The organism is Lacrimispora amygdalina (assembly GCF_900205965.1).
Classification (GTDB): Bacteria; Bacillota; Clostridia; order Lachnospirales; family Lachnospiraceae; genus Lacrimispora; species Lacrimispora amygdalina_A.
In genome coordinates this window covers 57,672-145,024 of the sequence record NZ_OAOF01000015.1, presented here as the reverse complement: position 1 = coordinate 145,024, position 87,353 = coordinate 57,672, and the positions used below count along the sequence as shown (strand labels likewise).

At 41.5% G+C, this 87,353-nt stretch carries 81 protein-coding genes and 1 other annotated feature (1 of these 82 only partly in view); of the genes, 28 read left to right on the top strand and 53 right to left on the bottom strand.

Translation table 11 applies throughout. The features are described from left to right. Nucleotides 1-124 precede the first annotated feature (124 nt). The 3 genes from CRO04_RS18720 to CRO04_RS18710 all read left to right on the top strand — a co-directional run bounded on the left by CRO04_RS18720 (nucleotide 125) and on the right by CRO04_RS18710 (nucleotide 1,708). The gene (locus CRO04_RS18720; RefSeq protein ID WP_097005760.1) at nucleotides 125-529 is read left to right on the top strand and encodes a bacteriohemerythrin; all 405 of its coding nucleotides are present in this window, start codon (nucleotides 125-127) and stop codon (nucleotides 527-529) included. Between the two features lie 170 nt (nucleotides 530-699). Beyond that, nucleotides 700-1,119, top strand: coding sequence for an HIT family protein (locus CRO04_RS18715; RefSeq protein ID WP_097005759.1), 420 nt, complete (start codon nucleotides 700-702; stop codon nucleotides 1,117-1,119). Between the two features lie 37 nt (nucleotides 1,120-1,156). Further along, entirely contained in the window at nucleotides 1,157-1,708 is a 552-nt protein-coding gene (locus tag CRO04_RS18710) for a TIGR01440 family protein (RefSeq protein ID WP_097005758.1), read from the top strand. 52 nt (nucleotides 1,709-1,760) lie between these two features. Here CRO04_RS18710 and CRO04_RS18705 read toward each other — a convergent pair whose 3' ends face one another. Both CRO04_RS18705 and CRO04_RS18700 read right to left on the bottom strand, forming a co-directional pair. Continuing rightward, nucleotides 1,761-3,434, bottom strand: coding sequence for a peptide ABC transporter substrate-binding protein (locus tag CRO04_RS18705; protein WP_207654473.1), 1,674 nt, complete (start codon nucleotides 3,432-3,434; stop codon nucleotides 1,761-1,763). 202 nt (nucleotides 3,435-3,636) lie between these two features. Then, nucleotides 3,637-5,367: an oleate hydratase gene (locus CRO04_RS18700; RefSeq protein WP_166432612.1), complete on the bottom strand. Its 1,731-nt coding sequence runs from the start codon at nucleotides 5,365-5,367 to the stop codon at nucleotides 3,637-3,639. A 208-nt stretch (nucleotides 5,368-5,575) separates the two neighbouring features. On the opposite strand from CRO04_RS18700, the gene CRO04_RS18695 reads away from it, so the two are divergent. Continuing rightward, nucleotides 5,576-5,809 (top strand): hypothetical protein, encoded by a 234-nt coding sequence (locus CRO04_RS18695; RefSeq protein ID WP_097005757.1) that lies wholly within the window; start codon nucleotides 5,576-5,578, stop codon nucleotides 5,807-5,809. Here the strand turns inward: CRO04_RS18695 and CRO04_RS18690 are convergent. From CRO04_RS18690 to metG, 5 genes are all read right to left on the bottom strand, one after another. Next, nucleotides 5,806-6,369, bottom strand: coding sequence for a TetR/AcrR family transcriptional regulator C-terminal domain-containing protein (locus CRO04_RS18690; RefSeq protein WP_097005756.1), 564 nt, complete (start codon nucleotides 6,367-6,369; stop codon nucleotides 5,806-5,808). The two genes, CRO04_RS18695 and CRO04_RS18690, sit on opposite strands and share 4 nt — an antisense overlap. A 22-nt stretch (nucleotides 6,370-6,391) precedes the next feature. Beyond that, entirely contained in the window at nucleotides 6,392-7,258 is an 867-nt protein-coding gene (gene rsmA / locus CRO04_RS18685; protein WP_097005755.1) for a 16S rRNA (adenine(1518)-N(6)/adenine(1519)-N(6))-dimethyltransferase RsmA, read from the bottom strand. A 275-nt stretch (nucleotides 7,259-7,533) separates the two neighbouring features. Further along, nucleotides 7,534-8,301 (bottom strand): TatD family hydrolase, encoded by a 768-nt coding sequence (locus tag CRO04_RS18680; RefSeq protein ID WP_097005754.1) that lies wholly within the window; start codon nucleotides 8,299-8,301, stop codon nucleotides 7,534-7,536. Nucleotides 8,302-8,324: 23 nt separating this feature from the next. Continuing rightward, nucleotides 8,325-9,080, bottom strand: coding sequence for a TraX family protein (locus tag CRO04_RS18675; RefSeq protein ID WP_097005753.1), 756 nt, complete (start codon nucleotides 9,078-9,080; stop codon nucleotides 8,325-8,327). Nucleotides 9,081-9,157: 77 nt separating this feature from the next. After that, the gene (metG, locus tag CRO04_RS18670; protein WP_097005752.1) at nucleotides 9,158-11,134 is read right to left on the bottom strand and encodes a methionine--tRNA ligase; all 1,977 of its coding nucleotides are present in this window, start codon (nucleotides 11,132-11,134) and stop codon (nucleotides 9,158-9,160) included. A gap of 87 nt (nucleotides 11,135-11,221) precedes the next feature. Then, nucleotides 11,222-11,509: a binding site (T-box leader), on the bottom strand. 142 nt (nucleotides 11,510-11,651) lie between these two features. Between metG and CRO04_RS18660 the strand changes: the two genes are divergently transcribed. Continuing rightward, nucleotides 11,652-13,469, top strand: coding sequence for a DUF885 domain-containing protein (locus CRO04_RS18660; RefSeq protein ID WP_097005750.1), 1,818 nt, complete (start codon nucleotides 11,652-11,654; stop codon nucleotides 13,467-13,469). 41 nt (nucleotides 13,470-13,510) lie between these two features. On the opposite strand, the gene CRO04_RS18655 is transcribed toward CRO04_RS18660, so the two are convergent. The 4 genes from CRO04_RS18655 to CRO04_RS18640 form a co-directional block, all read right to left on the bottom strand. After that, complete coding sequence (locus tag CRO04_RS18655; RefSeq protein ID WP_097005749.1) at nucleotides 13,511-14,038, bottom strand: GerMN domain-containing protein; 528 nt, start codon at nucleotides 14,036-14,038, stop codon at nucleotides 13,511-13,513. Nucleotides 14,039-14,065: 27 nt separating this feature from the next. After that, nucleotides 14,066-14,515 carry a MarR family transcriptional regulator gene (locus CRO04_RS18650; protein ID WP_097005748.1) on the bottom strand — a complete coding sequence of 150 codons (450 nt, stop codon included), beginning with the start codon at nucleotides 14,513-14,515 and terminating at the stop codon, nucleotides 14,066-14,068. A 106-nt stretch (nucleotides 14,516-14,621) separates the two neighbouring features. After that, entirely contained in the window at nucleotides 14,622-15,149 is a 528-nt protein-coding gene (locus tag CRO04_RS18645; protein WP_097005747.1) for a nucleoside recognition domain-containing protein, read from the bottom strand. Between the two features lie 57 nt (nucleotides 15,150-15,206). Further along, nucleotides 15,207-15,464 (bottom strand): hypothetical protein, encoded by a 258-nt coding sequence (locus tag CRO04_RS18640; RefSeq protein ID WP_097005746.1) that lies wholly within the window; start codon nucleotides 15,462-15,464, stop codon nucleotides 15,207-15,209. A gap of 111 nt (nucleotides 15,465-15,575) precedes the next feature. On the opposite strand from CRO04_RS18640, the gene CRO04_RS18635 reads away from it, so the two are divergent. After that, nucleotides 15,576-16,652 (top strand): undecaprenyldiphospho-muramoylpentapeptide beta-N-acetylglucosaminyltransferase, encoded by a 1,077-nt coding sequence (locus tag CRO04_RS18635; protein ID WP_097005745.1) that lies wholly within the window; start codon nucleotides 15,576-15,578, stop codon nucleotides 16,650-16,652. Here CRO04_RS18635 and CRO04_RS18630 read toward each other — a convergent pair. The 14 genes from CRO04_RS18630 to CRO04_RS18565 are packed head-to-tail and all read right to left on the bottom strand — an operon-like array spanning nucleotide 16,644 to nucleotide 28,279. Continuing rightward, nucleotides 16,644-17,189 carry an RNA polymerase sigma factor gene (locus CRO04_RS18630; protein ID WP_097005744.1) on the bottom strand — a complete coding sequence of 182 codons (546 nt, stop codon included), beginning with the start codon at nucleotides 17,187-17,189 and terminating at the stop codon, nucleotides 16,644-16,646. The genes CRO04_RS18635 and CRO04_RS18630 overlap by 9 nt on opposite strands. A gap of 17 nt (nucleotides 17,190-17,206) precedes the next feature. Then, nucleotides 17,207-17,623 carry an HIT family protein gene (locus CRO04_RS18625; protein ID WP_097005743.1) on the bottom strand — a complete coding sequence of 139 codons (417 nt, stop codon included), beginning with the start codon at nucleotides 17,621-17,623 and terminating at the stop codon, nucleotides 17,207-17,209. A 29-nt stretch (nucleotides 17,624-17,652) separates the two neighbouring features. Continuing rightward, nucleotides 17,653-18,267 (bottom strand): rhomboid family intramembrane serine protease, encoded by a 615-nt coding sequence (locus CRO04_RS18620; RefSeq protein ID WP_097005742.1) that lies wholly within the window; start codon nucleotides 18,265-18,267, stop codon nucleotides 17,653-17,655. A gap of 52 nt (nucleotides 18,268-18,319) precedes the next feature. Next, on the bottom strand, nucleotides 18,320-19,648 hold the full coding sequence (locus tag CRO04_RS18615) for a DUF6382 domain-containing protein (RefSeq protein ID WP_097005741.1): 1,329 nt from the start codon (nucleotides 19,646-19,648) through the stop codon (nucleotides 18,320-18,322). Between the two features lies 1 nt (nucleotide 19,649). Next, a complete protein-coding gene (locus CRO04_RS18610) occupies nucleotides 19,650-20,039 on the bottom strand; it encodes a hypothetical protein (RefSeq protein WP_097005740.1) in 390 nt (129 codons plus the stop codon). Next, nucleotides 20,036-20,470 (bottom strand): hypothetical protein, encoded by a 435-nt coding sequence (locus CRO04_RS18605; protein WP_097005739.1) that lies wholly within the window; start codon nucleotides 20,468-20,470, stop codon nucleotides 20,036-20,038. Before CRO04_RS18605 ends, CRO04_RS18610 begins: the two co-directional genes overlap by 4 nt. A 10-nt stretch (nucleotides 20,471-20,480) precedes the next feature. Next, on the bottom strand, nucleotides 20,481-21,404 hold the full coding sequence (locus CRO04_RS18600) for a hypothetical protein (RefSeq protein WP_097005738.1): 924 nt from the start codon (nucleotides 21,402-21,404) through the stop codon (nucleotides 20,481-20,483). 19 nt (nucleotides 21,405-21,423) lie between these two features. Then, nucleotides 21,424-23,316, bottom strand: a complete 1,893-nt coding sequence (locus tag CRO04_RS18595) for a DUF5702 domain-containing protein (RefSeq protein ID WP_097005737.1) — start codon at nucleotides 23,314-23,316, stop codon at nucleotides 21,424-21,426. Continuing rightward, nucleotides 23,316-23,501, bottom strand: coding sequence for a Flp1 family type IVb pilin (locus CRO04_RS18590; protein WP_207654472.1), 186 nt, complete (start codon nucleotides 23,499-23,501; stop codon nucleotides 23,316-23,318). Before CRO04_RS18590 ends, CRO04_RS18595 begins: the two co-directional genes overlap by 1 nt. A gap of 15 nt (nucleotides 23,502-23,516) precedes the next feature. Beyond that, nucleotides 23,517-24,779, bottom strand: a complete 1,263-nt coding sequence (locus tag CRO04_RS18585; protein WP_097005736.1) for a hypothetical protein — start codon at nucleotides 24,777-24,779, stop codon at nucleotides 23,517-23,519. 12 nt (nucleotides 24,780-24,791) lie between these two features. Next, nucleotides 24,792-25,562 carry a type II secretion system F family protein gene (locus CRO04_RS18580; RefSeq protein ID WP_207654471.1) on the bottom strand — a complete coding sequence of 257 codons (771 nt, stop codon included), beginning with the start codon at nucleotides 25,560-25,562 and terminating at the stop codon, nucleotides 24,792-24,794. Beyond that, nucleotides 25,519-26,715 (bottom strand): ATPase, T2SS/T4P/T4SS family, encoded by a 1,197-nt coding sequence (locus CRO04_RS18575; protein ID WP_097005767.1) that lies wholly within the window; start codon nucleotides 26,713-26,715, stop codon nucleotides 25,519-25,521. Before CRO04_RS18575 ends, CRO04_RS18580 begins: the two co-directional genes overlap by 44 nt. Before the next feature lie 36 nt (nucleotides 26,716-26,751). After that, nucleotides 26,752-27,753 carry a hypothetical protein gene (locus CRO04_RS18570; protein WP_097005735.1) on the bottom strand — a complete coding sequence of 334 codons (1,002 nt, stop codon included), beginning with the start codon at nucleotides 27,751-27,753 and terminating at the stop codon, nucleotides 26,752-26,754. Between the two features lie 13 nt (nucleotides 27,754-27,766). Then, the gene (locus tag CRO04_RS18565) at nucleotides 27,767-28,279 is read right to left on the bottom strand and encodes a prepilin peptidase (RefSeq protein WP_242974549.1); all 513 of its coding nucleotides are present in this window, start codon (nucleotides 28,277-28,279) and stop codon (nucleotides 27,767-27,769) included. A gap of 393 nt (nucleotides 28,280-28,672) precedes the next feature. On the opposite strand from CRO04_RS18565, the gene CRO04_RS18560 reads away from it, so the two are divergent. The 4 genes from CRO04_RS18560 to CRO04_RS18545 all read left to right on the top strand — a co-directional run bounded on the left by CRO04_RS18560 (nucleotide 28,673) and on the right by CRO04_RS18545 (nucleotide 32,164). Further along, nucleotides 28,673-28,969 (top strand): ArsR/SmtB family transcription factor, encoded by a 297-nt coding sequence (locus tag CRO04_RS18560; RefSeq protein ID WP_097005766.1) that lies wholly within the window; start codon nucleotides 28,673-28,675, stop codon nucleotides 28,967-28,969. Nucleotides 28,970-29,069: 100 nt separating this feature from the next. After that, nucleotides 29,070-29,288: a YaaL family protein gene (locus tag CRO04_RS18555; protein ID WP_097005733.1), complete on the top strand. Its 219-nt coding sequence runs from the start codon at nucleotides 29,070-29,072 to the stop codon at nucleotides 29,286-29,288. Nucleotides 29,289-29,374: 86 nt separating this feature from the next. Further along, nucleotides 29,375-31,285, top strand: a complete 1,911-nt coding sequence (glgB, locus tag CRO04_RS18550) for a 1,4-alpha-glucan branching protein GlgB (protein ID WP_097005732.1) — start codon at nucleotides 29,375-29,377, stop codon at nucleotides 31,283-31,285. 129 nt (nucleotides 31,286-31,414) lie between these two features. Beyond that, on the top strand, nucleotides 31,415-32,164 hold the full coding sequence (locus CRO04_RS18545; protein ID WP_097005731.1) for a phosphotransferase family protein: 750 nt from the start codon (nucleotides 31,415-31,417) through the stop codon (nucleotides 32,162-32,164). 156 nt (nucleotides 32,165-32,320) lie between these two features. Here the strand turns inward: CRO04_RS18545 and CRO04_RS18540 are convergent, their stop codons facing one another. The 5 genes from CRO04_RS18540 to CRO04_RS18520 form a co-directional block, all read right to left on the bottom strand. Then, the gene (locus CRO04_RS18540; protein WP_097005730.1) at nucleotides 32,321-32,731 is read right to left on the bottom strand and encodes a DUF3783 domain-containing protein; all 411 of its coding nucleotides are present in this window, start codon (nucleotides 32,729-32,731) and stop codon (nucleotides 32,321-32,323) included. A 21-nt stretch (nucleotides 32,732-32,752) separates the two neighbouring features. Beyond that, the gene (locus CRO04_RS18535) at nucleotides 32,753-33,739 is read right to left on the bottom strand and encodes a diaminopimelate dehydrogenase (RefSeq protein WP_097005729.1); all 987 of its coding nucleotides are present in this window, start codon (nucleotides 33,737-33,739) and stop codon (nucleotides 32,753-32,755) included. Between the two features lie 134 nt (nucleotides 33,740-33,873). Next, the gene (gene spoVG, locus CRO04_RS18530) at nucleotides 33,874-34,161 is read right to left on the bottom strand and encodes a septation regulator SpoVG (protein ID WP_097005728.1); all 288 of its coding nucleotides are present in this window, start codon (nucleotides 34,159-34,161) and stop codon (nucleotides 33,874-33,876) included. A 26-nt stretch (nucleotides 34,162-34,187) separates the two neighbouring features. After that, complete coding sequence (gene glgD, locus CRO04_RS18525) at nucleotides 34,188-35,309, bottom strand: glucose-1-phosphate adenylyltransferase subunit GlgD (protein ID WP_097005727.1); 1,122 nt, start codon at nucleotides 35,307-35,309, stop codon at nucleotides 34,188-34,190. Beyond that, complete coding sequence (locus CRO04_RS18520) at nucleotides 35,306-36,580, bottom strand: glucose-1-phosphate adenylyltransferase (RefSeq protein ID WP_097005726.1); 1,275 nt, start codon at nucleotides 36,578-36,580, stop codon at nucleotides 35,306-35,308. Before CRO04_RS18520 ends, glgD begins: the two co-directional genes overlap by 4 nt. Nucleotides 36,581-36,825: 245 nt before the next feature. On the opposite strand from CRO04_RS18520, the gene asnS reads away from it, so the two are divergent. The 3 genes from asnS (at nucleotide 36,826) to CRO04_RS18505 (ending at nucleotide 41,319) form a co-directional block, all read left to right on the top strand. Continuing rightward, nucleotides 36,826-38,217: an asparagine--tRNA ligase gene (gene asnS, locus CRO04_RS18515; RefSeq protein ID WP_097005725.1), complete on the top strand. Its 1,392-nt coding sequence runs from the start codon at nucleotides 36,826-36,828 to the stop codon at nucleotides 38,215-38,217. A gap of 166 nt (nucleotides 38,218-38,383) precedes the next feature. Then, on the top strand, nucleotides 38,384-39,454 hold the full coding sequence (locus CRO04_RS18510) for a metallophosphoesterase family protein (protein ID WP_097005724.1): 1,071 nt from the start codon (nucleotides 38,384-38,386) through the stop codon (nucleotides 39,452-39,454). A gap of 2 nt (nucleotides 39,455-39,456) precedes the next feature. Continuing rightward, entirely contained in the window at nucleotides 39,457-41,319 is a 1,863-nt protein-coding gene (locus CRO04_RS18505; RefSeq protein WP_097005723.1) for an ATP-binding protein, read from the top strand. Nucleotides 41,320-41,370: 51 nt separating this feature from the next. Here CRO04_RS18505 and brnQ read toward each other — a convergent pair whose 3' ends face one another. The 12 genes from brnQ to CRO04_RS18445 all read right to left on the bottom strand — a co-directional run bounded on the left by brnQ (nucleotide 41,371) and on the right by CRO04_RS18445 (nucleotide 53,524). Beyond that, nucleotides 41,371-42,675 (bottom strand): branched-chain amino acid transport system II carrier protein, encoded by a 1,305-nt coding sequence (gene brnQ, locus CRO04_RS18500; protein ID WP_097005722.1) that lies wholly within the window; start codon nucleotides 42,673-42,675, stop codon nucleotides 41,371-41,373. A 12-nt stretch (nucleotides 42,676-42,687) separates the two neighbouring features. After that, a complete protein-coding gene (locus tag CRO04_RS18495; RefSeq protein ID WP_097005721.1) occupies nucleotides 42,688-43,866 on the bottom strand; it encodes a ribose-phosphate pyrophosphokinase in 1,179 nt (392 codons plus the stop codon). Between the two features lie 90 nt (nucleotides 43,867-43,956). Beyond that, the gene (locus CRO04_RS18490; RefSeq protein ID WP_097005720.1) at nucleotides 43,957-44,952 is read right to left on the bottom strand and encodes an ATP-binding protein; all 996 of its coding nucleotides are present in this window, start codon (nucleotides 44,950-44,952) and stop codon (nucleotides 43,957-43,959) included. A gap of 32 nt (nucleotides 44,953-44,984) precedes the next feature. Beyond that, complete coding sequence (locus CRO04_RS18485) at nucleotides 44,985-46,028, bottom strand: DnaD domain protein (RefSeq protein ID WP_097005719.1); 1,044 nt, start codon at nucleotides 46,026-46,028, stop codon at nucleotides 44,985-44,987. Between the two features lie 263 nt (nucleotides 46,029-46,291). Beyond that, nucleotides 46,292-47,671 (bottom strand): UDP-N-acetylmuramate--L-alanine ligase, encoded by a 1,380-nt coding sequence (murC, locus tag CRO04_RS18480; RefSeq protein WP_097005718.1) that lies wholly within the window; start codon nucleotides 47,669-47,671, stop codon nucleotides 46,292-46,294. 259 nt (nucleotides 47,672-47,930) lie between these two features. Continuing rightward, nucleotides 47,931-48,824, bottom strand: a complete 894-nt coding sequence (locus tag CRO04_RS18475) for a hypothetical protein (RefSeq protein WP_166432608.1) — start codon at nucleotides 48,822-48,824, stop codon at nucleotides 47,931-47,933. Between the two features lie 176 nt (nucleotides 48,825-49,000). Beyond that, nucleotides 49,001-49,510, bottom strand: a complete 510-nt coding sequence (locus CRO04_RS18470; RefSeq protein ID WP_097005716.1) for a QueT transporter family protein — start codon at nucleotides 49,508-49,510, stop codon at nucleotides 49,001-49,003. 258 nt (nucleotides 49,511-49,768) lie between these two features. Then, nucleotides 49,769-50,128 carry a type II toxin-antitoxin system HicB family antitoxin gene (locus CRO04_RS18465; RefSeq protein WP_097005715.1) on the bottom strand — a complete coding sequence of 120 codons (360 nt, stop codon included), beginning with the start codon at nucleotides 50,126-50,128 and terminating at the stop codon, nucleotides 49,769-49,771. Further along, on the bottom strand, nucleotides 50,115-50,369 hold the full coding sequence (locus CRO04_RS18460) for a type II toxin-antitoxin system HicA family toxin (RefSeq protein ID WP_097005714.1): 255 nt from the start codon (nucleotides 50,367-50,369) through the stop codon (nucleotides 50,115-50,117). Before CRO04_RS18460 ends, CRO04_RS18465 begins: the two co-directional genes overlap by 14 nt. A 236-nt stretch (nucleotides 50,370-50,605) precedes the next feature. Next, a complete protein-coding gene (locus CRO04_RS18455; protein ID WP_097005765.1) occupies nucleotides 50,606-51,406 on the bottom strand; it encodes an AAC(3) family N-acetyltransferase in 801 nt (266 codons plus the stop codon). 104 nt (nucleotides 51,407-51,510) lie between these two features. Then, complete coding sequence (locus CRO04_RS18450; protein WP_097005764.1) at nucleotides 51,511-52,386, bottom strand: AraC family transcriptional regulator; 876 nt, start codon at nucleotides 52,384-52,386, stop codon at nucleotides 51,511-51,513. Between the two features lie 19 nt (nucleotides 52,387-52,405). Then, on the bottom strand, nucleotides 52,406-53,524 hold the full coding sequence (locus CRO04_RS18445) for a C45 family autoproteolytic acyltransferase/hydolase (protein WP_097005713.1): 1,119 nt from the start codon (nucleotides 53,522-53,524) through the stop codon (nucleotides 52,406-52,408). A gap of 654 nt (nucleotides 53,525-54,178) precedes the next feature. Here CRO04_RS18445 and CRO04_RS18435 point away from each other — a divergent pair. The 12 genes from CRO04_RS18435 (at nucleotide 54,179) to CRO04_RS18380 (ending at nucleotide 73,109) form a co-directional block, all read left to right on the top strand. Further along, nucleotides 54,179-56,950 (top strand): RNA dependent RNA polymerase, encoded by a 2,772-nt coding sequence (locus CRO04_RS18435; RefSeq protein WP_097005711.1) that lies wholly within the window; start codon nucleotides 54,179-54,181, stop codon nucleotides 56,948-56,950. Beyond that, nucleotides 56,947-57,822 (top strand): hypothetical protein, encoded by an 876-nt coding sequence (locus CRO04_RS18430; RefSeq protein WP_097005710.1) that lies wholly within the window; start codon nucleotides 56,947-56,949, stop codon nucleotides 57,820-57,822. Before CRO04_RS18435 ends, CRO04_RS18430 begins: the two co-directional genes overlap by 4 nt. Nucleotides 57,823-58,041: 219 nt before the next feature. Beyond that, nucleotides 58,042-58,863, top strand: a complete 822-nt coding sequence (locus tag CRO04_RS18425; protein WP_097005709.1) for a hypothetical protein — start codon at nucleotides 58,042-58,044, stop codon at nucleotides 58,861-58,863. A gap of 53 nt (nucleotides 58,864-58,916) precedes the next feature. Further along, complete coding sequence (locus CRO04_RS18420; protein WP_097005708.1) at nucleotides 58,917-59,654, top strand: hypothetical protein; 738 nt, start codon at nucleotides 58,917-58,919, stop codon at nucleotides 59,652-59,654. Between the two features lie 142 nt (nucleotides 59,655-59,796). After that, nucleotides 59,797-65,637: a hypothetical protein gene (locus tag CRO04_RS18415; protein WP_097005707.1), complete on the top strand. Its 5,841-nt coding sequence runs from the start codon at nucleotides 59,797-59,799 to the stop codon at nucleotides 65,635-65,637. 30 nt (nucleotides 65,638-65,667) lie between these two features. Then, nucleotides 65,668-65,931 carry a hypothetical protein gene (locus CRO04_RS18410; RefSeq protein WP_097005706.1) on the top strand — a complete coding sequence of 88 codons (264 nt, stop codon included), beginning with the start codon at nucleotides 65,668-65,670 and terminating at the stop codon, nucleotides 65,929-65,931. A 36-nt stretch (nucleotides 65,932-65,967) separates the two neighbouring features. Further along, the gene (locus CRO04_RS18405) at nucleotides 65,968-67,035 is read left to right on the top strand and encodes a hypothetical protein (RefSeq protein WP_097005705.1); all 1,068 of its coding nucleotides are present in this window, start codon (nucleotides 65,968-65,970) and stop codon (nucleotides 67,033-67,035) included. A 4-nt stretch (nucleotides 67,036-67,039) separates the two neighbouring features. Next, nucleotides 67,040-67,933, top strand: coding sequence for a hypothetical protein (locus CRO04_RS18400; RefSeq protein ID WP_097005704.1), 894 nt, complete (start codon nucleotides 67,040-67,042; stop codon nucleotides 67,931-67,933). 8 nt (nucleotides 67,934-67,941) lie between these two features. After that, nucleotides 67,942-69,432, top strand: a complete 1,491-nt coding sequence (locus CRO04_RS18395) for a DUF5048 domain-containing protein (protein ID WP_097005703.1) — start codon at nucleotides 67,942-67,944, stop codon at nucleotides 69,430-69,432. Between the two features lie 13 nt (nucleotides 69,433-69,445). After that, the gene (locus CRO04_RS18390; RefSeq protein ID WP_141401005.1) at nucleotides 69,446-70,072 is read left to right on the top strand and encodes a hypothetical protein; all 627 of its coding nucleotides are present in this window, start codon (nucleotides 69,446-69,448) and stop codon (nucleotides 70,070-70,072) included. Further along, nucleotides 70,065-71,072 (top strand): hypothetical protein, encoded by a 1,008-nt coding sequence (locus CRO04_RS18385; RefSeq protein WP_097005701.1) that lies wholly within the window; start codon nucleotides 70,065-70,067, stop codon nucleotides 71,070-71,072. The genes CRO04_RS18390 and CRO04_RS18385 overlap by 8 nt, the downstream gene beginning before the upstream one ends. A gap of 357 nt (nucleotides 71,073-71,429) precedes the next feature. After that, nucleotides 71,430-73,109 carry a methyl-accepting chemotaxis protein gene (locus CRO04_RS18380; RefSeq protein WP_097005700.1) on the top strand — a complete coding sequence of 560 codons (1,680 nt, stop codon included), beginning with the start codon at nucleotides 71,430-71,432 and terminating at the stop codon, nucleotides 73,107-73,109. Between the two features lie 65 nt (nucleotides 73,110-73,174). On the opposite strand, the gene CRO04_RS18375 is transcribed toward CRO04_RS18380, so the two are convergent. From CRO04_RS18375 to CRO04_RS18340, 8 genes are all read right to left on the bottom strand, one after another. Beyond that, nucleotides 73,175-74,113, bottom strand: coding sequence for an ABC transporter ATP-binding protein (locus tag CRO04_RS18375; protein ID WP_097005699.1), 939 nt, complete (start codon nucleotides 74,111-74,113; stop codon nucleotides 73,175-73,177). Then, nucleotides 74,100-75,182 (bottom strand): ABC transporter ATP-binding protein, encoded by a 1,083-nt coding sequence (locus CRO04_RS18370; protein WP_166432611.1) that lies wholly within the window; start codon nucleotides 75,180-75,182, stop codon nucleotides 74,100-74,102. Before CRO04_RS18370 ends, CRO04_RS18375 begins: the two co-directional genes overlap by 14 nt. A gap of 10 nt (nucleotides 75,183-75,192) precedes the next feature. Then, nucleotides 75,193-76,254, bottom strand: a complete 1,062-nt coding sequence (locus CRO04_RS18365; protein WP_097005697.1) for an ABC transporter permease — start codon at nucleotides 76,252-76,254, stop codon at nucleotides 75,193-75,195. Continuing rightward, nucleotides 76,241-77,188 carry an ABC transporter permease gene (locus CRO04_RS18360; RefSeq protein ID WP_097005696.1) on the bottom strand — a complete coding sequence of 316 codons (948 nt, stop codon included), beginning with the start codon at nucleotides 77,186-77,188 and terminating at the stop codon, nucleotides 76,241-76,243. Before CRO04_RS18360 ends, CRO04_RS18365 begins: the two co-directional genes overlap by 14 nt. Nucleotides 77,189-77,238: 50 nt before the next feature. Beyond that, entirely contained in the window at nucleotides 77,239-78,921 is a 1,683-nt protein-coding gene (locus CRO04_RS18355; protein WP_097005695.1) for a peptide ABC transporter substrate-binding protein, read from the bottom strand. 302 nt (nucleotides 78,922-79,223) lie between these two features. Then, complete coding sequence (locus tag CRO04_RS18350) at nucleotides 79,224-79,757, bottom strand: shikimate kinase (protein ID WP_097005694.1); 534 nt, start codon at nucleotides 79,755-79,757, stop codon at nucleotides 79,224-79,226. After that, the gene (locus tag CRO04_RS18345) at nucleotides 79,754-80,392 is read right to left on the bottom strand and encodes a flavin reductase family protein (protein ID WP_097005693.1); all 639 of its coding nucleotides are present in this window, start codon (nucleotides 80,390-80,392) and stop codon (nucleotides 79,754-79,756) included. Before CRO04_RS18345 ends, CRO04_RS18350 begins: the two co-directional genes overlap by 4 nt. Nucleotides 80,393-80,407: 15 nt before the next feature. Then, the gene (locus CRO04_RS18340) at nucleotides 80,408-82,078 is read right to left on the bottom strand and encodes a putative manganese-dependent inorganic diphosphatase (RefSeq protein ID WP_097005692.1); all 1,671 of its coding nucleotides are present in this window, start codon (nucleotides 82,076-82,078) and stop codon (nucleotides 80,408-80,410) included. Nucleotides 82,079-82,485: 407 nt separating this feature from the next. On the opposite strand from CRO04_RS18340, the gene CRO04_RS18335 reads away from it, so the two are divergent. The 3 genes from CRO04_RS18335 (at nucleotide 82,486) to CRO04_RS18325 (ending at nucleotide 83,885) form a co-directional block, all read left to right on the top strand. After that, nucleotides 82,486-82,920, top strand: coding sequence for a LytTR family DNA-binding domain-containing protein (locus CRO04_RS18335; RefSeq protein ID WP_097005691.1), 435 nt, complete (start codon nucleotides 82,486-82,488; stop codon nucleotides 82,918-82,920). Between the two features lie 11 nt (nucleotides 82,921-82,931). After that, a complete protein-coding gene (locus CRO04_RS18330) occupies nucleotides 82,932-83,366 on the top strand; it encodes a DUF3021 domain-containing protein (protein ID WP_097005690.1) in 435 nt (144 codons plus the stop codon). 336 nt (nucleotides 83,367-83,702) lie between these two features. Beyond that, entirely contained in the window at nucleotides 83,703-83,885 is a 183-nt protein-coding gene (locus CRO04_RS18325) for a hypothetical protein (RefSeq protein WP_097005689.1), read from the top strand. Between the two features lie 104 nt (nucleotides 83,886-83,989). Here the strand turns inward: CRO04_RS18325 and CRO04_RS18320 are convergent, their stop codons facing one another. The 3 genes in view from CRO04_RS18320 to CRO04_RS18310 are tightly spaced (at most 46 nt apart) and all read right to left on the bottom strand, a layout consistent with a single transcriptional unit that may run on beyond the window. After that, nucleotides 83,990-84,934, bottom strand: a complete 945-nt coding sequence (locus tag CRO04_RS18320; RefSeq protein WP_097005688.1) for an ROK family glucokinase — start codon at nucleotides 84,932-84,934, stop codon at nucleotides 83,990-83,992. A 46-nt stretch (nucleotides 84,935-84,980) separates the two neighbouring features. Beyond that, nucleotides 84,981-86,960: a transketolase gene (tkt, locus tag CRO04_RS18315; RefSeq protein WP_097005687.1), complete on the bottom strand. Its 1,980-nt coding sequence runs from the start codon at nucleotides 86,958-86,960 to the stop codon at nucleotides 84,981-84,983. Further along, nucleotides 86,957-87,353: the 3' end of a DUF5711 family protein gene (locus CRO04_RS18310; protein ID WP_097005686.1), read on the bottom strand. 878 nt of this gene lie beyond the right edge of the window; the window shows 397 of its 1,275 coding nt (coding positions 879-1,275); its start codon lies off the right edge, out of view; its stop codon occupies nucleotides 86,957-86,959. Before CRO04_RS18310 ends, tkt begins: the two co-directional genes overlap by 4 nt.

Genomic DNA, 87,353 nt, shown 5'->3' with positions numbered 1-87,353 from the left:
TATATAGGTACAGATCCACAGTGCCTTTTCAAAATATATCAGAGATGGATTAAAATGCCCAGAGAATCTGGGAGAAAGGAAAAATCCAATTACCATCTAAGATAATTGGATTATACGTGTACATATGGCATACACATTTACAAAGGATCTGGAAACCGGAAACCAGCTGATAGACTCTGAACACCGCCAACTGATCGATGCAATCAATAATCTGCTGACTGCCTGTTCCACTGGAAAGGGTCGTGCAGAACTGGCAAATACTACTAAATTTTTACAGGATTATACTGCCAAGCATTTTGGAGACGAGGAAAAGCTTCAGCTTCAGAGTCAGTATCCTGATTATGCAAACCATAAACGCTACCACGAAGAATTTAAAAAGGTAGTTGCAGGAATTTGCCAGAAGCTTGATAAGGAAGGTCCTACTATCACTCTTGTGGGTGAAGTGAACAGTGCCATTGCAGGCTGGCTGATCAACCATATCAAGAAAGAGGATGTGAAGGTAGCCACTCATATCAAAAGTAAATCCTGACACACTTGAATGCAATAAACCCGCAGCTTCTTACCAGATATCTGGCAGGAAGCTGTTTTTTTCATTTAACGACATAAAATAATTGCTGCACTGTCTTTTCAATCTGTCCGGATTTTGATAGAATAGGTTCAGATATGTAAAACAAATTACTGGAAAGAAGGTACATGATTATGAAAGACCCAAACTGCGCATATTGTATGAAAGGAGACTTAGTTGCCAAATTCGGTTATCCGGTCTGTGAGATGGAAACAGGCTTTTTATATTTATTCAAAGAACAGAGTAAGAAGGGCAGAGTCATCCTGGCATACAAGGATCATGTCAGTGAGATGATTGATATCAGTGACGAAGACAGAGATGCATTTTTTGCTGAGGTTTCCAAAGTATCCAGAGCCATTCACAAGGTTTTTAATCCTGATAAAGTAAATTACGGCGCATACGGAGATACCGGCTGCCACCTGCATATGCACATTGTCCCAAAATATAACGGAGGCGATGAATGGGGCGGCACGTTTACCATGAATCCGGATAAGGTCTATCTCACAGATGAGGAGTATGAGAAGATGGCTGATGCCATTCGTGAAGCATTATAAGTAAAACAGACCATACAGGGAAGGAAGGTGCCGGAGAATGTTAGATGACATCAGAAAACAGGCAGGGAAAGCTGCAAAAGAACTTTTAGAAGCATCACATCTGAAGGAAAAAGATTTAGTGGTCATCGGCTGCTCCTCCAGTGAAATATCCGATCATAAAATCGGCTCACATTCCAGTGCAGAGATTGGCCAGGCGGTGTTCTTTGCAATTTATGAAGTTTTTCATAAACAGGGAATCTATGTTGCTGCCCAGTGCTGTGAGCACTTAAACAGAGCCCTGATATTAGAGAAAGAAGCGGCTGAATTCTATCATTATGAACCTGTTAATGTAGTTCCCCAGCTAAAGGCCGGAGGCTCCTTCTCTCTTGCTGCTTACCAAGGCTTTGAACATCCGGTTGCAGTAGAATCCATTCAGGCTCATGCAGGAATAGATATTGGAGATACACTGATTGGCATGCATTTAAAAGCTGTTGCCGTCCCGGTCCGTATAAAAACCCAATATATCGGCTCTGCCCGTGTGGTAGCCGCCCGTACCAGACCAAAATACATTGGCGGTATCCGTGCTTTCTACGATGATACCATTGAATAATAAAAACCTGCAGCCTGGCGGTGTAATGCCGCGGCTGCAGGTTTTTACTGTTTTATTCCTTTGTGGCGTACATGAAGTACCAGTAGCCATAAGGTGAATGCCATGTTCCTTTTATTTCAGGTCTCTGCAGATAAAAATCACTGGAATATACCAGAGGAGCTACTGCAGCATCTTCCATCATGATCTTCTCTGCCTGATGAAGCTTATCAAAATGCTCTGCTTTATCATCTGTGCTTCTGGCCTCTGCCAGTAGCTTATCTACATCGGGGTTAGAGTACTTTCCATCATTGTTCCCGCTTTCTGTTGTAAACAGATTCAGCATGTTGGAAGGATCATCATAATCATAAACCCAGCCTCCGCGGCAGATTTCAAAATCACCGGCACGACGGGTAGGTGTAAATGTAGACCATTCCACAATCTTAATATCCATTCTGATTCCAAGTTCGCTCCATGCATTCTGCAAGTACTCAGCGATTGGTTTGTTATAACCGGCATCGTTGGTCATATATTCGATCGGCGGAAATCCTTCCCCGTTGGGATATCCTGCTTCTGCAAGCAGTTGTTTTGCCTTTTCAAGATCTGCTTCATAATTATCCACGCTGAAGTAGTCTCCGCCGTTATTTTTACGGCTTACCTCTTCAAAGGAAGATCCTTCTTCTGCATCAGATATACCAGGTCCAACAAAGTTAGCTGCAGGAGTTGCAGTTCCCATCATAAGGGTATCTGCAATATAACTGCGGTCAACTGCAAGCGTTAATGCACGGCGGACCTTTACATTATTAAAAGGTTCCTTCTGAGTGTTATAAATAGTATAGGATGTTGCCATACGTGGTTCTAAATGGAACTCGGGTAAATCCTTAAGGGCCGGGATTTCCTCAGTAGGAACATCGCGGATCATCTGAACCTCACCTGTCTGATATGCGCTGTATGCAGCATTGGAATCTTCCATAAGAACGAACTTTAATGTATTTAAGGTAATCTTATCTGCATTCCAGTAATTTTCATTCTTTGCCAGGGTAATATGAGAACCAGGTACCCACTCGATCATCTTTAACGGGCCGTTTGAAATATAGGTTTCAGGTGTCAGGGACCACTGGTCACCTTTTGCCTCAACGACATCCTTTTTAACTGGCGCCATACTTGCATGAGTGATAATCTTATCAAAGTATACGCAAGGACCAGAAAGCTCTACAACAAAGGTTTTTGCATCGGGAGCTGAAACCGCCAGAGCATCAATGTTACCTGCGGCTGCTTCATCATATCCCTTGATCATAGAAAGCATATCTGCCGCATAGGGTGCTGCGGTCGCAGGATCAGCCAGACGCTTCCAGGAATATACAAAGTCTTCTGCTGTGAAATCGGAACCGTCACTCCATTTTAAACCGTCTCTCAGATGAAAGGTGTAGGTAAGACCGTCATCACTGACATCATAAGATTCTGCCTGACCAGGAACAATGTTATTCTTTTCATCAAATGTGAGCAGAGTCTCAAATGCATGCAAAATCATATTGGATGCATCAATTGATGAGTTAAGAGCCGGATCAATGGTTTCCGGGTCCGGTCCTATCTCTACTGCCAGGTCAAGACCCCCTGTTGAGGTATTGGCCGCTGCCTCTGTCTTATCTGTGCCGTTTGGCGTGGTTCCGGGCTTTCCAGATCCTCCGCATGCACTTAATACCAAGCCAGAGACAAGAACAGCTGCTAATACAACTGCTGTTTTTTTCATAATACTTCCCTCCATATCTACGTTTTGTTTCGTCCGTCCATCAAGGACAACACGGGATATAGCATACCATAAATGAACCAATCATGCAATCAGCATTTTTCCGCAAAACTCTTGTATTGTAAGGTGTTAAAGCGATAACGCGCAAAAGAGCCAGACGAATTGTATCAATTATTCGTCTGGCTCACAAAGACATTTTTATATTTTACCGATAGGCTGTCTGTACCGCTTTCAGCAAAACCCCTGGATTTTTCACATGCGGAGTAACCGGACAGATCTTCTTATCAATTCCCATCAGTGTATATACAGCAATTCTTGCAGCACGAACGGAATATTCCTCTGTAAAGACCATATCCTCCGGTATTTCAACAAACTGGCTGATCATGGCAAAATTAGTGGACCCATCCGGTACGACCTCAGGTCTGTCTGCCATCTTTCGTGGCTGGAATTGCGCGTCTACATAAGGCATCATGCAGGGAATTACATTAATTACATCCGCCATAACCTCATCCTTATGATCCTGCATATGAAGGTGGAAGAGAAGTTCCGTAAGAAGTTCTTCCCCGGTACAATCCTTCATCGGCTTTTTCACATAATCTCCTAATCTGTCCGTATAAAGACCATAACCCCAGAAAATGGTCTGGTCCATTGGCTGATTAATAAAATGGGGCTGAGCCGCAACTACAATGCTCATCAGCCAACTGGAATCCTTAAAGGTCATTAAAGCTCCGCTGCCCGGTGTATTGCCAGAATAATTCTCTATAAGCTTTAACAGTCGGTTTCCTTTGCTTGTAACAGTGAAGCTTTCCCAGTTTGTCTCACTGATATCTCCGAAAAATGGATATGGATTACCAAGCCCCTGCTTTTTAGCTGCCACCTTGCTCCATAATTCTCCGGAAATTGGTTTTAGAACAGGTGCTGGTGCTGGTGTATTAAGATCACCTAGTGTGGCACTGTCTGTCATACATGCATTTGTCATGATACAGATATCATCCTCTTCCATTTCCAGGGTACGTGTAATACCATGATCATTTAAGTGGAGAACTTTTGCGGTAATCTCATCACCATCTGCAAAATCAATATCTGTTACTGTACAGTTCTCCGCAAATACAACCCCCTCTTTTCTTAAGTATGCTTCCAGAGGTCGAATCACGCTGTCATACTGATTGAGAGGAGTTCTTGTTACTCCTTCCAAAGTATCTATACGGGAGAATTCCAGTATCATCCGGCGCATGTACCGGCGGAACTCAAATAAACTGCTCCATTTCTGAAACGCGAAGGTAGTCTGCCACATATACCAGAAATTAGTAGTAAAAAAGTGAGGCATGTCCGCAAACCACTCTTCGATTGTCATATCGTCAAGCTTTTCTTCGGGAGTACTCATTAGTCTTAGAAGAGCCATTCGTTCACTCTGAGTAAATCCCATACTTTTTACATTAAGAATATTTCCGTCTTTATCAATCAGTCTGGCTTTTGCTGATGTAGGATGGGCATGATCAAAATCCAGAATCTCATCAGTCACGCTTCTATCTGGGTTGGCAAGAGAGGGAATGGATCGAAACAGTTCCCAGAAATTCTCGTAAGTTTCTTCATTGAGCATACGTCCTCCCCTGCAGACAAAACCTTTCTCAGGAGTACCAATTCCGTCATTGCTTCCTCCGAATATCGGCATACCTTCAAAGATGGTAATCTGATTTCCAGGCATCTTTCCGTCTCTGATTAAATAAGCGGCCCCCGCAAGGCTGCCAAGACCTCCGCCTACAAAATATGCCTTCCCTCTTGCAACAGTGCTATTCTTTTTATTGATACTGCGCTTTTCCTTCCCTGCATTACCGATACGTGTATAAAGTGTTTTGGCTGCCACACCTGCTGCTGTAGCTGCAAGCCCCAGTACCAGTAACTTTGCCATGTTGCTTTTTTCCATTTTTTTCTTCATAAGCCACGCTCCAATCTCATTTTACATCACTAGATAAGCCTATATTATCATACTACATTTTTTACGTCACCATACATGCTTTTATTCCTGTATAAAAAAACGACACCACAAAAGCGGTGTCGAAAAACCAGACAATTTAACTATTTTGTCTATCGTAATTTTTATAATCTTCTTTTACAATGAAAGTAATGATTAAGGAGGACAATCCATGTCGGGTACATTACACAAACATATACGGGAAAGCGTTTTAAAAACAGCGCTTCTTCATCAACTGAAAAATGGTCAGAAGGCACCGGAAAGGACCGCCCGCAATTTGAACGAACTTCTGCTGAAATTCAACCCTGCTTCCAGCGAACTTTTCACTTATGATGAACTGCTCATTATGATAAAACGATGTTCCAGAGAGGAATGTCTGAATCTCATTATACAGAAATTGGCTTAAAGCTCCGCCTGACTGCGAATGTAACCAATACGTTCTGTAGCTCTGGCGAGGCTTTTTAACCGGTCTGAAACCTCTTTCGGCTCCATCTTCATCCCATCTCGCACCCAGTCCATAATCACTCCGCAAAGACCATAGGCATAAAACCCAGCATCAAAATCCCGTTCTTCCTCTGTCAGTTTTCCCTTTTCATCCAGAACCTCAATCGCTTCTGAAAACAACGCTTTTGTCATCTCATACAGATAACTCTCAAACGTATGCTCCTGCTCTTTTATCGTATTCATATAAAAGCTTTTTTCCTGTTTTATATTGTTTAACAGCTCGTAAATTTTTATATTCCAGTTCAGAAGACTGATATCTTCCGCGATAGCTGCAAAATTTTCATTATAATAAATCCAGCTTAACAATTCATACTTATCCTGAAAGTGATAATAAAAGGTCTGCCGGTTCAGACCACAAACTGCAGTAATATCTGAAATGGATATCTTATCAAAAGGTTTCTCTTTGCAAACCTGCTTCAATGCTTCAGCAATCGCACGTTTTGTAATAAGCGAATCCGACATAAGCCCTCCTGTTATACGATTTCTACATGCCAGTAAAGCAGTTGGCAAGTGAAGCAAACTGCTCTAAATTCAGAGCTTCTCCTCTCACAGACGGGGAAAGACCCAGACTTTCAATGGCTTTTGCGATCTGTTCTTTGGTATAGGGGATTTCTGGTGAATTATTTAAACCATTCTGCAGTGTTTTTCTTCTCTGATTAAAGGAGGCACGAATCAGACGGAACATCAATCCCGGATCCTGTACATTTACAGGAGGATTTTTATGCCGTGTCAGACGGATTACCGCTGAACCTACGCTGGGGCGGGGCATAAAGCAGTTTGGGGGAACATTGGCTACAATATATGGTTCTGCGTAATACTGGACAGCCAGTGAAAGCGCACCGTAATCTTTAGAACCAGGTCCTACCTGCATGCGGTCTGCCACTTCCTTCTGCACCATAACCGTAATATTGTCAATGGGTACATCTCCTTCAAAAAGACCCATGATGATAGGAGTTGTAATGTAATAGGGCAGATTCGCTACTACCTTAATGGGCCTTCCTTCGTTATACTGTTGAGTAATCTGTTTCACATCAACCTTCAGGATATCATCATGAAGTACAGTAACATTATTGTAATCTCCAAGAGTCTCTTTCAGAATGGGGATCAGCTTTGTATCAATCTCTACTGCCACTACTTGTCCGGCTTTTTCTGCAAGATACTGGGTCATAGTTCCTATTCCCGGACCAATTTCCAGAACACAGTCTTCCTTTGTCACTCCTGCCGCCGCAATGATTTTATCCAGTACATGAGTATCTATTAAAAAATTCTGCCCAAACTTTTTCTGAAAGGCAAATTCATATTTCTGTATGATTTCAATGGTTTTTTGGGGATTTCCTAATTTATTCTGCATATAACCTCTTTTTCCGAATATTTTTAAATTTATGGTATCTTATTATATGTAAAAAGTCAATAATTTAAAAATCGGAACAGCGCCAGCATCTCTCAAAACAACAGCAATCGCGGCATCCAACTGCGATGGAAGCTCCGGCCATTTCAAGGTTAGATATGTTTCGCTTCCATATGATTCTTAATCCTTTGGCAGGTCTGAACTACGATCAAAACCCACAGCTTCTGAATGAACTGATATCTCTGCTTCTGACTGCACTGCTGGTTTAGTCTGAAAATTTATATCATCTTATAAAGCCTTTTGGCATTTCTGCTTGTAATTTCCATTACCGTTTCTTCCGGAATTCCCTTGATTATGCTGATTTCCCGCACAACAAAAGGCAGGTTTAAAGAAGTATTGCGTTTTCCCCGATTGGGAACAGGTGCCAGGTATGGACAATCTGTCTCAAGTACCAGCTGATCTAAAGGCATATATTCCACTACCTCCTTCAGCTTCCTGGCGTTTTTAAAAGTCAGAACACCGCCGATTCCCAAATAAAAGCCCATAGTCAGATATTCTCTTGCCATCTCTTTCCCATAGGAAAAACAGTGAATCACACCCCCCACATCTTGGGAATGCTCCACTTTCATAATATCAAGCGTATCTTTTGCCGCATCACGGCTGTGAATGATAACCGGAAGTTTAACTTCCTTAGCCAGATTCAGCTGCCGCACAAACCAGGTTTTCTGTGTTTCATGATCTGGTTCTTCCCAGTAATAATCAAGACCTATTTCTCCAATGGCGACTACTTTGCTGCGGCTGGAATTTTCTTTCAGCCAGTTAAACTTCTCATCATTAAGTTCACCAGTCTCATTGGGATGGACACCGATCGCCCCATATATATAAGAATACTTCTCTGTTAGTTTTATAGTATTCTCTGATGTCTTTATGCTGGCTCCCACATTAGTAACCGCTTCTATGCCATGAGACTGCAAACTTCCCAGCAGTTGTTCTCTGTCCTCATCAAATGCCTCATCATCGTAATGGGCGTGTGTGTCAAAAATCATAGATATCTCCTTTAAAACGTTTGTCAGCCTGCAATCAATAATCGCAGAATATAAAGTAAAATTAAATGAAGAGGATAAAACCAGTAAAATAAATATTTTAAATTCCTCTCACCCTTTTTCCCGTTATACATATGAATGGGCACAAGAGAAAGCGCTCCGGCTCCAAAACAGCTTACACTGATTAATGCCGACGTAATCCCTGTAAAAACAGCCTGAAGCTTCTTATTATCCCGAAATATATAGATAACCAAAATCAGGAATATTCCGTATATGTTGTAATCTGACTTCAGAAAAATGGATGCCCCGCACCCTGCTCCAATTGCCAGAAACTGCCGCAGCGGATCTCCCATAGCCTTCTGATACCAGGCAATAACCCAAAGACCAATTAATAGTGTAAAAAATACATTCTGATATCCGGGGTGAAACCAGCTGTCAAATACTGCAAGATCAAAAGGAATCTCTGAAATCAAGGCGAAAACCAATAGCCTGATCCCATACTTTTTAACATCTCTGGTGTGAAGAAATCCCTCTACCAGCAAAAAGCAGAAAACAGGAAAGGCAATTCTGCCAATTGTCCGAAGAATAAAATTAATGATACTCCATCTTGCGCCCTCCGGCGTTGCAAGTATCGTCTGCATCAGTAATGTGTTCTGATATTTTAATATCCCGTTTTCAATCACAACTGCGCCTATATGGTCAATAAGCATAGTTATGACCGCAATCATCTTTAAGGCATTTCCGGTAATCCCCTTTTTTCGGGTAATGGCAGACTCTGTCATAGAATCCTCCTTTTAAACGATAAGACCGGATTATTAAAATCCGGCCTTTACTTTTTCTTCGTTAAAACAGCTTATTATCAGCAGATTTCTGCTCCGGATGGCATTGTCTTCTCCGGAACCATAAGCGATAAATTGCCCTGTGCATCTTCGGCGCATAAAAGCATACCTTCAGACAACACTCCGGCCAGCTTTGCTGGTTTTAAGTTTACCACAACCATAACTTTTTTGCCAACCATTTCTTCCGGTGAATAATGTGCTTTAATTCCGCTGACAATCTGTTTTACCTGGCTGCCTATCTTAACTTTTGAGCATAAAAGTTTTTTCGACTTGGCCACCGCTTCGCAGGCAATGATTTCCCCTACCTGAAACTGCAGCTTTGCAAAATCATCATATTCAATTTCCGGTTTGGCTTCTATATCAATTCCGTCATCCGTCAGTGCTTTAGTCTCTTCTTTTCCATTATCTTCTGCTGCATGCATCGCTTCCACTTTTTCCATCACTTCCTTTATATCCATACGGGCAAATAAAATCTCCGGCTTGTCAGTTACCTTGTTTCCAGATGGGTATAAACCAAATGCATTCATCTGGGACAGCTCTCTTTTCGTTGTATGAAGCTGTGCAAGAATTTTAGCAGAGGTATCCGGCATAAACGAAGCCAGGAGGGAAGCTCCAATAGTAATTGCTTCCGTCAGGTTATAAAGGACTGTTTCCAGACGGGTCTTTGATGCCTCATCCTTTGCAAGAGTCCATGGTGCTGTCTCGTCAATATATTTGTTACTTCTTCTGAAGATGTTAAAAATAGAAGTCATCGCATCTGCTACACGGAGTTTCTCCATCTTCTCACTGACCTTCTTCACCTCATCAAGTACAACTGCCTTTAACTCCTCATCAAAGGAATCGGTTGCCTTTCCATCTGTAACCACACCTTCAAAATACTTATTTGACATGGATATGGTTCGGTTTACAAGATTGCCCAGAACATTAGCAAGATCAGAATTCATGCGCTCAACCATCAGTTCCCATGAGATAATTCCGTCATTGTCAAAAGGCATTTCGTGAAGTACAAAATAACGGACAGCATCTACACCAAAAAAGTCCACCAGCGTATCTGCATAGAGTACGTTACCCTTGGATTTACTCATTTTTCCCTCCCCCTGCAGCAGCCAGGGATGACCGAATACCTGTTTTGGAAGGGGTACATCAAGTGCCATTAAGAAAATAGGCCAATAAATGGTATGGAAACGAATGATGTCTTTGCCAATAAGATGAAGGTCTGCAGGCCAGAGTTTTGAAAATTGCCCGCTGTTATTTCCATCGCAGTCATAACCGATTCCAGTTATATAATTGGTCAGTGCATCCAGCCATACATAAGTAACATGCTTTGGATCAAATGTTACCGGGATTCCCCATGTGAAGGTGGTTCTGGACACGCATAAATCCTGAAGCCCCGGAAGAAGGAAATTGTTCATCATCTCATTCTTTCTTGATACCGGCTGTATGAAATCAGGATTTTCATTGATATGGCGGATCAGACGGTCTGCATATTTGCTCATACGGAAGAAATATGCTTCTTCCTTTGCGGGCTTTACCTCCCTGCCGCAATCCGGACATTTTCCATCTACCAGCTGGGATTCTGTAAAGAATGATTCACAGGGAGTACAATACAATCCTTCATAGTGTCCTTTATAGATATCACCCTGATCATAAAGCTTTTTGAAAATCTTCTGTACCTGCTTTTCATGCTCCGGATCTGTAGTACGGATAAATTTGTCATAGGAGGTGTTCATCAGATCCCAGATCGCTTTAATCTGACCGGCTGCCTGGTCTACAAACTCCTTAGGCGTTATTCCTGCTGCGGCTGCCTTTTCCTCAATCTTCTGTCCGTGTTCATCCGTACCTGTCTGATAGAACACATCATATCCTTCTTCTCTTTTAAAACGTGCAATGGCATCAGCCAGAACAGCCTCATAGGTATTGCCAATATGGGGCTTTCCCGATGCATAGGCAATGGCTGTAGTAATGTAATATGGCTTTTTGTTCGAATCTTTACACATAATCTTTTCCTCCAGAAATATAATGAGATGCAGGGTAATTTATTTTCCAACAAAGAAAAACCCGTCTTAAAAAATCCCAACAGGAATTTTAAAGACGGGGTATTATCCCGTGATACCACTTTAATTTATCCGTGCCTTACAGCACAGACCTCACCGGCTGCGTTCTAATCAAAAGCTTCCCAGAACGAAGCTTATGGTATATAATAACAGTCTGACACGATAACGGGTGTGACCGTCGAAATTTAAAGGCCGATTAGCCAATTCAACTTCGCTGCTCCAAGGCCATGTTGGGAAATACGCTCAGGCTTCCTTTTCAGCTACCGGAATTCTCTGTACATGAGGCGGTTTTCTTACTCTTCTTTTCATAGCATTCTCAAATGAATCAATTGTCAGTAACCCTAGTGTAATAGTTTCATTCCCGTTTGTCAAGCAGGTATACTGCAGGATCTGACCTTTTGTCATTACTTTTTTCATGTAAACATATAAATAATAATAGTGAATTGCGGAGGATCTCAATATGAAAAATAATATTATCAGGCAGGGACGCCGTATCCTTTCCATTATCCTGGCTGCTTCTCTGTTTTGTGCCTGTACACCGCCTCCAGGACAGTCAGGAACACCATCTGATGCTCAATACGAAAAATACCATGCTGCTGATTTATCTATGCAGAAATCATTCGATCAGTTTACTGCTGATCTGTTCAGGGACGAAATCAAAGACTCCGGGATAAGTTTTCATTTCAGCATTGCTGATCCTGCTTCCAGGGGAATAGACACGGTGCCTTTAACTCTTGGCGATTATTCTCTGGATAAAATGAAACAGAGCACAAAGGATCTTCAGGATACAAAGAAAAAGCTGAAAGAATATAATCCCCGCAAGCTGACCGCTGATCAGAGGCTTACTTATCAGATTCTATACTCCTATATTGAAACAGAATTAACTTCAGACGGAATGGAACTATACGCCCAGCCGCTTACCACCACCATCGGAATTCAGGCTCAGCTTCCGGTTCTCTTTGCGGAGTATACCTTCTACAACAAAGCAGATGTGGATCATTATCTGTCCCTGTTATCTACCATTGATGAATATTACGCACAGATAATGGAATTTGAAAAACAGAAATCAGCGGCAGGGCTTTTTATGTCAGATTCCGCAGCTGATCACGTGCTGAAATCCTGTGAAGCATATTTAATTCAACCGGATCACAGTTTTCTTGCGGAAACCTTCAATACCAGAATTGATGCCCTGACAGACTTAACCGCTGAAGAAAAGACCCGATATAAGGAACAGAATTTAAAAATTCTGGAAGAACATTTCATTCCTGCCTATAAAAACTTAATAAGCGGAATTACAGCTCTGATTGGCACCGGAACTAATGACAAGGGGCTGTCCTGGTATCCGGATGGGAAGAAATACTTTGAATATCTGGTTGATTCCAATACTGGAACCTCTTACGATTCAGTTAAAAGCTTAAAGAAAGCAATTGAAAAGCAGATGAGTTCTGATATTAAAGCATTGGGTCAGATTACAAAAGATCACCCTGAAGTTCTTGACTCACTGGATCACTACTCTTTTCGGTATACAAAACCAGAAGAGATCCTTGAGTCACTGAAAACACAGATAACCAAGGATTTTCCGGAGCTTCCGCCCTGCAATTATACCGTCAAGTATGTGCCGGATGCATTGGAATCCTCATTAAGTCCCGCATTTTACCTGGTTCCCCCATTAGACCGGTATCAGGATAATGTAATTTACATTAACAGAAACCCGCGTTTTCAGAATGAAGATCTATATACCACGCTGGCTCACGAAGGCTATCCGGGACATCTGTATCAGAATGTATATTTTCTAAGCAAAAAACATGATGATTTAAGAAATATTCTTTCATTTACCAGCTATTCGGAAGGCTGGGCTACCTATGTGGAGTATTATTCTTATACACTGGACAACGGGCTGGACCCAGAGCTTGGAAAGCTGCTGGCACATAACACGGCAGTTACACTTGGAATCTATGCATACCTTGATATCTGTATCAATTATGAAGGCTGGGATAAGGACGCAACCGCGAAATATTTAGGAACCTTCTATAACGTGGAAAATACAGATATTACAGATTCTATCTTTAACAGCCTGGTTGAAAACCCAACCAATTACATGGAGTATTATGTTGGTTATCTGGAAATTATGGAAATGCGCAGCACTGCTGAACGAATTCTAAAAGACGACTTTAACTTAAAGGATTTTCATACGTTTCTGCTTGATGTGGGACCCGCACCTTTTTCTGTGATTCAGCCCGCGTTCCGCAACTGGCTGGCAAAGCAGCTTAGAAGTTAAATAAAACAGGCAAAAGCCCTCAAGAAGCTTTTGCCTGTTTTTTATTTGATTTCCTTATAATCCTTTTCATATTCCAGATAATCATTATCACCCAGCTTGATCGAATCATTGGAATAATTCTTGCCGTTTACCAGAAGTTTTAATTTAGAGAGTTCAAAGTTCTCAACAAAAGTATTGCCGATAGCGGTAATGATAAGCTTGTCATCACTCTTTGGTACTGCAGATAAATCCAAAGTCCCAACTCCGTCGGCAGATTCATATTTCAGAACCGTTGTACCTTCCTCTAATGCGCCGTACTCAATAAGCTTGGACACTAATGATTCCGCAGTCAGCTTGTCTACCGCATCCATCGCCTGATTTAAGCCAGTCTTATCATCATTCATGCTATATACGGAGATAATCTCCATCGGCTCTGCATTCGGGTCTGGAACTTTATCACTGGCGCCGCCTGTTGATGCCATAACCTGGGGGTCTGGCGGTGTTGTTTCCATCTTCGGCTGTGTCGGTGTACAGGCCGCCAGGAATACCATCAGCATTGCGCTCATTAAAAACAAGATGATTCTTTTCATAAATGCGTATTGCCTCCTTTAATTCTGTTAAAAACTCCGAAACCACTTATTCAGTTTGGTCAGAGCTTTGATTAAAACTTCTACCTCATCCTCACTTAACCCTTCTATCACTCCGGCTATCATCTCCCGATGAAATGTGGCATGATGCTCATAGGCTTGTTTTCCTTTATCTGAAAGAGAAATATAAACAACACGCCGGTCTTCTTCTCCTCTTTGGCGGGTTACATAACCTTTTTTAACAAGACTGTTCATGGCTATAGTCAATGTCCCCACCGTGACGGACAATTCCCTTGCTATTGCGGACATATTCTTAGGTTCTCCGACTCCGATTGCCTCGATTACATGCATATCATTATTAGTAATATTATTAAATTCCTGTGTAATGATAGCCTGCTGCTCGATATCCATTATATCCCGAAACAGTCTTACCAGTACTTCGTTAAGAGTTCCGTAAGTATCCACGTTTATCCCCTTCAAATCTTTATGACAATAAAAGCTTCTTCGTAATTATACATGATTATGTATTTTATGACAACCACTTGAATTCTTATGAAATTCTTAAATCAGAATGATTCATTTCCTTTTATACCAAAATCCGGCTTAAAAATACACTGGCAGCTATTCCGGCTGCTGTTGCAGTTAATGCCCCGGCAAGAGTATACCTGGTTTTTCTTATCTTTACAGTACCAAAATAAACACTCAGACAATAGAACAACGTCTCTGTACAGCTCATCAGAACAGAAGTCATAAATCCTATATAAGTATCTGTGCCGTATTTTTTGAAAATATCCAAAACCAGACCAGTTGCAGCAGAATTCGAAACCAGACGAACCAAAATAACCGGCACAACCGGTGCCGGTAGAAATATATAAGAAGCCGGTTTTGTAAGCAGCTTTGCCAAGAAATCCAAAAAGCCGGATGCTCTCAATACTCCTACAGCTGTCATGAGTCCGATTAATGTCGGCATTATCCCTGCAACCGTTTTCATTCCATCTTTCGCTCCGTTTAAAAAATCATCAAATACAGGTCTTTTTGATAATATGCCAAATCCCACAATATAAAAAATGATCAGTGGTACTGAAGCCTCAGAGAGAAATATTAAAAATCCCATAGTTTTACTCGCTATCCGTTCATTATTATAACTTATTCCGGCTATTTCCTTTTCATTCTACGTATTTTTTATAAACTTATTCCGAATAATTAGGACAGGCTTATGTATGCAGTAAATGATGAAATTACAGAAATGGAGAATTATCAATTGTCTTCTTACAATAGTTTTTGTTCCCCTTTTGTCAAGCTCTGCCATAATTTTCTGGAATTCATCCGTCGGAGGAGCTGGGACATCTGGTGTTAATTCAGGGTGTTTTAGCATATAATCAAGCAAATGTGCTTCCAGTTTCTCTTTTGAAATCTGATTAAACTTCACATCTATACCTCTTTAGCATTGGTTATTCTTTGATTCCCTCTCGCTTTGGGGTTGACTTTTTATTACTAACGTTTACTATAATAGTATATCGTATTTGGAGGCAGCTTTTCTATGAAAAAAATTATTTTAACTGGCGGCGGAACAGCCGGTCATGTTACCCCGAATCTGGCTTTGATTCCTTTACTGAAAGAAAAAAATTATGAGATTGGTTATATCGGCTCATATCAGGGAATAGAACGAAAGTTAATCGAGAACGCAAAGATCCCATACAGCGGAATCTCAACAGGCAAATTCCGCAGATATTTTGACATCAAAAATTTTACAGATCCCTTCCGTGTAATTAAGGGTTTTGGAGAGGCGTTAAAAATATTAAAGAATTACAAACCTGATTTAGTCTTTTCAAAAGGTGGATTTGTCGCTGTTCCAGTGGTACTGGCCGCAAAACATCTAAAAATTCCGGTAATCATACACGAATCAGATATGACACCCGGCCTTGCCAACCGGATCTGCATTCCCGCCGCAACCCGTGTCTGCTGTAATTTTCCTGAAACCCTCAGTTATCTTCCGAAATCCAAAGCAGTACTGACAGGCTCCCCCATTCGGAAAGAACTGCTGGAAGGCAATCGTATGACTGGGTTAAATTATGCAAAACTCAGCGATAATAAGCCTGTTATCCTGATTATCGGAGGAAGTCTTGGATCTGTTACCGTAAACAACGCCATAAGGGGCATCCTGCCTAAGCTCTTAAACAATTACCAGGTAATACATATCTGCGGAAAAGGCAATCTGGATGAAAGCCTTACAAATCTTCGGGGATATGTACAATACGAATATGTGGATGCCCCTTTGAAGCATCTTTTTGCTGCTGCAGACCTGATGATTTCCAGAGCTGGTGCAAACTCTATCTGCGAGATACTGGCACTGAGAAAGCTCAATATTCTGATTCCGCTTTCAGCCGCAGCCAGCAGAGGTGATCAGATATTAAATGCCAGATCTTTTGCCAGACAAGGCTTCAGCTATCTTCTGGAAGAAGAAAATTTAAATGAAAATACCCTGCTGCAGGCCATCACAGAGACGTTTGCAAACCATCAGACCTATCTGTCAAAAATGGAAAGCAGTGAACTCCATGATGCTGTGGATACAATTATTAATATGATTGAATCTCTGATATCAAAAAAATCAATCTAAATTATAATTAGGACCAAGAAGATTCTTCAAACAGACTCTGGTCCGATAGATCCGGGAGCGGCAGACCGTTCCCGGAATTTCAAGCCTTTCACAAATCTCCGGAATCGTCAGCTGTTCCAGAAAATACAGTATGGCCATTTCCTTCCACTCATCTCTCATATTAGATATCTCACTGGTGATATTTAATATAGACTCCTCATCAAGAACAACCTCCAGAGGATCTGTCACCACAAACCTGTGGAGCAATGCAACCTGAGTGGAGGCATCCTCCTCATCAAGACTGACTTTCTCGTAATGGCCATTTTTACGAAGACAGTCAATGCATTTGCGTTTTAGTATCTTGATCAGCATACTTTTTTTCCGCGTATCTGTCCAGGTTAATGAATAGTTTTGAAAATAAGAGATAAATGTCTCCTGTACCACATCATCAATTTCCAGATCCGGTACGTTCAGTGTTTTTGCTATTCTGCGCAACAGTCCCTGATATTTACCATATATTGACTGCAGCAGCTGATTTTCATCCTCATGTATGCTCATATCATATGCCCCTCTGATTACAGGGCGCTCCTGATGGCGGCTCCTGTCTGTGCTAGTTCTTCCGGACTTGCTTTACCCGGAATCCATGAAACCATAGCAGGACCTTCCTCATAACGGGGAATCAAATGCACGTGAAAATGAAAAACTGTCTGACCTGCCTCTTTTCCATTATTCTGCACTACATTGAACCCGGAGCATCCCAGCGCCTTTTTCATGGCGGCTCCTATTTTAGCTGCTAATGGAAGAACCTTTGCTGCCACTTCTTCATCCAGATCACAGATATCTCTGTAATGCTGCTTAGGAAGAATCAGGGCATGCCCTTTGGAAGCCGGTCCTAAATCCATAATTACCCGAAACATATCATCCTCATAAATTGTCTCCGAGGGTATACCCCCATTTGCGATTTTGCAGAAAATGCAGTCCTCTTCTCTCACACAATCACCTCCTTCCAGCGATATCGCTCTTATATCTGCCTGCTGCTCCTGTACCGGGGTCTGCGGTATAAAATAACTCCCATAATAATTCCAATGATCAGACCTGAAATATGGGCTGCATTATCAACTCCTGTACTTGTAAAACCAAAATAAAGAGAACATAAAATTACAACTACAAGCTGTCGGGTAGATAAATCCTCCAGCTGGCCACGATTAACTGCAACCGCATATAAAAGACCTCCGATTACTCCAAAAATAGCCCCGGATGCGCCTGCGGATACCACACTCCGATATCCGGATAAATTCACTATCATAGAAGCAATATTGGCTCCCACACCGCAAATAATGTAAAAGATCAGATATTTAATATGACCAAGTGCACGCTCCAGATTATCTCCCAGAATAAACAAAATCAGCATATTATTCATAATATGATTAATTCCAAAATGCATGAATGCAGAAGTTATGAGTCTGTAATATTCTCTCCTTTCAATAACAAGTGGTGCATACATGGCTCCATGTGAAACCATAAACTGAGTATCTTCGGTTGATCCACTCATCTCCAGGTATAGAAAATAAATGACATTCAACGCAATAAGACTCATATTCACATAGGCCTTCCTGCGACTGTTAAATTCATCCATTATCGCGCTCCTTCTGAACCATAATATGCTTATTTTATCATAAACTGACAGATTATGTAAATATAAACGCAAAATTTGCTATAAAAATTTCATCTCCAATCTCTAATCTAACTGTCTCATTTGTTTCCAGGAGCCTTCCGTTTACATAAGTACCATTTGTTGAGTTGAGATCGCAAATCCAGTAATCATCGCCATCCTTTTCAATTTTTGCATGAATACGGCTGATTGCATCCCCTTCAAGAACGCAGTCGACCAGTCCTTCCTGCTTACCAATGAGATATGGAGTATACGTGATCTCTATATCCTGTCTGCCAGAACCAGTTGCTTTTAATATCCGGACTTTAGTATCTGTTTTAACATTTGTCAATAGTGCCGTCTGTACCATTTCTTCTTCAACATCTGCTTTTAACAGATTACCGGGTTCTTCCTTTTCCTCATAAAAAGCCATCTGCCACGCTTCCCGCTCCGGCTCCGGCTCAATACCGGTATCTCCTTTTTTACTTTCTTCCCCGTAATACTTTTTGTTATTCATGCTTCCTGATTTGATTACTCCATATACAGCACTTAATATTCCTGCTATTATCGGAGCATACCAGTATTTTATGATTCCTTTATAACCAGATATGCTCCATATTATGGCCACAGCTCCAGCCATGGTTGACAGCAAAAGGAACAATGGCTTCCAGAGTACGAAACCGGAGGATGTTGCCTGCTGCATCTGGTTAAACTCCTGGAATACCTGTATCTGATCTTGATCTGTATCCGTAAATACAATCTGTTCTTCACCGTCTTCTGATCCAGACGCGTCAGCTCTGACTTCCTTTTCCCCGCCTTCCCCAGCATTTGGGGTGCAGACAAGCTCTGCCAATGCGTCAATACCATAATTATCCTTTAAACTCTCCTGATACAGGGCATATGCCATTACTACACATTCCTTATCCTGATGATTTACCTTACCCAAAAGATAACGGAGTAATTCCGTCATGTCCTCACTAAATTTTCTGTATCTACCTGGTACCAGGCATAGAGAAACCAAAAAATGCTCCGGCTCCAGATAGATATATTCAGGCTGAAGAAGTATCTGATCTTCATTAAGCAAATAAGCAGGAAGGCGGCTAAGAACCTGTGCAATTCCAGTAACCAGATTCTTCAGTTCATCTTTATTCAGGCTGTGAATTTCCAGGATCCGGTTTAAGGGCTGCCTGGAAGTGATTTCATAATAGAAATACTTATGATTATCAATCTGTTTTAAATGAAATTTCAATAATCCGTTTATATGATTTTCTCTCAGCATTGAAACCTCATATCCCTCTGTCCCGGATATATCCTGCTCTATAATCAAATAATTATGCTTAAGTTCACGCCTGTATGTAACATTCATCTCATTCCTCCTGATTGATCAGCGTCAGTTTTCTTAAAAAATCCTCGGGATCAAAAACGCTCTGTTTCAGCTCCAGGCTCCATTTACCACCCACCCCTGTTCCTGTAACCCGTCTTCCCGTAAGAAAATTTCCCGCAGTGTCTAGTTTAAATTGGTATCTCTCCCAGGAAAAAGGGCTTCCTGCCCTGTGAGCCGCCCATTCTGAGGCATCCGCTGGGGATTCCGTCTCATTGTGTCTCAGTCTTTGTACCGATTCTGCCAGTGCCATGGACCCAGTAACTTCATCTCTTAAGCAGTAAGCGGACTGAATCGTTAACATAAGTGCAGATAGTATGACTGCCATAACGAAAGCGGCCTCTACCGTATAGCTCCCGTTTAAGCGCCCCTTCATTTCATCACCATGAGCAGCCAGACTGGAACCAGAAACGGAATGAATGGTATCTTTTCTTTCCCAACATCAATTCCTTTCAAACGGTTTACCAGAAAAAAAAGACCGCAAAAAACACCGCTCAGGCTTAAGCCGTATAAAAGCAGCTTTAAATTAAATAAAACAGGAAAAAACAGGCCGCTGGTCAGAAAGAAACACCCATCTCCTGTTCCCACCGATTCCCTTGTCAGTCTGCTAACTGTCAATAATGCAAACCCAACCAGACAGCTGGTCAGCCGGCTGACCAGATCTTGTCTCTGTAAAACACACAAAGCAAAACCTGCTGCTCCGGCTATGATGAAGACCCGGATATTAATACTTTTTTTACAGCTGTCTTCCCAGGCTGCTGTCAGAAGAAACAATCCAAAAATAATATCGTTTAATTGCTCAATCATTTTTTCCTCCTTACTGGGAGCAATAAGAACACGGTCCCAGATGAATTACCTCCGATAATGGAACTAGCCTTACATACGCCGTGATTGCCGTACAATTTTGATTGCTGTGATATTTTTCACCTGACGGCATGATATATAACATTCCATCATCTCCATTAAGACCCGCACATCTGCTGCAGGGCTTGTATCTTCCTCCATTTAAATTGCGAATAGTTTTAAGATCTTCTTTGTTCACTGCTTTGATCTGATTGTATATATAGTGACATGTTCTTTTTCTATGATATCTGGTACTATCTCTCCCCACATATACCATTTCTTCTGTGTGGCTGGATTCTCCAGCCTGAAGCAGAGTATTTCCAATCCAGGCTCTTCGCCGGCATCTGGCAGTCATTGGTACACTTCTTAGACCTAAGATGGAAAATGGAAGCCGAATCCGGTAATCCATTATTAAATCAAAGGTTTCTTTATCTTTTAAGACAGAGGAGTGGGAAAATGATACCGATTCCAGACCTTCATATACCTCTTGCCTGCTCATCTTCATTCTTACATAAAGGAGAATCCCCTGCTTAGTCAGTTCAGTTAAAAAATCGTCTGGTAATTCATCTAATTCTGCAGCATTAAGATTCTCTGCTTTCTCCAGCTCTTTTAGAACTGCTGCATATTGACTTAGCTCTTCTCCTGTATTTTCAAGAGCTGTCTGCACTTTTCGTCCATCATTTAAAAGTTTCATTGGCATCATCAGGATTATTACAGCAAACAGAAAAATTGGCAGTACCATTGCTGCTTCTATGGTAAGATTCCCTGGCTCTGATTGAAAGGAGGCGTATGACAATACCCTTTTTACAGAGAAATTTCTTTTTATCAAGGGGATTTGTACCTGGAGAGTAACCTTTGCTTTCTTAATAATTATTCTAAGCACTCTGAAAAAGGGCATGATCATTCGCCTCCTTATCTTAATAAGCTTTTTCTGTCCTAACCTCTATTGGATAAACTGGTTTAAGTCCTCCGAAAAAGAGATGACGCGAAACTCCTTTTCCTTTGATTTCTGCGCGGTATACACAATGGGTCATACGAAATGTCTCATCTGCTGCTCTAAGATTCATCTGAATGACATCCATAAGACGGTAATACTGCCGGCTGCTGTGAGAGGCAAAAAGAATCAGTTTTAAATAGCCGGTATAATTCATGCCGTTATCATCACTTCCTTCTCCCTCAAAAGTCCCCTTGTTTCCTGAATCCAACAATCCTTCCAGTGAAAGCTTCCAGGTATCCTTTGATTTAATAAGTGCAACCTTTTCTCCCTGAAGAAGCCGTCTTACATCGACAATGGCTTCCCCTAATGCCCAGATACCCATTATAAAGAAGGAAACCAGTCCTGTCAGGGGAGCCAGTCCTGTGACTCCGGTAATTGCAGCAGCGAGAGCATTCGCTTCCTCCCTTTTTTCCTGATCTGTCAGAATATGTACAAGATTCAGACCTTCTCTGATTGCTAAAATATCCGAAACTGCCTTGGAAATATTTTTTTCATCCGTATTCAGACCTCCTATCAGGTATTCCATCTCATACTGGACCTCCTTTCCACTCTCTGATAAATAACTGGTTAAAAAACGGCTGCAATACTCCTCAAATAAAATCCGGTCGATCAGTCCATCTGTTTCTTCCTGATCTCCCGTATAAATCAGAGATGGAAATGAGTTATTATTTAATACACCTTTTGAAACCTCCTTTCCTTCCGGAAGAACGAGGGATATCAGATTACTTTGTACAAGGTTCTGTACTTTTTCTAAAACTTTTTCTTTTTGTGTATCTTTTACACCATTTGTATAGGAAAACGTTGATATATGTATCTCACCCCAGATATCTATAACCGATCCCCATAAGCGGGATAAATCTGGTCCGTCGTCATCCTCATCGTCAGAGCTGCTGTCCCAGTCATCTATTATTTGTTCTACCTCCTCGCTACGTTTTACTGAACGACTAATCTTTTCTTCTATATCTGAAATATTTCCTGCAAGAGCTTCAATTTCTTTTCTGCGCTGGCCATCCTGTCTTAAATAGGCTTCATACCAATTGGTGTCACTGTTTAATGTCATCTGTATTGAATCACTTAACTGATTCAGGGATTTTTCTTTTTTACTCTTTGTTTTCTGTAATTGGATATTTAACTCATCTGCAATCTTTCCGTACGTTTTTATCAGGGAGGGAATCTGGTTAATCTCTTTTTCTAATTCAGCCGCTTTTTTCAAGAATCCATTTCCATCATAATGATTTAAATACGAATCTGCTTCCAGCCAAATGTTCCTTTGTTTTTCCAGACAATAATTAATTTCTTCAATCACATGCTCCAAACGAACCGCTTCCTTAGTGTGTTCTCCATAGGATTCAGAGAGATCTTCTACGGCAGCGGCTTCTTTCAGACCAGTAAGTATGGTAACGGCACCTGGTTCATCCGGAATATCATTAAAAATCGCATATCTCATATAATCCAGTATTTCCTGCTTCATATGTCTGCCACTGTCATCCGTAATCAGAACCTTCTGCATTAATTTTGCATCCTCTATATCCATGGAATACCAGCCGGAATGATCCATATAAGGTTTGATATATCCCAACCATTCCTCCTCTAGTTTATCTTCGCTTTTATCTTCCAAAAGAAAGATCCGGTACTTTTCCCATGCTTCTCTGTGATAACTGCTGAATACAGAATCCATAGCAGAATCCGCAGCAAGTTTTAAATACCATCTTGTTCCGGCAGTCCGTGCGGACTCCAAAAGTCCGCACATCAGACTGAAAATGCATAAAAAGGTTAAGCTGAGAAAAACGGTTATATGACCTTTGTTATGCATTAGTACACCTCTTTCGACTGCTTATTAATCTCAACAAATATACTATCCAGCAGCTTTTTAATATTGGATTTGAAAATAATAACAAGACCAATTAAAACTACCAGAATTAATACAATTTCAATAACACCAACTCCATCCTCCTCTCTTATAAAGTCAGCCATCTGTTTATTTAACAACTCTGCCATGGTATCACCTCCTCTCTAGTAAAATGCAAGAAATGCCGGAACTACTATCATAATCATCACTACCAAAAGCATAAGAAGCAGCGGAAGCAATAGTTTGGTGCCTGCTTCTTCTCCCAGCTTTTTAGCAGCATGTTTTCTCTGCTCAAATGCTGAGCCCATCTCGATGTCAAGAGCATTTCTCAGTTGTCTGCCGCCGTTTTTTTGATTTTGCTCCAGTAAAGCTGCAAGCTTGATATATGGCTGAAGGCTGCACCGCCTTCCAAATTCATTGTAAGCACGGCCTTCCGGCAGACCGCTCCTTAACTGAACTGCCGTCTTAACCATCTCTTCGTAAGCAGGCCGAATGGATTGCTTTCCATTTTTCATAGCCTCCCCATAATTGGCAGCAATCCGTTCCCATGCCCCCCTTACTGTGTATCCCGCGCCAATATAAACCACAAGCTTTGAAACAACCTCTGAATAATCAAGCAAAAGCTGCTGTTCTCTCAGTCTGTACCTATTTTGTTTTTCAACCTGCGTTCTGATCTGTAACAGAACTGCCAGCGCCAGACCAAGTACAGGCAATATCCCATAAGATTCTTCTTTTGGTTTAAAATACTCCAATGGTTGTCCTTTAAATACCTCAGGTAAAACCAGCGCATCGGCTGTCTGCTGCTTGGTATCAATCTCATTAGCCCATTTTTTAAATGCCGCTTTTTGTTTCTCTTCCATTGTCAGTTCAGGCGGTACCACCTTACCTTTGAACTGATAGCTGTGTTCATGGATTCCGTCAGATACTGCAGCAGTGATGAGAATCTCCTTTCCTCCCTCCAAAAGCCCCTCATTATAAACTGTTCCAAAGGAATCAATCAGGTAAGGATCGCTGGTTTCCCAACGCACAGACACTCCAAAGCTGTCTAGTCTGTTTATAAAATTCAAATCTTGTATTATAGAATTGAGAGAATCATTATCCGAAAGCATTTGAGTCTGAAGCTCCGTTTCCAATCTGTCAAACAGCTCCTCAGATTCTTTCTTTGTATAACGGCGTTCCCGTACAGGAATATCGATTAACAGTTTCTTATCTTTCTGCTCCTGATCCAATCCTTTTACCAAAATTTCATAAATTCGTTCCCCCTGCCCTGGTCCGGCTCTTTTTAATCCAATTCTTTCTAATACATTCTGCCTGCCCCACAAGGATACAATCTCCATAACAGCATACAAAAGGAAACCAGCTGCCACGCATACAGCCTGTGCCTTTGTTACCGGCAGTTTCCATCTGAATTTATAATGACCTTTCATCAGACCTCCTGGTTATAGTTCAATCTTCATCATTTGCTTTGACAGCCAATAAGCAATCATATAAACCCCCATGCATATGGTCATCAGAATTTTTCCCGCCCCTGTGGTATACATGATCCTGAAAAAACCAGGAGAAGTAATGTCGATATAGATGACAATAAAAAAAGGAATGAGATTCATTATCTTCTGTTCAAACTGCTTGGAAGCTGTCATGGTAAGAATTTCCTGCTTTACCTGCACTTTATCCCGAATCACATCTGCGGTATGGCTGATGATTGAAACCAGCTCGCCTCCGCTTCGTTTTGCAGTTGCAAATACTTCAGCAAAATTCTTTACATCTTCAAGCCCGCTTCTTATGGCAAACTCCAAAAATGCCTTCTCCACCGACCGGTTAATGCGGATCTGGCTTTCCATCAGCCGGAATTCCTTTGTTATAAGACCAGTCTCTCCATAGAGTACCGCCAACTCTTTTGAAGAAGCCAGGATAGCATTTTCTACCGAATATCCGGCGCTTAAAAAAGAGGAAAGAAGCAAAATACCCTCTTTAAATTCCAGATTCAGCTGCTGCAGCCGCTTTTCTTTTAATTCTTTTCTTTTTGAAACAGGAACCAGGATTCCCAATGGCAGCAAAATCAGAAATGCCGTCAGGCTGCGGTAAAATATATAAGAAAAAAGTATTACAATTAAAACACCTTGTCCGCTGTAAACCAGCCACTCCTTCAGTGTAAGAACATACTTATCATAGTTTAATGCCTGCTGCTTCGAGCTTTTCTGTGTTCTCAAGATTCCCCACTTTTTTAAGAATTCCCCCAACTTCTTTTGTCTTACCCCGGGCCCCTTTATACTCCTCGAACCGGTAAAGGGGGTTAAGTCTGATTTCACCGTCCTCATATCCTGCCACCTCCACAATTGATAATACCCGTCTGCTTTTATCTCTCAGTCTTCCTAAATGAATTAAGACATCAATTGCAGCAGCCACCTGACTCCTTACAGCCAAAAGAGGGATATCCGTTCCCATAAGCACCATTGTTTCCAGCCTGGACAGCATATCCTTGGGACTGTTGCCATGTCCTGTACTTAAACTTCCGTCATGACCCGTATTCATGGCCGAAATCATATCAAGCGCCTCTCTTCCTCTGACTTCTCCTACTATAATTCTGGAGGGATTCATACGAAGAGCTGCCTTAATTAAATCTCCGATGGACACTTCCCCCTCGCCTTCTCCATTGGCACATCTTGTCTCCAGACGGACCAGATTAGGGATATGGGTGATCTGCAGTTCTGCCGAATCCTCTATGGTTATAATTCGTTCACTTTTGGGTATATAGGCAGATAAGGCATTTAAAAATGTACTTTTACCGGAATTCGTGCCGCCGCTGATAAAGATGTTATAACCGGCTTCCACAATGTTTTTTAAAAATTCAGCAGCTTCTCTTGTAATGGATCCAAGCCTTAAAAGTTTTTCTATGGTGATTGGCTCCGGAAATTTCCTGATTGTGACAGCAGGACCATCAAGGGATACCGGCGGCAAAACCACATGAACTCTGGAACCGTCACTCAGTCTGGCATCTGCTACCGGTCTTGAAACATTTACAGTCCTGTTAACACGGCTGACAATCTGCTGAATCATGTCTTCTAACTGTTCCTGACTTTCAAATACCTTATCCCACTGTTCCATACGGCCGCTGCGCTCAATAAAGATATGGTCCGGCCCATTTACCATAATTTCTGTCACTGTCTTATCATCAACCAGCTCCTGAAGAACTCCCAGCCGCCTGAAAGAATCAAATAACCAGTCTCTCAGCTTAAGCTTTTCTCCCAAGGGCAGATATCCGGTTAATCCCACCTCCATTATCTTCTCGTCAATCATGGTATATAGTTCTTCATCTGATATCTGCTGCTGCTGATTTAATTCCGCCATGATGTCCTCCCGCATCAATCTGCGCTGTTCTTCAACCAAATCTTCACCTCCCTATGGCTGCTTTCTTAAAAGCTGACGGGTAAAATCTCCCAATTCGCTCCATAAAAGCTGATCCAGGTAATTGTCCTTTTTTCCAAAAGTACAGTGATACGGAAGTCTGATTTTCTGTATCCGCTTCAAAACATTCCCGTGACCGGATGCAGAAAGGTATGTTTCAAACTCCACTACCTTTGCGGCGGATATGCAGTCTTCTTTTACCGGCATATAGATGCCATCACAGACATCCAGAATATCCGCAGCTCTTTTCCCCATTTGCCCCAGATCAAGTATTATGGTTCCATATGTACTTTCTTTTGCAATCTGCCTGATTAGCCCTGCTATCTCCTGAGAAGATGCAAAGGCAAGGTCTTCCGGATACTGAACCGGAGGTATATAATCCAAATCTCCCCAGGTACACACGGCAGCACCAAGCCTGGCAGCGGAAAAGCTGCTTTGCCTGTAATAATAGAATAAATCAGACAGCCCCCTCTCATACTCTTCTCCAGTCAGCTCTGCCAGTCCGGAACAATCCTCCAGATTTAGATAAAGAACTTTTAAATCCCGTGACAGCAGCTGTGCCATAGTCAGGGAAAACGATGTCTTTAAGCAGCGGTTTACCGGTGAATAAATACCAATTACCCTGCTTTTTTCAGATAGCATGGTATACCCCTGGTCTTCGAAAGCCCCCCCGTACACTTCCATAACCTCCCGAAGGAGACGGTCTGCAGCCTGATACTTATAAACACAGGAATACCGCTCATTGGGGGATACCAGCCTATCCTGTGCAAGGAGAATCACCTTTTCTGCTCTGATCTGTTCAATCTCCTCATCTGATATACCACAACTGATCAAAAGAAGTTCAATGTCATGGCCGAAGCTATAATCAGTCAGTTCCTGTACCGATGTAAAGGATACCATGAACAGCAAAGACCGCTCCTTCTCATTTACAAACTCTGCAAATCGTTCTCCGAATGCAGCGTCTTCATCGCATATCGCCATAATGTGTTTTGTCATAGCAAACCTCCTGTTAAACCAAAATAACAGCAAGCAGCGTTCCCAAAAACATGCAGAATCCCAGCGGAATAACTGCATCATACCCATCCCGGGATGAACTGTAATAAGCTGTAATTTTTTTTGTTTGGAATAATGACCTTAAGTAGGTCAGAAAATAAGACAACCGTTGAAAGGTACTGCCTTTCACAGCCATAAGAAACAGAGACCAGAATGCCCCTATTATAAATCCGCCGGCAACCGCTTTAAAACCGGTGCCAAAGCCAAGATATCCGAATATGAGAGCGGCTGTTTTAATATCACCCGCTCCAATCATACGGCATACAAACAGCAGAAAAAACACTGCTGTAACTGCTGAGAATCTTCCTGCAAATGCCATCATCCCCTGCAGAACGCCCAGACCTTCACCCCCTCCTCCTGCTTCCGGCGAGGTTAAGCAAAGTCCGGTTACAATACCGGTAAATACCAGCCAATTGGGTATACGGTGTTCCCTCACATCATAATGAGATGCAATTGCCAGTATTAACAATAATACGATAATCTTAACACTATCAACTCCTTTTTAGTAAATTATAAATCTGGAAATAATGCCGGAAATTCGGCCATGAATAATGGAATAGTGAACCGTATACAGAACGTATGCGGGATTCTGACTTTATTATGCACAAGGCAGATACAAAAGTCAACTATTTTTTACAAATTTTTCTATTTCTAACTTAATTTAAGTATCATATGTTTCGTTATTTTTTGTTATATTATACAATTTTTTATTACTTTCCCCTATCTTATAAGTAGTTTTATACAATATCTGTTGACCTTTCCCCGCTCGGATGTTACTATAATATTATTAGTTTACTATTTTAAACCAAAGGGGATGTTTCAGGTGGCGATTGGAGAGTTTTCCCTGCTTTTTAAAAGCTGTATGCCGCTTTTTATTGCATTAGGAGACGAGGTCCGGCTTACGATTATTGAAGTTCTGGCCAATGCATGCATAAAAGGGCAGACTGAAATTTGCGGAATGAATGTAAATGAAATCACAGAGAAGACCAGTTTATCCCGCCCGGCCATATCTCATCATTTAAAGATATTAAAAGAAGCAGGACTTGTATCGTCCCGGCAGAAAGGAACTTCCAATTATTATTTTCTTACCTTTGGAGAAAGCACAAAAAGGTTATGCACTCTTGGGCAGTATCTCCAGAAATATATAGATCAAGTCTAATAATTTTATGGATATTCAGGTAATAGATGAATAAAGTTCCATTTTCCAGATATAATGAGTTCTATAGATACTCGTTAAATATTAATCTGGAGATGATCATATGAAAAATTTATTGATAAGGAAACATTTTTCTCTTACGGAGGAGGAACGGACTTTACGCAAGGAAATTGAGCGTTCCAAAACCGCCATTGATGCAGCAAGGAATCATTTCGAACAGGTCGTTGACCCAACTTTAATTGACTGCTATATCTACGAACTGAATGCAGCGCAGCTTCGCTACCAGTTTCTTCTGCGCCGTTTTAAGAGCCGCGAGGTATAACCAGGCATAGAATAAGCTTTGATACGGACCTGTTACAAATGCTGCTTCAACATGGGAATCGTGTACCAATATGGAGGGGTGAGCAAATGGAGAATGTAACAAATGAATTGGAAACAGGTTTTATTACAGAGCTTGACCGTTATTTATACAACAACGGCCGTCATTACGAAATTTATGAAAAACTGGGCGCTCATCCGAGAACATACAACGGAAAACAAGGGATGTATTTCGCCGTTTGGGCACCTCACGCCAGTCAGGTTGGGGTAGTCGGAGATTTCAATGGATGGAACCCCGACTTAAATCCCATGGTCCCCCTGGCCGATTCCGGAATCTGGGAGGTATTTGTTCCGGGAGTGGGACTGGGCCATCTGTACAAATATTCTTTAACTACTTCCAGTGGAAAAATTCTTTTTAAAGCAGATCCCTATGCCTTTCATGCAGAATTCCGCCCTCAGACCGCTTCTGTCACAGCCGATTTATCCACATATGCATGGAACGATCAGGCCTGGGTTAAAAAGCGGGAAAATCAGAATCTGCTGTCTGAACCGTTAAGTATTTATGAGGTTCATCTGGGCTCCTGGAAACGAAAAAACCGGGAAGAAAAAGAAGGCTATTATACATACAAAGAGGCTGCCTGCGAACTGGCAGAGTACGTGAAAGATATGGGCTATACCCATATCGAACTTATGGGTATTGCAGAGCACCCATACGACGGCTCCTGGGGTTATCAGGTAACCGGTTATTACGCTCCCACTTCCAGGTACGGAACACCGGACGAATTTATGTATTTTGTTGATTACATGCATCAGCATGGTATAGGAGTTATTCTTGACTGGGTTCCGGCACATTTTCCCAAAGACGCTCACGGACTTTCCGAATTCGATGGGGAAGCCTGTTACGAATACGCAGACCCGCGCAAAGGGGAACACCCTGACTGGGGAACTAAAGTCTTTGACTACAGCAAATATGAGGTGGATAATTTTCTTATTGCCAATGCTCTTTACTGGGTGGAAAAATATCATATAGACGGGCTGAGAGTGGATGCCGTTGCTTCCATGCTGTATCTGGATTATGGACGCAGCAGCGGTGAGTGGGTTGAAAACCGTAACGGAGGGAATGAAAACCTTGAAGCCATTGAGTTTTTTAAACACTTAAACAGTGTAATAAAGGAACGGGGAAAGGGCGCTGTTGTCATTGCTGAAGAGTCTACTGCATGGCCTAAAGTAACAGATCAGCCCGAGAATTCCGGACTTGGTTTTACTTTTAAGTGGAACATGGGCTGGATGCACGATTTCCTGGAATACATGAAACTGGATCCCTATTTCAGAAAATATAATCATCATAAGATGACCTTTGGACTTACATATTTTACCAGTGAAAATTATATACTTGTATTGTCACATGATGAAGTAGTCCATTTAAAAGGTTCCATGATTAATAAAATGCCTGGACTTCTTGAGGATAAGTTTTCAAATTTAAAGCTTGGCTATACTTTTATGATTGGACACCCCGGGAAAAAACTGCTTTTTATGGGACAGGATTTCGGCCAGTTCCATGAATGGGATGAAAAAGATTCTCTTGAGTGGTATCTGGCTAAAGAACCTCTTGGTGAAGATCTGAATAATTATGTCCGTGATCTTCTCCATCTGTACCGGAAATTTCCTGCACTCTATAATAACGACTATATATGGGAGGGATTTTCCTGGATCAATGCCAATGACAATGAACATAGCATTTTCAGTTTTATCCGGCATGGAAAAGGAAACAAAAACAGCCTGTTGTTTGTCTTGAATTTCACTCCTGTCAAACGCCCCGATTATCGGGTAGGCGTACCAAAACCCGGAAAGTATACTCTTGTACTTGATACATCACACGGGCTGTATGAAAAAAAAGAATCCACTGCGGATTTTAAATCTGAGAAGACTCCATGGGATGGCCAGACTTATTCCATTGCTTATCCGCTTCCAGCATTTGGTGCCGCTATATTTTGTTTTTGATTTGCAAATTATTTGGTTATTTTTTATATATTTTTCTATAAATCACTATACTTTTTCGTTATTTAGTAGTAAAATATAAGTATAAAATTACTTAATATGCTAGACTCAGAGATGGAAGGAGAGGTTCATATGGCAGCAGAATTAATCGCTACAACAGCAACAAAAAAGGTCTTTCATGATGGTGAAAAGGCAATTAAAGTTTTTAACGCTGAATTTCCAAAGGCTGAAGTTTTAAACGAAGCACTCATCAGCGCCAGAGTAGAAGAAATCGGCGGTATTCATGTTCCACGAGTACTGGAAGTCGGTGTTTTTGAAAACAAGTGGTCCATTACCTTTGATTTTATAGAAGGCAAGACCCTCCAGCAGCTCATGGATGAGAATCCGGAGAAACTGCCGGAATATATGGAGCAGATGGTAGATCTTCATCTGAATGTCATGTCTAAGCGTTGTCCCCATTTAAACAAACTCAAGGATAAGATATCCAAACAGATTCAGGATATTGATGAACTTGGTGACGTAACCCGATATGACATGCGCACACAGTTAGACAGCATGCCAAAACACACCAAGCTCTGCCATGGCGATTTTAACCCCTCCAATATTATTGTAAAGAGCGATGGAACCATGTATGTTCTGGACTGGGTACATGCCACTCAGGGTAATGCCAGTGCAGACGTTGCAAGAACTTATCTGCTGTTCTGTATCCAGGATCAGAATAAGGCGGATATGTATATGAACCTGTTCTGTAAGAAAACGGGAACTGCTAAAAAGTATGTTCAGTCCTGGCTTCCCATTGTGGCAGCTGCCCAGCTTTCCAAAAAAAGGCCGGAGGAAGCGGAGCTTCTGAATAAGTGGGCCGGAGTATGTGATTATCAATAACTTGGGGTAGAAAGGGAATGGACATTAAATCGTCCGTTCCCTTTCTATGAGTCATATTGTGCCATAACCATTTCATAATATCTGACTGACGGTTGGAAAGGTAGCCCACAGTCATCCGAAGATAATAGGGCTTTGGATAATACGTTATAATCCGTTTCATGACTCTTCTTTGCCAGACATAGTCTCATGCTCTTTTTTAAGCTCCTGATACAAATCGTAAAAACTCCATTTTGAGTTGGTATCTGTTATTACAGCCTTTAATGCTATCTTGGATACTCCTGACCGCTTTAAATTCATCAGTAGTTCATCAATCCGCCTGCTGGAAAAATTCTTCATAACCAGAATCTCTTCCTCAACGACCGGACATCTGCCTGCAGGCTGTTCCTCAAAACCCTCAAATCCCGCCAGATAACCAATCGTCAGGTTCGTCTGATCCGGGGAAATATTCTTAATGCGGATTCCCATCTGGACCAGAACTGCTTTTAACCTGGCAACCCTGGTATTATTCCCTTTCTGACCTTCCTTTTCCGGGCAGTAGTATAAAACCATTTCCTTCTTCACTGGCATTTCGTATCCTCCTGTTGTTGTCTATAGCAGCTGTCTGCGCAGATCTTCACTGCTTAATATGCTTAAATATGATGGCGGGATATCAAATACCGTTTTGCACCCGTTCTTCCCTTCTATATTGAACCGATATGCGGCCCGGGCATACGCGATCAGTACAGACGCGGTAAATTCCGGATTTGAGTCAAGTCTTAAACCGTACTCGATCACATGACTGTTCTCATCTTCCCAGCCGGTTCTTCCAGTCCTTATAACTGATCCGCCGTGTGGAATGCCCTTGTGATCGCGCATCAGTTCATCTTCACTGATAAAGTGAACCTCTGTATCATAATCTGAAAAATAATTGGGCATGGTCACAATCTCATGTCTTATCTTTTCCTGATCCGCACCTTCCGCTAATACTACAAAACACTCACGGGTATGCTTTTGTCTGGTGGTGAGTTCCGGATTCTTTCCGCTTCTCACTGCCTCCATAGCCTCTTTTACCGGAATCGTGTACTGTCTTGCGTCTTTTACACCTTCAATCTTACGTATGGCATCGGAATGTCCCTGGCTGACGCCCTTACCCCAGAATGTGTAATCATGACCACCTGGTAATATAGCTCCTGCATACAGGCGGTTTAAAGAAAACATTCCCGGATCCCAGCCTACGGATATAATCCCTGTTTTGTTCCCTTTTCTGGCCTCTGCATCTACCCTTTCATAATGTTCCTGAATCTTTGCATGGGTATCAAAGCTGTCCACCACGTTAAAATATCTGGCAAACCTGGGTGTCTGCTCCGGAAGATCCAGCGCACTTCCCCCACACAGTATCAGAACGTCAATCATATCTTTCATTGAAATAGCATCTTCGACTGGATAAACGTTAACTTCAGGTGTAAGAATACGGATCGATTCAGGATCTCTTCTGGTAAATACTGCTGAAAGTTCCATATCCTGATTATGACGGATAGCACATTCCACTCCTTTTCCAAGATTACCATAGCCTAAGATTCCTATTTTAATTGTCATAATTCATCTGCCTTTCCCAAAATTATTACTTTCTATTATAGTTTACAGGATGTCTTGTGTAAATCCTGTTTTTTATTTATTCAGCATGAAAAAATCCGCAGCCGGTGGGCTGCGGACCAAACGTCTATAGTTACTTAAGCAAGTGCTGCTGCGACTTCCGGCATCTCAAGAGCTGTAGTCTCATACTTATCTAAAATCACTCTCTGGATCATATCCCGGGTTCCGGAATTAATGGGATGTGCAATATCCCGGTATTCCCCGTCTGCAGCCTTGCGGCTTGGCATGGCAATAAACAAGCCTTTTTCTCCTTCAATTACCTTAATATCATGAATCACAAATTCATTGTCCAATGTTATGGATACAATCGCTTTCATCTTACCCTCTTTTTCGATGCGTCTAACTCTTACGTCTGTAATCTGCATGTTAAAGCCCCTTCCCGTCACATTTCCTATAATGTGTATCTCTCGTTTTTTTCTATGACAATTTTTACATTGTCTGGCGTTCCTATATAGGTGGTGTTGGCCCGAATCGTATCCCGGCTTTCCACGATACAGTTTTCTATCACTGTATTGTCCCCTATATAAACATCATTTAAAATGATGGAGTTCCTGATGACACAGTTGTTACCGATATATGCCTTTTTAAATAAAACAGAGCTTTCTACCACTCCATTTACGATACTGCCGCTGGATATCAGGCTGTTTTTCACAGCAGCACCGGGATTGTACTTTGCCGGTGGCAGATCGTCAATTTTCGAATAAACATCCGGATACTGCCGGAAGAAATAATCCCTGACCTCCGGTTTTAAAAAGTCCATATTGGTTTTATAATAAGACTCCACAGATGCAATATTTCTCCAGTATGTATTCATTCGGTAGGCATATATTCTTTTTAAATTCCTATAGCGGATCAGTATGTCGCTGACAAAATCATACCGGTCTTCCATGGCACACCGTTCAATTAACTCAATCAGCTGACGTCTGCGGATTACATAAATCCCGCAGGAAACTGTATTGGAGGAAGCAACCATTGGTTTTTCCTCAAATTCTGTGATTCTTCCGTCGTCATTGGTCTTCACAATTCCAAAGCGGGTGGTGTCTTCCCCTGCCGGAAGTTCTGTGCAGACAACGGTAATATCAGCCTTCTTTTCAATATGATATTCCAGGACTTTTCCATAATCCAGCTTATAGATTCCATCCCCAGCTGCGATAACCACATAAGGCTCATGACTGTTTTTTAAGAATATCAGATTCTGATAAAGGGCATCGGCTGTTCCCCTGTACCAGTCACTGCTTTCTGCTGTAATTGTGGGAGTAAATACAAACAAGCCTCCCTGCTTTCTTCCAAAATCCCACCATTTTGAGGAACTTAAATGCAAATGAAGAGATCTGGAATTGTACTGGGTCAGAACCGCCACATTCTGTATATGAGAATTTGTCATATTACTGAGCGCAAAATCGATGCTCCGGTAATTCCCTGCAATGGGCATAGCGGCAATGGCCCGCTTATTGGAAAGTTCTCTCATTCTTTTGCTGTTACCGCCTGCTAATACAATTCCTATTGCTCTCATCTCATACCACCTGCCTTTATGATGTAGTCACCGCCTGTCAGCTCTCCGTCCGGATAATCCTCCGGTCTGGTCTCACCAACAATTGCTGTGTTCTTACCCACCTTAACATTGTCTGGTATGATAGAATTTTCCCCAACGGTCACCAGATCGGACTGATAAACCTTGGGATCGTATTTGCTGGGCGCAAATTCACCTGTTCCCAGTTCACAATCTGCGCCGACAATAACATTCTCAGCAATGATCGCTTTCCGGATCCTGGTGTTCTCCCCAATTGTACATTCCCTCATAATAATGGAATCTTCAACTACAGCTCCTGATTTAATTACTACACCGGCACCAATTACGGAATTATGAACCTCTCCCCAGATTTCAGTTCCTTCTCCGATGATGCTCCGGTCAATGACCGCCTCTCCTGCTACATACTGAGGCGGAATAATATCACTCTTCGTATAAATCTTCCAATACTCTTCATAAAGATTAAACTCAGGAATGATATCAATCAGTTCCATATTTGCTTCCCAGTATGAACTTAAGGTACCTACGTCTTTCCAGTAGCCGTTATACTCATAGGCAAACACCCTGTTTCCGGACTCAAAACAGTAAGGTATGATATGTTTGCCAAAGTCACAGCCTGGAACATCAGACATACGGATTAAGGCTTCCTTTAAAACCTTCCAGCTGAATATGTAGATACCCATGGAAGCAAGATTGCTTCTGGGGTTCGCCGGCTTCTCCTCAAATTCTGTAATCCTGTTATTCTCATCGGTGATCAGAATTCCAAATCGGCTGGCTTCTTCAATAGGAACTGGCATGGCAGCAATAGTGATATCAGCATTATTGGCTTTATGATACTCAAGCATTACCTCATAATCCATCTTATAAATATGATCCCCTGAAAGGATAATAACATAATCCGGGTTATAGGTCTCCATATACTCCAGGTTCTGATAGATGGCATTGGCTGTACCGGTATACCAGTCACTTCCCTTGCTTCTTTCATAGGGAGGCAGAATCGTGACACCACCAACGTTACGGTCTAAGTCCCATGGAATACCTATCCCGATATGAGTGTTTAAACGTAATGGCTGATACTGAGTCAGGACCCCTACTGTATCGACTCCTGAGTTAATGCAATTGCTGAGCGGAAAATCGATAATACGATATTTTCCACCAAATGATACTGCGGGTTTTGCCACCTTCTGGGTCAGAACACCTAACCGGCTGCCCTGACCGCCTGCAAGAAGCATGGCAATCATCTCTTTTTTAATCACGTTATCACCTCTTGCTGTTGATATTTATTGTACTAGCATTATAACATACATTCGTAGAATAGTGAACAAATTTTTGAATTATTGTGTTATTTTTTTGTGCATTTTCCGACATTTTTCATGCTTTTGTCTTTTCTTTTACATTTTAGCATTTATCAGTAGTTTTTGCCCCCCATCCCCCTTGAATCAAGGCCGGAAATACAGTATAATCTTATTAAGTATGCGAACATGTAAAAGGAGAAGCCATTATGGATTTAACCACAGTAAGACAAATATATAGAGACAAAGATGTTTTTCTTAATAAAGAGATATCAATCGGAGGCTGGGTAAGAAGCTTAAGGGATTCCAAAACCTTCGGATTCATCGTGTTAAATGACGGCAGCTATTTTGAAACACTTCAGGTCGTTTATCATGATTCTATGGAAAACTTTTCAGATATATCCAAGCTGAATGTTGGTGCTGCAATTATCGTCACCGGAACCCTGGTTCCGACACCGGAAGCCAAACAGCCGTTTGAAATTCAGGCCGCAAAAATCGACATTGAAGGTTCCTCTGCCCCGGATTATCCCCTTCAGAAAAAGCGCCATTCCTTTGAATATTTAAGAACTATATCACATCTGCGTCCAAGGACGAATACGTTTCAGGCAGTTTTCCGGGTGCGTTCTCTCATCGCCTATGCCATCCATCAGTTTTTTCAGGAACGGGATTTCGTTTATGTACACACTCCTCTCATCACAGGCAGTGACTGTGAAGGTGCAGGAGAGATGTTCCAGGTAACAACTATGGACTTAAAGAATATTCCTATGACCAAAGAAGGAACGGTAGACTTTACTCAGGATTTCTTCGGAAAGCCTACCAATTTAACCGTAAGCGGACAGCTGAATGCAGAAACATATGCCATGGCTTTTCGAAACGTTTATACCTTTGGTCCTACCTTCCGTGCAGAAAATTCCAATACAACCCGGCACGCTGCAGAATTCTGGATGATTGAGCCTGAGATGGCATTTGCAGATCTGCAGGATGATATGGAACTGGCAGAATCCATGCTGAAATATGTGATTCGTTATGTTCTGGAGCATGCTCCCGAAGAGATGAACTTCTTTAACCAGTTTGTGGACAAGGAACTGTTAAACAGGCTGAACCATGTATTGAATTCTGAATTCGCCCATGTGACCTATACGGAAGCAGTTGAACTATTAGAAAAACACAATGAAGAATTTGACTATAAAGTATTCTGGGGCTGTGACTTACAGACAGAGCATGAACGTTATTTAACAGAACAGCTATTTAAAAAGCCGGTATTTGTCACGGATTATCCAAAGGAAATCAAAGCATTTTACATGAAAATGAACCCGGACAATAAGACCGTTGCTGCCGTAGACTGCCTGGTTCCCGGTATCGGTGAGATTATCGGCGGTAGCCAGAGAGAAGACAATTTAGACAAGCTTACAGCACGTATGGACGAGCTGGGCCTGAAAAAAGAGGATTATGATTTCTACCTTGACTTAAGAAAATACGGTTCCACCCGACATGCGGGATTCGGACTTGGTTTTGAGCGCTGTGTTATGTATTTAACCGGTATGGCCAATATCCGTGATGTGGTTCCATTCCCAAGAACCGTTAACAACTGCGAACTATAGGCCGCTGAGGCTGCTGCCAATCAACCAGACAGCCTCTTTATACAGGAACCATATATAGAGGGAATTATGAATTTCTTTTATATGTGGTTCCAAGTCTATGAAAGAGGATACGTACAGCAAACATCTGATTCCTTCATACAGTGCTGTACCAGTGAGGTATTGAGTGATGAAATTTATACATATTGCAGATGTACACTGGGGTATGAGCCCCGACAGTGATAAGCCCTGGAGCCGGGAGCGCTACCAGGACATTAAAGATACATTCGCAAAGGCTGTGAATCAGGCGAAGACTATGGAAGCCGACTGTCTTTTTATTTCCGGTGATCTCTTCCACCGACAGCCCCTTGCCAGAGATTTAAAAGAGATTAATTATTTATTTTCAACCATTCCGGGTGTTCGTGTGGTCATTATAGCCGGAAACCATGACCGCATTCGGAATAACTCTGCTCTTTTAAGTTTTACATGGGCACCGAATGTAACTTATCTCATGGGAGAAGAGCTGGAAAGCGTTTATTTTAAGGAAATTAATACAGAGGTCTATGGTTTCAGTTATCACTCTGTAGAGATACCGGAAAATCGTCTTGACCACTTAAAGGTACCTAATAACGGTAGAATTCATGTTCTTTTAGGCCACGGAGGAGATGCCAACCATATCCCCTTTGATAAAGGCGCCATGTCGAGCCTGGACTTTTCTTACATCGCCATGGGACACATCCACCGCCCTGAGATTCTTATTGAAAACCGTATGGCTTTTGCAGGTTCTCCAGAACCCCTGGATAAGACAGAATCAGGACACCACGGCATGATGGTTGGGGAGATCAACGAGGTAACCCGTATGGTAACCTCCCTGAAATTCATTCCTCTCGCAAAGCTTCAGTACATCTCTCTTGCAGTCAATGTCACCCCAGCCACCACCAATACAGAACTTGCTATGAAAATTACACAGGAAATCCAGAACCGGGGCATAGAGAATATCTATCGGTTCCGCATACGAGGCATGAGGGATCCGGATATTACATTTGATTTAGACATGCTTTCTACCCGGTTTAAGATTCTTGAAATGATTGATGAATCAGAACCACAGTATAATTTTTCCGCTCTCTTTGCCGAACACCCCAGTGACATGATCGGTTTTTTTATTCAGGCACTTCAGAAACCAGAGATGAGCGGAGTGGAAAAAAAAGCACTCTATTACGGTATCAATGCTTTGCTTCGTACTACGGATGAAAGGAGCTGACCATGAAAATACTGGACATCTACATCAATGGATTCGGAAAGTTCCATGGCAGGAATTTAACGTTTCATGATGGAATCAACATTGTTTATGGAAAAAATGAGGCAGGTAAATCCACAATCCATACTTTTATCCGCAGCATGCTCTTTGGAATTGAACGCCAGAGGGGAAGGGCATCGAGAAATGATCTTTACTCCCGATTTGAACCATGGGAAAACAGCGGAACCTATGAAGGACAGATCCGTGTAGAACATAAGGAACATATCTACCGGATCGAGCGGACTTTTCAGAAGAATAAGAAAGAGTTTAAGATCGTAGATGAAACTGCAGGACGGGAAATTGAACCGACAAAATCATTCCTAGATGATCTTCTCTGCGGTTTAAGCGAAACCTCCTACATCAACACCATCAGTATCGGGCAGTTAAAAAGTGCCACCGACGAAGGTATGGTCACAGAACTGAAAAATTATATTGCCAACTTAAATACAACAGGCAACCTTGCACTTAATATTACCAAAGCAGCGGCTTGTTTAAAATCCCAGAAAAAAGAGCTGGAAGCGCAGATGGTTCCGGAAGCAGCACGCACTTATACCTCATTATTAAGTGAAATCCGCAATATTGAGAAAGAAATCTCAGCTCCTGAGTACGAGAACCAGATTAAGTCCTACCAGAAGCTACGTCAGGATATGAAGGCTGACTTAGAAGAGCGCCAGACGGAAAAAGAGGAGCTGATTAAAAAAGTAGCAAGAGGCCGGCAGGTTCTCACAAGCAACCAGTTTACTGACCACGAATCCATTCAGTCATGTTCCAGAAAGGCGCAGGAGCATTATGAAGAATATATGGCGGCGCAGACAGCATGCAGCCGCAAGCTGAAAAAGATCGCTTCTGCTGTATCACTGATTGTTGCAACCCTTTTACTGTGCAGCACGGGGATTATTTATTATTTAGGTGAATCCAATTATTTCTCTGCGTATTATGGCATTGATCTCATCCTGCTTCTGAGTATTTTTGTAAGCGGTGCTCTTATATTCTACCTGATTGGCTTAATCCTGTTTTTAAGGATCCGCCACCATCAAAAGGATATGGAAATGAGCGGCAAGATTCTTCAGGAGATCCTGTCAAGGCATTTAGAAGAAACCGATATTACACAGGATTCCATGCAGGCATTTCAAAACCGCATGGCAGAATTCACACGACTGTGTTCTGCCGTCTCCAAATCGGAAGCAGCCATTAACCAGAAGGCGGTTGAGATTGAAGAACTTAATAAAAAGCTGGAAGGATGCGGAGAAACCATAGAGACACAGCAAAAAAACCAGTGGGAGCTGGAAAAGAAACTGGATCATCTGTCCGGCTGTAAAACCCAGGCGGAGGGACTAAAGCATATTATAGCTGAAAACGACCGTATCCGGGAGGAAATCGCTGCTGTGGACTTAGCATTAGAAACCATGACCAGCTTATCTTCCTCCATCCGCGACTCGTTCGGTCTTTACTTAAATAAGGCAGCTTCTGATTTAATCTCAGGAATTACCGGCGGGATCTATACCAGCATGAGTGTAGATGAAAACTTAAATATTTTTTTAAATACCAAAACCAAACTGGTTCCTTTAGAGCAGGTCAGCAGCGGAACCATGGATCAGGTCTATCTGGCTCTTCGTCTGGCTGCAGCCACTCTGATTCAGACCGGTGATGAAAAAATGCCGTTTATCTTTGATGACAGCTTTGTCCTATATGATGACGATCGGTTAAAAACTGGATTAAAATGGCTGTCAGGTACATATAGTAATCAGATTATTATATTCACCTGCCATCAGCGGGAAGCACAGATGCTGACCGCAAACTTAATGCCTTATCATTTAGTTGAAATATAAAGAAATCCCTGAGAGAGACGAAAATCTCTTTCAGGGATTTCTTTATATTAATCATATATTTTTAACAAAATCAATCACAGATCCGATTATAATTCCCAAGATAGCCGGACATATCCAGGCAAGCCCAGCTGAATAAAGCGGAAGATCGAAAAGCATACCATGTAAAAATTCTGCTCCTGCCTGTTCCAATGCCAGCAGCACCCCCGTGATTCCTGTTAATCCCATGGAGCAGACATAGACTGCTCTCCAACGTCTCCCATCCCGGAACGCAAAGGAAAGGATGATCAGTACGATTGAGATCGGATATAGAGCATTTAAGACTGGAACGGATATCTCCAGTATCTTATTAAGTCCTGCATTAGAAATAATCAGGCTGATGAAAGCGAACAAAAAAGCCCATGTCCGGTATCCCACTTTGGGTATAATCGTGCAGAAGTACTTACTGCAACAGCTGATCAGTCCAATACACGTATTCAGGCATGCGATAAAAAAAACAGCCGCAAGCAGAACAAGACCTGCTTTCCCATATAAGAATTGTACCGCCTGATTCAGGGTTTGCGCACCATTTTCTGTAACACCAAATGCTCCTCCGGTCACTGCACCTACATGAGATAAGGCACTGTAAACCAACAGAAGGATCCCTCCGGCAAAAAAGCCGGCTTTAATGGTCTCGCGAACCACATCTGCTTCTTTCCGGATACCCATGGCTTTAATATTCAAAGATATAATAATTCCGAAATTCAAAGCCGCAATGGTATCCATCGTCATATAGCCTTCCAGAAATCCTTTGACAAACGGGGCTTTTTGATAAGTTTCGGCTGACTGTCCATAAGTGCCTGCCGGATGTAGGAGGCAGCCGGCAAAGATCACTGTGATCAGTACCAAAAGTATGGGAGTCAGTATCTTTCCCAGCCGTTCCGTCAGCTTGTCAGGTTTTAAGGCAACGGCAAAGGCTATGGTAAAAAATACCACGGAATATAGAAACTGCATCCAGCCAGTGGCACTTCCTGCCTTCAGAAAGGGTACCACTGCCATCTCAAAAGATGTACTTGCAGTTCTGGGAATTGCAAGGCAGGGTCCGATGGATAAATAAATTAACAGGGTAAATATAAATGCAAATTTAGGATGAACCCGACCAGCCAGTTTATCCAGTCCGCCGGACTGCGCTACTGCCACCACGCCTAAAACTGGAAAACCAATCGCGGTTACTGCAAATCCAGCTACCGCAATCCACACAGACATTCCCGCTGATGCGCCTAAAAAAGGGGGGAAAATCAGGTTTCCTGCTCCAAAAAACATGGAGAATACCGTTAATCCCGCTAAAACTAATTTTTCTTTTGTTAATCGTTCCATAATCCCCCTTTGGTATTAACGGTCTCCAGCGCGGTAGCGCTCCAGCAGACGGTTAATTCTTGTAGTTGGATTGAGGAGTGGACTCAGGGAGGCATCATGGTTTAAATTATCAATGATAAGAGCGATGTATTTGCTCATATCAACATTAATATAATAAGGTCTGGACAGAAGATCCGGTGTCTGGTATACCAGATTAGTGGTTAAAATCCTGTCGATCAAGCCATTTTCATAATATTCATCAAACTTTGCAAGGCCGTTGGTAAAGAGTCCGAAGGTAGCACAGACAAATACTTTTTTTGCCTTTCTCCGTTTCAGTTCTTTTGCAACATCAAGCATACTTTCGCCAGAGGAAATCATATCATCCACAATAATTACATCTTTACCTTCTACGCTGCTTCCCAGAAATTCGTGTGCAACAATTGGATTGCGTCCATTCACAATCTGCGTATAATCGCGCCGTTTGTAAAACATACCCATATCAAGTCCCAACACATTGGCGAAGAACACAGCACGTCCCATACCGCCTTCGTCAGGGCTGATTACCATCATATGCTCACTGTCAATATCCAGTTCCTTCTCTTCTTTTAATAAGTATTTGATAAACTGATAAATTGGCTGAACCGTCTCAAACCCCTTTAATGGAATCGCATTCTGAACTCTGGGATCATGAGCATCAAACGTAATAATATTCTCTACACCCATATTTACAAGCTCACGAAGCGCTAATGCACAGTCAAGGGATTCTCTTCTGGAACGCTTATGCTGTCGGCTCTCATATAAGAAAGGCATAATCACGTTAATGCGTCTGGGCTTACCCGCAGATGCTGCGATCACACGTTTTAAATCCTGAAAATGATCATCGGGGGACATGTGGTTGGTCATCCCACACAGAGAATAGGTCAGACTGTAATTACAGACGTCAACCATGATATAAAGGTCATCTCCACGCACAGATTGCTGCAGTGTTCCTTTCGCCTCTCCGGTTCCAAATCTGGGGGTGGTGGCTCCGATGATATAGCTCTCTCTCTGATAACCGGAAAAAGCGATGGTAGACTTATGTTCACTTTCCCGGTCCTTTCTCCATTCCACCAGATAATCATTTACTTTTTCTCCCAGTTCCTTGCAGCTTTTTAAAGGAATTAAGCCCAATGGTCCAACCGGAATGGTTTCTATCGTTTTCTCTTCGTAAAGCATTCGTTTCTCCTCCAACGTGTCCTTATGCATTGCAACGGTTCTTTTATAACATTATGCGCGAAAATAGTCAAGTTAATCGGATAGTTTTTGTCATTCTCCACGTTTGGATTTTTTCCTGATTCGGATATCATCTCCGTAGAGCGGAATTACCGTATAACGGCTGATCAGTCTGGAAGTAACCCGTTCTGTATAACGGTCCCGTAATTCATTAATCGGATGATTGGTAGAGATAATCGTCGATTTTGATGAATTAAGCCGCTCATTAATGCAGTAGAAAAGTTCGGAAGAGGTAAAGCTGTTATTTAACTCTGTACCAAGATCATCGATGATTAAAAGGTCACAGTCGAGAATGTATTGATACATTCCTTTCATATCTTCCTCATCCTGATAATCAAAACGATTCTTGGAAAACACTTCAAAAAGATCATTGGCGGATAAATAAATCACGGAATAAAAACGGTCAATCAGCTCTTTGGCGATACAGTTGGTTAAAAACGTCTTTCCTACACCGGTAGGTCCTGTAAACAGAAGATTTCCATGCTCTTTCGGAAGGTCTTTTACAAAATTTTTGCAGGTCTCCGTTACCTGCATCATATACTGTTTTACTGTCCTGTTTAAAACCGGGATTACTCTGGTATTATCAAAGTACTCATAAGAAAATGTTTCAAAATTCTCTACTGCAATAATCTGTTCAATATTGGACTGTGCATATAAATATCTCATCTCCGACTGTCGGAAACAATGGCACTTTATTCCATCTGCATAGCCGGTATCCTTACAGTCGGGACATAAATACTGCATCTCCATATAATCTGCGGGATACCCGGAGGATTTAAGAAGAACCGTCTTCTGTTCCCGTAAATCCGCGATTTCATCTCTCAGCTCCTTTAGAGCTTCCTTATCTCCGTCTAAAAGCCTGCGGGCACATGCCACGGCTCTTGTACTTATGGAATCGTCAAGTTCCTTTATTACAGGTATTTTTAAATAAACCTGTGCAATCCGCTTTTCCTGTTCATGCCGGTTCTTCAACTGCTGCTGCCCGTAAGCCCGCATGATGGCGTCATATTGTGAATTGCTCAGTGCCATAGCTACCTCCGTTCCTGTTGTGCTTCACTTTGTTATTTAAGCTCTGTAAGCTGTTCAAGAATAAGAGCATCATAATCAATCTCCCGTTGAGGAAAGTTCTGAAACTGGTTCTGCCCGTTCCTTCCCTTTGCGCCTGCTGCATTCACTGCTGCCTTAGCACTTTTGTCACTGCCGTTCTTTTTCCGATCCGCATGCTGCTCATCCAGCTTACGGATGTCTTCCATCGTACGGACTCCGGCTTTCTTCCAGCCTTCTATAATCTTGTCCGTATAAGGAAAGCTGGGGGCATGCGTAGCTGTCAGGGTCCGGTTACATGCCTCAATAACCAGCTCTTTGGTAAATCCGTATGTACGAAGCCATTTATCCATATAATCCCGTTCTGAAGCACCGGGATTACGGTCACTCAGTCCAAAAGCTCTCATCACTGCAAAAGAATCCTTTGAAAATGTAAGTGCATAATTTTTGGCATCATCTACTGTCTTAAAACCTTTTTCATGCCAGTTAATGGCTACTGTCTCAATATAACGGATGCTGGTATGTCCACCCTGCACACAATGCTCCACCGCATATTCCAAAAGCTCTGAGGGCATATGAAGACCATCGTAAAGGTAAGCAAATACCTCACATTCCCTCTGGGTGAAAACTTTATTCATATATTTCTGGGCAATATAAAGCAACTGGGAAAAATCCTCATCTCCTGCCAGTCCGCTGATCTGTTGTGGAGTGTATGACTTACGCTCTGGAGATTCAACAGTCTTTTCTTTCTTTCCTTCGTCAGCAGGGCGTACGGAACATGCTGTCTCCGATGCGGCAGGGGAAAGCGCTGGCTTTGACGCTGCCGGCTCGCTTAATACTCCGGCTTTTTTCCAGTAAGATAAGGCACGCATCACATCGGCCTCCGTATGATTTAAAGCATCGGCAATCATGGAAATGGTCACCTCTTCACCCTCATGACGCATCAGGAACAGATATTCTTTTATATATTCACCATTAGCCGAAGCCATAAATTCATCTATGAACTGATTTGATATTATCGTACCATTGATCTTAAAACTGCTTTTAAAATTCACCGCCATAACCTCACCTTTTTATCGTATTCTTATCATACCACAGGTCTTTCCAAAAGAAAATAGGGGCAGTTATCCACTAAATCAATTGTGGATATTGTGGATAATGTGGAAACCAAGTATACATAATCTTCGTTTATCCACTATATTCCTGTCGAAATGCTGATAAAACCGAGATTTCTTAAATTGTGAGACGATAATTTATGTAAATTAAAAAATCCACATAGCTTCTTAACATAAAATGTTGAAAACTATGTGGATAATGTGGATAACTATAAGCCTAACAGCTTTTCTCCCACTTTTACAATATCTCCGGCACCCATAGTTATCAACAAATCACCGTGTATACAATTTTCTAAAATAAATGTTTCAATCTCGTCAAATGTGGTGATATAATGCGCTTTCACGCCCTTTTTCTCTATTCTCTCCACAATATCCGCTGAACTGATCCCCAGATTGTCGCTTTCTCTTGCTGCATATATTTCTGCAAGTATCACCTCGTCTGCCAGAGACAGTGCATCTGCAAATTCGTCAAGAAATGCCTTTGTACGTGTATACGTATGGGGCTGAAATACCACCCAGAGTTTCTTATGTGGATAATGCTGCGCAGTATTTAACGTTGCCCGGATCTCCTGGGGATGGTGGGCATAATCATCAATAATAGTCACGCCTCCCAGTTCACCTTTTTTTTCAAAACGGCGGTTAGTTCCTGTAAAATGCTTCAGTCCCTTTTTCACCTGTTCCAGTGAAATCCCCAGTTCTGCACATACGGCAGCCGCCGCCAGAGAGTTATAAACATTATGCTCTCCGGGAACTCCAAGAGTTACCGTATCCACAACACTGCCGTCTATTTTCAATTCATAAGTGGCTCTTGCCAGATCATCAAATATTATGGAATCTGCCTGGTACCTGCTTCCAGCTCTCTTTCCAAAGGTAATTACCTTACAAGGCAGATCACGCACGATCTCCTCAATATTATCGATATCATTATTAATTACTAGCAGTCCATCCTTTGGCAGCTTCTGGGCAAAAAGACGAAATGAATTGCGGATATCCTTAATATCTTTAAAGAAATCCAGATGATCCGCTTCTATATTTAAAATAATCTCTACAGTGGGATAAAAAGAAAGAAAACTGTTGGTATATTCACAGGCTTCGGTAACAAACAATTCCGGACCGCCTACGCGGATATTACCACCTATGGAGTTTAAAATACCTCCCACAGAAATGGTAGGGTCCACATCTGCACAGAGAAGTACTTCTGTAATCATGGAGGTTGTCGTTGTTTTTCCGTGGGTACCTGAAATAGCAATTGCATTCTCATAATTTTTCATCATCTGACCAAGAAGTTCGGCCCTGCTGAGAATAGGAAGTCCCTTTTCTTTCGCAGCTTTCAGCTCGGGATTGTCGGAATGTACCGCAGCCGTATAAACCACAACATCGATTCCCTCTGTAATATTCTCCGCACGCTGTCCATACGCAACGTTTGCGCCTTTTGCCTCAAGATGATGTGTCAGTTCCGATTCATGAGAATCTGATCCGGTCACTGTAAATCCCTCGTCTATGAGAATCTCAGCCAGACCGCTCATGCTGATTCCTCCAATACCGATAAAATGAACTGCCTGTGGTTTATGAAAATCAATTTGATACATGCTTTATCCATCCTTAATTTTTGTTTTATTTATGTAACGGTTACTTCCACTTACTTTTACTGCTTTTTTCTTATAAAGTCAACTGCTTTCTTCTTTATTATATAAGAAATACGGCAGAAAATCTACAAGGGAATCCAAACAGAACGAAAGCCTGTTAGTGACATGCTCCACATGCATCTGCTATAATTTCTTCCTAATCATATAAAAATGCACCTTACAGATTCTATGAACTGTAAAGTGCACTTTATGACAACGAAAATTATGATCCGGATAACGCATATCCTGCACCTGCCGGCAGATGCTCCGGATATCTATTGTTTTCAGCCGAAGTCTCTGCCACCGTTGCTATCAAATAAAGCATTTCCTTATAACTGCGGAACAGCTGCTGCTGTCTACCCTCTCTCCAAAAAATAATCCCCTGCCAGGTTGCGTGTTCGTGAAACAGTACTTTAATAGAAAAAGAAGCAATCTTGCCTCCTCTTCTGCAAAGATTACAAGCATCACTGGATATCAGCTGTCCATAATTCAGCCCATACTTTGGAATATCGTCATTCTTTAATTCATATTCCATAAAAGTACCCAGTGACTTTGCCAAATCCACTGGCTGAACCTGCTGTTCTAATATCTCAGATGGTATATTCTGATAATTTCCAGTAAACTTCCCGGAATGATAGGTGTCTATTGCCACGTGACAAGTCGTAATGATGTTACTAACATGCTCCTTTGTTTCACTACCAGATAATAGCAGATACATGGAAAGAATCAGTTCAAGCTCACTTCCAAATGGTACCCTCTCATCACCTTCCAGCCATTTATAATTTCCCTGCCAGCTTGCATAGTAACGGTACTGTACAAAAACACTGAAAGTTGCCAGCTTTCCAGGTCTTTCTTTTTCGCTGGTTTCCTTTACTTCCAGAGAGAGACCATTTACTCCCGAAAACTGCCGAATTTGAACAGTCTGCTTTGGACTGCCCAATTGATCGAAAATCCGATCCATATGAAAAAACATCTCCAGCAGGCTTTCAAATATAATTCCATTTGAGCTGCTTTCATGAAACAAAATCCCTTTTATACTGTTATCATCAAATTCATCCACTGCTATTGTAAAATATCTGTCTGCATTTCGTACCACACTCATTCTACCAACTGTCATCCCTTCACCATAATCTTTCATTTGCATATTTATTATATAAAAAAACGGTTACAAGCCGGTTACATAGCCCTGTTTTCGATAAATATATTTTACCACATGTAACTACCTATGAAAATAGAAAATATAAACAAAAACTCCCGGCTTTTTATGATAGCCGGGAGTTTCTGCGTATTTTGTTAAACTGTTTCCGAAAGGAAACGGTCGAATATTAGATGTCTATATCTGTTAAGTACTCCCAGCAAAATATTTCCCAATACACCAATTGCCAAGACCTCTCCGATACCTATCGTAATCATAGCATACCATATCATATCCTGGGAACCGTATGCATATCGAAGAACCCATGGAATAATAATTACATTCGACAATATAGGCGGTATGCATACCAGCCACTTATTCCCCCGGAGTTTATAGGCTCCAATCGCTCCGATCAGTGTCGCCAGACTGCCAAATATTACGTCAAGCGCTGCTGCTCCGCATAAAAGATTAGACAGAAAACAACCGATAAATAGTCCTGGAATTGCCGCTGGGGTAAAATAGGGTAGGATACATAGCATTTCTGAAATCCGAAACTGGACAGGTCCGAAGCTAATGGGGGCAAATGCCATGGTCAGCACCGTGTAGATTGCAGCAATAACTGCTGAAAAAACCATGAAATAGGTTTTCACTGATGATTTGTGATTCATATTTTATTCTCCTCTAGTTTTGTTTTAGGTGTGGAAGGTCTCGAACACACCGGTCTTTTTTGTGGACTTTCCTTTTATATCAAAGGTTCCACGGCCTTATTACGTGTGTAACTATAGCATAAGGAAAGGGGATTTGCAAGTGAGGTGACCCCTTTTTTCCTATCAGGATTTTAATTGCAGGGCAGGCACTTACTCTACCCAATGCTTATGCAGCAGTTAAGGCGGGAAAGTCCCTGCCCTGTTTTGATAAACATTTATTTAATTACATAACTTGTCATTTTGGGTGAGAAGATACAAACAATACTGATTCATACTGATTCCTTCTCTCTTTGAATGCTCCGCTAACTGGCGATGCAAGGATTTAGGTATTCTCAGTTTAAACTGTCCGGAATATTTATCTAAATCATCTGGCTCTGGTATCTCATTACCATCGTCAAGCATAGCCTCCATCCATACTCTTTTGGCTTCCTTTGCTTGATCAATAGCCTTTTCAATAGTATCCGCACAGGTTATACAACCCTTTAAGTCTGGAAATGATACAACATAACCTCCCTCATCAGGGTCCTCTATTATTTCCATTCTATAATGTAGCTCCATATATTCATCAAGTGTTCTCATCGTCTGGCACCTCACTTTCAACAATTTCTCTTACCATCTGCACATATATCTTTTTAATCGGTTCATGCTTTGGTATGGTAATTGGCATACAATCTGACTTTCTAAATGTGTAATGGCTGCTTCCCCCTTTAGGGGACTTCATTTCGTACCCATAAGATTCCAGGACCCGGCGCAATTCATTAAAACGCAGATCCTTGGATAAAGAGCATATTCTATCTAATAATTTATCCCATTGTGACATTCTATAATCCTCTCTTTATAATATATTATACTCTGGTGTCATATATGGTGTCAATATTGCAATATATTTTTTCGTACACTTGTTACCCGCTTTTTACCTGGCGCAGGTAGACAGATTCTCCTTCATATTGAAAACACAGTACTATTCTTATTTCACGCCATAATATAATACGCCACGAAATTACTGATATCCAGTATTACGTGACGTATTATAAATCCTAGATTCCCAACTGCTTCTTACGTATGTTCCTTTGTCGTTAACCACCATTCCTTTGGTATGGTCTGCAGCTCTATTAAACAATTAATCTGATGAGATAACACATCTTTTGTTACTTCATAGATAGCTTGCGCATCACATAGAATACAGGCAGCGCTGCCGAAAGACGCTTTAACTGCAGCTTTTCTGTCATAAAAAGCCTGTTCCAGTTTTGTGTAGTTTTCTGAGATATGATCTGTAACGGAATTGTCATGTCGGTGCATGAAGGAAGGCTTTATCTTACCATCAGACATAACGATCTTAAAATATGTTGGCTCACTGGTCAGACGATCCGGGACATTCAAATGCTCTTCCACGCAGTGAATAAAGGTATTCCTTTCATGTCCGACTCCAATTAACAGGATTTTTCCTTTTCTTTCCTTTAGGCGGTCATAGCATCCCCCTGGAGGACAGGGCGTGGTCCGATTTTCTTCTCCTTCAATAAATGCTTCGCTGTCCACTCCGTACACGGCAACACTATGTGTCGGGTGAAGGGAACGAAGAACGCCTTTCCGTTTCATAAACAGATTTGGTAAAATCCCGACACAGGCCGGCTCTAACCGAGGGTCGTATACGCTATGATATTCAGACATAGAGTACCATGTATGAGTGGGAAGTATCAGAAGTCCTTCTGACAGATATTCCATTAAAGCATCAAGGACAGTATCCGCCCCACCGTCAACTTCTCCGATTGATTTCATGGAGGAGTGTACCAGTAAAGTGTCATGGGGCTTTATTCCCATCTCTTTTAAATTCTGCTTCAGATCTTGTTTTGTGAACATAATCATACCTTTCTTATCCCTTATCAATTAATTATCATAGTATTTACCATCATAAGGGTTCCGTAGATATTTTGCAAGTATCCACCAAGTCAGAACTGTAACTGTTATCGAATAGGAATATACAGATCTATTTCTGATTCCGGGTGGTCATATCCCAGAAACCGGTTATCATAAAGTTCAAAATCCTCCCGCCAGTCTAACTCCTCATCCGTTGTCAGAAACCAGGTTCCCCAGATATAGTCAAACGTCTGGGGCAGCATACGTAAACTTCCCCTGTGAGTAAATACCGCATACTTACCGGCAGGCAGAATCTTACGGACAAATTGGGGCGGAAGATCTTCAAATGAGTCCACCTCATATCCAGCCACCTCAGTGAATAAAACCCAGTCATTCATCGTATACAAAGTATTCTCATTGCATGCCTCACAGATCCCAAACCCTCTGCCGCCCTCCACCAGATGTGGTATGTCGCGATGCATATGGTTTACTTGATTCCAAAGTTCTCTCAGCTTTATATCAGAAAGAGTAGTCTCTCCCCGAATGCCTGCTACTTTAATCTCCGGCATGGTCACTATCTGGGGGTGTACCGTTACGTTTGATATCAGATGCTGTAATAATCCCTGATCCAGTCGTTCTTTTGATCCTACACAAGCATCCAGTCTATTCATACGGTATATCTGGGGGCTTACCTGATAAATTGCTTTGAATGCACGGCTGAACGCTTCTGATGACTCAAATCCACTGTCTACAGCAATATCTATAATTCTTTCTTCTGTATAGAGCAGCCGCTTTGCCGCATTGGCAAGGCGGCGCTTTTTTATATAACTGCCTATACTTTCACCCAGAAGTGCAAAAAACTGCCGGTTGAGATGGTAGTATGAGTAGCCTGCAGCCTTGGCCACATCCTCTACACGTATATCCTCACTTAAGTTGGCTTCAATGTAAATGACAGCCCGTTCCAGCGCCTTCCGGTAATTCATATCAATCCCCTCTCCCTTTTTATATGATCGGCTGATAGGTAAAAATATCAGGGTCTGCTTTATCAAAACTTAATCCGATCTCCCTGACGCTCTCTTCCATAACATCAGCCACCCGAAAGCGCTCCCAGCCGTTCTCTTCTCTGCCACCCCAGCAAATATCAATGGAACGATCAACTGGCGACAGAATCATGCTCTTTGTTGTTCCAAAGTATTCCTCGTAGTAATGGGTACATAATCCCTCCGGATATTTAGACAAAAGCATATTTTTCAACTGATCCATGGTAACCCCAAAAGTACCGGACAGGGTCCGCGAGATATAATCATAACGCTTTGCTGAATGGACAAACGCTTTCGGTTCGTATGGAATTAACTCCGGTAATACAGGGTGGTTGGTGGCATGTAAAAATGATTGTGGTGAGTCAGGATTCAGTATCTTATATGATTTTCTTCCATCCAGTGTCTCAACCAGAGCCGCACTTCCGGTTTGATCCAAAATTAATAAATTTAAGTTATAAGCAATGGGCATATCTTTCATATACTCCAGCGCTTCAGTTACATCTTTACAGTTCTCCAGCAGGGCACGGATTACAGCCCAGAATTGAAGACCTTTCACCCTGGGTTCCCGCATATAAGGCATCGCACCTACCGGAAAACCACAGGAACTCATCGTCACTGACAAACCATGTTCGTTGATTCCATCATCTCTGCCAAAAAACAATACACTGGTGCCAATATGTGCATACTTTCCATGAATCCTGGTTTTTATAAGGCAAAAATCCTCTGCTTCATCACTAAATTCATAGTTCCGGGCAAGAAGCGGCTTATGATCCGCTGTCATAGACGGCTGCAATGCAATGTGGCTGCAGCGGGGCAGCAAATAAGTCATTCCATAAAAGAAAATCTGATCTTCTTCTACCTGCAAAGCGTCTGCAAATCCTTTCATCTCCTCAGTCAGCCCTGGACACCATTGATCAAACAGCTTCTTTGCCTCTTTAAACTTTTCCGCTCCAAAGCCTTCTACTGATTGGGTATGAAGCTCTCTTAACTGGGGAATTGCTCCCATTCTTTTTCCCGTCTGATAGCCTGTTTCATAATACGTACCTTCCAGATTCATGGTATAAGCCATAACATTATTCATATTTTTAATCCTCCTATTCTGATTTTAGTTTAATCAGTCAGATGGAATATTGCATGATATTTCCTGCTATTTTACTTATGTAATTGAATCTTAATTATAGTTTTCACACCTTAACTTATACAATATACCAATTATTATACTATTTCCTCACACTAATAACAATCTTACCTAAATCTTCTCTCGCTTTCGAACGTATGTTCTGCTGAAATCATAACACCGGCAGGTTATAAAGTCAATAGCTTCCCGCAATTTCTATTCCTAAAATTTTTGTTGACATTTTGTCTACCGCGTGTTATTATCTGTACACACAATAAAAATACCAATCAAACATTATACAATCCTTCAGAACTTCCCTTTTCCTATCAATCAATCTTCTCTCCTGTTTCAAAACAGTCTGACCATTCATTTCAGGCAGATAAAAAAGAAAGGAGAGACATTTCATATGAAATCATTTCAAAAACCAACAATACCAACAAGAGAAGAATTTCACAGAGTCTATGCTGGTGAAATCAGTCTTCGCGACTTCTGTACCGAATCCACCCGGCAGCGTAATATCCCCCCTTACACTCCGCAGGAGCGCAGAGTGAAGTCAGACAACGCCAGGGTGCAGGACAAACATACTACTTTATGATTCAACTGGAAGGGGGAAAATAATTGAAAAACAACCAAACCTGTCAAAGATTTATATATAAGCTGCAGAGCAAACGACTGGCACGGGCTGACTGGAATTTATCACTTCCTCTTTCCGCTGCACTTCATAACAAAAATGATGTGGTGGCGGCAGGAGACAGTCAGCTTCTACGCTGGATTATGGAATTGAACGGCAATGAGGATCTGGACAAAGAAGTGACCTCTTTAAAACTACAATTAAAAGAATTAAAAAAGACGGCTAAAGGAGAGGACTCTAAAAAACGTGTAAAAGAATTATATAAAAAGCTGTACGATTTTCAATATCAGAAAGACTGTATCTACCTGATTATGGATTCCGCGAAAGACTATCACAGGGCAAATAAAGGATTTTCAATTAATGGAATCCGATACCACAGGCTTCTGGGCACAAACGGTGGTGTCAAAAAGTCTACAATCACTTACGTCAGTGAGCGTGTTTATGAAACAGTAAAAAAACGTATGGAAAATGGGAGAGATTTAAACAAAAAACTGGTGCCTGCTAAACTAGAGGCTTATCAGGCATTAATCTGCAGCAGTTCTGTTCCCGTAACCATGCCCCGCATCGTAGTTGTGAAGGATTGTTTTGTCTCATGGAAAGAGGATGTCATCCTGATTCGTGATGAGGATGGAACTGAGCCGGACATGTCTTATAAAAAAGATTATGAAATTACCTATTGCGACTCTGATGGTTACGGTTTCATGTCTCCGGAATATTCTAAACTTATCAATAAGGAGCTGAATGGTTTGTCTGCAGAGGATAAAACCATTACTGGTGTCAATACTCGCTTTGCCTGGACAAAAGGTATGCTCTTTACTTTTGATTTTGTTGAGTTTGCCCGAAAGATCAATCATGAAAACTACATGATTGAAGATGTGTGGGGAACGCCTCGGGATGTCCGTAACTTTGATGTAATTCTCACTGCATCTATGGTAAAACTCTGGGACTCCTATAACAGCCTGGAACATTTTCTTTGCTGCTCAATGGAAAATCACTACCAGTTTTCCGTATCAAAAACAACTCCACTTAAACTGGAGCATGTAAGGAACGCCAATTATCAATTTCTTCAGACTTATGAATTTACAGAGGAAGAAATACAGAAGCTTTGTGAACCTACTATAGAGGAACTAAAAGGCGCCCTTTGTATGGATTGGGGTAAAACTCTGGTTTTCTTAAAAGGAATGTATTTAGAAGAAGATCAATTAGATGGTTTAAATAATGATTTTATTAAAGCCCTCATGATTGACAAAGGCATGATGGATGATCCATTTCTACTCAGTAAAGTTTACGGAATGATAAAAAAAAGAATCCAGATGGCTGCAAAAGGTTCCATTCAGCTATCCGGTAATTATGCCATCGTATCCGGAGATCTTTACTCTCTCGCCCAGTCAGTCTTTGGATTACCAGTTACCGGTCTGTTAAAGCCGGGAGAAGTTTACCACAGATACTGGCTGGATCAGGGCGTAAGCGAAATTGCCTGTTTTCGTGCTCCCATGACCTGCCACAATAACATACGTAAACGGTCTGTCGTTCACAGCCAGGAAATGGATTACTGGTACCAGTACAATCAGACCGGACTAATTCTTAATTCCTGGGATTCCACCTGTGATGCTTTAAATGGAGCGGATAAAGACAGCGATAGTTTTTTTACTACTAATAACGAAATTATTTTAAACAATACCAGGAATGTCCCTGCAATTGAATGTGTGCAGAGACAGGCAGAAAAGATAATACCGGACGAAGCGGCTCTCATTAAAGCAAATCTTCTTGCTTTTGGTGATGAAATCGGTTCAATAACCAACAGAATCACCTCTATGATTGAGCTTCAGTCCAGTTTTGAAAAAAACAGTCCGGAATACAGGATTCTCGAATACAGAATTATGTGCGGACAGCATTACCAGCAGAATTCAATTGATAAGGCAAAAGGTATTTTATCAAAACCAATGCCACGGTACTGGTATGATAGACCAGCCTGTCATCAGCTTCCTGAATCAACAGAGGAAGAAAAGGAATTTAAGAAACTTTGTATTAGTATTGCTGCAGATAAAAAGCCTTATTTTATGAGATACATATACCCAGATCTTATGAATGAATATAAAAAATACACCATTGACAGCAATAAGAAATGTATCCGCCGCTTCCAAATGTCTCTTAAAGACCTTGAACAGACTCAGAATCATACTCCCGAGCAAGCGGAGTTTCTGGAATACCATCAGAAGTTTATGCCCACAAGCAATAACTTAAGTACTGTTAACCGGATCTGCCTTCTGTTTGAAAAAAATTTCGCACATTTTCTCACAGACCGGAAAAATGAAACCAGCTTTGATTACACTGTCTTAAAAAGCGGTGTCTGCTATCAGAAAAGTGATTATAAAAAAATCCAGAATATTAAAAAAGAATATGATGATACCATGAAACTCTACCAGCAGACTGTCAAAACCATGCGTCTGAATAAAGAAGAAACAGCTGCAAACAGGGCGATGATGAGGATGAAATTCCGCTCAGCGTGCGAATCCATCTGTCCTAATCCTCTGGTACTGTGCGAAATTCTCTTAGACATGTGTTATACCACCAATAAATCCAGGCAGTTTGTATGGGATATCTGCGGAGATACCATTATACAAACGCTTCTCAAGAAAAATAATAACATCATCCATTACCCTGCAATGGCAGCACCAGAGGCTGCAGGGGCATTTAAATATGGCGGTGAGACATTTATTATGAAAGAAAAGAAATTAGGAAAGGAAGAAAGACTTTGATTATTCTAGATGAAAAAAAATATGCAGAACAAATACTTCGAACTGATCCGGTTGATTTTTCTAAACCATATCAGACTCTAAGCATTATCGCCCGCTACTACTATCATATGTGTGGCTGTGACGGTGAAAAGCTGACCGGGAAACTACATTGTTTTATGGAACTGCATTACCCCAGATATAATCCTCTGGACTGGACAAACAGTATTGAGTCTTGTGCAAAACAGGCTGCAAAATATCCCATTTGCCAGTGTAGCGGAGTCTGGATTACACAAAAGGAACTGGATATTATGAAAGAAATAAATGATAAGGTTCTGGAACGGCTGGCATTTACACTCTTATGTCTGGCAAAGTATCACAATTTTAAAAACAAAAACAATCAGAACTGGGTGAATAATCCGGACAGTGAAATCTACCGCCTTGCCTGTATTACCACGAATTCCTATGATAAAGACATTCGGTTTTTTAAGTTGAAAGAAATGGGACTCATTGACTTTGCCAAAAAAATCGATAATCTGAGCATGAAAGTATTATTTGTTCATGATGATTCTGAGAAAAAGCTCTGCATTACTGATTTTCGCAAACTGGGATATGAGTGGAGACTATATAAGGGCGAGGACTACATAAGATGTTCATGTTGCAACATTTTAGTAAGAAAAACATCTGTTAATAAGAAATACTGCAAAGATTGTGTTAAAAAGAACCCCTACTACACTCCCGTCGGAGTAAAAACCATTCTCTGCCAGGACTGTGGTAAGACATTTAACGCGGATGCGTCCAGCAGGGAATGCCGGTGTGAGGCTTGTAAGACCAGTCACCGCAAAGAACTACAGAGAATGAAAATGAGGCGTTATCGGAACAAAACAGCAGTGTAGCCCCGGTTCATTTTAATTCACAGTATCTATATAGTACTTAAAAAGCCTTATTCTGCAAGGGCAAAATGCAAACGTGTGTTCGAATGCAATTTTTCTAATATGGAAAGGTAACAGTTGAAAAATCCTTTCTCATAAACTCCTTGTTACCGGTGGTCTGATGGCAAGCGGCCGTCAGACTGCCGTTTGTATATACTGTTCATCTACGAAAGGAGGAAACCAATGAAACTGGATTATGGAACGCTGCTTGGCACCGCTCCTATTATATTGCAAAATGGCTTACATATCCGTTCTCCATTACTAAGTGAGATATCAGAAATATCCTTTCCTGTTTATCATTCCTATTTAGCTGCTCTTATGCTGAATAAAGAATCTTATCTTTACGGGATTGATCATGAACAATTTCATTACCTTACTAATTATTCTGAGAAAGAAAAACAAGCGTTTCAAAGAGTGCTGGCAGAATATGATTCCTTTACAGAGGAAGAAAAGAAAACCTTACCGTTTATGGACCTTGTTATTTTTGATCCTATTTTGGTATTTACCCTGGAACAGGCTTTATCTTTTTTCTTAAACTTCCGGCTCACCTACTCTCAGGAAATGCAGGGTTTTATAAATGAGGAGAAAAAATGCCCAGTTTGTATTATACCCAAAGCAATTTACCCCGAAATAGCTGATCTCATTCTTCAGAGAAACGGAATCTTAACAAAGGACCAGGAGGCAGAAACGCCTGTATTTAAAAGTGAACTGGCAAAAGCGCTTTACTACAGGACGCTGGAGGCACAGAAGAAAAGAGACTCTGGAATAAGAGCGGATAAAAATATGGACCTGCCCAATATTATTTCGGCAGTCTCTGCCAGACACCCCTCCCTTAATATCCATAATATATGGGGTATTACGGTTTATCAGCTATATGATCAGTTTAAACGGCTTCAGGTCAACAGTTTTTTCGATATACAGTCTATGACTGTAGCCGCCTGGGGAGACGAAAAGAAGCAGTTTGATGCAACGCAGTGGTACAAAAATTTTATTACCGAAAATTAGACCTGCAAATGCTGGTCTTTTTTTATAATTTAAAAATCAGGAGGAATTTTAAAATGACAAACATTAACAAAGCTAACAGAACCTGTTGTGACGTGGATATCCGAGTATTAAAAACACTGGCTCCCTATCTCTTCTTCGAAGATGCCAATGTAACTACCTTTGGCTTCACAGCCGATGAAACCTACGCCACAAGCAAAGGTGCTAAGAAAATTGCATTTTCCAATCCCATGGATGGAACTATGACCGTAGAAGCTCAGGTGAAGCCATTCAAGCTTTATGCCTTATTATCTGATGGCACCATTGATACCACTGCAGTTGTAGCAGAAAAGAAAACAATTGCCTGTACAGCAGCCGGGGAACTAGCCCTTCCTGCAGGGGTGAAATCCGCTTCCGTATTCGTTTATGGAGAAGGTGATTTTGGAGGGGAATCCATTAAAGGTACCGTAGAAGAATCTAAGTTTACAGCCGCCACTCCAGCAGAACTTGCAGTGGGACAGTCCTATGAAGTCGGTTATTTAGCTGTGAAAGAATCCGGAGTTCAGAAAATCAGCTTTAATAATAAGAAGAACCCTCAGGATTACTACATCACCATGAAAACGGTTGAAAAGGATGAAAGTGGAGTAATCACTCCTTATGTGATCACCGCTTACAAATGCAAACCGAAAAAGGCATTGGATTTAAGCTTCTCTTCCAGCGGTGACGCAGCAACTGTAAAGATTGAGTTTGCATGTCTGGAAGATAAGGATGGCAATGTAGCTGACATGGTTGAATACGCAGAAGCAGAGGCTTAAGTTTCGTGTATAAACGATTGTAGTTTGTGTTAGGAATAACACTCAGGGAATAACGAAGTACCATACAATCGTTATTCCCTGTTTTTTTCGTTTTCCTATAAGCAACCCCTAATCTCCCACCTAACTATTAAGAGGATAACATATGGCAGACAATGATTCTATGATCAAACTTACAGCCGCTTTGGAAAAAGAAAAGAGTACAAAGCAAATCAATCAGGATATTAAAGCATTAGAAAAAACCATCAGCCAGCTTCACCTGATGGCAGTTCTTGATAAGGGAGAGAGCAAAAACGAGCTAAATACTTCCATTGAAGAACTGGAAAAGAAAGTTAAAGCAATTAAACTGAAGACTACCGTTGACGTCCGCAGTATCAGAAAAGAAATAGATAGCGCACTGCAAAATGTTACACTCAAAGATATAAAAATCAACAATCTTGGAATGAAACTTGCAGCGCAAAAAGTGGCTCAGAATATCACTGACACATTGGAACGCTATGTGGTTTTACCCAAAATAGAATTGAAGCATGATCAGTTTCATATGGATTTCAGTGGTATTTTGAAGAATTTAGCCATGGTTACAGCTGGATTTGACCTGGCTGTTTCTGGAATAATTAAATTCAGAAAGTCAATGAACACTTCCAGGGAAATCACGTCGCTTTTTAATGAGATTTCTGAGCTTAGTGGTATTGCTACAGAGGATGTCCAGAAATTAAGTGAAGCATCGCTTCAGGCGGCCGGCAATTATGGAAAAAGTATCAAAGAGTATCTGGAAGGCGTTCTGGCTGTTTTAAAAAACGGTCAGGCTACCATATCTGATCAGGAAGAACAGCTGGTACATGTATTCCAATCCATGGACAGCCTTTTTGCGAACAGCACCATTACCTGGGAAAACCGGCTGATATCTATGCAAAATGCATGGGATAGTTTTGTCTATTCCCTGATGAATGCGGATTCAAGCGGGAGCAGCTTCCTGTTTCAAACTATACTGAGCGTTAAAACACTTTATCAGTATTTAGATCAGATTCCTCAAAAGATTGCAGAAATCAGCACTTCTCCTGCTCTCGCTGCAACTGTGGATCTACAGATGACAACAAAGAGCGAAAATACCACTGGCAATGAAACAAAATCAGGAGCTGCAGCCTTTGATATAAAGGGGTTAATGAATTCAGCCTCGGATTTTAAGGATATATCCAAATCGGTTGATGAACTGGAAGAAAAGCTGATTAAGTCCCAATACGGTTTTCATTCCTTATCATCTGCAGTTGCAGAAAATCACGAAAATTTAAGAAATTACCTTGATACCTGTACAAATGAGGATCCTCCTTCATTAGAAGGTTATCGAAAACACTTAAAAGAGACCGGAGTACAAACAGACCTGTTAAGAGCTAAAACCATCATGCTGAATCTGGCATTTAATGCAGTTTCTGCCATTGGAATGCAATTAGTTACAATGGGGATCGAAGCCCTTGGAAAAGCCATATACAATCAACAGCATCAAACAGATATCGCTGCAGAAGCAGCTGCAAATGCTAAACAGGAACTGGCAGACATTCAATCAGATGTTGATGGTCTTAACAGCAAGCTGCAGACTACCAGCCAGCGGATCAATGATTTAAAATCCAAAGACAGTCTTACTCTCGTAGAACAAGAAGATTTAAAAAATCTGACGGCAACCAACGAAGAGTTGGAAAATCAGCTTAAAATTAAGAAGGCTCTTGAAAATATTGCAGCAGAAGACTCTAATAAGAAATCAGAGGATTATTTTAATTCTAAACAAGGCTATAAAAAGTTTAAAGGGATGGATGATGTTTATTTACCTGATGATACTATGGAATCATACAAATCACCAGATATGAGAAATAAAAATTCGACCCCTTTAGATCGGCTAAAGGATGAAATTGCTGATTATCAGGAATTAGAGCGTTTGTATGAAGATGTGATCAAGCAGAAAACCCAGCTGGATAATACCGAACAAAAATCTACTGGGGACTATCAAAAACTCACATCACTGAATATGCAGAAATCCGGCATTGAAACTGAGTTAGAAAAGCTGAAAAACGATATTAAAAAATCAGTGCCCGAGATACAAGAAAACCTTGCCGCCCTTGACCCAGATAAAAATAAAGACTTAATTAACCAGGCACAGCAAAGTTTGGATGATTTTACTCGGGAATTTGGTTCATCTGAACCTGTCTTTCCATTAAAAGTAAGTCTGGATTTAGATACAGATAAAGATCAAATTGATGAATTGATCAAACAGGCAGCTGATGGCGGGCTTACCACAGCAGACATAAAAGCAAATCTATTAGTGAAAAGTGATATGTCACCAGAAGATTTTATTTCCGCCTTCAACTTAGAGTTTGAAAAAGAAATCGGTGACCAAAAAAACGAAAATTTTAAAAATGCTTTATCCGAGATCAGTGCAGGCAAGCTGGAGGAGTACATAAACTTCTTAAATTCCGGTGATTTAAATCAAAACTCAATCTCTTCATTCGAAGATTTAAATAAAATCATGAAAGAAACCGGAGTCAGTGCAGAAGATGCCTTTCATAACTTAATAGAGTTCTCAAAAGACTATGTCACAAGTTCTGATTTAACATCAGGTATGGAAAATACTGCTAAGCTTATTGGATCCGTTAAACAGGAATTTGCTGATACCAAAAATGTTGGAGCCAGCAGTTTAGATGCTATCACCAAAAAATTTCCTCAGTTATCCGGTGCTGTGCTTGAATACAGCCAGGGTGCCATACATTATGACGATCTAATCAAACAGCTTGAGGATGCCTATGCTGATGACTCAGAAGCTTATCGGTTAAACATTGTTTATAAACTGCAATTTGATGAAAGCTTTTTCTCCGTTGTACGGGATCGTAATCAACGTTTATTTGAAGATCTGGCAAAGGCTTATGGGGATGATTTAAGAAACTGGAATAATCTCGTTCGGGCGAAATCTGGAATTAACACTGGTTTTAAAAATAAACTATCTAATATTTTAGGAGGCTCCGGTGAAAATGCTCCTACACCTGATGAGTTATATGATAAATATATTACTGTAAATAAAGATAATACAATCTCTGTTAAAGAGGAAATGAGAAATAAATACTCGAAAATACAGGGACAGACTCTTGATAAAGAAGTTTCTAAATATAACGAGAATGTAAAGAAACTAGACAATGCTGCAGAGGCACAGATAATTGTTCCTGAAATTCCAAAAGCTTCTCCAAAAAGCGTACCAGGCATATCCGGTTCCAATAACAGCTCTTCTTCACAGCCCCCCCAGGAAATCAACTGGATTGAACGGGAAGAAAAACTCCTGGACGAAGCCCGAAGCAGATTAAAAGACGCGGCATCAGACAGTAATATTAACTACCTTGGAGTCTCTGAAAAAGATTTTAACCACGCAAAAGACATACTTAATTCCACAACCGCGCCTTCCATAGAACAGTTAAATGAACTGAAGGAAATGGCCCAGCAGTCCGGTATGTCCATGGAGGAATTCTATAAAACCATACAGGGGGGAACCTGGTCCGCATCCAAACAAAGCCTTCTTGACCAGTTGGTTGATGCAGACAAACTTTCACTGGATAAGCAAAAAGAAATTACAACTCAATACAAGAAACAGTACGAAGATACAGTAGCTGCTTTAAACCCTGAATATAGATCTAAAATCGAAAACGGCAGCTTATCCATCGACCAGGTTTCCGGCAAAGAAGCAGAGGTTATCAATAAAGCCATTTCTGCCTACGATAAACTCACTGCTTCAAAAAATAAAGTAAATGAACTGAATAAAGCCTACACAGAAGACTTTATGGCCTGCTACGAAAATCGTTTCGCAGCACTTGAAGCAGAAAATGAACAGATTAAAAATTCCAGCTCTCTCATTGAAAAACAAATTGCTTACATAAAATCTTCCGGTGAGGTTGTAGATTCCTCCCTTTATAAAAAGCTGATGAATTTATCAGGTCAGGAGGAACTCGTCACTAACGAGATACTTGCCAATAAGCGAAAAGAGTTGCAGGAAATACTGAATCAGGACCTGAATTCAGAGAACTCAGAATCCTATTTAAAGCTGAAAGAGGACATAAACAAAACTGAGTCTTCTTTGTATGACTTAAAAAAGGCACAGGAAGAATATAACTTCCAGCTCATAAAGCTTCCAATTGAACACCTGGAAACTGTTGGAACCATGTATAAGGATATCCAGTCTGCCATGGAAAACTGGGCCAGTGAAATGGAATCTTCCGGCAAAAAAGCTGACTCCGGCTATTACCAGGGACTTATCTCAAACGGGCTGACACTATCTGATCAGCTCAAAGTACAAGGGGATCTGATTGAAAGGGCCATGGACAATTATGAAGCCGGTTCTGACAACTGGAACGAGCTTTACGGAAAGCTGCAGAACGTGAACTCTGAAATGTCTTCCATGGTTCAAAATCTTCATAAATGGAACGAAGAACTGTTAAAAATGCCTTTAGAAAAACTTTCTGGCGCATCCTCTGATCTGAAAAATATTACTGACGGACTGGAAGCCTTAAAAAGTGATTATGATACTGCAATTAATGCAGTAACTGGCGCTATTGATGAACAAATTGCGTCCATAAACAAGCAAAAAGATGCAGTAAATGAAGAATATGAAACATCTAAAAAATCACTTCAGGATAAATTAGATTTATTAAACAAACAAAACGATAAACTTAAACTGCAGCAAAAATATGAACAGTCACTCTACGATCTGCAAAAAGCCAACCAACAGGCAACAGAAAAGGTCATCCGCAATGGAGAAGTTGTCTATGAACAGGATGCGGATAAGCTGCGGGCTGCTAAAGAAGCGGTACAGGATGCCAAATTCGATTTAGGGACCAGCGAAATCCAGTCTCAGATTGATTCTCTACAGGAGACTCTGGACGGACTAAATGATACTTATCAGGATCAAATCGACTCCCTTCAAAAAATATCAGACAAATGGTCCGAAATTAATGCCAAAATCACACAGGCTCAAAACGATGCAAAAGCCGATGAAATTCTTGGCACTGGATGGAAAGATAAAATACTTTCCGGAAAGGATGACAGCCTCTATCAGAATTTAAATGGTCTTTATACCGAAATTACGCAGCAGATTAGCGCTTATAAAGAACAGATTGATAGTACAGAGAAGATTTATACCCTTTTGGATAACTACATTACCTCCTATAAAGAAGGTACATTAACCTACAATCAGGCATTGGCTGGAATCAACAATTTATTATCTCAGCTGAATCAAAAAATGTCCTCATCAGAAAATCTACAGAATTTATATGATTACTACGCCTCCATAAAAGGTACAAATGCGGATGGATTAAGTATTCTTGCCGGATTCCGACAGGGATTACAAGATTCAGCCACAGAACTTATAAAATCATTGGAACAATACAACAAAAATTATGGCACCATATCAGAATATACTTCAAGCTGGCAACAGCTGACCGATAATATTGCCTCCATGCTTCGTGTTTTAAAAGATGTCCGGGACAATTTAGAGTCATCGGAAGACAGCGAAGATGATGAGGATTCCGGTCACTCAGATGGTGAACCCTATATGGGCGGCGATTATGTAAAAGGTGGACCCGGTGATACACGTAAAGACGGGATCTCCAAAGGGCTGGTCGGCGTGACTTCCGCTTCTGCCAGGGAAACCAAGATGAAACTTTTAGGGCTGAAACCCATGGATTCTGATGAATTTGCATCTATTCTCCACAGAAATGAGGCCGTATTCAATACGGAACAGCAGGATATGCTGTTGTCCAATTTAGAGCAGGCCTGGAACTTCAATCCTGAAGCCGGCACATTTATCATGGATGCCGGAACTAAGCCAGATCAGACAAGTACGAGCTTTAAATTCGGGGATATTCATATTAATGAATGCAGCAATCCTGATGAACTGGCAAAAGGAATCCTGAATGGAGGATTAAAAAGTGCTATTATTCAGCAAACAGGGAAACGCTGATGTTTTTGACCCTGGAAAGGAAGGAAAACAATGAATCTACAGGACGTATATAAAAAACTGGCAGAGGATCTCAGTTACCTTGTCACCGCCGCCACAGAAAATCTGAAATATGACCGCACATTCCGTGCCCAGGTCATTGGTACAGTAAAAGACGGGAAATGCACCATTTCTTATAAAAACAAAACCTATACGGCCAGATGCCAAAATCCGGTTAACCTTAACGATGCCGTATGGGTATGTGCTCCCTGCAATGACTGGAATTCCCTGTATGTCCAATTGTCAGAAACAAACTAAAAAGCCGCATTTGCATTTAAAGAAAAGGAGTTTCATATGCATGCAATCATTCACCCAATAGAACCTTTTGATTCCTCTGCAGGAACCACAATCAACTTCACATGGCAGGGAAACCAGATATTTAAAGTCCGCTGTATGATTAAAGACAATGCCACCGAAAACGTGGTGTATGACCAGACCATAAGCACCATGAAGCAGAGTTACCTTCTGCCGCCTGATTCAGACTTACAAAACGGGGGGTACTATATAGCCTATCTTTCAGTAATTGATGCTGACGGAACAGAATCTTCATTTCCAGGCATTGGCACCCCCTTTTACTGTTACCAGACACCTCAGTTTCAACTGTCACTGAAACCTGGTGACACGATAAAGACCTCAGCCTACCAAGTAGAACTCGCCTATACCCAGGCACAAAATGAACTTTTGGATTATTATAACATAACCCTTTACACCTATCAGAAAACGGAGCTTTCATCTTCTGGTAACCTGTATAACACAGACAGCCTTACTTATCTGATCTCAGGTCTTGAGAATGCAAAGCAGTACTACATACGGGCAACGGGAAAAACAGTCCACAATATGACATTAGATACCGGCTATATTCTGTTTACCGTGTCCTATACAGAAGCACAGATATTTAACCCGTTGGAGTTAAATAACCGCGCAGAGCTGGGTGCTATTGAAATTAAAAGTAATATCACTTCAACCATCGGAATACCCGAAAAGGAAGTTACCTATATCGGACATGAATATGCAGACCTAAGAAATAATTCCGTTACTTATGATGCAGGTTTTGAGGTAAAAGGTGATTTTACCAAGGCCTTTCTTTTTTATAAGCCTGATCGTAACGCGAGAATCATTCGTTTTACCGATGGCAGGCAATCTTATGTAAATATTTATTACCGGGAAGGAACTTTATCCGATTCCAACGGGAAAAAAGCATTTTTTGAACTTGAGGCAGAGACCTCCGGAATCAAATATATCCTGTTCAGCAACTATGTATCCTTCCTAGATACGAACCAACAGTTTTTACTGTGCATAAACCGGATCGGCAATGCTTATGAAATAAATGCCGGTCTGATAAATCAAACAGAAAGGCGGTGATCCAATGTTTTTAGGAAGTTCATTTGCTTCCAGTAAGGAATCCCTGACTTCGTCCCTTGTCTCTTCCTGTGATGTGACCGATTTAACCATAGCAGATGCAGTATTTGATGAGATATACTCCACTGTAAAAATAATTAGCCTGACAGATAACGAACATGAAATCCCTGCTGAATGGGGGTTTGATACCAGACTGCACGCTTTATTCCAGGATAACTTATACGGTGGAAACGTCAGTTTTACAGAAAGTATTGTGGAGTCAGTACGGATTAAGAAGAAGGTAAAGGGAGATAAAAAATTCAAAACTATATATGAAAAACCCATAACCTCCAATGAAGATTTTAAAATTGAGCTCATGGACTATTATGAGCCTGCGGGCACTGTGGAGTACGCCTACGTTCCCGTGATTTCAGGGGGCGAAAACAGCTATATTACTAATCAGATTGAATCATCATTTGATTCTTATTTTATCTGTGAAAAGGACTTATCCTACCCAATGATCCTGGACACAGGCTTTGAAAAGAAATTGACTCAGAAAACCAGCCTGATTGAACTATTGGGCCGCGAAAAGCCGGTGATAATCAAAGGCGGGCGAATCCGTTATTACGCAGGAGATATTTCCTGCACCTTTATTGAATTAAAAGATGATGACTGGCAGATTCATACCTCATGGGATTACCGGAATGGTATTTACGATTTTCTCACAAACGGCAAGCCGAAAATTCTCAAGGATTATTTGGGAAATATCTATATGATTGCCGTTACCAGCAACGACATTACCGAAGATTCTGATCATTATGAACACGTAATAACCAAGTTCAGTGTTGCAGAATGCGGCAATGCTTATGACACCGGTGATTTGTACGACAACGGCTTTATTGACGCTGACATTGACAGGTAGGTGAAAATATGAAATATCAGGTAACACAATCAGATATCAGCCTGTTAAAGCAGGGAACCCAGGAAATCTTTTTGAAAGCGGAGCTGCTTAATTCCTCCTACAAAATCCTGGACTCCCTGGAAGGTCAGATCATATCAGACAACTATAGCCAGGACAATGAATCCATCCAGAGGAGGAGTTACAGCTTTGATTTAATTATTTTAAACTCTTCCTTTACTATAGGAAAGGATAAAAAAATCTGGATGGACAAACGGATACGGGTCTATTATGGTATCAAATCACTGCGCACCAATGAAATCAAATGGTACCTTCTCGGCGTTTTCTGCTATGTTAGCATGAAGTATACATTTTCCTTACAAGAAAAAAGACTCTCTGTTACCTGTGCGGACTTAATGGCTCAATATGACGGAACATTAAACGGACGTCTTGGCGGATATGGATCCTCTAATAATCCACCTGCTTTTGCAGCCCAGTCGCTTACGATCCCTGCCGGAGAAGATATCCGATCATCAGTCCTTGCAATTGTTAAAGAAGCCGGAATTGAGAACTATATTATCGAAGACATTAAAAAGCCGGTTCCCTATGACTTAACCTTTGAAACAGGCTCAACCTATGCAGATATCTGGACTAAGATTCGGGATCTATATGACTCCTGGGAATTTTATTTTGATGCAGACGGAACGTTTATCTGGAGAAAAATCCCCACCTGCATAGACGAGCCTGTCGTTTTAAACGATTCACTTCTTGACAGTCTTATTATAAACGAAAATGCTGATATGAAGTTCGATGAGATTTACAATGTCACTGAAGTGTGGGGAAAAGTGCTTGAATTGGAGAATAAAGACCGGTATGCGGATACCTCAACTTATAAAAATCAGGTATATGATGTACATTATGATTCCTGGAACTCATGGCAGGATGTGGATAATTTAACCCAGCTTGCTTTTAAAGTCACTGAAGAGCATTCTGATGCCCCCCGTTTTACCATAAACAGTTTTTCTCCCGCGATTCCTATCTATGATGGGGATGGTAATCCATTAAAAGCGGGTACTTTGAAAAGAAATACAGTTTATGTCTTCCGATACCGAAGATTTACAGAATCAGATACAATGCCGGGAGCACTTTATTTACTGGGGCAGTTTCAGTGTTACGGTAAATATGTGGAAACGTCCAGAGAATGTCCTTTTTCGGTGACAAACTTAGGCTATGAAATCCCCCAATCTCTGGATTACAGTACTTTAAGTGACGATGCCGCCTGTTATAATCAGGCACAGTATCTGACCTACCAGTCCACCGCTATGAAGGACACCATTCAATTAACTTCCCTGGTAATTCCCTGGCTTGAGGTTAACACAAAAATTGAATATACACCCAAATATAATCATGTAACCAGTCAATACATAGTTAAAAACATAAGCTGGTCCACAGGTGACGGGACTATGAATATGACTCTCTATCGTTTTCTGGAGAGTTTTTCTTATGTCTATCATAATAAATGAAAGGAGTTTTTTAATGAGCTATCCAGAATATCCCCACAGCAGTTTTCCGGAGGAAATATGTGACTTACCGGGCATGCAGGATGTATCTGCAACAATGCGTCCTGTAATTGAGCAGTACAACGAAGCTTGGATTAATAATGATGTAGATGCAATGGCAGCAATTAATGAGAAGTATCCTAATCTGAAAAAGTCTCTTTTTAATGCAGACAAATTCAATGTGCTGCTGGATGGAGTAAAAGCAACGCAAAAGTTCTTTAAAGATGATGTAAATGCAATGATACAGGACGTTGCACAGAAAACGGTAGGTATAAATGATAATCCGTCTGAGGAAGAGAAAAAGCTGAATTCTTATTCCGCAGAAAAAATGGATTATTTGACGGGCGTCTCAATTGCCTCCAATTTATCGATTCCAGTAACGGCATGGAGCAGTGATCTGACCTATACGTTTAAATCGGATAAAATTTATGAAAATGATCAGGTGAATGTTTACTTTAGTTCCGACAGTATGGTTGCGGCGGCAAAAGCATTTATAGTGGTAAAAGACAATACCGGGGAAGGTAATCTTGTTCTGCAGGCGAGTAAACTTCCAAAAAGTGCATTAAATATCAGGAATATAGAGGTGGTGAGAAAGAATGGCTAAATGCGGTGTAACAAATATTGGCGGCGGCGGCGGAATTGGTTCCGATGAAGTCTCCGCTGCGAAAGAAAATGTATTAAGCGGAAAAACATATGTGGGAGTGGATACCGGGGACGAAATTGGTACGGGTACAATGGCAAATAATGGGGCTACTGGGAACCAGAGCCTTAATGCAGGAAGTTCGTTTATGATTAAAAAAGGATATCATGCACAGGATTTCTCGGTGGGGGCAAATAGTCTGGCGAGCCAGACATCTGGAACAGCTTCTGCAGGTCAGATATTAAGCGGACAAACTGCCTGGGTAAATGGAAATAAAGTAACAGGCAGCATTCCATTACAAAGTGGTGATGCATCCTCTGACCAGGTTTGGTCTACAAATAGAACTACATGGGGTGATGGAAATCTTTTTTTCGGTGTTAGAAATGGACATTACTTAAATGGTGTTAATTGGATAAGGTCATATGATGCGGCTTTTATACCAGCAAATATTAAGAAAGGTGCTAATGTTTTTGGCGTTGTTGGAACTTGGGAGGGATATGTTCCTGCCCCAAATGACTTATATTATAGAGGAAATAACATAGCCGGTTTTACATTTGGTAGTTCTGGAAAAAGGTCGTTCGAATCAGGAGGAATAAGGATTGCTGGGGATACTGTTGAATTAGTTGATCCTGGTGCTATTAATTTCAATGCATACAATTATATAAATGCAGAAATCTACTATGAGACTTTAACCCTAAAGCGCCCAACGGCAAATTTATCTATGGCGTTTATTGTAAGAAATTCCGCTGGTCAGTTAATAGCCCAATCTAATTCCGCTGAATTATCAAATAATGTATCTCGTACTATAAGCATCAATCTATCTAATATATCTTTAACAACAGCCCCTCGTATAAAATTTGTTATTGAAGGTCAATATTATTATGATGGGAATGATGGAAAATATTGGACAAGCATAAATTATGGTTCATGGAGCGGTTGGATATACAGAATCTGGTTGTCGTAAGGAGGATATTATGAATTTATACAGATTATGAATACTAAATTCAGTTTTAATAGAAACTTTTTTTGAAACCACATCTTCAAATGTAAACATATTATTTACCCTAAAAAATCATCTGAATCTATCTAAAAATAATAGAACATTGAGTAGAATAATTGTCATTAGCTGTACTAATTGGAACATAATTATTGCTGTTCTTGACTAATGTCAATAAACCAACTATAATATTGCAATAATACCATTTATTGGATATTACTATTTATTCCTAATAATGTATAATACTGGTATAATGTAATAATTTTAGCATCGTTTAAAGAATCATTATCAAAATAAAAAAGATAAAATAAGGAAGGACAACACATGCTGAAAAAATTAAAAGTTGGTAAAAGGTTATTAATCACATTTCTCATTGTGGTATTATTTTCAGGTCTTGCAGGAACCATAGGAATCCTGCTTATTCACACCGTTAATCAGGAGTATCAGGCCGAACTCCAGGATTATGGTTTTGCACAGGGGGATGTGGGAAGTCTTGGACAGGCATTCCAGGCTCACCGTGCAACCGTTTTATACATAATCTTTTCAGAAAATGCATCGGAAACAGATAAGCAAAAGCAGATTTTAAACACACAGATTGATACCATCAATCAGATGATGAAACAGGTGGAGACTCGTATGAAGACACCTGCTGAGAAAGAGCTTTACAGCCAGCTGGCTGAAAAAATGAATAAATATGAAGGCATTCGAAGCAATACCATAGAACTTGCTGACAAGTCCTCCCAGGAAGCTATGAAGGTCTTCCGCAGTCAGGCAGCCCCACTGGCTGCTGATATTGCAAGCACTATCAATACCATGCTGGCGAATAAATCCAATGACGGCAATGCGAAGTCACACCAGCTGGAAGTTCAGACAAATGTCTTTATCATGATCATGGTTCTTATCATACTTGGTTCCATCGCAGCTTCCGTATTTATCGCGCTCTACATTACCCGCAGTATTATCAAGCCAATCGACGAATTAAGAGACGTGGCGGACAAGATGGCGCAGGGAAATTTAGACTGTCATCTGGAATATACCTCTAGTGATGAACTGGGACATCTCGCTGAAAGCATGCGAACCATGATGGAACGAGTCTCCTACTATATGAATTATATTTCCACAACAACACAGCGTATGGCTGGAGGAGATTTTGATGTCCCTAATGATCCGGAAGAATTTAAAGGCGAATTTCGGAATGTGCAGCTTTCCATCCAGGCGCTCACTGATTCCCTGAATATTGTCATGAGTAAAATAACCCAGGCGTCCGACCAGGTAGCAAGCGGTGCCGAACAGGTGGCAAGCAGTGCTCAGGCTCTCAGCCAGGGAGCTACAGAACAGGCTTCCTCCATCCAGGAGCTGGCTGCAACAATTAACGATATCTCAGACAACATCAATCATAATGCCGAGAATGCAAAAGAGACAAATAGCCAGGTAGAGGCAACCTCTGCAGAGGTTGAATACGGAAAAACCCGGATGGAACATTTAAATTCTGCAATGGATACCATCAGCGAAGCTTCTTCTGAGATCAGCAAGGTAATAAAGACCATCGAAGACATTGCCTTCCAGACGAATATACTGGCCCTGAACGCAGCCGTAGAGGCAGCAAGAGCAGGTGATGCAGGCAAAGGGTTTGCTGTGGTTGCGGATGAAGTCCGCAATCTTGCCAACAAGAGTCAGGAAGCCTCTAAGAATACTGCGGCGCTCATAGAGCGGGCTCTTGCTTCCATCGAATCCGGTAATCATATTGCAAAAGAAACCAAGGAATCCATGGACCGCATCGTTGTATCGTCCCAGACAGTGGCTGATCTTGTTTACCAGATTTCCACCGCATCTGAACAGCAGGCTACTGCAGTTACCCAGGTTACCCAGGGCATTGACCAGATTGCAAGCGTGGTACAGACCAACTCCGCCACATCCGAAGAAAGTGCGGCCGCAAGCGAAGAGATGGCGGGACAGGCTCAGATGCTTAAATCACTGATGAAACAATTTCAACTTAAAGATTAAATAAATATTTTAAAAGAGGGTATGCTCATTAAGATTCTGAGCGATACCCTCTCTTCTTTTCCCATCTAAAAACTCTCTGTTACCCACCGTTCCACCTCAGTCTCTGTTCCAAGCACATAATGCTGCCCCTCAACGTGATGTTCCACTCCTGCCATATAATCAATCCCCAATTCTTTTACGTCATAGACATACGCTGTCCGCTTCCGTTCCGAGACAGGATCTGGCTGTGGAATAGCAGAAAGCAGAGACCTGGTATAAGGGTGAACTGGTTTGGAAAATATCTCTTCCGTTGTTCCAGTTTCCACCAAATGCCCCAGATGAAGAACTCCAATTCTGTCTGAAATATATTTAACCATAGATAAATCATGAGCAATAAACAATATGGCTGTTTTCGTCTGCTTCTGAATTTCTTTCATTAAGTTCACAACCTGAGCCTGAATGGAAACATCCAGTGCACTGATGGCCTCATCTGCTATAATCAGCTCCGGCTTCATAATAAGAGCTCTTGCAATTCCAATTCTCTGCCTCTGTCCTCCTGAGAACTGATGAGGATATCGATTGGCATGTTCCCTGGACAATCCCACCATATCAAGAATCCGATACACCCTCTTCTCTCTCTCCTCTTGAGTACTGCACATATGATGAATATCAAGCCCCTGGGCAACAATATCCAGAATCTTCTTTCTGGGATTCAGACATGCCATGGGATCTTGAAAGATCATCTGCATATTAGTTCTTAAACGCTTTGTCTCTTCGGCAGAGATTCTACCCGATATTTTTATTCCCTGAAACCATACCTCCCCGGATGTAGGTTCATACAGACGGATCACAGACCTCCCAATGGTAGATTTTCCGCTTCCCGACTCTCCTACCAGGCCATAGGTCTCACCCGGATAGATCCGGAAAGATACCCCATCCACTGCTTTTACGGAAAACTTCCTTCCAAGCTTAAAATGCTGCTTTAAATCTTTGACCTCCAAAAGCGGTTTCTTATTTTCCTCCACCGAATTCCACCTCCTTCCCCAACCTCTTAATTCTTTCCTTTAATGCCTCCGGCATTGACACGGCTGGCGCATTTTCGTGAAGCAGCCAGGTTGCTGCATAATGTGTTTCCGTAACCTGAAACATCGGTGGTTCCAGCCTGTAATCAATGTTTAATGCAAACCGGTTTCTTTCTGCAAATGCATCCCCTTCTGTTTTATTTAGCAGATTAAACGGGCTTCCCGGGATGGTATAAAGTACCTCATCATCCGTATCTAAATCCGGCATGGCAGATAATAACCCCCAGGTATAGGGATGTCTGGGATCATAAAAGATCTCTTCAGAAAGCCCTTTTTCTACTACTTTCCCCGCATACATGACTGCTACATAATCAGCCACCTTTGCAACGACACCCAGGTCATGGGTGATGTAGATCACAGAAATTCCTGTCTTTTCCTGGATTTCCTTAATCAACTCCAGAATCTTAGCCTGAATGGTTACATCTAACGCTGTGGTCGGCTCATCACAGATCAATATTTCAGGATCACAGGACAGGGCGATTGCAATCACAACTCTCTGTCTCATTCCTCCGGACAGCTGGTGCGGATAGCTTTTCATGCGCTTTTCCGGCTCCGTTATGCCCACCAGATCAAGAAGCCTTACAGCCTTATCATACGCTTCCTTTTTACTGGTTTTATAGTGATAACGCATCCCCTCCATAATCTGGCTTCCAATGGTCATGGTTGGGTTTAAAGATGTCATGGGATCCTGAAATACCATGGCAATCCGCCTTCCGTTAATGCGGCGGCGCATCTCTTTTTTGCTGAATCGCAACAGGTTCTCATTTACCTCTTCCCCGCTTTTACGTGAGGTGAAATGAATCGTCCCGCTTTTTATTTTTCCATTTCCGCTTAAAATCCCCATGATTGCTTTTACAGTCACTGATTTACCAGAACCTGATTCCCCTACAATCGCAAGAGTTTCGCCCTGATATAAATCCAGATCAACTCCCCTGATAGCATTTACTTCACCGGCAGTGGTCTGAAACGAAATGGATAAATCTCTGATTGACAAAACCTTATCTTTATTCATAATCTACCCCCTACATCTCTTTCATCTTCGGATCGAACGCATCCCTCAGCCCATCTGCCAGCATATTAAAACTCAGCATAATAACTGCCAGAACCAGCACCGGAGATATAATCATATACGGATGAGTCGTAAAGGATTTAAATGCATCACTGATCAGGGAGCCCAGAGACGCTAACGGTGCCGGTACTCCCAGTCCGATGAAAGCCAGAAATGCCTCCGTGAAAATAGCATTTGGTATGGAAAACATAGACATAATAATCAGCTGACCAAAAATATTGGGTAGTATTTCCTTAAATATCAGATAGAAATCCCCAGCACCTAATGTTCTGGAAGCAAGGATAAATTCCTGCTCCTTCAGCTTCAGCACCTGGGCTCTTGCAACCCGGTTCATGCCAATCCAGCCAGTGATGGCAAGTGCCAGTGTAATAGTTGCAAGCCCTGGTTTTAACACCAGCATAAGAAGTGTAACAATGACAAGGGTGGGAATTCCATTTAAAATCTCTGCAAACCGCTGCATGGCATTATCCACTGCACCGCCGAAATATCCGCTGATCAGACCGTAGCTCATACCAAAGCACATGTCAACAAGAACCGCAACTAACGCTATATAAAGAGAAATTCTGGTTCCCATAAATGTCCTGGTAAATATATCTCTTCCCAGTACATCCGTGCCAAACCAGTAATAAGTATTCTCAAGTCCGGTTGTCTTTTGAGGGTCTTTATACCGGTTTACCGTAACTTTACCAGTAGAAGTATTCATGGTTTCCGAACCATCCATAACTCCTAAGCGTTCCAGAATGGGAACTCTGGGCGCAAGATTCTGGTTCGCTATAATCTGTTCATTGTATGTATATCCATTCATATACGGCCCGGCTATCGCCATGAAAATAATAAAAACAATTGCAATAAATCCTGCTGCCGCTCCTTTGTTTTTTAAAAAGGATGCGATGACATCTTTCCAGTACGACTGTGCCGGATAAACCCGGTCGATCCCTATACTGTGATTTTCCGCCGGTATAAAATCATCCGGCTTAAATTCAAATGTTATTGTTTCCGTGTTATGACTGCTCATAATCATCCTCCTTTGCCAGCCTGATCCGGGGATCAATAAGACCATATAAAATATCTACAGCAAGCATGATTCCAATGTACATAGCACTGTAAATAAAAGCCAGTGTTACGATCACATTATAATCATTGGACTGGATGGCAGTAACCAGAAGGCTTCCGATCCCCGGTATAGAGAAAATCTTCTCCACCACCAAAGAGCCGGTCATCAGGCTGACAACAAGGGGTGCCAGAACTGTAACTATGGGAATGAGTGCATTTCTTAACCCATGAACCAGGATCAGTCGCCCTCCCGGCAGCCCTTTACTCTCTGCAAGAAGCATATAATCCGATCCCAGAACCTCCAGCATTTCCGTTCTTGTAAACCGGGCAACGGTTGCCACCGTAAACATGGCTAAGGATATGGTTGGAAGAATGGAGGATTTTATCGCTTCCTGCTGCTGATACAACAGTGGAAACCATTTGAATTGATATCCCAGTGTATAAGACAGCCCCAATGCAAACACATATGACGGAAGACTGACGCCAAGAACCGATATGACTGTTGTCATGGTATCAAATACCGTATTGTGCTTTAAAGCCGCTATAAGCCCCAACACCAGTCCCACCAGCGTTCCCAGTAAAACTGCCTGCCCTCCGATTCGTATGGAAATTGGTAGTCTTGTTGCCAGAAGTGTGGTAATCGACGTATTCTTTGAAATAGTATAGGATACCCCAAAGTCACCGGAAAGCATATTTTTTACATAGTTAAGGAAGCGTATAAATACCGGTTTATCCAGACCGTATTTGGCATTCAGCAGCGCCACCTGAGACTGGGTCAGTTTTTCATCATTGAACGGGGAACCCGGCATCAGCTGCAGCATCAGGAACAAAATAAGCAGTATCGCCAGCAAAGTTGCCGCCGAAATGCAGATTCTCTTTACAATATATCGTTTCACAAACGTTACCCTCCCAATTTAAGCAGCCAGAATATAAAACCCGCAAAGTCTTATTTCTTAGTTGTATTCTTAAAATAACGATTGATCGCGATGGAGTGGAATTCCACACCCTCAACACCGGCCTTCTGCATCACTGCATTACCCTTCTGGTAAACCGGAAAAATAACTGCATTGTCACAAACGATTTTTTCTGCACCGATTAAAGCTTTCCACCTTGCTGCCGGATCAAGTGCAAGTTCCCCTTTTTTGGCAGACTGGATAATCGAATCATATTCTTCATTTGACCAGAATCCATAGTTGTTTGGGCTGTCAGTAATCCACATATCAAGATAAGTCATAGGGTCTGCATAGTCCGGTCCCCAGCGGGTAAGACCAATCTCAAATTCACCTGCCTGCATACGCTCTACACGGTTTTTCTTAGGCATCTGCTCTAAGTTAATGGTGATTCCGGGAAGTGTGGTCTGAATCTCTGACTGAAGGAACTGTGCCACATTGATAGCAGATTCCGTATCCTCTACAATCATAGTGTAGGTCAGGCTCTCTACTCCCAGTTCTTTTTTCGCTTCTTCCCAGTATTTTAAAGCTTCTGCCTTATCCGTTTTAAAGTAATTGCTGCCTGCATCCTCCCGGTAATCCTTTCCATCGGGACCAGTTGCCAGAAGGGTTGGAACTGCAAAGTACGCAGGTATAGAACCGTCCTTTAAAATATTTGAGCAAACAGCCTCTTTATCAAAACAGAGAGATAAAGCCTTTCTTAAATTGAGGTTCTCAAGACCTGCCACTTTGGTATTGGGTGACATATACCATAAATAACCTGCCATAATATTCTTAAATTCCGGATCTGCCTGGAACTGCTCCACCTGCTCACCGGAAAGTGTAACTAAGTCTAAATCTCCGTTCTGATATGCAAGCATTGCCTGCTGGGAATCTTTAATAACCTGATAATTAATACCATCCAGCTTTACCTTTCCGGCATCCCAGTAATCCGGATTTTTCTCCAGTGTAATGGTAGTTGCCGCCGGTTCATATGCCGTAATCTTAAATGGCCCATTTGAAAGCAGGGTATCCGGTGTGCTGGCATACTGATCTGCGCACTTGGTAAAAAATTCTTCGTTCACCGGATAGAACGTGGGGAACGCCATCAGAGATTCAAAAAATGGTACCGGAACATCAAGTTCCACCTTTAATGTCTTATCATCAACCGCAGTAACACCCAGTTCTTCCAGTGGCTTTTCACCAGAGGATACCGCATCCGCATTTTTAATTCCTGCAATTCCTACGATAAAAGCGTATTCACTTGCTGTTACCGGATTAACTGCTCTTCTCCAGGCAAATACAAAATCCTTGGCAGTAACAGGTGTTCCATTGGACCATTTCGCATCCCTTAAATGATAGGTGAGAGTCAGTCCATCTGCACTCTTATCCACACTCTCTGCCAGAGCCGGTACTGGATTCCCGTCTGCATCCAGTTCATAAAGACCATCTGTCGTGTCCGCAATCACCTCGAACGAGGTTCCATCCGTCGCAATCTGGGGATCCATGGAAGCGACCTCCACATCAATATGTACATTTAATGCATTTCCTTTTGCAGCCGCAGATTCCTGTGTCTGAGCAGCTGCCTGCGTTTCACTGGTGGAAGAAACAGCAGGTTTGGAATTCCCACATCCGGTTAATGACCATACCATTAATCCGGATAATCCCAGTGACACCAGTTTTTTCATGGCTTTTCTCATTTAATTACCTCCCCATTCTTTTCATTTAAAAATAACAAAGGCATCTGGCAGAATTATATTCTGATCAGACGCCTTAGTCATAATTTTCCATAACCTTATGATATTTTTTGAAATTTGTCAATATTTTGAAGTGTTTAATCTATTTAATAAGTTTAATTAGTTAATATTTGAATCTATTAGTTTATATATAGTAGTAAACAGTTAAATATATTAACATTATCTGTAATTTTTCTATATAAATATGATTGTACTAAAAAAATAAGACGAAGAATTTTATCAATTCAACGTCTTTCTTTCATTCTTTACGTTTCCAGTCCGTACCGTTCTTCCAGCGTACTTCTAAGAATATCTACAATCCCCCCTGCATCAATCCCCGTCTCGTCCACGGTAATATCCGCATATTTCTCGTAATAAGGGATACGCTCATCGTACAGATCCTTTAATGTCATCCCCTCTTTCAGTACAACCCCACGGTCTGTTAAATTGCCCAGCCGTTCCTCTACTTCCTCATAGCTGAGCTTTAAATAGACCACTGTACTGATTTTTTTAAGATGTTCCATTGCTTCCTTTCCATAGATAACACTGCCTCCCGGAGCAATTACACTGTTATGCACGGAAAGCGTTGCATTCACCCGGTTCTCCACATCAAGAAATCCGTCCTGACCTTCTTCGGCAATTATTTCTTTTAATAGTCTTCCTTCCTGCTCCTGGATTACAATATCCACGTCAACAAAGGAATAACCGAGCCGCTTAGCTAACAGAACTCCCACGGTGCTCTTACCAGAGGCAGGCATTCCGATTAAGGTGATGTTGTCCAGATTCTGGTTCCTTTTCATTTCCTTTTCCTCCTGTCCTTTGACTTTTTATCCGGCTTTCTCACCGAGTAACCAAAGCTGCCCACTTTTTTTCCCAATTCGAAATACTCTCCATGAGAATAAGAAATCAGCTTTGACTGGTTTAAATGGAATTTATTATGTTCATCCATGTACTGGCTGTCCACCGTTACTCCAACAACCTCAGCCAGAAAAAGATCATGACTTCCAAGAGGCTTAATCTCCGTTACCCTGCAGGAGAGAATTACCGGACTTTCCGCGATTCCGGGCACTAAGGTATTCGTTAAGGAACAGGGGGTTAATTTCATATCTGCAAATTTATCTACGTCTCTGCCGGATTTAACGCCACAGTAATCCGCCGCCCGGACCAGGTCCGCTGTCACCAGATTAACGGCAAATTCACCTGATTCCTTAATGATATCGTAGGAATAACGCTCCTTCCTGATTGAAACAGACAGCATGGCCGGGGAAGAGCAGATTGTCCCAGCCCAGGCCACCGTAATAATATTGGGTCTTTCACCCTCCCGCATACAGCTTACCATAACTGCAGGTACGGGATAGAGCATGTTACCCGGTTTCCAGTCTATCTTGCCGGCTGACTTTGCCGGTCCCTGCTCTCTGTTCGTTTTTTCTCTCATGAAGACGGCCTCCTCTTATTCCTGCACTGCCAGCATAATTCCGGGAATCAGCTGCTTTTTCCTGGATACAACACCCGGGAGACTTACCAGATGCTCTTCCTGGCTTTCCACTGCCTCTTCTGCGCGGAATGCAGTTGTGATCATCTGTTTTGCGCCCTGACCCTCACATAGCAGAACCGTAGATTCCGTAAGTATATTGGTCAGCATAAAGAACATCATATCTACCCCATGTTCCTCTCTTGCTTTTTTCATATAGGGAAGCATTCTTTCTTTTAATTCTTCCAGCTCTTTTGCGTTTAAAGAGCTGATCTGTCCCACTCCGAAGTTCACTTTTCCAAAGGTAAACTTCTTAAAATCCTGATAAAAGATCTCAGCATCTGTCTTTCCTTTTAAGTTGCTTCCTGCCGCAAACATAGATGAAGCATACTTCTCTATCTGTATTCCTGCAATCTCTGCCAGGCTGAGCGCAGCTTCCTTATCCGCCTTTGTACAGGTAGGAGAACGAAACAGCAGTGTGTCAGAGATAATCGCACTGCATAAAAGACCTGCAATTTTCGGTTCAATCTCAGTATGGCTTTCCTGATACATCTGATATATGATTGTAGCAGTACAGCCAACGGGCTGGTTGCGGAAGAATACCGGTGCGATGGTCTCCACCGTTCCCAGTCTGTGATGGTCAATAATCTCCAGCACTTCAGCACTTTCCATACCCTCAACGGCCTGGGAACGCTCATTATGGTCAACCAGAATCAGCCGTTTTCCCTTTGCTCCAAGTAAGTTCCGACGGGAAATCATGCCCTTATATTTACCATTTTTGTCGAGAACAGGGAAATCACGGTGACGCTTACTTGCCATCACGTCCTTAATATCGTCAATATAATCCTCCACTTCAAAGGTAATCAGCCCTTCTGTCTTCATAAAATAGCTGATGGGGATGCTCTGATTCACCAGACGTGCGGCGGTATAGGTATCATAAGGAGTTGTCATGACTGCACAGCCCCGTTCCTGTGCCAGCTTCTTAATAGTCATTGAGACTGCTGCTCCTTCACAGACAATGATACAGGCCGCTTCCATCTCAATGGCACAAAGCTGGGATTCATAACGGTTGCCCAGTATGACCAGATCCCCCTTGGCAATATAGTATTCCATCATATCCGGATTGGCTGCAGCAATCAGTACCTTACCATTATTAAAATAATCTCCAGGATCTCCGACTACCATGTCTCCTTCCAGTGTCTCCATAATATTTGCATACTGCGTATTGGCTTTTGAGAGAATACTGCTGTCATAAACGTTCATATAAGATTTGGCAATATCACCTACTGTAATAAGTCCCTCCAGCATTCCATCATCCGTCACAGCCGGAATGGTCACAACGTTGGCTTCCTGCATCAGATTCCAGGCATTTTTCAGAGATAAGTTTTTCTTTACCCCTCTTATTTCCCGAATCTCTATATCAAGCACCTGCGTCTTCACATTTTCAATCAGTTCAGGAGCTTCCACCCCAAAATAATTAAGTACAAACTGTGTTTCCTCATTAACCCTTCCAGCTCTTCCGGGCTGATAATCTGCGTTCGTCAGCAGCCTTTTTAAATTAGCATAACAGAATGCGGAACAGATGGAATCCGTATCCGGGTTTTTATGTCCAATTACAATTGTTTTCCTGTTTCTGCGGTTCTCTTCCATGCTTTCCTCCTTTATTTCATAATCTGTTTACACAGCGTTCATATTGTGTTCATATGTGTTTTTTATACTAATTGTATAGAAATCAAACAGCAAAAAACGCTTAAATAGTCAAATTGCACATAGATTTTTCATAATTGCCCCGACTGCCTGGCAGCCGGGGTCTCCTCATGTTACGAGGTTTATTCTTTGTGAAGTATTCCCATTATATCATAATTTAGTAAATTGTAAATAAGCCCTGACAGCCGCAAACATGCTCTTAGTGAGAACATTTCCCTGCCAGAGCAAATGATGGAAATCAAAAGTATGTCCTTTAGATGGAGTATTATGGGAATTCTGATAGCAATACCGATGCCTTTATGCTACAATAAATGATTATATAATTTAAATCTGCAGGCAGGTGAAACAAGTTGAAAATTGTCATTGAGGAATCACATGATGGGGAAGAAGACCAAATAATTATTAAGTGCCGGGAGATGACTGAGGAGTTGATTCATTTACTGGCTATGATTAAATCACATGATACACTTATTGCCTACGATGGAAATAATATTCACCGTATACAGCCGAAAGAGATCTATTACATTGAAGTTGTTGATAATAAAACTTTCCTGTATTGCAAAAATAAGGTGCTTGAATCAAAACAAAAATTATATGAATTAGATAACTTTCTTTCAAAAAGTGACTTTCTGCGGGTATCAAAATCGGTACTACTTAATTTAAGTAAAATTAAAACGCTGAGTCCCGCGCTGAGCGGACGCTTTGAAGCTACTCTTTCCAATAACGAAAAAATTATTATTTCACGGCAGTATGTAAGCGATTTAAAGAAAATACTCGGAATATAGGAGGCGTCAGCATGAATGCAGAAAATTTGTTAAAAACAATGTTTCGTTCCTTTTTCATAATAGTAACTGGGATTATTTCTTCTATGTACGTATTTTGCCAGATATTTTATCCAGATGCCAGATTTTCTCTGCATGACATAGGTGGAATCCTAGTGATGGCTTTTGCCAGTGATCTTCCATATCTTCTTTTTTATTCGGGTAAGGAACTTAGCAAAAAGCAGATGTACATTCGTAAATCAATACACCTGCCAGTACTTTTATCCGTAGTTTTGTATTTTGCCTGCCTTTGGGACTGGATCAGTCTTAACCACACCAAAGAAGTTCTTACATTCGTTTTGCTTTTTATAATTGTATACATTATGGTTTTTTTAATTTGTAAATATCAAGATAAAAAAATGGCAGATAAACTAAATCAGCGTCTTAGAGAGCGTTACCGCTCACAATAGAATTTATTTATAAAGATGGCAGGCTATTTACAGCTTACCATCTTTTTTTTACAGCTTAACTTCTCCTATTCACAGCATACTTTTAGATCCATTGCCGACATTGCATTATTTTGTTAAAGTGAATACCGAAGGAGGTGATTCTGCTTTATTGTTTCCTTTTTTAAAAGCCACAGCGCATACAGCACTGCCAGCACAATTATAGGTACCTTAATTGGATTTTTAACAGGCATTTATCTCCCTATAGGAGACCTGCCCAAATCCGTGCAAATTGTCATAAAATTGTTTCCTGTATCCCACGCTGCTTCGCTCTTACGCCAGGTACTTATGGAGGATGCTATGAAGGCTTCATTTTCAGAAATACCAGTAAGTTATTTGAATGAATTTAAAGAGTATATGGGAGTTTCCTTCCGCTTTGGTGACTATGTTGTTCCATGGTGGCTCAGTGTTTTCATTCTGGTATTCACAGCCACTATATTTTATGGACTGTCACTATTAAATTTATCAAAAAGAATCCAGTAATGATATGAAACTACTTTCACCTTAAAAAACCCCATTCCCTTATCATGGGGAATGAGGTCTTTTACTAACTACTCAATTTCACATTATAAATATATGAATGATCATCAGTCAAGAATCAATCTTGCCGCACCAAAGATACCAGCATCATTGCCAAGTGTTGCAAGAACAATCTTGCTTTTGCTTTTTGAAATTGGGGTAAATGCATCATAATGACGGAAAATCTCATTGATCAGGAACTGTCCTGCCTTTGATACGCCTCCGCCTATCACAAATACCTCCGGATCAATGACCATGGATATCTGCGCCAGCGTAAGACCCAGGTAGTGACCGACAACGTCTATCACAGATTTTGCCAGTTCATCTCCTGCCTTTGCCGCATCTAACACTTCCTTCGCAGTCACATCATCTCCGAAGTCCCTTAATACAGAAGGAAGTTCACAAGCAGCCATCATCCTTCTGGCTTCCCTTGCGATTCCGGTCGCACTGGCAATCTGTTCCACGCAGCCCACACCGCCGCAGTTACAATGCTCCGTCTCTTCATCCCGAATATGAATATGACCGATTTCCCCTGCCAGCCCGTGTCTGCCGGAAATAATCTTCTCACCTAAGATTACGCCGCCGCCAACACCTGTGCCCAGAGTGACCATAACAATGTCTTCGTAGCCTTTTGCGCCGCCCTGCCACATCTCGCCCAGAGCTGCCACATTGGCATCATTCCCGCAGAGAACCGGAATTCCATCCAGCCTGCTGCTCAGCTCTCTGCCCGGATATAAATCACGCCAGCCTAAATTTACGCAAACCTCCACATATCCATCAGGCATAACCGGACCAGGAACGCCCATTCCTATTCCTTTGATTTCATCCAGAGAGAGTTTAAGTTTCGTAAGCGTTTCCAGAATGGAGACAGATACATCATCTAAAATATATCTTCCGTTCTCTTCCGTTCTGGTCACAACCTCCCATTTATGGAGAAGTTCCCCTGTCGTTTCAAATATTCCGATCTTAACAGATGTTCCTCCCACATCTATGCCAATACACTTTTTTCCCATGTCCGATACGCTCCTTTATGCTTTTGTATCACAGCAGATGTATTGATTATAAAGATTTAGCCACCTCTGCAACATGCTCAGGTGTAAATCCAAAGTGCTCAAACAACAGCTTTGCAGGACCGCTGGCTCCAAACCCGGTCATAGTCACATATGCGCCGTCAAGACCAACATATTTGCCCCAGCCGAAGTCACTTAACGCTTCTACTGCTACACGTTTCCTGACTGCCTTTGGAAGTACGGATTCCTTATACTCATCGCTCTGCTCTTCAAATAAATCCATACAAGGCATGGAAACTACGCGGACTTTTCTATCAGTAATAAGCTCTTTTGCCTTCACAGAAAGTTCCACTTCCGATCCGCTTGCAATAAGAATCAGATCCGGTGTTCCTTCACAGTCATCGATAACGTAACCGCCCTTTAAAGCCTCTTTGCTGCTTCCTGGCATAGGAGTTAAATTCTGTCTTGTCAGAACCAGACCTGTCGGTGTCTTTTTGGAAGTCAGTGCAGAATACCAGGCTGCTTCTGTCTCTGTCTCATCACAAGGACGGAATACATGGAAGTTTGGCAATGCACGTAACATGGCAAGCTGCTCGATCGGCTCATGAGTCGGACCATCTTCACCAACTCCAATGCTGTCGTGGGTAAATACAAATGTTAACGGCACTCCCATCAAAGCGGAAAGACGAGCCATAGGCTTAGTATAATCACTGAAAACAAAGAAGGTGGACACATAGGTACGAAGTCCTCCGTGAAGCATCATGCCGTTACCGATAGCTGTCATACCAAGTTCCCGGACTCCGAAATGCATATTTCTTCCGCTCCGGTTTTCTTTGCTATAATCTCCCATATCCGACATATTTGTCTTATTGGAAGGTGCTAAATCTGCAGAACCTCCGATTAAGTTAGGCATAAATGTTTTAATTCTGTTTAAAACCTGTCCGGATAAGTTTCTGGTTGCATCAGCCTTCTCCGGCTTTTTCCAGAAATCAGCGCATGCTTCAATGGCTTTTTCTCCTGCATCCGGATCATAGTAAGCATTCCATAATGTCTCCATCTCAGGATATTCCTGACAATATGCGGCAAACATTACATTCCATGCTGCTTCGGTCTCTGCCTTTTCCTCTGCAAGCTTTCTGTAATGACTGTAAACTTCCTCCGGAACATAGAACGGTTCCATAGAAGGCCAGCCCAGATTCTCCTTTAATGCAGTAATATTGTCTGCACCAAGAGGTTCTCCGTGAGCGCTTGCCTTTCCCTGCTTTGCAGGACAACCGTAACCGATCTGGGTCTTTATGGTAATAAAGGACGGATGCTCGGTATCTGCCTTTGCATCTTCAATAGCACGGCCAATAGCTTCCAGGTCGTTACCGTCTTCAACCGTAATAATCTGAAAACCAAATGCTTCCATACGTTTCTGTACATTCTCAGTAAATGCGATATCTGTACTTCCTTCAATGGAAATTTTATTGGAATCGTAAATAACAATTAATTTTCCAAGACCAAGAGTGCCTGCAAGAGAAAATACCTCAGAGGATATACCCTCCATCATGCATCCATCACCACCCAAAGCATAGGTGTAATGATCAACCACCGGATAGTTATCCTTATTAAATACAGCGGCAAGATGGCTTTCAGCAATTGCTATACCTACTGCCATACCCATACCAGCGCCCAGAGGACCTGTTGTTGCTTCTACACCAACTGTATGGCCGTATTCCGGATGACCTGGGGTTTTAGAATCCATCTGACGGAAATTCATCACATCCTCTTTGGACAGATTTCCATATCCAAACAGATGAAGAAGTGAATACAGAAGCATGGATCCATGACCTCCGGATAATACGAAACGGTCTCTGTTAGCCCATGTAGGATCTGCAGGATTGTGGTTCATGTGATTGGCCCATAATTCATACGCAGCGGAAGCGCAGCCTAATGGAAGTCCCGGATGTCCGGAGTTAGCTTTCTGGATTGCATCGGCAGAAAGGATGCGGATTGCATTAATTGACATAGTATCGATGTTGCTCATTGGTATTGTCCTCCTATTTGTAATCTTATTTCTTTCATGTTTTGGGGTCCGGTCACGATCAGAGTATTGGGAAATCTGCCGTTTCGGATTTTGGATATGGGAAAATCAAATGTTCCGGAAAACTTAAGTCTTCCTGACATATTATAGACTCTGCAAGAGTCTTCATTATACAAAATTACCAGGTTTCCGTCAATATCGGCATGTGTATACTGATATTGGAAACCACTGGTAAATACCAGATTACCATTGGATTTATATACATTCAACTTGTACGTATTCTCTCCTTCGGAATTATTAAGGATTAATCCTGCATACTTGTCCGAGAAAAATACACTTTTTATCTCATCCTCTGCCGGTACCTGTTTAATCAGTTCCGGAGAGAGTGCATTCTTT

Bases quoted from the DNA above. Each gene is read 5' to 3' on its own strand.
- CRO04_RS18655 (WP_097005749.1), bottom strand. From the start codon at position 14,038: ATGAAAAGAATCATCTTGTTTTTAATGAGCGCAATGCTGATGGTATTC.
- murC (WP_097005718.1), bottom strand. From the start codon at position 47,671: ATGTATCAAATTGATTTTCATAAACCACAGGCAGTTCATTTTATCGGT.
- CRO04_RS18595 (WP_097005737.1), bottom strand. From the start codon at position 23,316: ATGCATAACAAAGGTCATATAACCGTTTTTCTCAGCTTAACCTTTTTA.
- CRO04_RS18700 (WP_166432612.1), bottom strand. From the start codon at position 5,367: ATGAAGAAAAAAATGGAAAAAAGCAACATGGCAAAGTTACTGGTACTG.
- glgD (WP_097005727.1), bottom strand. From the start codon at position 35,309: ATGAGAGCAATAGGAATTGTATTAGCAGGCGGTAACAGCAAAAGAATG.
- CRO04_RS18615 (WP_097005741.1), bottom strand. From the start codon at position 19,648: ATGAATGTTACATACAGGCGTGAACTTAAGCATAATTATTTGATTATA.
- CRO04_RS18425 (WP_097005709.1), top strand. From the start codon at position 58,042: ATGAAACTGGATTATGGAACGCTGCTTGGCACCGCTCCTATTATATTG.
- spoVG (WP_097005728.1), bottom strand. From the start codon at position 34,161: ATGCAGATTACAGACGTAAGAGTTAGACGCATCGAAAAAGAGGGTAAG.
- CRO04_RS18350 (WP_097005694.1), bottom strand. From the start codon at position 79,757: ATGAAAAGGAACCAGAATCTGGACAACATCACCTTAATCGGAATGCCT.
- CRO04_RS18415 (WP_097005707.1), top strand. From the start codon at position 59,797: ATGGCAGACAATGATTCTATGATCAAACTTACAGCCGCTTTGGAAAAA.
- CRO04_RS18575 (WP_097005767.1), bottom strand. From the start codon at position 26,715: ATGCGGGAGGACATCATGGCGGAATTAAATCAGCAGCAGCAGATATCA.
- CRO04_RS18605 (WP_097005739.1), bottom strand. From the start codon at position 20,470: ATGATTGAGCAATTAAACGATATTATTTTTGGATTGTTTCTTCTGACA.
- CRO04_RS18720 (WP_097005760.1), top strand. From the start codon at position 125: ATGGCATACACATTTACAAAGGATCTGGAAACCGGAAACCAGCTGATA.
- CRO04_RS18635 (WP_097005745.1), top strand. From the start codon at position 15,576: ATGAAAAAAATTATTTTAACTGGCGGCGGAACAGCCGGTCATGTTACC.
- CRO04_RS18690 (WP_097005756.1), bottom strand. From the start codon at position 6,369: ATGTCGGATTCGCTTATTACAAAACGTGCGATTGCTGAAGCATTGAAG.
- rsmA (WP_097005755.1), bottom strand. From the start codon at position 7,258: ATGCAGAATAAATTAGGAAATCCCCAAAAAACCATTGAAATCATACAG.
- CRO04_RS18545 (WP_097005731.1), top strand. From the start codon at position 31,415: ATGGCAGCAGAATTAATCGCTACAACAGCAACAAAAAAGGTCTTTCAT.
- CRO04_RS18645 (WP_097005747.1), bottom strand. From the start codon at position 15,149: ATGGGATTTTTAATATTTCTCTCTGAGGCTTCAGTACCACTGATCATT.
- CRO04_RS18385 (WP_097005701.1), top strand. From the start codon at position 70,065: ATGGCTAAATGCGGTGTAACAAATATTGGCGGCGGCGGCGGAATTGGT.
- CRO04_RS18465 (WP_097005715.1), bottom strand. From the start codon at position 50,128: ATGAGAACACTTGATGAATATATGGAGCTACATTATAGAATGGAAATA.
- glgB (WP_097005732.1), top strand. From the start codon at position 29,375: ATGGAGAATGTAACAAATGAATTGGAAACAGGTTTTATTACAGAGCTT.
- CRO04_RS18340 (WP_097005692.1), bottom strand. From the start codon at position 82,078: ATGGAAGAGAACCGCAGAAACAGGAAAACAATTGTAATTGGACATAAA.
- CRO04_RS18400 (WP_097005704.1), top strand. From the start codon at position 67,040: ATGTTTTTAGGAAGTTCATTTGCTTCCAGTAAGGAATCCCTGACTTCG.
- CRO04_RS18355 (WP_097005695.1), bottom strand. From the start codon at position 78,921: ATGAGAAAAGCCATGAAAAAACTGGTGTCACTGGGATTATCCGGATTA.
- CRO04_RS18345 (WP_097005693.1), bottom strand. From the start codon at position 80,392: ATGAGAGAAAAAACGAACAGAGAGCAGGGACCGGCAAAGTCAGCCGGC.
- metG (WP_097005752.1), bottom strand. From the start codon at position 11,134: ATGTGTAAAGATTCGAACAAAAAGCCATATTACATTACTACAGCCATT.
- CRO04_RS18585 (WP_097005736.1), bottom strand. From the start codon at position 24,779: ATGAAAGGTCATTATAAATTCAGATGGAAACTGCCGGTAACAAAGGCA.
- CRO04_RS18660 (WP_097005750.1), top strand. From the start codon at position 11,652: ATGAAAAATAATATTATCAGGCAGGGACGCCGTATCCTTTCCATTATC.
- CRO04_RS18535 (WP_097005729.1), bottom strand. From the start codon at position 33,739: ATGACAATTAAAATAGGAATCTTAGGCTATGGTAATCTTGGAAAAGGA.
- CRO04_RS18320 (WP_097005688.1), bottom strand. From the start codon at position 84,934: ATGGGAAAAAAGTGTATTGGCATAGATGTGGGAGGAACATCTGTTAAG.
- CRO04_RS18450 (WP_097005764.1), bottom strand. From the start codon at position 52,386: ATGAATTACCGGAAGGCGCTGGAACGGGCTGTCATTTACATTGAAGCC.
- CRO04_RS18695 (WP_097005757.1), top strand. From the start codon at position 5,576: ATGTCGGGTACATTACACAAACATATACGGGAAAGCGTTTTAAAAACA.
- CRO04_RS18510 (WP_097005724.1), top strand. From the start codon at position 38,384: ATGAAATTTATACATATTGCAGATGTACACTGGGGTATGAGCCCCGAC.
- CRO04_RS18370 (WP_166432611.1), bottom strand. From the start codon at position 75,182: ATGAATAAAGATAAGGTTTTGTCAATCAGAGATTTATCCATTTCGTTT.
- CRO04_RS18380 (WP_097005700.1), top strand. From the start codon at position 71,430: ATGCTGAAAAAATTAAAAGTTGGTAAAAGGTTATTAATCACATTTCTC.
- CRO04_RS18395 (WP_097005703.1), top strand. From the start codon at position 67,942: ATGAAATATCAGGTAACACAATCAGATATCAGCCTGTTAAAGCAGGGA.
- CRO04_RS18365 (WP_097005697.1), bottom strand. From the start codon at position 76,254: ATGAGCAGTCATAACACGGAAACAATAACATTTGAATTTAAGCCGGAT.
- CRO04_RS18560 (WP_097005766.1), top strand. From the start codon at position 28,673: ATGCCGCTTTTTATTGCATTAGGAGACGAGGTCCGGCTTACGATTATT.
- CRO04_RS18705 (WP_207654473.1), bottom strand. From the start codon at position 3,434: ATGAAAAAAACAGCAGTTGTATTAGCAGCTGTTCTTGTCTCTGGCTTG.
- CRO04_RS18330 (WP_097005690.1), top strand. From the start codon at position 82,932: ATGAATGCAGAAAATTTGTTAAAAACAATGTTTCGTTCCTTTTTCATA.
- CRO04_RS18715 (WP_097005759.1), top strand. From the start codon at position 700: ATGAAAGACCCAAACTGCGCATATTGTATGAAAGGAGACTTAGTTGCC.
- CRO04_RS18590 (WP_207654472.1), bottom strand. From the start codon at position 23,501: ATGGCAGAGTTGTTAAATAAACAGATGGCTGACTTTATAAGAGAGGAG.
- tkt (WP_097005687.1), bottom strand. From the start codon at position 86,960: ATGAGCAACATCGATACTATGTCAATTAATGCAATCCGCATCCTTTCT.
- CRO04_RS18710 (WP_097005758.1), top strand. From the start codon at position 1,157: ATGTTAGATGACATCAGAAAACAGGCAGGGAAAGCTGCAAAAGAACTT.
- CRO04_RS18405 (WP_097005705.1), top strand. From the start codon at position 65,968: ATGCATGCAATCATTCACCCAATAGAACCTTTTGATTCCTCTGCAGGA.
- CRO04_RS18490 (WP_097005720.1), bottom strand. From the start codon at position 44,952: ATGGCACTGAGCAATTCACAATATGACGCCATCATGCGGGCTTACGGG.
- CRO04_RS18455 (WP_097005765.1), bottom strand. From the start codon at position 51,406: ATGTTCACAAAACAAGATCTGAAGCAGAATTTAAAAGAGATGGGAATA.
- CRO04_RS18485 (WP_097005719.1), bottom strand. From the start codon at position 46,028: ATGGCGGTGAATTTTAAAAGCAGTTTTAAGATCAATGGTACGATAATA.
- CRO04_RS18445 (WP_097005713.1), bottom strand. From the start codon at position 53,524: ATGAATAATGTTATGGCTTATACCATGAATCTGGAAGGTACGTATTAT.
- CRO04_RS18495 (WP_097005721.1), bottom strand. From the start codon at position 43,866: ATGCTTTACGAAGAGAAAACGATAGAAACCATTCCGGTTGGACCATTG.
- CRO04_RS18680 (WP_097005754.1), bottom strand. From the start codon at position 8,301: ATGATTTTTGACACACACGCCCATTACGATGATGAGGCATTTGATGAG.
- CRO04_RS18570 (WP_097005735.1), bottom strand. From the start codon at position 27,753: ATGACAAAACACATTATGGCGATATGCGATGAAGACGCTGCATTCGGA.
- CRO04_RS18410 (WP_097005706.1), top strand. From the start codon at position 65,668: ATGAATCTACAGGACGTATATAAAAAACTGGCAGAGGATCTCAGTTAC.
- CRO04_RS18610 (WP_097005740.1), bottom strand. From the start codon at position 20,039: ATGAAGGGGCGCTTAAACGGGAGCTATACGGTAGAGGCCGCTTTCGTT.
- CRO04_RS18540 (WP_097005730.1), bottom strand. From the start codon at position 32,731: ATGCCAGTGAAGAAGGAAATGGTTTTATACTACTGCCCGGAAAAGGAA.
- CRO04_RS18505 (WP_097005723.1), top strand. From the start codon at position 39,457: ATGAAAATACTGGACATCTACATCAATGGATTCGGAAAGTTCCATGGC.
- CRO04_RS18460 (WP_097005714.1), bottom strand. From the start codon at position 50,369: ATGTCACAATGGGATAAATTATTAGATAGAATATGCTCTTTATCCAAG.
- CRO04_RS18420 (WP_097005708.1), top strand. From the start codon at position 58,917: ATGACAAACATTAACAAAGCTAACAGAACCTGTTGTGACGTGGATATC.
- CRO04_RS18600 (WP_097005738.1), bottom strand. From the start codon at position 21,404: ATGCCCTTTTTCAGAGTGCTTAGAATAATTATTAAGAAAGCAAAGGTT.
- CRO04_RS18555 (WP_097005733.1), top strand. From the start codon at position 29,070: ATGAAAAATTTATTGATAAGGAAACATTTTTCTCTTACGGAGGAGGAA.
- CRO04_RS18470 (WP_097005716.1), bottom strand. From the start codon at position 49,510: ATGAATCACAAATCATCAGTGAAAACCTATTTCATGGTTTTTTCAGCA.
- CRO04_RS18620 (WP_097005742.1), bottom strand. From the start codon at position 18,267: ATGGATGAATTTAACAGTCGCAGGAAGGCCTATGTGAATATGAGTCTT.
- CRO04_RS18475 (WP_166432608.1), bottom strand. From the start codon at position 48,824: ATGACAGTTGGTAGAATGAGTGTGGTACGAAATGCAGACAGATATTTT.
- CRO04_RS18630 (WP_097005744.1), bottom strand. From the start codon at position 17,189: ATGAGCATACATGAGGATGAAAATCAGCTGCTGCAGTCAATATATGGT.
- asnS (WP_097005725.1), top strand. From the start codon at position 36,826: ATGGATTTAACCACAGTAAGACAAATATATAGAGACAAAGATGTTTTT.
- CRO04_RS18390 (WP_141401005.1), top strand. From the start codon at position 69,446: ATGAGCTATCCAGAATATCCCCACAGCAGTTTTCCGGAGGAAATATGT.
- CRO04_RS18675 (WP_097005753.1), bottom strand. From the start codon at position 9,080: ATGACAGAGTCTGCCATTACCCGAAAAAAGGGGATTACCGGAAATGCC.
- CRO04_RS18325 (WP_097005689.1), top strand. From the start codon at position 83,703: ATGAAGGCTTCATTTTCAGAAATACCAGTAAGTTATTTGAATGAATTT.